This is a genomic window from Acutalibacter sp. 1XD8-36 (assembly GCF_009917525.1).
Taxonomy (GTDB): domain Bacteria; phylum Bacillota; class Clostridia; order Oscillospirales; family Acutalibacteraceae; genus Acutalibacter.
Window position 1 is genome coordinate 1 of the sequence record NZ_QZDU01000002.1, and the last position, 110,178, is coordinate 110,178.

Sequence of the window (110,178 nt, forward strand, 5' to 3'; positions counted from 1 at the left end):
TCGGGAGTGAACTGGGCAACCTGGTGTATCGTGTCATAGGACAATCCGCAAAAACAATAAGCATTAAGAAACTGTGTCTGGGAAACCCGCATCAGGTTGCCGGACTTATCCAGGGCCACTTTGACATGAGCCTTGCAGGTCTCGTCCATGACCCGCCGGTAGACGTTGTCGCAGAGGATTGCCATGGTATTTGTGGCGGCATTGATATCGGGAAAACCCGCCGTGTACTGGTCGAAATACTCAGTGAATTCCTGTTCAAATTCCTCGTCCCGGTTAAGGAACGGGAACATAGCCATCATCACAGCAGCGCCATCGCGGCCCGAGTTTTTCAGTACATACAGCTCGCCGATCTCCGTGTTTTTGTCGTAGACTGTGGCTGAAATGGCCCCGGTGCTGCTGTCAAAAATTGCCAGGTGATAAGCGTCCGGGCCCATGGAGGACTTGTACTCCGCCACCGAGCGGTGGTCGATCACGCCCACAGCGCCCTCGCCGGAGCCGTTCATGCAGGCGCAAACGGCGTTCAGCGCCTTGATGACTGTAAAGCAAAGGGTCGCCTGTTTGCCGTCGCCGTACTTGGACGCCACAGAGATTTTCTTGTTGGTGACCGTATCGAAAGGCGGCGGCAGCGTAGCGCGGTTGAAACTGAATAGGTTATTCAGAGCGGCGCTCATTTTCATCAACTCCTGTTATTTTTATACCCTCGGCAAGTACCTGCGTTCTGAACCCGGCGCGGGCCAGCTCGGCGCAGATGTCCTGCCAGCTCTGGGCTACGGGCAGCTCAGTCTCCGGCACCAGCACATGGTCCAGACCATTTTGCCGGGCCTCCTCACGCTGTGCGCTCAAGTCCGCTGTGTGAGCATCCACCCACTGGAAGGCAAGAAGGGAGTAGTTGTCCGGCTCGGTTTCTTCCGGCGAAGGTTCGGTGGGCTGCTGGGTAGGGGCAACGGTAATGCCTTCGTACTTTAGGCCGGTAACCTGTAGGTTTTGGTACAGCACCTGTGCCCGGCGATAGCCTCCGGCCTGGTTCAGGAGGATGTATGCCTCGTGGCCCTCCAGAATAAGCTTTTGAGCTGTAGGGAACTCCCATACCCAGCGGGCATTAGGATAGTCCCGGGCTACTAGCTCGGTTATTCGACCGCATATCATGGAAAACGCCAGGTTTTCCATGTCGCGCTGGGTAGGGGTTGGTGCCGGGATGGGTTCTGCCGGTATGACCGGCACGAGTTTGGCGGTTTTTGCCTTCCTGGACTTTACCAGAGTGCGCGTGATGACTGCCAGGCCGTAGATGACAAGGAAAATCACCATGGGCCAGAACCGGCATACATAGCAGGCCATGATGGCAAGGCCCACGATTTTAAGTGAATCCAGTAGGGGGCTGCGTTTTGCTTCCTGCATGGCAGGCTCCTTTCCTCCGAACGCAAAAAGCGCACAACAAGCAAAATACTCGTTGTACGCTCTATTCACGCTCAGATTTCATTTTGTTTTACCTTAGTCGTCAAAGAAGGATGTGCCGCCGAACGCCTCATAACCGGTGAACTCGCCGGGGGCCTCAGTAGGCAATGGGGCTTTGTCCGGCTGGTGAACAGGGGCGGTATAGCTCTCGGATTCATCCTTGGACTTGCCGCCCGCATACTCAATGTCCTCAGCGATAACGTAGAGGTTCTTGTGTGTCTCACCATCTTTGTCCTTCCAGACATCCTCGTCCAGACGGCCACGGATATTGACGTAGACGCCTTCCTTGAGCTGCATCTTCTGGATGCGCTCCGCCATGTAATTGAAACCTTTGACGTTGATGTTGATCCAGCGCCGGTTGTCCTCGGCCTGGGGGTCATACACCTTTTTGCCTACACGGAACCAGACTGCCTTTCCGCTGTCCGACACCTTGATGGCCGGTTCATCCTGGAACCCTTTGGAGATTACTGCTCCTGTGATGAGAACTGCTAACATTTTCTGCCTTCTTTCTGGCGGAGTTACCGCCTATAATTCAGTTTTGGCGCTCTCAGGAAACAAAAAAAGTGCCGACCGCGCATTCGTGCTAAAGCACGCGCAAATCGACACTCTGTAACTCGGATACTATGTTTTCCTGTGGAAACCATGAAACTGTATCTATAATATATCACAGTTTCCAGGCTTAGTCAATCCTTTTCTTGGGAGGGGCAGCGAGCGCCAACGCCAGATAGCCGTATACTTTGAAGATGCCGTCTTCCTCATAGACCTGCGTATTGACTGCAAGATAGAGCGCCACCGTACTGCCAGTGGGAAAAGGCCTTCGGCCTGCTGAAATTTTGATGAGCCCTTGTTCCGTATCAATCAGCAGGAACTTGGGCTTTCTTCGCAGGCCTGATGTGCTGACTTCTTTTACGGCCCCGGTCAGGCGGATGTATTCCCCTTGCATACAGCGATAGAACAACAGCCCTCCGCTCCCCAAGAGATAGCCCGCCATCGCCAGACCGGGAATTGCCAGGCCGAGCGTGCCAGTTGCCGCCCATATAACCCCAAAGAGCGCCAACATTGCCAGACCAAGACCAATGCGCTGAATAATCTGCTTTTGCAAAGGAGCTGGCAGCTCCTTGAATTTTCCCCAGCCCGGATTCATAGCAGCACCAGTTTCTTTCTCTTCAGCAGTGATATCAGGTCAGCCACCACCCTGTCCCGACACTCCGCAGACTCCATCTGCTGCTCCAACAAATTGTCCGAGATATTGAACGGGTTGTAAATACTCTCTACCAGGGCCTGCCTGTTCCTGGCTCTCAGCAGCTTTCGGGTGGGCCGGATCTCCCGGCTACGCAGATAGATTAGCTCGGCAACAGTCATGCGCAGGCCAGCTTTCTTCAGCCAGCAGAGAAGTTCCCTTTCCCCGGCGCTCAGGCCCAAATTCAACCGTTGGGTGGGGCAGAGGACGCAACTGGTCAAGGCATAGTAGCGAAAAGTACCAGTGTTTTCCTGTTGGATTTCAGCAAGCCCGGCTCTGGAGAGGCTTGCAAGGGCCAGCTCCTCTGCCTTGGTGTGGGCTGACGCAAACGCATACCGCCCCTTGCGCCACAGCTCGGCCTGGAGGCCGGAAAGCTGGACGGTCTTGCCACAGCGGGTCACCTTGAGGGGCTTACGCAGGCTGCTCTTTGAAATGCCTTTGGATATGTAAATCATAAGTTTTTGGCTCCTTTTTTGGATTATGCAATATTACACAGGCGAGTAGTGCCGTTTGCAACTCACAAAACGTATAAAATTGCCACGCAGGCCCCAATCACCACCAACAAGCACAGCACCAGCGCAATCACCTTTTTGACTATTCCTTTGTCCAGCCCATCCCGGCGGTGGTCCTCGTCTATGGGGAGGCGGTCGTCGTAGTAGCCGTCGTAATCGTCCTCTGGGGGCGGCTCGGTCTTAGAACGCCTTGGGGGAGTGACCTTCTTCTTTTTGGCGTTTTTGCGAGATTTCTTTTCCTTGGCGGGCTTATCCGGCATCGTGGTGCCTGATGCGCTTTCCGGCATTGACTTCCCACATTCCGGGCAAAAAGATACGGCGCTGTCCGGGAGGGCAGCGCCGCAATAGGGGCAGTATTTCATTTTCAACAACCTTTCCACAGCAATGTTAAAAAGCCGACCCAGGGACTGGGCCAGCTTTCCACGCTAATAGTATAGCAGATTCTCATTTCCGTGTCATCGGCTTGACATAGGCAAAATATAGGCAAACGCAAAATTTTTTCGCGGAAAACACTCAGTTTTTCATGTATCGCTTGAGCTCGTCGTAAAAATTTTCTCGCGTCCCAGCCATGATGACGACGATGATCTTATTTTCCCGGTACTCCACTGTATAAGCAAGTTCATAATTTGCCTTGTTATAATAAATGTTATATCCATATACACCAGCGAGATCGCCGGTTTTCATTTGTCCCACCATGTGGTCATGGCGTATCTCGTCTATGTCCGCCTGGTACAGAGCCTTTAGCCGTTTATCCTTGAGCTTTTTGAAAAAACGGGTCGCCGGAGGCAGAAAGCGCACGTCAGCCGTCATGCCCCACCTCATCGAAAATTTCGTCATAGGAGGAATACTCCACTGTACCATCAGCCGCCTGCTCCGCCTCGGTCAGCATGGCCTCTACCGCCGGACGGATTTTCCTCTGGGTTTCACGGAACTTTTCTAGTAGTTCCTGCCCGCTATATCCCTGGGCGACTAAATCGGCCAGAATCTGTTCCGCGAACTCGCTGCCGGAATTTGTTTTGACAGGCCGAATAACCAACTCGTTTCCCCTCAACACGCACTCCGCCTCAGAGTCAAATCCCAGCGCCTGGAAAAACCTCTGTGGAATAGTGATCTGCCGTTTTGCCGATATACTGACTTTTTCATTTCCATTGGGTTTTCCTCCCTTGCAAAGATTCTTTGTTTCTTTGTTTAATAATAGTATATCCCATTCCCCGCTTGATGTTAACTAAGAAAAAGGCCGGAAACCCAAAGGTTCCCGGCCCAGTTCACTAACTATGCGTTTTCCGCAGTCTGAAGTTTTTCTACCTCGTCAAGGTTCAAACCGGCAAACTCGGCTATCTTCTCCAAAGAGAGATGCCCGTCAGCCAGCATACGTTTCGCGGTCTCAACTGCGTTTTCCTTGCGGCCCACTTTCATGCCCTCTTCCAAGCCCTCTTGAAGGGACTGCTCCCGCATTTCCTCCATCACTTTACACATAATGGCAACGCCCTCCTTGCTTTCTTTATAGAACCGTACCCGGTCAGCCAATGCGTTATAGTGCATCTCCGCCGGGTCTGTACAGGCGAAATCGTGCATGAGCAGGCCAATGGGAGAACTGCCCCGATAGGCGCCATTCACATAGATAATATGTGTGCCATCATCAAATGGCGTCCCCATGTCATGGTCGTACCGGCTGATGCGATGGAGCGGCAGTCCGCCGCCCAGCACATCGTTTTCCGTGATGAACACAACATAGGTCTCGGGTAAATCGTCGGTATCCTCGCCCTTTGGCAGCAGGTTCACGTCCATCATGGCGCTGTTGTACCGTGCCCTGCGCTTTCCCGCGCCATGATCCGCCCGCTGGATCTCCACGTTAATTTTTCGCCCCTCGCTGTCCGTCGCAAGTATGTCCAAACAAACGGAGCGATTCAGCAGGTTTTCCACGAACACCTGAGTGCGCACGTCCGTAACCTGCAAATCCGGCTTTTCCAGCACGATACGCAACACCAGCTCCACACAGGCTGTCTCGCCCTCGAAACACTTTGTCATAAAATCATCGTCCAACAGCCGGAATCCCCGCAATCGCTGCAAATCCTCCTGGTGCTGGCGTTCCTGTTTACCGGTCATAAAAACACCGCTTTCTATTTAATTTATTGTACCACATTTCAAAAGGCTTATCAAGTACCGCTTTCTGCCTGACGGTCAAAACATCGCCACCGCCCCATACCCCGGTTCAACAGAGTAAACCGGCTCGAGGACATTCTCTTTCGGCTGTGCCGGAATACGTTCCAGTTTGGGCGGCGTTTCCTTTTTTGACTCTGTCTGTCTTGCGTACCACGCCGACAGCCATGCCTCGTAGTGCGCTTTAGTTGTCAGCATAAGCCCGCTGAAATTCTCATAGGTTAAGCTGACTGAGACATGGTTCTCCGGGCTATTTCCAAAGCGCGGCACGATAAGCCCGGTCTTATTGGTCTCGCCGGGGCCGCTGCTGGCAGCAAACAGGAAATTGCCGTTCTTCCCGCAGACCAGTTCAGCCGTGCGGGACAGACTCATGCCGTCGGGCCGAGAACGGTTGATTTTTGCCAGCTTTTCAGCCGAGGTGCCGCCCAAGCACTTATAGAGGGGCTCCTTGTTTCCCTCTTTCACGCGCTGGTTCATCATGTACCGCAGCTCGCCGGAGCAGAGCTTTCGGCACAGCTCCAGGAACTCATCCACAGCCATATAGATGTGGACGGAATTTGTCTGCCGCTGCCCTTCCGGGCGCTTCATATCGTAGGTAGCAAAGCCGAAATGCACCTTGCCGAACTGGAAGGAGTCATTCAGGCTCTCCACGAAACAGGCGCGGGCGTCTTTGCGGATGATCTGGTGTTCGTTGCGGTCAGTGTCCATTTTGGCCCTCCCTTTTCTGCATCTCTTTCAGCGCCGCTATCAGCTTCTCTGTATTTCGCCGGTACTGCTCGACCAGCGGCCTGCCTAAGTCGAAGTCGGAGAACCTATACCAAAGGTACTGCACAATCGCGCGCTTTTGCTCCGAATCCGGGACATTCCGCATGAGCAAGGCAATCAACGGCGCGGAGTCCATATCGATACGCATAAACTCTCTGTCCTCCGGGGAGAAGAATTTCTTCATCCACCGCCCGGCCTGGACTTGACCACCCTTGAAGTGATGGCCCTGCTCCATACTCAGCAGGTACTTACAGCCGCCATCCTGCGTCGGCTCTGCCACAAAAGGGTAGAGCCGGCAGGCAGTGGGTTTGGCCTGCTGAATCGAGCAGCGGTTGCCGTCAAGGAAGATGCAGTCGTCATCAGGGCCGGTGCTCTTGAGCATATATACCGTGTAACCAGACTTGTCCAGGAGTACCGGTTCGGCATGTCGGGCAAAGATTTCGTCCAAAAAGGAGATATGTTCTCCATGGCCGCGAAGGTGCTTTGCCAAGCGGTATGCGTCCAGAGTATTCAGAGGAACACTCTCCCGCACATGCCGGCAGCAAGCCCCGCAGTGTTTGCAGTGGAAGTTGACCTGTTCGGAAGATGATACCGGTCTGGTGTTCGGCAGGTGAAAGCTCATTTGCCGCCCTCCTCTGCCAGCTCTGATATCAGCTTGTGAAGTTCACCCAGATGAGCGCTAAACTGTGGTTCAAAGGGCTTCTCTATGTCGTACATTAGGTAGAGGATTGACCCGGTGAGGCTCCATATGGGCCCCATATCTGCACCCAATTTCTTTTCCAACCTGCAAAAGCACATACTCAGCTCGAACAGGCACTTCTGCCACTTGATAAAAAACTCGTCCTCAGGCGAGAGGCCAAATTCACCCAGCCATTCCCGAACCGTATGAGTCTCGGAGTCGTCCCCACAGCCTGGTTCAGAAAAGAAGTACCGAATGTCCTTGACTGTTAGCGAATGGATATTTCCCTTCTCTCCGGCAATGCCCCGGCCAATAGGAAATAGTGCACAGACGGTAGGCTTGGTATTGTGGACAGAGCATTTCCTGTCCTTGAGCAGCGGGCAGCGTCTGATTTCGCCTCGGGGCTTCAGCCGTACCACTGGCAGGCGGGAATCGCTGCCGATGTAGGTCTCGCAGTAAGTGTTCATTACCTCGTGCGGGGTCATACCCAGCTCCTTTGCCAGGTTGTACATATCTCTGGGATTAAGGAGGATGTCCTCTCTTTTGATGCAGCACTTGCCGCACATGGTGCAATGAAACTTGAAGGGCTCATCCGGCTTAAGCTGGTTTTTCTCAAACTCGTTGAGAATGTACTTCATTCTTGCGTTCATTTTTGCCCTCCAAATTTTCCGCTATTTCGCAAATACGCTTCCATATCTGACATGGCATGCTGAAGGTCAGCGGAAAAAAGCTCCCAGTCTTTGGAGAGCTGCACAAGCTGCTGCGAGTGGATCAGGCTGGCGGCACTCAGCTCAAATACCAAGTTGGCGTTATCCAAGTAAAAGGTATAGGGCAAACTGAGTACGCCTTCCCTGACCAGCACCAGACACTCGCCCAGGCGGGAGCCGTCCCCTATGGGATAGAGCCAGCACAGGTCATTTCCGTAACGCTTTTTATAGTCCTCGCAGAACTCCATTAGGTCAGTGTGGGTACAGTCGTTTTCGATAAGGAAGTTAAGAAGCTCGTCCTCAGACTTCAATTCGTCAAAATGGACTTCCGCACCACCAATCGTCACAGGCCCTACTTTCCCCTTGTGGTTCGGGGAGACTCCTACCAGCCAAATGCCCTCCGGCGCTATGAATTTCCTTTCCCACGCGAAGTCCAGGCCGCTGCGGAACAGGTGCTCGCTCAGCTCCATACCAAATACATTTGTAACGGTTCCCCCTTCATCCGGAAGGGTGTCCTGCCAGTTTTCGGCAGGGAAACCGCTGAGGTACATGATTTGGCAGGCCTCGTGGAGAGGCAGAGCAGGCTGGTCGGCGCACCAATAAGTTTCGTCATCATATTGGATACGGCACTGTACTGGATGACCGAGATGCTTTTCGGTTTCGGCTGCAATGATATTTGCAACCTCGGGCCAGGACAGAAAGTAACAGATTTTTTCACACAAATTCATTGTCAATACCTCCATGGTAAGGTTTATAGTAGGTTGTGTCATCAAGATGGGACTGGTACGCGCCCACACAAACTTGCATGGGAATGTCCTTTTCGGGATTATATTCCGCAAAACAAATCAGCTCCGAACGCTCCCCCATATCCAGGAAAATCTGGATGCAAGGATAATCGCCATTCCCCTCTTGAGCGGGTCGCGGTATTCCAGCCTTCTTTGCCGTTCAACTGCTTGCGGCGCTCCCAGATTTCATCCTCACGTTTACCCCCAAACTCATAGTCAAGGATGGAGCGCAGATAGGGGTCAATTTCCACGCAGTCCACGTCCAACGGCTGATCGTAGTTGCGGCGCTGGGCATTTTGTGCGACGGCCTTTACCAAGTCCCCTTTGCCTGCGGATGGCTCCAATACCGTTCCCACATAATGCCAGTCAATCCCGGCCAACAGCCGGTCTGCCAGCGCCGGGGGGCGTGGGGTAGAAACCTTTAAGGATTTCCGGCATAATGGCTATGCTTTGTATGTTCATTTGAATGTCTCCTATATCACATAATAATTATAATTTTGCTGATGGTATAAATATCACCCCGCCGTTCTCTCTGCACTCCTCCACCGCATAGCAGCCCTGACAAATCCCTCAGTAAATGCTCTGACATCCTTGGGCACAGAGGTGTCGCTGAAACCGTAGAGCTGCCGGATTCTGCCCTCGTCCATGTCGATTTCCGTGGTATATAACGGCTTATCCGGTTGAGGGGTCTGGCGGATAAAAAACACCATCTGTCTGCCGAGAACGTGACGGTCATAATAGCTGGCGCTGCCCACGCAATGGTTCAGGCTTATGCCCTCGTTGATGAAGTCATCCCGGGTCTGGGGGTACACAACCTGGTATTTTTCGTTTGCGTACTCCTGTGCCCACCAGTACAGTCCGTCCTGGATGGCAAGGGGCAGCAGGGAGTTTTCCTTTTCTCGCTTTTGCTCCGCAAGCTGGGCCGCCATCAGGTCATGCTGGGCTTTCAGGTCACGGGGCTCCAGAATGGCCTTTTTCTTCATGTTGCACCCTAGCCTCTTGGCCATGTCCAGGTAATCCCGATATAGCCCAAGTAAATTCGCAAAGGTCTTCTTGCTTTTCTTTTGGCTCTGCAAAAACCGCAGTACCCGTCCCAAACTGTTATACTCCATAATACTTCGCATGGTATTCAAGCTGTTATAATCCAAATTAAGTGCGCATAGCTGCCGGAACACCTCGAAGGGCACCCATTTCTTGGATGCAGCAAGCAGCTTTATCTCACTTTCCATTGCCTGGGTTTCCCTTAAAAGGGGGAGATACTGCTTGCTGATGCCGGTCAGCTCAGAAAAGCCTATAATACCCGGTTTCTGCGATGATAAATTCGCCGCCAGGACAGGGAGGCCTAGCTTGAACAGGTACTCTGCCTGTGGGATATTTCTCAGATTCTGCAAAAGGCCATAGAACCAGATTGGCCTGCAAAGGCCCTGCAATCCGGCCCGCAAGTCAACATGACAGTATCGTTCACCAAAGATTTCCGGCAAGTTTTCCGTGTAAACATAGGTGGCAGAGAAACACTCTGAACCGTTCCGAAGCCTGTTCCAGCCGCTACAGTAGTACGGATATTGTCTCCACCAGTAGGCGTAAGTTTTCTGCCTGCCACTTTTTTCCACAGTGATGTTGAGAAAAAAGTCGGTGTAGTCATACTCCGGTCTCATTTGGAGGGGAGAGATTGCTCGCCGTACTTTTGTATATCGCAGGAGCACTTGCCCGTCCACCAGATAGGGAATACAGATTTTTGCTTTGCTGATGAAAGGCTTCTCGGCCCATTCACTCCGGAATCTGACAGGTACGCCGCACTTAGGACAAATGCCCTCGCTACCTGGTTTCACAGAGCGGTCGAGGAGGAAACGCCCTCCACAGTGCATACATCGTCCCCAACGTCTGCCTTTTTCCAGCTTGGACAGATAAATGATTGACTTGTGGAACACATGATTCTCGCAAAACTCGTCCAAATTGGAAGGGTAGGCTGGGAACATATCCAGATGCCGCTCCATGAGCTGGTATTTTGCCTCCAGAGCCTTTTCCTTTTTCTTCCTGTGCCAGCGCGCGATAAACTTGGCCACGCACTCTTCGACCTGCTCCTGAATGTCCCACAAGAGGGGGGTGATTCCCAAAACATGAGAAATGCTCTCCATGGAAGTGGGTTTTACCCTGACCGGTTGGCAACGGATGTTCTCTGCGATAAATGGCTCTCTTTTCGTCCAATCTTGGACATCTGACTGCGCCCTCCAGGTGATGAAGTTATTACCATCGGAGAAAAAGCGGAAAATTAGCTGCCGATTCTCATACACATCGACTGCAAGGATGTCCCCACACTTGGGTAGCTGATGGACTGCGGCCCCTGCCGTAAGAGGAATCCTTTTTGTCGGAGCAGGAGCGGGGGAAAGGGGAAGATTCTGCAACTCTTTTTTGATAAGCACAGTGTCACCCCCTCAGAACAGCGAAAGCTGGATAATTTCCGGCTGTGCGGCCTCTTTCTTTTTGGGCGGCACAACCGTTACCTGGGGCTTCGTCTGGGGTTTTGGAGCCGGTTTTGCCTTTGGCGCAGGCTTTTCAGGAAGTTTTGACATCTCCTCCTCGCTAGGAGCAGCGCCGTTTATCTCAATGTTCATCAGGAACCTGACGTCCGCATTAGGATAATAGGCTCGCACTATGCCCCTGTACACGTCGAAGTCGGAGATGTGGTTGCCAACGCCTTTCATCACCTCGGCACAGCAGTCGGAGAGCGTTCGCTTGGTCTTGTAAACCACCTCGGCAAACTCCGGCGACTCCTCGCAGAAATGGGTGACCTGCGCTGCGACATGGGAGGAAACGCACTTTTCTTTCTGGCCGCCATAAAAGTTTTTCAACTCCTCTGCGATTTTTTCCACGGCCATGGGCCGGAGGGTTTCTTTTGAGCCTGCTGGCTCACTTTCGGGCTGGTAGTCTTGGATGGGGATGATATTGCTCTCCGTTTCAACGCATTCAACTTCTGGACTCATTTTGACGCCTCCTGTTTTTTGATTTTCAGTTTCCCTCTTATCGCCAGTTTCTCCCAGCACAGCCACTGGCCACAGGAATCATGGTACTTGGGCCGATACATCCCCTCCTTCTTGCCTTCGCGGCGCTGGGTGATGGTGTCGCAAGGGATAGATATAGTCGATGTAGGGCTTTTTTGTCGCTCAGTGCCTATCCTCCTCTTTGAGTTTCATACACAGCTTTACCTCGCAATCGACATGAAGTACCTCTGGGCTTTCCTGCCCAGTGTGTTTGGCCCACCAATCATTTCTGAGGGCGTTGCACCAGCGGATTCCAGCTCCGTTTCCTCCACGGCCAGCATTGAACCGCAGGCCACAGATATCGCACTCCACAAAGTAATAGCCTGCCCTCGAATAATTCATCCTGTGTTGTTCATTCAAGGTTACTTCGCCTCCTCCGCCAAATTTCTCATAGGCCGCAAAACGGTGTCCACCTTGCGGAACGCCTCAACGAGTTTGCCCTCTGCGAAGTCTGCGCTGGCCGCTGTGGTGTAGCCTGCGTAGGCTACCTGTGTGGTGCCTCCTGGCCCATAGAAAAAACGTATATCCAGCATATCGCAGAACATATAGCTGTTCTTCATGTGGAATTGCTGCCCTACCTGCTTGCAGACTACGGCAGTAGGCTCCGCCTGTCGCTCTGGTCTCATACTGCTACCCCTTCTCCAAGCCTGTGAGCCGGGGCGAATTCTTTGCCCTCCTCGTATCCCTGCGCATAGGTGTGGGGGTCAATGGTGTCCAATGTCCGTGCCTTGAAATCTTTTTTTCCGAGACTCTGTGCGGCCTCCTGCACCTCTTTCGGCATTAGCAATATAAGTCCCCACTCGCCGTGTTTCTCCTTGTTCTGCCGTTCAAGGGCTGTCCGAATGCCACTTACAAAGCCGTAGCCATAGCTGTCACGCTGTTGCCTGATGTACCAAGGATAGTACCCTGCCAGCTCATTCTCAATTGCCTTTATCCCTACCCTGATACAGTCCACTGCGTACTTGAAAATCGCCACGCAAATTTCCACATCGTCCTCAAAGCCGATAAAGCCGATGGTCTGCGTCTGGCGGCCCTTTGTGTGATTTCTGTACTCTTTGCAGCAGTAGCTCTCGCCAATGATAGCAGAAAGGCCGGAGATCCACGGGTCGCGCCGCTTGCTAAAGGTGACGTCGGTAAGCATTTTCCTTACAGCCTGCTTTTCCGCCTCCCCCAACTCCGCCTCCGTGAGCTTGTGCTTTGCCATCAGCTCACGGGCTTTAAGGAGCGCCGCCCGTGCCTCGTTCTCGTTCGGGCTTTCTGCTAGCGCGAGAAGATACCGGATTTTCCCCTTGATGTCTGTCGGTTTAGCCATATTGCACTGCCTCCTCTGTGATTTTTGGGCTGTGCGCCCAATAATATATGAAAAAGGCAAGCAAAGAAAATTTCTCTGCTTGCCTTTTTGCCTGGATTGGCTTAGGAAATCTATTGTGCCGAATTTTCAGCTGAAACGCAAAAAGCGCCTGACAGTATTACTTCATATCGTGAAGTAATATACCCATCAGACGCTCTGTAACTCGGAAACTGTGTTTGATTGAGCACACTTGCTCGTAATCAATACTTGATACTGTGAAAATAGTATATCATACCCACAAGGATTTTTCAAGCCCTATATCTCAAATTCAAATACCCACAGGAGGATTCTGGCTAGTCTGAAACGAGCCTGCCATGCACCACAAACCTTGCGTTATGGAACTCATAGCTGCAAGTGGAGAGGGTAACGATTCTGTCCGCTGCTGTTGGAACGACCATGCTTTCAAACAATGTTTTTTCCTTTACAGCTTTCAGCCAGTCCCCAAATTCTTCATCCGAGGTAAAGTCCAGCCGCCAGGCGTCCCCATCCACGGTGGACACATACCCCGCGAAGAACTCCACGACGTAGCTGCCATCTGGCGTAATGAGCTGGGCAGTGGGGTGCTCCTCGCAGAATGATGAATCCTTGTAGTATATCAAGTTCTGGAACATACTCCCATTATCCATATGGTGTCCATAAAGGATGCTATTCCTGTCGGAAAAGTCCGAGCTGTCACGGCTGTCAAGGAAAATGCACCCGGAACTGTTCCACTCGCCGTTGAACAGGTGGTGGAGATAATAGTCGTTGTCGCCACCTCATGGATGGAGTAGCCGTTCTCCAGAGCGTTGGAACAGAAAAAATGGCGCAAAGATTTTGGGGTTATCACATCCGAGTATTGATTGAAAATCTGGTTGATTCTGGATGCCGTCAGCTTTCCGCTCTGCCTGCTGACGAAGAAAAAGGGGCTGTCGGAGTTGCGTTCCTTCAGATACTCCCGCAGGGCATGAACAATTTTGTCATTGATGTAGACCAGCCGTTGTTTGTCGCCCTTGCCGATGACGCGGATCTCCCTGGCCCTCAGGTCAACATGCTCCACTTTGAGAGCGGCGCACTCACTCCGCCGGATTCCAGAGTAGGCAAAGAGGGTCACAATGGCGTAGTCCCTCTTGCTGCCGCTCTCCAACAAACGCTGGCGAAAAGTCTCCACATCTTTCTTCGAGACAGTGCTGGGGCTGGCGTACTGCAGCTGGATTTTCATGAAGTCGTTTTTGAGCACAACGGCCTCGGTCTGCCGGCCAATCTCTATGAGCCATTCATTGTAGCTGCGCAGGGAGGATAAGTGATGGTTCACCGTTTTGGATGTGTAGCCCCTGATGTTCCGCATGTAAGAGATATACTCCAACACGTTTGCACGGTAAAGCAGTGCAGGTTGTTCACAAAAGGTCTCTTGGCACCATTTGAGGTAGAGAGATACATCCCGGTAATAGGCCGTGATGGTGCTATGAGATTTCCCCCGCGCCTGCAGATAGCTTAAAAACTCATTTAACATAATAATCGCCTCCATTCTTCATTACACAAGAATTGGGGCGATTTTACAACTGCTATTTTGAAATTTATTTTCCCAGCAGCCGCGCATACTCATCCCGCTCACTCACTGGTATTTTCAGCGTTTCCACTGCCTGATCGAAGGAGAGCGAAAGCGGTTCCATAAGGTCCTTTATGGACTGAATGCGGTTTTCCTTAATACCCTCTTTAATGCCCTCCTTAAATACCCTCTCTCCGTCCCCTCTCAAAAACACCCTTGCTCAGATTGCACATGCCAGACACCTCCTGTTCAAAGCTCCGCGATATGGGTATGGAAAATTCGTCCTCCAACACGTTCTTTTTGTCTCGGGCTGGATATTGGCCGCCAGCAGCACGTCCCGGAACTCCTCCAGGCACTCCTTCATAATGCGGGCCGGAATAGCTTTCTCAGAGAGCAGGTGCTTGCAGGCCACTTCGTACTGAGCCCTGATATCCGCCGAGTCAATCCCCGGCCCACAGTCGTGTTCCCTTGCATGCCCGTCATCTCTTTTATAGTATCATAACACAAAATCGGAGTTTTTCAAGGGCTTCCATGGGCGGGGCCTTTCTGGATTTAATTGTGTTTAACTCGTTTCCATATGATTTTCTACTTGTTTTGTTTAACTGAGAGGTAGAGTCGTGATTAAAGACATCGTCCAGTTCAACACAATTTGTATTGTGATAAACTCAGCCATATCACAAGTCCTCACTTCCTCGTTGGATATAAGGGGATGATTCTCCCCCTTGCCATTATAGCACAATCCTTAGTTTCGCGGTTGTCCTTTCTTTGCGCGTATTCCAGTATGATTTCATCCAATTTGGCAAGCTGCTCTTCCTTTTCATACTTATTCATCCCACGCAGACTTCCTCCAAAGCACTCGTCCATAGCTGCCGGATTGGAATCCTTTCTCCAGATTTTTGCCCATTCATCTGCTGAATCTGTTGTGCCTATATATAGCGCTTCCCCATCCCTTCTATCGTAAGCCAATACCTGGCCTTTGGATTCCATAAGGCGCAGTGTCAGCCTGCCTAAAGCTGGGAAATGCAGAATTTTCTTTTCAATCAAGTCGCCCAAGGTGAATGGAGTTTGCTCCCTCCAATAGTCCTTTAGTATTTTCCGCTGGGTGAATGTAAGGAAACGTTTCATGCAGTATCCCCCTTTCTTAGGCCATGTTGATAATGGCAAGCCCATGGGTTCGCGCATAGTTGACTGTGTATGCTGTCCCGCCTCTGAACTGGGTCTGATAACAGACGCATACAGAGCTGCAGTCTACAAGGTGGCGGTTCCGCTTGTGCATACAGCCAGTGGCGTAGATCTCGCTGGTGTAAACGGTCTCGTCGGCTCTTTGCCGGATTTTTTCGTATTTATCAACGTCTTTCGCTTTCCAGCCCCTCGTTTGATCTTTACAAGGCAGAACCAGGATTAGCCGCAGTTCTGAGTAGGTATCGCGCAGGCGCAGCACGGTTTCGGCCGCAAGGGTATCGAAACCAAGAGCACCCCCGGCGCAGTAACGAATAATGCCGTTATTATACAGCTTTACTATGGTCTGTTCCAACTTTTCTTCTATCACAGCATAATCTTTTTCTGGTATCTGCCTGTGGCCCGTGAAGCAACTAGTCCGCTCCCGCATTTTTTATTCTCCTCCTTGTATGGGATATATCTTTCATATTATAGCACACTTTTTGCTTTTGGGATATATCCCACGCGATTTATCCCAAATTTGCGTAAAATAGTAAGCAAGGAGAGGAGGGTGGAGAAATGAACGCAAAAGATGCGGTTGCGAGAAGAATTCAATATCTATGCTTAGAGCGGGATATTGCTGTAAATGCTCTCGCAAATCAAAGCGGTATCCCTCCATCCACCATCTACAGTATGCTAAACAAAAAAAGTCAGAATCCTGGCATTGTGTCCATTCAGAAGATTTGTGACGGTCTGGGAATCAGTGTGCGGGAATTTTTTGATAATCCGCTCTTTGATGATTTGGAGCAGGAAATCAAGTAGTGTGTATACTGTCACAAATGTCAGGACATTTCCTCCTGCCCTTTCAACTCAAAAATAAACTCTAATGAAAAATCATGCAGCAGTGTAACATTGCTTAGTTTAAGGAAGTTAATCGGTACGCCAAACCTCTTGAACTGGCGATCCTTTTTCAATTTTTGGATAACAAGCCGGTAAATCTCGGGCTTGTACTTCTTCACTTCATTTTGCAGAGCTTCCCATGAGCCGTACTGGTATGTGGGAAGGCCCACAGTCAGGCGAATACGGTCAAAGGTAGATTCATTTTTGTTTTCTGGAAAACGCTCATAAACAGGAGGCGAGATATACTGCACCAACCGCTCAACAGGGGATGGCTCCCGCCGGACGTGGTGTACCAACTCTGTCGCCATGAAAATTCTGACGCACTCTGTTAAGGTTGTGCCAACTTCAAACCGGGAAACAGCCTTGCGCCAGAGATTATTATTAAAACAGGTTTCTCCTTTAATCGTGAATATACTGAATTTCATCCGTTTTTCATCTGGAAACAGCTTTGAGCCCTTATCAAGCGAGAAAACTTCATTTTCATTGAAATAGTAGGTATTTCCTTTATGTTGAGCGACCGGTGTATTGAGCACGCCCTGTTCAATCAAAAAATCTCTTGTTATAGCAGCTAATTCTTCGTCTGAAATGCTTTGTATGTATTCGTCCATTTCTGGAAGGAGGTACTTTTCTACATTTTGATCCAATTTCCCAAAGGTCGGGAATTTGCTGACCGCTCGCCCCCAAATTCCCTTTTCTATAAATGAGGGAGTCCATAAGGGTTCATCTGACGGTTTATTGTACCCCTTCAACATCACATACATGTCGTTTTCTCCGTGGCCAGTTACTTGGTACAAATAACAGCCTTTGCTGAAAATGGATTTGCCTGCAATACCCTCTGCTACTAGCTTTCTAGTAATTGTTTTCGATAGTATGCTCTGGGAACAGCCTTTCCCTGTTGCTTTATTGATAATCATAAGCGCGGCCCCCGAAGATCTGTATGGGTATTACTCATCTTATTCATGGGTATCTTGATTGTTTCTAGCATTTCTGTCTGGTCAGGTAATCCGCCAAAGCATAGATAAATTCCACCGGCATAGGCTTTTCTACAACCTCATGTTTTACTATGCGGCTGTAGACCGTCGGGTTCTCAGTAAACCTCCAAATATTGCTGACCATACGTGTCAGCTCCCGGCCTACCACTGCAGGATCGGCTTTTTTGTTAGCTGAAACCCGTTCACATATTTCAAGCGTAGTCAAGCGTTCCGGCAAATCAATCACAGCCTCACGGATGGCGTTCACCAAAAATGGATAACCCTTGTAGGTTTTCTTGATGCTGAATTGTTTCAGCGCACCCTCTATGCTGTTTGTAATCTTGTCGGGGGCCTTGGTTGGGAAGTTTGTTTTCAGCCTATGGGCTGCAATCATCTGCTTTTCTTCTTCACTCAGATCACCAACTTTTTGGGGGTCCACAGTAGGCATATGGCGGACTCTTTGCCGGGTCGTTCTGAGATCAGTGAATTCCTCTGGATGCAGGAATGATTCCGGGGGTATTTGAAAAATCGCGCTTAGAGCTACTAAAGTTTGGACATCTGGACATGTTTTGCCTATTTCATAGTTAGTATAAGTGGCTCTGTGTATGTGCAATGCGGCAGCTATGTCATCTTGGGAAAAACCGCAAGTTGTCCGAACTACTCGCAGCATCTTTTTCAACTCTATCAAATATGTTCCGGTATTCTTAAATCGCGAACGGATTAACGTCAACTTTGTTCACCTCTTCTTTGTATAAAATAGGGCGGAAGTGGTCCCCTCTTTATTTGGTCGCACTTCCGCCTCTTCGTTTACTTATTGCCGCTTAGGAGCAATCACACCTGCGTTCCTATGGTAATCCAGTAGGGGTCAACCCAATAACCACGGGTTTCGTTCCACCGGCGTTTCTGGAATTTTCCTTCATAGGCCCGGTACTTGGTAACGATTACATCCGCATGGGGCTGGATGTCCTCCACACTGTTTTGCGCTGCAAGCGGAGACGTTTCAGCCGCCTGTGCTGTATTCCCCAGCGCGGCAACTGCAATCATCGCAGAAAAAAGGAATGCAGCAAGTTTTTTTGTTCTTTTCATTGTAAGGTGCCTCCTTCTTTATTTTGAACGGGGAATAGTTCCCGGTCCATCGCTGCTATTTCAGATGCAGAGATAATGTATTCTTCGTCTTCTGTATGGATTGTGTAGCTACCATCATAGTTCAGCGTGACAATAGCTTCCTCCACTGCGTAAGTTTGATACTCCTGTTCTTCCGGCTGGTAGGCGGGCTGTAAAAGAAATAGATAGCTGACTCCTAATAGGAACAATGCTATTATAATCATCACAAGGATATTGGACATTCTATTTTTACCTTTTCTATATAGTATAAGGTAAAAGCGGCTTTTTAGGGACGCCGACGCGAACTGGCGGGTCGGGCTGGGATACCGGCTGGCAAATTCCAGCAGAGTCCGGCAATAATACCGTTTGGCGCTGGGGCTGGCCGATTGCAGGGCCTCTGTGTCGCACCGATGGTCGCACAGCCTGACAGCTACCGCACGGCAAATCAGAACACTGGGGTTCCACCAAAATAGTACACAGAGAAGACACAAGGCGAAATCCAGCAGGCCATCATGGTGCCTGACATGGGCATATTCATGCCGGAGGATATAATCAAGCTGCTTATGGGTGTAGCTGGTATCAGGCAGTAAAATTGTCTCTCGCCAAAATCCAATAACGCAAGGCGTGAAAACCCTTGGGGTGAAAGCCACCCGCAAGCCAGATATGCCGTACTTCTGACAAAACCGCTGTATTCGGTTATCGTCTGTAGTAGGAATGTTTCTCGCCGCCCAAAGCCGGAAAGCATATCTCGGAAGCCACAGGGCCAGCCCCATCACGGTTCCGGCCAGCCAGACTTCAAAGAACCAGGGTTCCGGTGTGGGCGAACCGGCAGCTCTATCTATCAGTCTATGCAGGCGGTTCAATGTGGCTGCGCCGACTTCCTTGGTGACCTGCAGCTCTACTGGCAGGCAGCAGCGGGCTAGCGCCGCGGCAGTGAGCACCACCAGCGGGGTCACCCCAAACCGGCAGAGAAACCATCTGCTTCGGCTCAGAACGGACAGGCCCAGGGCCATCAGCCCGCCCCACAGAATACTGTTGAATATGGAATGGATGGTCACGGTCATTTTTTCTTGGAATCCTCGATTAGCTGTTCTAGTTTGTCTCTTTGTCTCTTGCTGATCTTCCTGGTCAGGCATACGGAAGATACCAGAGAGCGTTTTTGAAATAGTTTCCGTAAACTCTGTTTATGCCAGCGTCTTTCTTTCTGCGCTTTTGAGAGTGCATACATCTCAGGATGCTCAATGGTCTGTTTCAGCCAACGGAAATTGCGGTTTTGCTCAAACGGCGGCACGTCTTCCATCTCACTTAGGATGTCTTCCGCTGCTGTCTGATATGAACACGAACGCCCGGATTGAATTATATCCAACACAAGCCGCTGTAATTCGACAAAATTTCCAGACACGGGCATCCTCCGCAGAGAATCTACAGAAATGCCAAGTGTATCACAGATTTTATGCACTGCTTCGATTGGGATGGATTCTTCCTCCATCGCCTGTGCCACAAGTTCTTCTGGCACACCGCACTGTTTCGCGAAAACTTCTGCTGTTAAGCTGCTTTCATACAGGCGCTTTTGGATTTGATAAGCCAGTTCCATGCCCATCGTTTCTGCCGCTGTCATCTAATATCACCCACTTTGCCCCGAATTGGGTTTTTTTATAACAAAATATCTCAAAACAAGTTTGATTGTGCGAGTATTTATCTGTACAATTAGAGCAAATAGTTATGGTGGTGATTTTGATGCTGGAAAACTTAAAACGGCTGCGGATAGAGCGGAATATGACCCAGATGGACTTGGCTCTTGACTTAGGCATACCACAGTCAACATACCAGCAATATGAGTCTGGGACCCATGAGGCTGGCTATGATACCCTGATTCAGATGGCGGATTATTTTGCCGTTTCCATAGATTTTCTGCTGGGACGTACAAACATCCGTGTTCCGGTCAGTGAGGATAACCTCAAAGTCGCTATGCGTATCCAGCAACTGGGCAATCCGGAGTTCAGCCGGGCAGCGCTCACATTGCTGGAACAAATAGAGAAAATGCGTGAGGTATAAGATTCCGTGTATACTATAGCACATATTTCGTAAACTTTCAATAGATAAGTACAAAATTTGTAATTTGAAGGTTACCCCAAAATCCGTTATACTGCAAATAAGAACAATAGGGGGGACGAACTTGACGAATCTGGAAATGCTCCGGGAAAGCCGGAAGTGGAGCAGAAAACGGTTGGCAGAAATACTGGGAAACGATATGACAGTAAGAAAGCTCTATTCCTATGAACGTGAGGGAGTCAGCCCTGATATGAACACACTGATTTTGCTGGCAGATACCTTTGGCGTTTCGGTGGATTTTCTCCTGGGCCGTTCTTTCCAGGATTCTGCCATCCCTTGCCAAAGGTCCAGGGGTTTCGATGCCTCCCGGTTTGGAGAGCGGGTCCGCCAGTTCCGAGAGGCCCACGGCGTCAGCAGGAAGTTTGTGGCACAGGAGGCAGGTATTTCAACAGCATATCTGACTGCCGTTGAAAGCGGGATTAGAGTTCCCAAGCTCCTAACAGCGGTAAAAATTCTGAATGCTTTGGGGGCATCCTCCGACTTCGCTCTGATGGACAATCTTGATGCTGCCGTCCCTCAAAAGGCCAACTTACTGCAGAGCAAAATTGCCGCGCTGCCCCCAGAAAAACAGCGGTTTATACTGAATCTTCTGGAATCCATGATTGAGGCCATACAGGAGTAATCCGGCTAGGTTTTCATTTCCACAAACCATTTCCCGCCATCTTCATATAGGAAAGTCTCTTTGCCTTTCACCACCACCGTGTAGCGGCTAGTTGTTGGGAACTCAGAGAGGATTGCCACTTTCATCACTTTCTTCACTTTGTCTACGGGGAAGGTCTGCCCGCCGCAGAGGGTTATCTTCTGCGGTTCTATGCTGCCGTCAATTTTGTGGTCCACATTCACCTCCACATACTGCTTGCGTCTAGTCTGACCCATCATAGGGGTTCACCTCCACTTCACCGGCACATTCTGGAATATCATCCCCCTCCAATCCGATGATGTCCGAACAGGGGATATAGGCAGCGGAGAGGACAATAGCCTTTTCCTGCAAATCGATTGCCTCTACCGTACCGGTTTCGGTGATATAAGTCCCTACCTCTGTGTCACCTATCATCTTCTCCATACGGAAATAGGTGATGGAAACCTTTGCCCCAGGCTGCACCATATGCAGCTTGCGGTCCAGCAGCTCCTGGGCGTCGTCCAAAAGACTGGCCCTGACAGTGAGCTGCCGCTCCACCTGCTTGGCGAGCAGGGCTAAATCAAATCCCCGCAGTGCGTCAAAACTGCTGAAGAGTTTGGCCCGGTTGCCCAAGTCCATTTTCGGGTGGGAGGAGGGGGGTCTCTCCATATTGATGATGTCCGTGTAGTCGTTCATTCTGTTCGCCTCCTATGCACGATGCCCGCCAATCTGGCGGCTGCGTTCCAGGGCTGTGGCCCCTTCCATAAGGCTGTACCCCTTAAAAACCGCGCCTTTCCCATACCGCTTTTCCAGACCCAGGGTTGCCTGCACCAGGGCTATCTCTTTCTTTTCGCTGCTCAAGTCAAGGAAGAATCCTAACTGCGGCGCAACCTCCGAGGCTTTGGAGAGCCGGATGGCGCTCACCCCCAGGTGCTTGGAGCACAGGCGTTTATCCATGAGCCGCTCAAACAGCTCCATGCTTGCGCTTAGAATCCGGCTGGGACAGGCGGTGGGCGCTCCCAGCTTGATGGTGCCGTGGACGGGTTGCGGCGCAGTCTTGCCATAGTGATTGATAACTGTGGGGCCGGAGTAGGCTCCGTCAGCGGTTTCGTGCCAATCGTAGCTGATAAACATGGTCAGCCCATCGGCTATCATGCCGCTGTCCACCAGCCGTTTCACAAGCTGCTCTGTCATCTCCCGGATAACAATCCGGGTTTTTTCATAGTCATAGCCGCATCTGAGCACTTGGCCCTCATTAAAAGATTTTGTTGCCGGTTGGTAGTTCTTTATGTGCTCCATCCGCGTCGGTTCAAGGCCCCAAGCATGGTCCACAAGCATCTCTGCATCCACACCGAACTCCCGAAAAAACACATCCTCGTTGGTCAGGCTTAACCGGGCGATGTCGCCCATTGTATGGATGCCCCACTTTGCCAACCGTTTGGAAATGCCCCCGCCAACCATCCAGAAGTCAGTCAACGGCTCATGTGCCCACAGCTTTTCCCGATAACTGTGTTCGTTCAGTTCGGCAATGCGGACTCCGTCTTTGTCGGCGGGGATATGCTTGGCAACGATGTCCATGGCGACCTTCGCCAGATACAGGTTGGTGCCAATGCCAGCCGTGGCGGTAATCCCTATGTTCTTTAGGATGTCCCGCACCATGGTCATGGCTAGTTGGTGAGCGGTCATGTTGTAGTAGGAGAGGTAGGGGGTTGCGTCGATGAACACCTCGTCCACCGAATACACATGAATGTCAGTTGGGGACACATACTTGAGATAGATGCCGTAAATCTCGGCGGACACGTCTAAATAGCGCTGCATCCGGGGCGTGGCAATGATGAAGTCAATCTCCTTGCCGGTCAGATTCTTGATCTCCCGCAGGCGCTGCTTGACTTCAAACAGCCTGGCCCGGCCAGAGATTTTGTAGGCTTTTAGGGAGGGGGACACAGCCAGACAGATCGTCCCATCCCCCCGGACCTCGTCTGCCACCACCAGATTTGTGGTCAGCGGGTCCAGGCCACGGTCTACACATTCTACGGAGCTGTAGTAGCTTTTAAGGTCACAGGCAATATACTGCTGCATTTTCATCACCTCTTTTTGCCGAACGTATTTTCTTGCTATAATCATCTTAGCAGAACGCACGTTCCTTTTCAAGGGGTAATTTCTGGAAATTTGCCGGAAGCTGATTTGGTCAAATGAAAAAGAAACGTCCGGAAGCTGATTTTTATAAAAAAATATAGTGTTTGAACAAAATAGCCGCAGTACCGTATGGGATTCGCCGCAAGTCCTCACTTAACCTTTACAGAAGTCGAAAAAATGTGTATAATGGGGAAAGGGGGGATGGTCATGTTTTGGCGCAGGGGTAAAAATCGGGCTGCGGTCTTTGTGGATTACGAATACTGGTACGTCTCCATGAAGGAGCTCTACCGTGCCGGACTTGAAGGGATGGAGTGAGCAGCTCCGGGAACGGTATCAGGTAGACAGCCTCCGATTTTTTGGCAACTTCCTTAATCGGAATCTGGCGGAGGAGGTAGTACGCATCCGGGAAGTCAGCAATGACATCATCGAAACGGACTGTAATAACGGCAGCGCTTATATGAAGGATATGTCAGATGTCATCATCCTGGACGCGCTCTACCGCACTGCGGTTCAGAAACATTCACCCCAGACCTTTGTGCTGTTTACTGGTGATGGACATTTCCAGCCAGTGGTACGGTATCTGGTCCAGGACCTTGGCAAGCGCGTAGAGCTCTATGGCATACGGACTACGATTAGCCGTGCGCTGCGGGACACGGCCAGCGAAACCTTTGAGATACCGGAGCAGGACTCCAATCTGCTGGCATGTTTTCGATACATTGCAGCGGATTTCAACCGTATCGCCTTGAATCATGATAAGCCATTTGCAACCTTTCAGAGCCTTGTGTCAAGAGTTTCCCGGAAAAATAATGTGCCCAAGGAACGGGTGGAGATGGCGCTGGCTGAGATGATGAATCAAGGGCTCATTACGAAAAAGCGGTATCGGGTTTCCTATGACAAACCCATGATAAATGTGCTGATTCCTGAGTGGGAGGAGCTGATTGCGGCGGGGCTACATCAGCCCTAAATGCTACAACCGCATAAAGGATGAATCAGCATTACACCCTATGTGCGGGCATAACCAAAGAGGGACTTAATTGGGGATGTGCGTAAAAAAGAAAAAAGCGCCGGAAAGGGACACTTCACATAAGGAAGTGTCCCTTGCGGCGTTTATAAGTATTTGCAATGACGGTTGGATATGATGAATTTGTAGGAAAATAAATATATTAATGGAGGACAACTACAATGAAATCATTGTTCGAACAATTCGGCGGTACATACCATAATGAAAGTGATTATTTAATTCCAAATCTTACACTTCCTAAGAGCGAAGAAAATGATATTGGTATTTATGGACAACAGCATTTGAGATACTTACAAGAGTACCTCAAACTGACTTATATTAATTTGCTTACAAACGGTGTTCTCAATGAATATCTGTCTGAGATTGATAATCAAGCCTGCGAAAGATTTTCTCGGATTGTGGAACAAATGAAACAAGAGCAAGAAATCACCGAACAATTAAAAGAAGATAATCCCATTGAGTGGACAAGGAAGATGAATTGCATTAGACAACAAGTAGAAGAAATTGTTTTAAATGAAGTGACTTATAACTAGTTTGAGGAGCGGTATTGGCAAAAGCTGATACCGCTATCCTTTTCAATCTATGGTGGAAAATTAAGGTTTCCATATGATATAATCTCAATATATAGCTTCTAAACAAACAAATAGAAAATATAAGGAGTTGTGAAATATGGCAATAGACAGAATAAAAATTTGTAATTTTAAGAGCTACAAAGGAATATTTGAATTAAAACTTAATAAAGGTTTAAATATTTTAGTTGGAAATAATGAAACTGGAAAATCAACTATTTTAGAAGCCATACATTTGGCATTAACAGGTATGTATGGTGGTCGTAATATTCGCAATGAATTGTCACAATACCTTTTTAATAGGGAAGTGATTGCAGAATATATAGAATCAGTGAATAGAGGAACCCCATTATCTCCACCAGAAATCCTAATTGAAATATTTTTTGAGGGGTCATTATGTCCAGAGTTTGAAGGAAACAATAATACTGAGCGGTTAAATAAAGTTGAAGGACTTCAATTTAGAATTTTTTATAACGATAAATATAATGATGAATATGCTAAACTCATAGCATTAAAAAAATTGTCAAGCTTACCTATTGAATATTATGATGTTTCATGGATATCTTTCGCACGACAAGCAATAACGATAAGAAGTATTCCTATTAAGTCAGCAATGATAGATTCTTCAAATTATCGTTATCAAAACGGGTCAGATGTTTATATTTCGCGTATAGTTAAAGATTTACTTTCCCCAGAAGAAGTAACATCTGTTGCCCAAGCACATAGGAATATGCGAGATGAATTTATGGAAGACCCTTCAATTCAAGCAATTAACGATAGAATTAGTAAAGAATCTTCAATTATAGATGGTGAAGTTTCGTTATCAGTGGATTTAGGAACAAAGAATGCATGGGAAAATAGCCTTGTAACCCAGTTAAATAATATACCTTTTGGGTATGTTGGAAAAGGGGCACAATGTGTTATGAAAACCGAATTAGCCTTAACACATAAGCAAGTACAAAACGCAAGTATAATTTTATTAGAAGAACCCGAAAGTCATTTATCCTTTTCTAAGTTAAATCAATTAATTTCATCAATAGAGAGTAAATATGGCAATAAACAAATTATCATATCTACTCATAGTAGCTTTGTAGCAAACAAGTTGGGGCTTGAAAATTTGTTATTGTTAGATAACCATAATATAGTTAGAATTGCAAAATTGGATTCAGCAGAATTCTTCAAAAGAATAGCAGGATATGATACTCTAAGATTAATTTTGTGTAAGAAAGCAATCCTTGTTGAAGGTGATTCGGACGAGTTGGTGGTACAAAAAGCATACATGTGTAACAATAATGGCAGATTACCTATACAAGACGGAATAGACGTTATTTCTGTAGGAACTTCATTCTTGAGATTTTTAGAATTGGCTTCAATTTTAAATAAGAAAGTTTCGGTAGTAACTGATAATGATGGAGACCCTAACGCATTAAAAACCAAATACAGCGACTATTTGGGGGATAACAAACAACCTAATATTAATATTTGCTACGATGAAACTGTTGACACTGGAACACTTAAAATTGGAGAAAAAAATTATAATTACAACACGTTGGAACCCAAATTACTAAAAGCAAATAGTTTAAATTTGTTTAATTTGATATTCGGAACACAATATGCAAATGAAGATGATTTGCGAAAATACATGAAGCATAATAAAACGGAATGTGCTATGGCAATATTTAATACATCTGAGACTATTGTTTTTCCAAATTATATTATGGAGGCAATTAGTGATAATGAATAAATTAGTTATTGCTGCTGCAGGTTCAGGAAAAACCACCTTTCTAATAAAAGAAGCTTTAAAAACAACAAACAAAAGAGTTCTAATTACAACTTTTACTGAAGCAAATGAGGCTGAAATTAGAAAGAAATTTATTGAGATTAATGGTTCTATACCAGAAAATATTTATATTCAAACATGGTTTTCGCTTCTTTTGCAGCATGGGGTTAAGCCTTATCAGAGTGTAATATTGGAAGAAAATATAAAAGGATTGTTATTAGTTAATCAAAAATCAGGTTTGAAATATAGGGGTAAATTTCCAGTTTACTATCCAGAATCTGACCCAAGAAACCACTACTTTAGTAAAGGAATGATGATATATTCCGATAAAATATCGAAGTTTGTTTGCAAGGCAAACGATGCAGTAAATGGATTAATAATTGATAGATTAAGCAGAATTTATCCCAATATATTCATAGATGAGGTTCAAGATTTAGCTGGATTTGACCTTGAAATAGTACGTTTGCTTTTGCAATCAGATTCAAATTTAATAATGGTCGGTGACCCAAGGCAAGTTACATATCATACACATGAGGAAACAAAGTATGGAAAATATAGTGATGGAAAGATTGAACAATTTATTCTTGAACAATGTAAAAAAATAGATATTCAAATTGATAAAACTTCCTTAAATACTACTTATAGAAACGAAAAACGGATATGTGACTTTGCAAACAGTATATATCCAGAATATCCCCCTTGTAATTTTGTTGAAAAAGGAACTACAGGACATGATGGAGTATTCTTTATTGAACCATCAGAATTAGCTGAATATTTAGATAAATATGACCCTATGCAGTTAAGAGATAAGGTAAATGTGAAAGTTAATAACAACTATCGTGTAATGAATTTTGGGGAAGCAAAAGGATTATCTTTTGATAGAACAGTAATTTATCCTACGAAACCTATGTTAGAATGGATTCAAAATCATTCAAAAGAATTAGCGGCATCAAGTCGTTCAAAGCTCTATGTTGCAATTACAAGGGCACGTTATAGTGTTGCTATAGTATTTGAAAACAAGAAAAATATTTGCATTGATGGGATAAAAAATTATCAAAAGGACTGTTGATATTTAAGTAATATTTTGAAGTGATATGTCTTACCAAGCACTGAATTTGGTTATCCAAATTCGCTTGTTAGGGACATTTGCCCCTAATACCCCATAAAAAGGATGCAGAGCTAATAGTAAGTGGGTATCACTCACTGCTTACTGGCTCTGTTTTTATTCCGCAATTTTTTACAATTCAAATTTTGTGCTTATTGATATGATATTTGCAGGCAGGAACACTGTCAATAAAATTTGAAAGGAAGTGCTGAGAATGGATTATAAAAATCTGTTTGAAAAATTCAATGAGGGAGGAAAGTTACTTTTACCAAATGCTACGGTAGCCTTTGACGCTATTTCATGGTCGAAACATCCAACTTTCGAGGGTGTGGAATTAAAACATATTATCACATCCGAAAAGACAGATGGACAGTTCAGCTTCCATCTTGTGAGAATAGCCCCTAATAAAAAGATTGGCAATCATATCCACGAAAAGCAATTAGAAACACATGAAGTTATTTCTGGTGCAGGCATCTGTGTGAACAATGGAGCGAAGCTGCCCTATGAAGCAGGCGTAATTTCCATTTTTCCTATCGGAGTACCGCATGAAGTCATTGCAGGAGAAGATGGTCTTTATCTGTTTGCAAAATTTATGCCTGCATTGTGCTAACTCATTTCCCAGTTTTAATTTCCTCAATATTGCCAAATGGTATAGAGGTATCCTTTAAGATTGTTTGGGAAGATAATTTATAAGTTAGCGGTGGTAAGCCTACCTGCTTTTCAAATTGTTTTATGAAGTGGCTTTGGTCGCAAAAACCTGTGGTCAAAGCCACTTCTGTTATTGTTTCAGCATTGTGCATCAATCGTTGTGCCTTGCGAATGCGGTTTTGAAGTTGAAACTGATGCGGTGTAAGTCCCACTTCTGCCTTAAAACTTCGGATGAAATGGTATTTACTGATAAATGCGTTTTGAGCCATTTCTTCAATACTGACTTTGGCTTCGGGGTATAATTCCAACTGCTTTTTTAGGTTATTGATAAATGGATTTTGGCTTTCAGAGTGCCAATCTGTATAGGCGGCAAACGAGTTTAAGCAGTCCAATAATTGTAATATCTGGTACTGATTGATTCTTTCTGTATTTAAAGCATTCATTAACAGAGCCATTATGTTATGCCTTATTTTATCGGCGGAATAGTGTGCGGCAATATTTTTATCAATACATAAACTTAGCAAAGTATAGCTGCTATGTGTTGAAATGCTATGCGGCATATATGGGCAGATGATAAAGGTCTGATTTTTTTCATAAACCTTTACATTATTATTCGCAGTAAGCACAATAGAGCCATCTAACACAATGCCGATTGTAAGCACGGAAACATGGTTATGAGTGGGATAGGATATTGTTGAATTTTCACAGAAAATCAATTCCATGCCCATATTAGAATTATATATGTAGCGTATGCTATTTGTTGCCATAAGTATTACTTCCTAACTATTTATGTGCCTGCCAGATAATGTGCGTTATTTACTCGCTGAGGTTTTCATCTCCCCATTGTTTCATGTGTTCAAAAACGGGAATGAAACTTTTGCCTAAGTCAGTAAGGTTATACTCCACACGGGGAGGTACTTCTTTATAGTCATAACGAGTAATGAAGCCGTCCGCTTCCAGTTCCCGAAGCTGCTTTGTTAGGCTTGATTCCGTAATGTCACCGATATGCCTGCGAAGCTCTCCAAAGCGGTGTATATCCCGAAAGGCGATGTAATAGATAATTTCAATTTTCCATTTACCGCCCAAGATTTTTTGTATGGTAGAAACTGTTTTGCAGCGTTCAACAGCCAATGTACTTTTTTTCATTCCTGCCACTCCTTTCAAAGACAGTATAACACACCTTTTCTGAAAAATCAATGTACCATTATAAAATAGGTACTACAAAAAAGTACAGTACTTGTAAAATCATCGTACACAAGTATAATTAGTATAAACCCACGGAAAAGGAGATATGTTTATGCACTACACAGGAACGATTTGGCGACCGCCGTATGAAGCGGCATCAATTTTGTTGGAAGTAACGGCAGGCTGTACGCATCATAAATGCAAGTTTTGTACCTTATATAATGACTTGCCGTTCAAATTCAGAATGTCCCCTCTGGAGGATATTGAGAGTGATTTACGGGAGGTTAAAAGAGCAACGAAAGGTTGGAACAGCGGGCGTATTGACCGAGTGTTTTTGACGGGAGCTAACCCCTTTGTTTTGTCTTATGACAAATTAACTGCCATTGCAGAGCTAATCCACAAGTTTCTCCCATCCGTAAAGTCTATCGGCTCGTTTGCGAGGATTACAGATGTTACCCCTAAAACCGATGAGGAACTTGCCAAACTGCGGGCTATGGGATATGACGGTCTGACAATAGGAATAGAAACAGGCGATGACAAAGCCCTGCGGTTTATGAACAAGGGATATACCTCGGCGGACATTATAGAACAATGCCAGAGATTAGATGCAGCAGGCATTCATTACAGTTTCTTTTACTTGGTAAGCATTTCTGGGGCGGGGCGTGGAGAAATCGGAGCAAAATTGACGGCTGAACTATGCAATCAGATACATCCTACGCTTATCGGGGCAAATATGCTTACGATTTATCCCGATTCTGAACTTTTTGCAGAAATACAGCGTGGGAACTGGCAAGAGGAGGGCGAACTTGAAAAATACAAAGAGGTACGGACGCTCATTGAAAATTTGCAGATACCTACCATCTTTGCGGCAATGGGAGCTTCCAATGCGTATCAGTTTCATGGGCAACTGCCGAAAGACAAGAATAAGTTGTTGGCGTTTCTTGATGAAATCATAGGAAATGTCAGCGAAGAAGAATTACAGAGGTATAGAAAGAGCGTTCATCATCTGTAAGTGAAAGGAGGAGCAATCATGCACTTTACAGGCAGAACTTGGCGACCACCGTATGAAGCTAATTCGGTCATCATACAGGCTACCTCTGGCTGCACCTACAATAAATGCAAGTTTTGTAGCCTGTATAAAAACGAGTGTTTCCGAATGTCGCCTATTGAGGAATTTGAGGAAGATTTAGCAGAGATAAAAAGTTATCAGCCAAACGCCCGAAGAATTTTCTGGACGGGAGCTAACCCGTTCGCAATGAGCTATGAAAATCTTAAATTGCGGGCATTGACGGTAAGGGATTATCTGATTAAGTGTCAGACAATGGCTATGTTTGCGAGCATCCGTGATATTAAAAACAAAGAGGTATGGCAGCTTAGGAAATTGAGAGCGATGGGCATTAACGGACTGAGCATCGGCGTGGAAAGCGGCGATGACGAAACGCTTTCCCTTGCCAATAAAGGATATACCTCGGCGGATATTCTGGAGCAATGCAGGAAATTGGACGAAGCAGGCATTGAATACTACTTTGTTTATATGACAGGGCTTGCGGGAAAAGGCGGCGGATACCAAAATGCAAGGAATAGTTCAGAGCTGTTCAGTCAGCTTAATCCGTATTTTATTTCCGTGGACTCTCTCACGCTTTTTCCAGACACAGAGCTTTACCAGATGGCACAGCAGGGCTTGTTTGTACCTGCCGAGGAAAAAGAGCGTATCCGTGAATTGCAAATTTTAATCAATAACCTAAATATACGCACACACTTGTTTGCGAACACGGTATCTAATTTCACGCCAGTAACGGCGTATCTTCCCTATGACCGTGAAGAGGTAACGAACGAACTGCAATTTGTTTTAGATAACACAGACGAAAGGGAGATGCAGGAATATAGAAATAATTTGAAGTCTTTGGGATAAGGCTTACAGTTGAAGTTAAAGTCCATCAAATAAAAAAACAGCGTTTTGGTGGGCTGTATCTTCACGCCCAAATGAAAATAGTTTAACCCTCCAGACCTGTTTGAGTTTGGAGGGATTTTTTATGTTCTTTTTTCGGGCAGTAATCTATTTGCTCACACAACGCAGAGTTTATCCATACATAGTATATTGGGGAATGGCAGAAAGCCAGTTAAAAAAATTCCTGCCCATACAACGCTACTTCTCGCCATGAAACCAGAAGTAGAATTTCCATTTAACAGAATTAGTATCACCTATAACCGTAGAGGTCACAGAGCCTTTGCGGTTTTTCTTTTGTCGTTTTTTATCGGAATGTGCCATAGGACTGTATGTTGCTGTTGTGTTCATTGTCGCTCTCCGCCCTTTCCATCTGGATTTTATATTTTCAAAAATTCAGATTGGAGGTATTTATGGTGAAGTATGCACCAAGAAGGGTATATATCAAGGAAAGCGACGGTTATGCGGAATTGTCCTATCAAGATTTCTGCCGCCGCAGGCAAACCGACCAAAGTTACATGGACAAGCTATTTATCCCCGTGCAGGGTTGTTTGCTTGAGGTTGTGCGAGAACAGTACACAGATTTTTATCGGGATAAAGAACGTTGGCGTTATCTGAAAAAACTGGACGCGAACCACAAGTTGCTTTCATTGGAGGGATTTACGGACAGTGAGGGGAATGTGCTTGATTTCATTGTTGATGAAGCGGTGGACGTTGCGGAAATCGTTGTCCATGCGGTAATGGTGGACAGGCTGAAAGCCGCCCTGCCCTTATTGTCGGATGGTAAGCAGGCATTGGTAAAAGCAATCTTCTTTGAAGAACTTCCTGAGCGGGAAGTTGGAGTGCGGTTAGGCATAACACAGAGCGTTGTCAATAAACGCAAAACTAAAATCCTTGCGAAACTGAGAAAGATAATGGAGGTTTAAATTTAAGGCGTTCAGCCCCCTTGTTTTTTCCTTTGGGAAAATGAGGGGGCTTTTGCCTGCCCTCTCAATCAGTTTTGATTGGAGGAAATAAAGATGACATACAACCACGGACGAGAAGAGAGAAAATGGCGCATCTGGAAAGAAGCCGAAGAAAAGATTTTACGTGAGTGTGGCATTGATGACGCGGTCATTGAGCAAATCCGCACAGATGACAGGGCAGATTTTAATTCCAACAGGCGGTTTTACCGATGGGCGAGCGATTTCGGAGAATACCTTGAGGGTATAGCAGACAGGGAGAAGCAGGCGGAAGTAAGGTCTGTTTCTGATTTACTGGACGAGATTGAAAGCGAAAATCTGTACCTTGCCTTAATCACGGTGGACAGACGCACATTACAAATCGTCCTGCTGAAAATGCAGGGCTATTCCACAAAGGAGATTGCCCCACTTGTGCATTTAACCGCAGGGGCTATCTATGCAAGGATGCAGCATCTACGGAAAAAGCTAAAAGATTTTAAGCAATAGAGGGCAAATTTTAACTTTTTCAAGGACTATAGGGTGAGGGATATTTTTTCTCACTCTATTCTTCATGGGAGGATTATTGCATATGGACAACTATATAGACAAAAGAACAAAGGAGCAATTTACCGAAGATACCGCTATTCGAGAAGCAATCAACAACATTTACGATATGCTTGCTGATTTGCCGAAAGAGAAACGCCTTTCTTTCTTTGGGCAAATTTCAAAACCAAAAGATTTGGATTTTGTAAAGGAGATAGATGGTATTTATTATGTTGTCTGTTCTCACTTCAATAAAGAACAAAGGGAAGATATGATAACCAAAGTTAATCGGATATTAGGTACAGAGGTATGAAAATATTTTTTAATTCGCACTTTAAAGCGTTGAAGTAAGACGGCAGATATGGTAGAATAGCATCACTACAAACATCATATCCGACTGTCGGAAAGGAGTTTATTTTGAACAGACAGTCAGAAAAAATTACTGCCCTCTATTGCAGGCTTAGCCGTGACGATATGCTGCAAGGGGAGAGCAACAGCATTACTAATCAAAAATCAATTGTCAGCAAGTACGCAAAGGATAACGGATTTCAGAATCCCCAATTTTTCGTAGATGACGGATATTCTGGTGTCAGCTTCACAAGACCGTCTTTTATGGAACTGATGGAGCTTGCCGAGGCGGGAGAAATTGGAACGATTATTGTCAAAGACCATTCAAGGCTTGGCAGAAACCGCCTTGTTGTCGGTCAGCTATTGGAAGAAGATTTTGTCCGTCTGGGCATCCGCTATATTGCCATTATGGACAATATTGACACAAAGGACGGATTGAGTGATTTTCTCCCTGTGCAGGACTGGTTCAATGAGATGCATGCCAAGAATACTTCAAAGAAAGTACGGGCGGTATTCCAGAACAAAGGCATGTCGGGGAAACCTCTTACAACGGTTATCCCCTACGGTTACAAGAAGAACGAAGCCAATCCTGCCCATTGGTTGATTGACGAAGAAGCCGCAGAGGTTGTACGCAAAATATTTCGCCTATGCGTTGAGGGATACGGACCGACGCAGATAGCAAATATCCTTTTTTCGGAGGGTATTTCAACGCCAACAGAGCATTGGCAGGCACAAGGGCGAAAGACATCTGTACTTCCTGCTGTTCCACATAAATGGGCGGCAAGGACAGTTGCGGATATTCTGGAACGGCTTGAATACTGCGGACATACGGTTAATTTCCGTTCTACGACACGCTCTTTTAAAGATAAGACCAAGATTCACAGACCGAAAGAGGAATGGAAAGTATTTGAAAATACCCATGAAGCCATTATTGACAGCGAAACATGGGAACTTGTACAGGAGCTTAGAAGCCACAAGCGCAGACCAAACCGTACAGGCGAAGTCAGCATTTTTTCAGGATTACTCTATTGTGCCGACTGCGGGGAAAAACTGTATTATAGCGTGACGAACAATTACAGCCGAGAGCAGGCATACTTTTTCTGTTCTAACTACCGCAAGAATACTGCAAACTGTACGGCACATTATATTCGTGAAAAGGTTGTCCATGCCTTAGTGCTTGAAAGTTTGCGGCGTGTGCTGTTCTATGTGCAGGCGTTTGAAAAACAGTTTGTGCAGGAGCAACTTGACAAATCAAGCGAAGAACAGCGGAAAGAAATTGCCAAGAAGCGGCGTGAATTAGCCAAATGTGAAAAGCGTATTGCTGAACTTGACGTATTGTTTCAGCGGATTTATGAAGATAATGTATCGGGAAAACTGAGCGATGAGCGTTTTGCAACAATGTCGGCAAGTTATGAAGCCGAACAGAAAATGCTGAAAGAATTACTTACCCAATTAAAATTGGATATTGAAATGCAGGATGACAAAACTGCAAATGTATCAGGCTTTGTGGAAAAGGTCAAGAGGTATACCGAAATCAAGGAACTTACGCCTGCCGTCGTCAATGAATTTATAGACTACATCATGGTATCCAAGAAAGAGGTCATAGACGGAAAGACAGTGTATCCTATTGATATTCACTATAATGGAGTCGGTATTATCAACGCCCCATCCGCTGAAGAATATGAAGAAATGTTCCAGGAACGCTTGAAACAGAAGCGTTCCAAAGAAGAAAAAACGGCATAGCCACGAAGACTATATCGTAATTTGATACAGAGATGCCCTTGTACCCTTCACTTCCTTATGTGAAGGGTACGAAGTCGGCGCTTTTTTGAACTTTTGTCATTGTGGATTGAATACATATTTTAGGCACTCACGAAAATTTCTTTATTGCTTCCTTAACCTCCTCAGAGGTAATATCCCTATACCCATCCTCTTTGATTTCAGTTCCGTACCAGGTCTTGTAACCATCCCAGGTGTAGGAATCTGGAGAACGTCCGGAATTGTACACCTCCTTATTGGCCCTTGCGGTAAACTGATACCGGTCTTTGCCGTCTACGCTGAGATATAGCCATATTTCAGGACGCATTCCGTCCTTCCAGTTGGGATCGCCATGGGATTCTCTTTCAAATAGTTCAAAGAGATCCTCTATAAAATCCTCATCGCTGACAACAGGCAGAAGACAGCCTAGGATGGTGAAGGCAGATTCGTCATCGAAGTCCGGCCCGGTTACAGTGATATTTACACCTGCCCCATAATTGTACCCGTATGAAACACTGGCATCGGGATAGTCTTCGCGGACTTCTTTCTCAAATTCACGAAGCTGGGACAGCCTTAAAGGCAGGAACATTGTACACCCCCAAAAACTGGTTGCGATAATAGCAGCCATTAGAATCAGGGCACATATTCTGACCCACCTTTGATGCCTTTCCCTAAAACCAAGCTCTTTTTTTCTAAATATCATAATGCAATCAGGTGAAATATGCAAAACCGCTATCAAGCAAGCTGCTCGTCATATTGGCATAATATGCATCCCAGTCAAGACCTCTACGTTGCCCCATGCTTGAAACCCCCAGCCACCGGTCATCGCCTGAACTCTGGAAGTATTTTGTTATGGTGACCCAGTGCCACGCCTCCACTTGACCGCTTCCAAACGGTCCAGCCAAATTTAACGAACCGACTGGTCTATCCAATTTCAGTCCGTTTTTAATGAAATTCTCACACTGATTTTTGGGAGGGGTACAGTACCAAATATTTGAGGTCAAAGTAACTCCGTTATTCGATGCATAGCGGACAACATCGCTTGCCCAGCTTGAAAGGGATATTTCGCCAAATGGGGCGGGATTAACGTAATCATACACGATGTTCATAAAGCCCCGGAAATTCACAAAAGATAGCGCTGAATAGGGATATAGTTTTCTGTATTTGGTATCTGTTCTGGACATATAATACAAAACATTACTCGCTGCTACTGGACCACAACCGTTGCTTCTTTTTCCTGAATCCTCATACCAATTTTGATTTCCACCATACCAGGTTTTACCATTGTTGTCCACTATGGGAACAAATTTATCTGTCCCTTTCCATTCACAAGATAACCGCACATCTTCTACGGCAACCCTGGCAGCTCCCCTTGCAGAACCGCTCTGCTGGATCTGATCCGCCATATTAAGCGACGACTCCACCCTGGCTGCATTTTCAGGACTCCGCACCACCTGATAGCTTGCGGTAAGCTGCTCGGCGTTTTCAGCGACAGAGGCTGTAATATCAACAGCTTCAGCCCCCTCCTCCTGCATCAAGAAAATCTGTTTCCCTTCTTCACCGTCAATCAAATATCCGTATTGCATCGGCTGAAAAAAGACCGGGACAGCTTCCGGTGTTGAATCCAGAAGCTCACGATAGGCAACAAGCAGACCCGTATCCCAGGCCAGCATATACTTGGTGAATCCATCTTCAATCGCACCCATCGTGATGTAGCCGATCTCCCCTGTTTCCTGATCAACAAGCGGAACAAGATAAGCAAAGCAATTGCCTTCCAAATCGGCCAGAGGAATCCAGGCGCTTTCTTCTCCCGGCGACAGGGTTCTTCCTTCCGCCTCATGCTCTGTCATAATGTAGGTATTGATTTGATAATTCACCAAATCCCGAATATCAGTTTTCTCCAACGGCGTTGCTTCAGATATATCAGACGTTATTTGGGAAACTTGTTCCTGGATCGCCTCCATTTCAGCATGGGCATTCACTGCAGCCGCCTGTACGCTCAGGGTAGGGATGCAGCCAACAACAGCGGCTATCACAAGACAAACCAGCTTTCTGACACTTTTTTTCATGACTTAATACCTCCTTGAAATTTTTTGCAGCTCAGCTTCCTTTTGAACTTTTTAAGTTCATCGGAATCACCCCTTAAACGCCCAACTGTAGACCTGTCTGTAGTGAGAAGACTCTTTCCTTCTTGTTTTGATATGTACTCTTCAACAATATTTCAAACCAAACCTACTATTTTCCAAAGTGTAATCACATTGTCTATCATACTTTCGCATAAGGCCATCTAAAAATTTTGTCAGGCACACATATTAAGTTTCCTTGAGCCATAAACAGTCTGTTTTAATTGTACCTCACTTTCATTTCTATGATTGATTCCTTTGACTGCATTCGACAATTCGGCCATCCTCCAGCCGGTAGACTCTGTCCAATCCCTTCAAATTATTATAGTGATGCGTAATCATGATGACCGACTTCCCCGCCATCTGATTCACTATCACATCATGCAGATAGGCGTCTGACTCCACATCGAACCCAGAGGTAGCCTCATCTAAAATCACAATTGGCGCGTCCTTCAATAAAGCCCGGGCCACTGCCAGCTTCTGCTTTTCCCCGCCGGACAGCCGGGCTCCATTACGACCGATTAGGGTTTTCATACCTTCCGGCATTCGCCCAATGTAGTCAGCCACGCCGCTGGCCTCCATGGCGGCGCTTACCTGGCCCGGCAGCGCTTGACCAGTTAGGTCGATGTTCCCGGCGATGTCACCTAGAAACAGGTATGGCTCCTGGCTAACCACCGAGAACAGGGAGCGGTATTCATTCAGAGACAGTTGGGAAACCGGCATACCATCCGCCATGATTTCCCCGGAATCGGGCGTGTAAAACCGCAGCAGCAGGTTCAGAACTGTGGACTTCCCGCTGCCGTTCTGACCGATGATGGCAATCTTTTCCCCAGGCTCCACATAAAAGCTCGCGCTCTGCAGGATGGGCCGGTTTTCCTGATAGGAGAATGTAACATCCTTAAATTCCAATCGGGGTGGGCATCCACTTACCCGCTCTGCTCCTCCAGCCTGCTCCGATTCCATATCCAGGAACCGGAACAGCCGCCTGGCCGACGGCATAATGCGGGCAAAGTACATTTTCAAGTTCAGCAACGCTGATACCGGCCCTGTCACATACCAGGAGTAGGACACAAAGGCGAACACCGCCCCAATCGTCAGCCTGCCCTGGCAGATCAGGAGGCCTCCCACCAGGTAAAGCAGGATAGTGACGCTCCACTCCAGCAGAGACTCCCAGAGGGTGTTCCAGGCATCCAGCATGGCGCTGCCTTTTTGACACTTCAGCAACCCGTCCAGCTTGTCCTGAAAAGCCCTGTCCCGGCTCTCAAACAAGTTCCACAGCTTGATTTCTTCCACGCCTTCCAGGTTGTCGCCGAACCACTGGGAGAAGTCCCGGCTGCTCTCCATGATCTGGTCCATGACTTTTTCCTGCTTCTGAGACAGCCGCCGTACCAACAGTATCTTGACTGGCACCATAGCAACCACAATGAGGGTCAGTTTCCAGCTGATGAGGAGCAGGCCCACCAGTCCGCTGATGACACGGAACACCGAACTGACGCTCATCACTGTATACCGGTCTGTGATGGAAGCTACTTGGGATGCGTCCATCTGCAGGCAGCTGAGGATTTCGGCGTTGTTCTTGTCCTCAAAGTAGGATTTTTTCAGTCGTAATAACTTCCGAAAGACCTGCTGAAAAATAGTATAGAGCGACTTATTATGTACGTCCACAAAGAGCCGGGTCTGGGCTATCTCTACTGCTTGATTGAGCATCACCAGCAACGCTAAGAGGCCCACTGACCGGCACAGTACAGGCAGGTTTTGGGCCTGCATACCATCATCCGTTATCCTCTGGATGACCAGGGGCTGAAGGAAACCGATAACTGTAGAAACTATCAATAAAACCCATGCTATAACAAAACTCTTTTTAAACTGGACCAAATATGACCTGATAAGCCTAAAAACTGTTATATTACCTGTTTTCTTTTTTTCACATACTCCAGCACATTTCAAAAAAACGCTTGCCCCAATCGTCTTAATTTTATGTATGGGAAGAACACTTTGTTAAAACACCGCTTTCCATTTCCCAAACGGTGTCGCAAAGTATATGTATATCCTCCGCATTGTGGCTTGCAAGCAGAATAGTCTTGTGCTTACCGCGAAGAGTATCCAGCAGTTTTCTCATATCATCAACACCGTTTTTATCCAGACCATTCATAGGTTCATCCAGTATTATGATGTCAGGGTCTTCCATAAGCGCCTGTGCTAGTCCTAAACGCTGGCGCATACCCATGGAATACTTCCCCACATGCTTTCCCTCGTCCGGGTCAAGACCAACTGTTCGCATAGTTTCCCGAATTTCTTCTTTTCTAACTTTGCGATTGATGTCAGCCAGAAATTTCAGGTTTCGATACCCACTATACTGTGGTAGAAAGCCGGGACTTTCAATGATGACGCCAATACTCTGCGGAGCGCGCTTTTTTAACCCATAGTTTTCACCATTGATAAGAATTTTCCCTTTATCAGGATACATTAGTCCACAAACACATTTGAACAGAACCGTTTTTCCTGATCCGTTTCTGCCAATAATTCCATGTATCTTTTCAGCTTCAAAGCCTGCTGACACATTATTTAGAACTAAGAATTCGCCAAAGCTTTTGGAGACATTCTCTAACTCTATTGCGAGCATTAAAATAACACATCCTTGCTTTTATATTGAAAACGAAAACCATATCTCTAAAACAAAATGGAAGAAAATGGGAGACGTTTTGTCTGAGCTTTCATAGCTTTTCACTAAAGGGCTTTGAAGGGCTGAATGGATTTTTTCCTAATTACTAAAAAGGATATTATCCAACAGCATACACTAAGCGCAATCAAAATAGCCAGCGCATAGCTCACAGATGGAGTCTTGGCTATGCCGTCAATATGTATTACTTCAAGATTAACCCATGAAACCGGAGAAAAGAAATAGAGAGAATGGCCAGAAGAGTTAGTAGCAAAATATTGCTCTAAAACAAGCAATGAACCAAGAATATTACCGACGGAACGGTGAATCGTTAGATTGGCACAAAACATAATGCTGCCAATAAGGACTATAACCAGAAAAGCAATTGTAGCTGTTACTCCAAAGGCGCATTTAGGCGAGTACTGGTTCAATATAAAAGAAGAAATACGCGTGGGTAGGTCAACTAACTGCCACGCATTTGTGTTTGCCAATGAGTACAGTATTTTCCCCCACTCGGGCATATGCGCCGCATAGAAAAACACAGGTATTATGGACCATAAAATAATGTGGGCTATATAGATAGCAGATAACAACAGCACAAACAAAAATTGTGCGCAAAGCCACTGTCTACGGCCTGATCGAATAAAAATATATGGTTCTGTATTCTCTAAAAAGGGGGCGTCGCAAAATAGTAAAACCCCCAACAAAAAGAGCACTAATACAATTCCTGAATTATTCAACAGTAGAGGAAATAGCCAAAGCGAGACAGGCTCTCCTTTCAGCCTTGAATATTCGCATATTGGAGCTGTAATATCAGATAAATATACAGCGGAAATAATTAAGATAATATAAAACCTTGGTTTTGTAATCAATCTAAGGCAATTATACCTGAGCACAAACAGTGGGACAAGCATATCACTCATTTAGTATTTCCTCCTTTGCCGCAGAAAAGAATAGACAGCCACACAATAGAGATAGAAAAAGGAAAAAAAAGACAGAATAGAATAAATTGAGCTCAGGAGAACCTCTCCACGCCGATCCATCCACAATATGCTGTAAGTTAAGCCATACTGGAAGCCTTAGAGTATCTACAATCCTCCCCCAGATGTAGTAGACTGCTAGAGGAGAAAAAAGAACCACAAATATATTTTTTATCCGCACTGAAACATAAAGTGTTATTTGTGAAAGCATTGCAGCAAATATTGCCCTCAATAACATAACATAGACAATATTGGCGGACAGATGCGAACCAACTTGCTGGCGAAAGTCCTCGTCCAATATGGGAAAACAAAAAGACAGCTGACCCAGGAAGATTCCATCGCCCAAAATGACGGCAAGAAAAGTAACCGCAAAAGATGAAAATATTTTTGATAACAAATATGGTAAGCGATTGCTACGAACCACCGCGAATCGGTAAAAGCAACTTTCCAAATCTGCACGATAAAGCATTGTCCCAGGGATAGCAGCCAGCAGAAAGTAGATGTTCTCTATCCCCATCGCATGCGAGACAAAATAGAAATAGGCAACACACCCACCCACCGCTTTAATATCCTGCCATGCGCTCAAATAATTGATAAAGGCAATTCCCAGAACGACTGCGACAAACTTAATAGAAATTAGAGTTCGATACAAATCTTGGCGGAGTAAGTGAATAAATCTGGCCATCAATCTCCCTCCACTAATTCCTTACCGCTTTGGGCATCTATGTACTGCCATGTGGTGTACTCAAATTTGCCTGTCTCTGCCTTTTCACTTTCACCTGTTACAAGAACTGAGGCTGCCCATGCGGGAAGAAACTTAATGCTTGTATGTTCTGTATCGTCGTATTGAGGATAATATCCTAACAACATATCTTTAATCTCATATGTTTCATCAGAGAGCAGCATATCGTGCAACTCTGTAAATCGGCTGTGGGCCTCATCCTGAGAGATTATGTCTAATTTTTCATCACCAATGTCTTGCACATCTACTGCATTAGTTATCATGACTAACTCAAAACCTTTTGAACTTATTATTGCTGACACATCTTCGCCCGTAATATATGTGCCTTGTCCGGAGCTTCCATAGATTAAAGGAAGTAGAGGAATCCCGTCAATAATTGGAGTAGCCTTCAGATAGTAGCATTCCTTATCCTCTGTCCACTCGTCAATGACCCCTTCCTGCTTACCATTTTTCTCCTCCAGCACCTTTGCTTGCGCATTCATCGTGGCACTATCCAGAGCATAACACGTGATAGTATACTCACCTTCGCGTCCTAGAGTTTGTATCAGATCTTCAAGAGCATTTACTGCCTCGTCATGGCCCATAAAGGATAGACTATCGCTTTGAGAAAACAAGTTTGCATTATAGTTAATCTCTTGAGTGTTATTGCGAAAAGTATACAGCACTGAATTTACATAGTTCCCTTCAGTTTGGGAATACACTAACATCCCTGAGTCAATCGTAAGCACAGCGCTCGCGCTACTGAAAAGTGTTCCGGTACCCTGTGGGCCTTGGCCTCTTGCTATTTCAGGTTGTTCTAACGGGAAAGCCTTCATCACGGTTTCTTCTTCTGGAGTCCACATTGCCCCCAAAACTGCATGACATTCTTTTGTGCTGGCAGTTTCATTTTCATCCCCTAAAATAGATGAAGACATTCCATCTCCCATTGTGTTCTCTGAAACTGCTGCAGAGTTTTCACGTTGCGACACATCATTTTCGCTCGAACTCTGCGCTCTGTTTTTGTACTCTGCTGTCTGGCATCCCGTAATCATCAAGCACAGAACGCAGATAATTAAAAAAACAAATGCTTTTCTCATGTCAAGTTTCCTTTCTATTTCTAAAATGAGATGTATACGGCAAAGATTCACTTTGCCGTATACATAAACGCATTCATCCTACTTGGTCAATCTCTCTCATAGCTGGGCAACTTAATCCACATAAATTAAGAAGTTGCAATTCTTCTTTACTTGCGGGACGAAAGCAAAATGGATTAAGATGTCTGAGATAGAGCACTTAATAGTGCTCTATACCCTTAGGGCTCCCAGTTAACAGTTACATAGGCGTAGTCGTAGGGATTGTCATCATCATACTGGACAGCCAACTTGTAGGAGTAACCCCAAGCTCCGTGGCCTGACAGGTAGGAGGGCTTAAATGTCCCCGCATACTTTGTTGAAACCAGATTGGATGCCCAGTTGTTACCAGTGTCGCGCGCACGGGCATGAATCATCTCTTCACCTTCATACCAACTGCTTCCTTTCTTCAGTTCCATCTTGAAGTAGCTGTCCGTGTTCCACTTGGGAACCGCATTTGACAGCTTTGCCCCTTGGTTCTTGTATACCTGGAACGTGTCAGTCCAGGCATACGCAGAGGCACCTACCGCAAGGGATGAAATCAGCATAACAGCGGCGAGAAAAGCAGCACTCATCTTTTTGATTTTCTTCATGATTTTTTTCATTCCTTTCATTTAACGGCGCAAGCTTATAACTTGCTTTGGTTTATATCCGGTGTATACAACGTACCCGGGCGGACGTGAGATCCTATTGGAAAAGGATGCCATCGGATCGTCTTCAGCGCCGCAGCACAATGGCTTTGTACCCGGCACTTCTATTCTCAGACCGGCCGGTCAATGAGACAGAGTTAGTTTATATCGATCCAATACGGGTCGACCCAGTAGCCCCAGGTTTCATTCCAGCGGCGGAACTGGGGTCTCCCATTGTAAATTCGATTTTTGACTACAATAACATCTCCTAAAGGCACAATCCCGAACATTCGATTTACTCCTTCCTTATCTTTAGACCCTCGTTTATATATGTTTCAAGGGCTATTCTATTCAAATTATCATAAATAGCACCGTTGCTTAAAACTAACGAATAGCTCCCATCTGCACGTTCAGAAATATAGGCTCCATCAGTGCTGAACTCTTCAACCGATTCATTTGTATAGATATCCTCCACCGGCGGATCAAATGCTGGCTGTAGCACGAACGAATACGAAGCCACAACAAGTGTAACCGCTAATGTCCAGAAAGCCCCTTGGCATAGTCTTGAGATAGACCGTGGGACCGCCGTTATCATGCGGAACCGTTCCCTTGTGTCATCCTGATTCTTCCTAGAGGCCAGCCCGGTGGAGAGCATGGGCGGTTGAGTACGGCCTGCGCTTTCCGCTCTTTCCAGGACTCGAACGATTGTCAAAAGATACTCCAACCGCTCTCTTTTGCTGAATTTCTCCGTGGCCCTAATGTCGCACTTGATTTCAAGTATCTGGCTGATGTCCTTTTTCAAAAGATACACTGCCGGGTTCCACCAAAAAACACAACAAAACAAATGAACAAGAAATTTCACAGTCAAGTCCCGATTACAGAAGTGGGTGTACTCATGCTTCAATATGTAGTACATTTCTTCCTGGGTGTATTCGTGCTCCGGCAGGCAAATACGGTGCCGAAACAGTCCCGTACCCATAGGAATGTCCAGTGTGGGGCAGATACAGACGCTGACTGCGGGCATCCGCCATGACTCATTTTTTACACGTTCCAAAACCCGTTCAGCGCGGGAGTCTTTGTTTGTGGAATACCACTCCGCTTTCCGGGAAACTTTCCAGCTTTTCCAAAGGAACTGCACGATAAGGTTCACACTAACCACGGCCCATATGCCACATATGGCAAGCAGCACACGTATTTGGGAATCCCCAACAGAAATTTGAGCTGCCCATACCGTTTCAAACACAGTGCTGAACATATTATTGAGACCGATGGGCACAGTGAAAGGAAGCTCCAAAACAACGACAGTTCGAAACAAACAGAGAACATACAGACCGAGAATTGTGTGGACCCCAAAAGAATGAAGGAAAAGGGGCTGATTACGCAGCATGTGAATCGCTACAATAAAAAGAGCGCTGAATAAAACTGACATAACGAATGAAAAAACTGTCACGCTCACTCTGCATCATCATCCCTCATCTCATATTCTTCAATGATTCCCCTCAAATCGTGGATGAGGTTACTCAATCCCTCTTTGTCTCCTTTTTTCGCCATCGCGACCGCCTCGGCCTCCACCATCTCGCTGGCAGTGAGCCCACCACGTTTCATCATTTGACCGTAATACTCTTCCCTGGAAAAAGTGGGTTTGAATCGCCGTGTTGCCTGATTGTTCAGATATTCCAGTTCAGCTACTTTTAGCGCTCCTTTTTCCACAAGGGAGTAGACAATTTTTCGCATATAGTTGTCTTTCCAGGTCTTCTCTTCGCCTTCCCAAGAATTTATCATTTCCTGGACGCTGAGAGGTCCGTCCTGTTTCCAAAGAAACACCATTACGGTCTCCTCGGTCTTTGTGAGTGCTGGAATCTTCAATGTTACACCTCCTCTCTCTATCACAACGAGATGTCTTTGAGCTAGCCATCTGTTAAATAAATTATAACTTATGTCCTCGAAAAAATCAAGTGTAAATTATAAAAAATCTGTTGTTTTTACCAATCAAATGATTTTTTTATCAAGACTCAATGTTAAGAGATTAGATATTACTGTTTAAGGCGCAGTAATCAATTGTCACATTTACCTAATATGAGTCATTCTTACATAAATCAAAATTAGTTTTTCCTCTCCCTAACCTGAATTTCTTCCCCTAGAGCCGAAACAGCAATCACATCGTGTTCTTCCACAAAAGGATTCCCCCAACACCTGGAATCCAAGGAATCCTCTTTATTATCTCCCAACACATACAAACTCCCCCGGGGCACCTGAATCATAAGGCCTTTGTGTATTACTTCATCTCCAGAGACTGCCGCAATCCGCTTCACCATAAGTTTGCCATCATGCTGGAAGACAATAATATCCCCTACTTTTAGGTCATCAAAGATACGGCTGCCCACAATTATGCTTCCCCTTGGCAAAGTTGGCTCCATGGACTCGGTTGGCACATAACCAATAAACAGCACGAATCGGAACAGCAACACAGTTGCCAGCAAGAAGAGCACGGGAACTACAAATTTCCATCTGCCTTTCACGATTACCTCCTTAAATAGAAAAAGCTGGGTACCGGAAATGAAACCGGTACCCAGCTCTGTTTTATGCCGCGTAAATCTCCATCATTTGAGCCGACCCAGGCCGGCTCTTCAAAAACTTCCTAGCCTTAGACACATAGGCACTCACCAGATTATCACTTGCGCCCATCCTCTTGCCAATCTCCCGGCAGGTGTAGCCTTTCGCCATCAGCACCATAGCGTCAATGCCCTTGACAATATGGGGCGGGGCCTTAGCCTTGGCTGACATCAGCTCCCGCACCAGGTCAAAATTTATCTCCGCCTTGCGTTCGCCATCATCCGGCTCAGGTATGTTTTGCTCACAGTCCTCAATGACCTCTGTATTCTTCTGCTTATTGGCTTCTACCAGCACATCACAAATCTCATGCCAGATCAGCCGGTAGGCGTATGTAGAGAACGTACCGCCCTTGTCGGTAGCTGCTGCCTTGCACAGGCCGATGCACCCCACCTGGAACAGATCCTCCCGGGTGTAGCTGCCAACGGAGGTCTGTCCCTTGAGCTTGTCTCCCAGCACCTTATAAACCAGCCCCAGGTTCTCCTCCACCTTGGCCTGCTGCTCTTTCGTCAGCTTCATGTTCATGATACCCTCCGTTCTCGCGGGCCGTGCCGGGGCCGCGCATTTTGGGGCTGCAAAAGTTTCCTGCTGTCCTGAATCACCATCTTGCAGTAATACTCGCCCAGGTGACCAATGTGAGCGTCTTTCAGCGGAACACAAATCTTGTCCGCAAGCCAACGGTAGGACTCCTGCCGGGTCATGCGTCCGGTCTTGTGGAGCTGGTCGAAGTAGTAGTGGGCTGTACGCCGGAGCGTGCGGAGCTCATGGTTAGCAAGGCTACCCATGGGAATGTTCGTGCCGGGGTGGACTTTCACATAGGCGTCGCACTCCGGGTAACGGCTGCACACATAGAGCATGGCCCCCTGGCTGTTCTCGCGGTAGATTCCGTCGGCGCTTCTCAGCACAACCGGGCTGCCGCAGTAGGGACAGCGCATCCGCTGAGTTTTGTTTTTGGTAACTTTATGTTTACTCATATCATAAATTCCTCCAAACTCAAAAAATGAAAATAAAAAAGCCGGAAGGTGCAAAGAACACCGGGCTGCCTGGATAGCAGGCGACCCTGAAGTGTTCTATTGCAGCCTTCCGGCCTTGAAACAGTGGGAAAAGCGCCCACTGTTGTCTACGTTATTGGGGACTCCATCATGTAGTCCGTCCCGGTGTGCTATCCGTCCGGGAGCCTGAACGTAGTGTTCTTATAATTATATTATAGCACACCAGTACAAAAAAAGCAAGAGTAAAAATGCGTATTGTGCATAATGTTTTATATTTCATGCTTTTTGAGCATTGATTATTTTTATTGGTCTCTTTCAGAACCAGTCTGGGTAGACTCCTTTTTTCGCCCAAACCAGAAAAGGAACAGCGCCAGCAACCCAGCGATAGACCCACCCAGCAGAATCAATGGCAGCAAAATGCTGCGGCCATCGCCGGTTTTAGGCACATCGGGAGTGGGAGTTTTAGGCTTTTCCGGAGTCAGGGTGACGGTCTGGCCTTCGTCATTGATGTCAGCGTGGGCGGCCACCTCTTTGCCGTCGCGGTACAGGGTCTCGAATACCACCAGTTCGGTCTTGGCGGTTATCTTGCTGCCATCGAACTTGAAGGTAACTATGACCTCACCTTCAGACTCCTCTGGGGTAAAGGTGGCTTCAGAGGTGATTTCTTTGCCACTCACCAGGAATTTTTTACCCGAGGACTTGTCCATGAGCACACCCTTCACGGTATACTCCTTGCCGGGAGTCAGACCAGTATAGGAAACCTTATCCTCCAGCACCAGCTCCTTGGAAATGACAGCCTCTTTCTTGCCGCCGATGGTGGCGGTGGTCTTCAGCTTAGGCTGCCGGATGACTACTTCCCGGCCAAGGCAGAAGCGTCAAAGGTGAAGTCGATTTGTACGGAACCGCTGGCGTTCTCAGGTGTGAACTCCTTCTCAGCGGTGACTTTCTGGCCGTCCACCAGGAGGGCCGCGCCGCTGGATTTGTCCATGAGTATGCCGGACAGCTTATAGGTCTTGCCAGGAGTCAGGCCGGTATAGGAAACCGTGTCCTTGATGGTGACTTCACCCGCAGGCTCAGCCTTTTTCTCACCGTTCACAGTGGCGGTAGTCTTGATCTGGGGTTCTTCCGGCTTCTCAAACCCTACGGTCTGGCCCTCATCGTTGATGTCCGCATGAGCAGCTACCTCCTTGCTTTCATAGCTCAAGCTCTCAAATACGACCACGGACTTCCCAGCCAGGGCAGAAGCGACCAAGGTGAACTTGATTTCTTCCGTACCGCTGGCGCTCTCAGGGGTGAACTCTTTCTCTGTGGTGACCTCCTTACCGTCCACCAGCAGCTTGCCGCCTGTGCTCTTATCCATGAGAATGCCGGACAGCTTATAGGTCTTGCCAGGGGTCAGACCGGTGTAGCTGACCGTATCGGTGATAGTGATTTCGCCCTTGGGTTCCGCCTTTTTCTCACCGTTCACGGTAGCCGTGGTCTTAATCTCCGGCTTCTCGCTGAAGGTCACAGTCTGGTCCTTATCCTCAATATCGGCATGGGTGTAGACCTCCAGCTTGTCCCGGTACAAGGTTTCAAAGACAACTACCGTCTTACCGGCCAGCGCGGACGCATTAAAGGTAAAGGGAATGTCAATAGTCCCCTCGGCCTTGCTGGCCCGGAAGGCAGCCTTGGCGGTGATTTCTTTGTCATTCACCATCAGCGGTTTGCCGGTAGCCTTATCCATGAGCACGCCCTTGACTGTGTACTCCTTGCCGGGAATCAGGCCGGAATATTTCACCGTGTCGATGATGGTAACCTCGCCAACAGGCTCGGCAGTGTGCTCGCCGTTAGCTGTGGCAGTGGTGCCGATTTTTTGGCTCGGTAAACTCCACGGTCTGGCCCTCGTCCTCGATATCAGCGTGGCTGGCAACCTTGGTATCGCCCTCAAACAAGTCCTCGAATACAACAACGGATTTGCCAGCTAGGGCAGAGGCGTTAAAGGTGTAACTCAGCTCAACTGTACCGCTCTCAGCCTTGGGAGTAAACTCTTTTTCTGCCGTGACCTGCTTACCGTCTACAGTCAGGGGTTCGCCTGTGGCCTTATCCATGAGTACGCCAGACAGCTTATAGGTCTTACCCACGGTCAGGCCGGAGAACCGCACGGTGTCCACAATGGTGACTTCGGACAGCGGCTCACTGTTCTTCTCACCGTCAACCGTGGCGGTGGTGCCGATCTCCGGGGTTCCTTCCTTAATATCGTCAATGGTGCCCAGCTCGATCACCGTGCTGTCCCTGCTGATGAAAATATTGGGGACTGTCACCAAAGCATAGCCCTTATTGCCCTCACAGCGCAGCTCTTCGAGGGTGTAGTAGTCATAGGGCAGGGCGCAGAGGCCGTCCTGGGTCTCCACCATCCAGTCCTCGGTGGTCTTGCCAAACCAGGTGCCTGCTTCATCGTTCCACTCGCCCTCCGGTCTATCATCGTTGCCGTTGGTGTTCTGGGTATGGGGGTTCCATTTCGTTTCCGTTCTGACTTCGCCATTGCTGTCAGTTATGAGAATATGGCTCTCACCCGTGGTCTGAGAGGTCAGCTTAAAGGCCACATTTGCGAAACGGTGCATGGTGTCCTCGCCCACCTTGACGAACTTCAGATCGCCGCGCTTGACCTGATTGTAAGCCGCCTCTCCCTCCCGGTACTCCTTGACAGAACCGTCAATCAGCACGTCAAAGGGCCGGATGGTCTTGTCCGTCCACAGATAGCCGGTGCCAGGCTTGCTCTCTGCCAACTCATAGGAGCCATAGGGCAAAGCCCGCACATCGGATTGGGCAATTCCGTCCTTGACCTCAATGGTCAGGCAGACCTCGTCCGGCTGGTACAGAGCGCCGTTTACATACACGGCATTCCGGCTCTTGTTGGTAATCTCAAACAGCGTACCGTCCAGACTTGCCATGCCCAATGGGGTCAGCAGCAGGGATTCCAAATCCCGCTTTTCAATGAGAACGCCGCCGCGAACCACCTCGTTGTCCATGAAGAACGGATATATTGGATGCTTTTGAACGCATTGTTTCCTCCTATGCTTGACAAACAGCAGTGAGGAGTGCATCTATATATTACACCACTGCTTGTCGGAATTTACAACTGTTTTTTCAAAATTTTTTTATAACCCCGCTCCGCTTCGCCCATACAGCGATGAAGTATTTCCATAAACCGTTCTCGAGTCAGCTCCGTATCCAGCCACTGGGTAGCCCGGTATGCGTAGCAGCCAGTATTGCTGTTGATGGTATGGCATCCCAGGGTGCTGTGCAGGTTTATCTCATTTGCAGTAAGATATTGGGCCACAGAGGCCGGTATAGGGATTGTCCGGGCCAGGCCAATTACTATCAGCGGATGGAGATGGGAGAAGGACACCTGAAGGTACCATTCATTCAGGTTGGCGGAGAGACACAGGTTATCCTCATACTCAACCGGGAGGGCCTCCCGCAGCATGGCACGGACACTAGCCGCTAATCCGTCCCGGCGGATTTGTTCTTCCTTGGATATGGCTCCTATACGTTCCGCCTCCTATCTCGCCGCCGCAATGTGGGTAATGGCTCCCCAAATCCGATTGCTCTCATGGTTAATGCCGAGAATTCTCACTGTGACTCTTGCACCTCTGGGCGGCCTGCCCCGCTTGGGATAGCTGCAGAGACAGTCAATACCTCCATCCAGAGCAACAAACACACCGTTCACGTCCACCATGCTGACAGTACCCACATAGCAGCTGTCCACGGAGTACATGCGCAGGGCTTTCTCATAGGGATTCTCACCCGCCTGCTTGACCGAGGCCACGACCCGCACAGTGTCCCGCCCGCTACGTTCTACCTCCAGCACCTTGACCAGCACCCGCTGACCGGCTTGGAAGTACAGCCCCGCGTCCATCCAGCGCTGGTAGCTCAGCTCCCGGAGAGGGATATAAGTCTCCAGCCCGAACAGGTCCACAAAAATGCCTGCCCGGATGACGGAGACGACGCGGGCCTCCGCGCATACGCCGGAGTATATGCGCTGGTTGCCATCCCGGTCTGTGCCAAAGTAGTATTCTCTGCGCTTGGCGGCCATAGCGTCCAGGCGGCTACCCACCGCCAGACCAGACTGCTGGTCGATGCCCTTGACAATGTAATCCACCTCAGCGCCCAGCCGCTTAGTGAGCATATAGTTCAAGGTTTCATCCATAGAGCGGCCACGAGTGTCTTCTGGCGGCACAACGGCCTCCTCAGCTGGAATGATGACCTTAAACGCGCCATGATAAATGACTGCCATGGAACTGGTTTTGGAATTAGCCACCCTTTCCACGCCCTGCAAGGTACCGGTCAGGATGCGCCCGGTTTTTTGAGACTCCACCAAATCCAGCAAGTCATTCCGCGCCCGATCCGCCTCGGTCTCTACAGTCCGGCCCCCATCAATGCTTAAAACGGAAACCGGTCTGGTGACAGCACGCTGACGGACCCTCCTCCGCCTGGCCACGACGTCTCCGCCAGGCAAAATGGACTGCATGGATGGCTCTGTACCAGACTGGCTTGGAATTGAAGTGGTCTTCCCCTTCCGGCCCGCCTTCAGGGTTATTTCAGAACTGGTTTGGGGAACAGCGTCCTCCTGTTTCGGTTCGCCACTTGAATCGGAAAGATTCTGAACCGGTTTGGGAGATTCCTGTGAAACCGGCTCAGAGTCCGTAAGTTCCTGGCCGTCTTCCGTTAATTCAGAGCCAGTCTGGGAAAATGAGGGTTCTTCAGGTCCAGCAGGGCTCTCTTCAGCGCTGAAGGCGATGCCATCGCCCAAATCTAAATCGGTCTGGGGGAGAGGGCTTTCCGGGCCGGAAAAGGCGCCGCTCGCTTCCCCGGATACCTCATCCAAAGTCATTTCAGTTTCGGTCTGGGGAATGATAGGTTCCTCGTAAAAGTTGTTATCTGTGATAAAATTACCTCCTTTGTCGCATGAAAAAAGCACCTCACAAAGAGGTGCTGACGGTTTCTATTCTGCCAAACTGCGTATGCGCCGTTCGGCTTCTTTATATACCACATCGTCGTCTCGGATGGAAATCACAATGAACTACACTGGACAAGGGCATAAAAATATAATGGCCTAACGGTATGCCCGCCGTCAGATTTTCCATTCAATTTGCAGCTTCTCACTGGTGGCGCGAATAACGGTAATCATCAAATCCACCACCTGCTGCTTGTCCTCAAAGCTGACATTCTCCCAATCATCCAGATAATTGGAAATCGTGTCAATCTGCTCCGGGGACACCGCCTCGGCGGTCAGCTTGGCAATCTCGCCGGCAAGGGCCTGACGGCGGTTGTCCAATTCCTCAATCTTGGCGTTGGCATAGGAGATCAGCACCGGGGTCGCGCCTGTCAGCGTGTCCAGCAGCTTTTCAATCTCGCTCTCCACCTGGGCCAGCTCCATCTGCTTTGCCGTCAGCTTCGGGCTGGCGGCTCTTTTCTTTTTGCGGCCTGTCAGCGTCTTGTAGTCCTCCAGCTTCTTCACCATCTGCTGGTAAACTACCGCCTCTAAATCGCGGAGACGGATTGTACCGCAGCCGGAACAAAACTTGCTGTCAGCGTGTTTCGTACAGCGCAGATAGAGATACCCGCAGGAGTGGGCCGACATCAGAGCATAGCCACATTTGCCGCACTTGATTTTCCCCGCCATCCAGGTGTTGCGGGCTTTCCTGGCCGGTTGATAGGTCTGGTTCGCCATCATCTTCTTGCGAACTCTAAGCCACAAATCAGACGGGATAAAGCCCTCGCTGGGGGCCAGCACCAGCGTTTGGCCTTCCAAGTGCGTGTGCTTATTCTCGGTGCTGCCCTTGCTCCGGTAGTAGTAACATCCGTTTGTCCCTACGAAGTCGGCGGCATCATTGTAGATGTTCGTCCCTTGGCTATTGAAAAACTCGTAAATATCCAGGTCAGCCATGGTGTAAATGGGATTACGAAGCATGATGCTGATGGTCGCCCTGGAAAACGGTTTGCCGAAGTATGTCCGCATCCCCTGCTCGGTAAGCTGTCGGGTGATGTCGTGAAGCGACACCTGGGGGTCAATGTACATCTCGTACATCTTCCGCACGAACGCCGCCTCGGTCGGTTCAATCACCAGCTTCTTTGTATGGATGCCGTCAATAATGATAGGCTCCGTCCGAAATCCATAAGGCGCTCGGCCTCCCATTTTGAAACCTCGCTGACACCGGGCATACCATGCGTCCTGCACCCGCTTCTGGATTGTCTCGCGCTCTAACTGTGCGAACACAATGCAGATGTTCAGCATCGCCCGGCCCATCGGCGTGGACGTGTCGAACTTCTCTGTGGAAGAAATAAATTCCACGTTGTACTCCTGGAACAAAGCCATCATGTTTGCGAAGTCCAGAATGGAACGGCTGATGCGGTCGAGCTTGTAAACGACCACCCTGGCAATCAGTCCACGCTTGATGTCATCCACCAGCATTTGAAACTGGGGTCTGTCCGTATTCTTACCACTGTAACCCTTATCTTGATACTCCCGGCAGCTTCCACCCCTCAACTCATATTTGCAAAACTCAATCTGACTTTCGATAGAAATACTATCCTTTTTGTCAATGGACTGTCTTGCATAAATCGCGTCAATTCGGTTGTTCATTTTGCGCTCCCTTTCTGAAAAGAAACGGAGCTGCTGACAGCTTCATTATACCGTCAGCAGCCCCGCAAATCAATCTCTATCTGAAAAAATCACGAGGCGGACGTTTCCCTCTGCTGGTACTTGCGGAACACCTCATAAAGCCGCTGCTCCAACTCCCGGCGTTTTGCCGCCTCCTGTTCCGGGGAGAGAATGGGCGTGAGATTTTCCAGAGGGATTTCCCGGCCCTGGAAAGTCACGATCTCGGTCTGCGTCTTGTAGCTGATATGCTCCATAGGCAACTCCTTGTGTTCAAAATTTTCATGGTGGACATTTGTCCGAAAAGTGGGCGCTATTTACTCCCACTCGTTTGGTTCATTTATTTGTTTCTATTTGTTTGATTTGGGGGTAGTTTTCTATCTGCGGAAGGTCTTGTTTTCTAACTGTTCCGAAGGTCATTTTCTGCCCCCGTGATGGACAATCCTTTGTCCATCTGGGATGGGATAATTCTTTGTCCATCAGGCAGTTTCACATAAATCAGATTGGGCAAGAACTGTCCCCGGCGCTTACGCTCAATCAGCCCCGCCGCCGACAACTCGGCTAAAGCGTTCTTGGCAGATGAAAGGCTCCTATTCAGTGCCTCCGCTATCTTCTCCACCGGGAAAATGATGTAGACCCAGCCCGCTTCGTCCGTCCAGCCGTTGAGCTGGGAGAGGTGCGCCCTGTCCAGCAAGAGTGCGTAGGTCAAGGCGGCGGTATGGGACAATGCCATATCCATCAGGAATTGGGGGTAGGGAAAATAGGGCGGCAAAGTGGTATCGACTGTCATGTAATCGGTCATGGTGTTAGCCTCCTTCGTGCTGGCTGTTCAGACCGCCGCTGTGGGCCGTTAGAGGCCCGTTTTCGGGGCCGGGAAGGAAATGTATCAGGCCCCCGTCGAGGGCGGTCTTGAAAGCCTTGATTTACAAGGGCTTTTTAAGCCCTAAAGCGTGACACTTCTGCCTTTGTCTGCGCTTGCGTTCGGTGGCTTTAGCCCGCTTCATATGTGCGGCGCAATCAGGACAGTATTTCGCCCGATTGGATTTTGGCAGATAGAGGCCACCGCATAGGACGCATTTCTTCATGTCGGCCCGACAGAGCAGGGTAGCGCACAGGCCAGCGTCCAGAGGGAGGACGGCGGCGCGGAACCATTTGCAGATTAGGGAATAGGTGATGCTCTGCGGGCAGACACATTCCTCGCCGTTGTCCAGAAGCAGGCAGTTTCCGCAATCGTAGTTACAGCATTCATGTACTAATCTCCGGGCCGTGCGGTACTGCTGATAGGTCATGTGAGAGATTTCGGGCGCTGTCATTTCACGCGCTCCCCCGGCAAAATCCTAAAAACGTCAATTTGGCGTTTTTAACGTGAGCGCCAATCTGGCGTTGACGATACATGACCCGCCGGAAAGGAACAGACGCGAAGCGGGTGTTTCTTTCCGGCGGGTGTGCAAGGGGTTTGGGGAGTGCAGCTCCCCATCGCGTCCGCAGGACGCAACGCCCCAACCTGGGGTCCCCGCAAAGTCTCAGACTTTGTGGGGAAAGGAGGAGCAAGGGAGCGAGCGCAGTTTTCGCCGCAAGGCGGAAACGGAGATGAGCGGACTTTGCGACGACGCGCGCACGACACCGGAACGGTGTATAAGTGCGCTGTTGGAAACAGACGGGATTTCCGGCACAAAAAATAACGGTATTCACTGTGACCTCCTTGGCATAGGAGGAACAAGCCGCCGGAGCAGCTTGTCCCTCCCGATGATAGGGCGATTGCCCCTCACCTGGTAGCCATCATGCCAGGGTGATCGTCAGGGCGGTCAGCGGAAAAATTTGAAAAACTTTTTCCGAACACCCTCGATGCTTTCATGTACTGCGGCCTTGGAGCAGCCGCACAGTTGCCCAATTTCCGCATAGCTGTAATCGTACAGCGCATAGAGCAGAAACCGCTCCCGCTGGGTCTTGGTGCAGAGGGCCAGCACCGTCATAATTTCATCCAGCGTCTCCCGCTGGCAGACCAATTCCTCCGGGGTGGCGCAGTAGGGCAGAACGCCCTGGGCAGCGATTATGTACTCGTCACATTCGCGCCCGTCCCAATGCCGCCGCTGTTCCCGCTCAAGGCTCCGTTCGGTGCGCTTGGCCAGCTCCCAAAACTCGTCAAGGGTGGCGGCGTCCTCATAGGTCATTTTGCGGCTGTATCTCTTGATGGTAATTTCCATCGTGTTATCCTCCTGTTCAAATTTTGGGAAGTGCGAAATCTGAACGGGAAGGGCGGGCCACGACACCGGGGCCGGGGCTGGGATTGCCAGCCTAAAAACAGAAAAGCGCCCGAACAGCACAAGGCTATTCGGGCGCAGGGGATGATGGTATGGGTAGACTGGAAACGACTGTTTTCGCAATCTTGGGTGGAGTGCGCTGTTGCAGGGGTCAGGCTTTTTTTGACAAGTGCCTATCTATTCGCAATCGCATGGCGGCATCCTCCTATTGCCGCCGAAATACAAAAGAGCGGCGGCTCTGGTTTCTCAAAGCCGCCGCTTCGGGCGTGACAATACTCCTGCTTGTACGACGGCTTTTTTTCTTTTGCCGTCGTGCGGCAGTTACAAAATGTATTGATTTTAGAACGTGAATTTTGTCTACATCTTAATCATCCATTGGGCTATTGGATTGATAATTGATACAGGAAGCAGTTTAGCAGAAAGAACAAGTAATTTATTATAAAGGCCAGCAGTAACCACCCGCTTTCCTTTTTGCAAATTGTTGTAACCAATAGCGGCAACAACCTCTGGCTGCATCACGAAAAATTTGAAAAGCAGAGTGTCATTGATATTTGCTTTTTCTGCAAATAGGGTTTGTGTTGCACCTGGGCAAAGACAGGTTACTGTGACACCAGTACCTTTTAGTTCTTGGTAAAGTCCGTTAGAGAAAGAGAGAACATAGGCTTTTGTAGCAGCATAAACCGCATCATAAGGGCATGGCATATAAGAGCCAGTAGACCCAATGTTCAGGATACGTCCATACCCACGTTTTATCATTCCAGGTAAAAATGATTTCGTTAAGGCGGTCAATACTTTGATATGGACTTGTATCATATCAAGCTCATTTGAGAGGCTGGTATTCGTAAAGCCCCCTGCTTCATTAAAGCCAGCATTGTTTACAAGAACATCAACAGATAGGCCCCAACTGTGGATTTTCTCCATAATCATTTCCACTGCATCCACTTCCGCTAAATCGCATGAAATGTATTCAACTGAAACTTGATAGCGTGATTGTAGGTCTATTTGCTGCTGTTGGAGTTTGTCCCTGTTTCTTGAAACAAGGACTAAGTTGTTCCCCATACTGGCGAATTTTTCGGCAAATGCTTTTCCAATTCCACTGGTGGTTCCAGTGATTAAAACTGTATCCATCTCTAACTTTCTCCCTTGCTCTTGAACAAATTCCATTCTTCAAGATATGTCAAATCTTGGGCAGACGGTGATTGCAAGAGTTCTTCATAAAATACCAATTTCTTCTCTGTCAACGCTAAAGCGTTTTGTAAATTTACCATTTGGCTATGGAGATCATCAATGTACTCTTGCACCATAAGGCGGCGTTGTAAAATCGTTTTTCCGCCCTGTGTCAACAGTAAGATATACTCACGAATAGAACGGATAGGTACATTAGCCATGCGCAGGCATTGTATCATGTTTATCCACTCAATATCCGTATCGGAATATTGCCTATATCTTTGCTCCGTTCTTTCAATCGCTGGAAGTAACTGTTCCTTTTCGTAGTAACGCAGAGTTGCAGTGGTAAGTCCAGTCATTTCTGCCGCCTCTTTTGCCGAGTACATCTCAAATCCGCCTTTCATCATTTAGGATAAACTATGAAGTGCGCTTCAAAGCAAGATGAAATTATATCATCGAGCCAAAATTTTTTGAAGGGTAAAAATGTAAATAAAGCAGGAAAAATCCCGACGCTACCAAAGTGCCGGGATTGTCAGCAGTCCGTTTCAAGATTAATTTGTGGTCTTGTCCATATCAGTGATACGCATAACCCCACCCCCCATAACCAACTGATATACCACCCGGTATCCCAGGCTTTTCAGCTTGATTTTGTAGAATCCGCTTAATTTCGCGCTGGCATGGTTGCCCAGAGGCTTGCCAATGCCATCCGGGGGCGGCAGAGGACGCTCGGCGGTTTTTTGAATCGCTTTCAAAATCAGCCTGCGGTTATATGGGTCAAGGCGCTCCAAATCCCGCAGAGCCGCTTTCAGATACTCCACCCGCCACTTCATTCCTCAATCTCCACATCCACTTCGTCCAGGTCACTTTGGGTGATGCCGAGGGACTCCATGACCTCATCCTGGGACAAGGTTTCCTCTGAACTGGCTGCCCGCCGCTGGGCCTCCTCCTGGAGAATATAGTCGGACAGCATCTCCATCAGGGACTCGTACTTTTCAGGCGACATGAGCACGCAGGCGGGGCGGTTGTTCTTCATGACGATTTTCGGGCCGCCTGCCTGGACTTCCTCAAAAATACGGCTGGCCTCTCCCTTGTTGAACCGGGTGATGGGGACGATTGACTTCATCATATTGAACACGGTCATTTCATTCACGGCGCATCCCTCCTGAGTAACAACCTTTCCATCTATACTCATATTATACTGAAAGACGCGATAAATGTCAATGAATATATCGATGTATTTAACATCACATCAAAAATCAATGGGCGGCTTTGCCGAGCTGTATAGGCTGGGCTTTGTTTTTGGAGCCGCTTTCACTTCATCCCGGTCTGGGGGAACCGGATTCGGTGCGCACACAGCCGGTGCGGGCGGGGCCTTGGCGTGGTAATCCATGATGGATGTCCTGGATAGTTCTCCCGCCATAGGATGTCTGGTGTAATCCAGCTTCTTGAGCCGGAGCACGTTACACCCCCGTATGATACACAGCAGCTCCTCATTGGGCAGCCGCAGCACCTCGTCCGGCGTCAGCAGCTTTCTCCGTCCCTGGCCCTCTGTCTGCCGGTACTGGGGAATAAACTGAGCCACCGCCATGGTCTGGCGGGTGGTGGATGTAGAGTCTACCCGGATGCTCATGTCCCCGCTCCGGGATGAGAAATACTGGGCGGTCATATCGTCCGTGCAGCCCAGCATAAGCTGGATGTCACAATTGCCGATGATCTCGCTCCAGAGATTGTTTGGGTACCGGTTCTGGAGCTGTCCCAGGCTCTGCACCGCCAGCATCACCCGGATGTCCCGGGAGCGGATCACCGAGAGAGACCTGGCAAAATCCGAGCCGTCCGCCGCGCCGCCGATCCTGCCGACGTTATTGAACTCGTCTAAGATGAGATTCACCGGCACGACACATTTTCCACCCGGCTGGCTGTCCGCGAACCGGGTCAGCCTTATAAAAAGGAACGAGAAGAACAGCGAGGAAAGGAACGCCATGGTCGCGTCCTGGTCGCTGAGAATGATGTAGTACGCACACTTGCACTGACCGGGAGCGATCAGGTTGATATCTGAGCGGGTGATGATGTTCCGCACCGACTGATTTTGCAGCACCTGCAGCCGGGTGCCCAGCCCCAGCACGATACCAGACCGCACCGCGTCGCTGGACTGGGCGAACAGGCTGAACGGCGCACGAGCTGGATGGCTCAAGGGCAGCTTGCTGAACATGGCGGTCAGCTGGCGCTCGCTGTTCTGGGTGAGCGTCTGATAGACGGTCGCAAGGTTCTTGGACTCTGTACCCAGCGTGCTGTCCTGGTCAATATATAGGATAAGGGCTTTGAGCAGATTAGCCTCTCCGTTGTCCCAGAAATGATCTGTTTCTCCGGCGCTGGTGTTGCCAATGATTACGTTCGTGAGTACCTGGGCCATGAGGGTGTCGCCGTGGAGGTCGGCCATACAGTTCCAGGAATCCCCATGGGCAGGGTCCACCAGATTGAACACCTTGACTTCATACCCATGCTTGCGGTATAACTCCGAGGTATCGTTGTAAATCTCGGCCTTGGGGTCTGTAATAACCACGGACTCGCCCCTTTTGATGCTTTGGAACAGGGCGTTTCGTATGACTGCCCGGGACTTCATGGTGCCGGATGCTCCGAACACCGCAATGTGCCGGTTGAGCCGGGTATCTTCCGGCATACAGACTGCCCTACCCCGGTGTTCGCCAAGAATCGTTCCCTTGGCCTTGTCAATGGGGCTGATTTCCAGAACGGACTGCATCTCCTTCCCGCTCATCCAGCCAGCGGTGCCGTAAGCCCCGGTGGAACTGGTCTTGAACCCGCGGGGGTCAAGGTCTTTCTCTCCAAACCGATTTTGCAGTTTGAAGTAGATTACCAGACCACCAGCCACGGCAACAACCAGCGCCACGCCTTTCAGCCCATTCAGACTGAAAGCTGCCGGATAGCAGGCGATGGGATTCCAGTCTACCGGCTCCATCTGCGCCTGCCCTGTGATGCCGTCATGCTCCAGCCAGACCTCATAGTTGGCAAAAAGCTGCCCCAGCACCCCGCCCAGATATAGCAGCACCGTGACTGCCAGCACAATGCTGACTGCCATGGCAACCCGGCGCTTATTCAAAAATATCAGCCTCCTTGATTTCTAATGCTTGCTCTATCGCCTCCAATCCTATCGTCTTTATGACTGCCCGGCCCTCCAGGTATTCCCGCAAAAACTCCACCTGATGTGGAAAGCACAGAACCTCGAAGGGGCCTGGGATGTACTCAATGGCTTCCTTGAACCAGATGAGCCGGTTCAGGTCGCCGTCCAGGTGGGAGAACACATAGCCACCGTCCACACAGGCATCGTACTCGAACCGGCCTATGCCGTAGGAACGGGTTTCGGGGAGGAACAGGGCGTCCAGAATCCGCTCTTTCCAGTTGGGGACAGTCAGAATCCGCAGCTGCCGTACACCAAAATCACTTAGTGGAATAAAGTGAATGTGCTGGTACGCCGCGTCTGGCTGCACAACTTTTCGCTGTCCCGCGCTTTTCTCTGAGAATGACTGCAAGGCAATTTCCTCAGAGGCTCCGAAGAGAATGGCGGAGTCCACCATTGGTATCCCCGCATTCAGGCGGGCCAACTCAGTCAGATGGTGAACTGTCTTGATTTCGCCCATGCCGTTCCACTTCATGGCCGCGTCGCGGGTATTATAGATACCATAGCAGCCGCCAGGATAGAACACTGCCCCGGTCAGCCGGGTAAAAGCGGTCTTGTTGGTCTTTGAACCGGATACCCGCTTGATGTCCCTTGACAGGTACAAAGAGGGTGCTTTGAGAACAACAGACCGGATATCCTTATCCTGAAGTTTAGGCAGCAGATAGGGCCAAAGCTCCATCCCAGCCTGCATACAGACTGCCGCAGCCTCCGCCACCCGGTGATTCCTGTCCAAATGCTGTAAATCACCGGGGAAATGGTGCTCCCAGAACGCATCCATATAATAGGAATAGGCTTTGGGATGTACCCACTCCAGGATAGGTAACGCCTTACGGTAGAGCCGCACTGTTTTTGTCCTGCCAGTTCCGGTAACAGTGAACAGCCGGCAGGTCAACTCATCGCCGGTTTGCGTATTGTGGAACACCTCAGGGGCGCATAATTTTACGACCAGAGCCTTATAGACCCTTTCGCTCCCAAGCAGCCCCAGGGACTGGAACGGGAACTCCCCCACGAAGGACAGAAGAGCCGCCAGCTTTGACACATGACTGCCGGGCCTGAACTGCACCATTGAATCACCTCTCGCTTTTTGGAAGAACTCGACATGGGCCGAACTCTCTCAGTCGGACAAACTCCGATTTTTCTCAAGGAGGAAACCCGGAAATCCGACTTTTTTACGTTGTCGTTGACTTGTGTAATTCCTGTGCCCTTATAAAAGGCCCATTTTTACATATGCTTTTCTGACTGAATCCCGCAGTTTTTTGACAGCGCCACGCCATCGCCGGACATAGATTTCTCGACTGCCAGCCATTTCTGGAAATCATCTTTTGGGACCACATATACCTCGGTGCGCTCCTTATCCCCAGCAGCGCTGCAATAGAAATGATTGCATACACCGGGGCTGTCGTCCGGCAGGGTATAGAGGGCCACAATGTCACTCACGATGTTGACGTCTAGATTGTCGTGGTCTCTCCACTGGCGTTCGGGTCTGTCCCGGCTGTAGACGTGCCGGAAAATCAGGACACAATCGGGATAGCGTACAGGCGGCTTATCCTGAAAGAACCGCCGCATGGCTGGGTAAATACAGCCACGGATGTAGTCGGCTGAACCCTGAGACTTCTTTGGGAGCAGCAGCGGCAAGCGAAGAGAAAACCACCCCTCTGCCGTGTACCCGATCTCCACCGGGACAGCCTCCTTAACCGCCTGATCCACATGAGCCTTTGCAAGGGGGTTACCGGTGTACCCCGGCAGCGCCCGGGTCAGCAGCGTCAGCCGCTCCGAGTTGTATTCCAGCTGCAGCGCGTGTTCCAGAGCCGCCTCGTACCGGCCATTTTCAGCCATCCAGCGGATATTTTCCATCTGCTGGGCCATCTGATTTAGTTTGGCCTCCGCTTGGGCCAAAACTTCAAGAAATATGCTCATATTTCTTCCTTTCATCTGATTTCAAAAGTTTTGCAAAGCAAAACTTGGAGAGATGAAAAATTCTTTTTCATCTCTTTACCTCACGAATAAAATCTGACTTCTGGCTCTTCCTTGCCCTGGAACTCCACCGTTGCAAACAGACAGGGTGCTCTGGGGAGCCGCAACCCCTCCGCCATGGAGATATGTGGTAGGACGATGATGTACTTCAAGTCCTCCTGGGGCTGCAAAAGCCGGAGGAGACTCTGCTCACTCTCATACAGCACCACAATCTCATACCCCACGTTCTCTTTGAGGAAGAAGATTTGTGACGGATAGATTGCTGGATAGTGGTCCATAGGCCCAACCTGGTCAAAGAACTTCAGCAGCACCCACACCGCCAGGATCGTCCGCTGGTCTGGCTTGCACATGGGGTCAAGGCCTACATAGTAACCGCCGGAGATATCCTCGATTTGTCCCCGGCGGCGTAGGTTCTTCAGCATTTTCTCAGCCGTTCCCGGCGGTTTCCTTAACATTTTGAGCAGTTGCGTTCGGGGTAAAGCCCCGTATTGGCTCAACCACTGTACCACATACTGCTCGTCGGCAAGCAGCATGGGCATCACCTCCTTTTTCTCACAAATGCTTGCTATTTGCATACAATAGCGTTATAATAGTAATATATCGAGCAATGAAAGGAGCTTTTCGCAATGTCACAAGCAACCATCACAGCCCGCGTGGATGCACAGGATAAAGCCGCTTTTGACGCTTTTTGCTCCAATGTGGGGCTGAACACCTCCACCGCCATCAACCTTTTTGTCAAGGCTGTGCTGCGGGAACGGCGCATCCCCTTTGACATCACCCAAGGCCCCGACCCCTTCTACAGCGAGGAAAATCAGGCGTACCTAATGAAATCCGTCCGCGAGCTGCGGGAAGGGAAAGGGCAGCCCCATGACCTGATTGAGGTGGAGGATGAGTGAAAAAATCTGGTCGGACGACGCCTGGGCAGACTACCTTTACTGGCAGGCTCAGGACAAAAAGACACTGAAACGCATCAACCAGCTCATTCAGGACATTGAGCGCAACGGCTGTATGGACGGAATTGGGAATCCTGAGCCCTTAAAAGACAATCTGCAGGGCGAGTTCAGCCGGCGTATCAATGAGAAGGACCGACTTGTTTACCATATGGAAGACGGGCGAATCTATATTGCCCATTGCCGCGGACATTATGGTGACAAGTAACGAAAGGCTCCGGGTGTTCCGGGGCCTTTCTATGCGCATTTTCAGGTAAATACTCATTTCACCCAAAATGCGCTTTTTATGGTTTTCTCATGTTTTTACCCCAAATATGCCTATTTCACCATGCAAATTAGGCCCATTTCTCGGCTTTATACGCATTTCCAGCACCAATACACATTTTCCGAGAAATACGCTTTACGCATTACTCATTCCCCGCGTTGTGCGCATATCGCTGTTTCTCTCTCAATATCGCCTCCAGTTCCGCCCTATCGGTGGTAATCATCTCCTGCTCCTCCCGGGAAGCCTTGATGACCACCGGCACCTTATTGTTGTTTGAGTGCACCAGCGCCTCGCCTCGCTCGAACCGGGTTATGGAGCGTGTCTCGGTCTTTGTGAGCTTCAGCACCTCCTGGACATACCGGGCTTCGTCCGGCTCCAGGTTCAGGATTATCTTGTTCTTGGAGTTGTTGATGATAGCCCGGCCATACTTGCCATCTTCCAAACTGAAAAAGTCCGAGAGGTCCTGTGTGGCTGAGATAGCCGCGCCGCCAAAGCCCCGGATGGTCTTGAAGATGGTCAGGCAGAAGTCCGCGGCCTGCCGGTTGGACGAGGCCCCCACCAGCTGCCAGATCTCGTCAATCATGATGGCTTTCTTTTTGGTGCGGTCAGCCTTCACGTTGTCCCAGACGTAATCAAGGGCAATCATCATGCCCACAGGGAGCAGCTTGCCCTTGAGTTCGGACAGGTCAAGAACGATGTACTTGTTACTCAAATCAACATTGGTCTGCTGGTTAAATGACTGTGCCGAACCGGTTACAAACCGGCTGACAATAATGGCCACTCTCTTAGTCAAGGGATTCTCCAGCAGATTCTTGTGGAGGTCGCCCAGGATGGGCATTTTCTTCATCTTGGGCGGAGTGGCCTTGCTGTCGATATAGAGGCTGACATTGTCATGAGTGATACCAAAGTCGGCGTAGGTCTTGATAAGCGCCTCATCCAGCATCTGCTCCTCCTCGTTGGACATATCCGGGATAAGCAGGGAAAAGAAAATCATGAGCTGCTGGATTTTCCGTGCCAGCATGGAGTCCTCCTCGCCGCTGTCACCGTCAATCAGCTCCATCTCCGGGGAAACCGTGTGCCGAATCTCCATCACATTGATGCAGTGGGGCGAGCCGGGCGCTATCTTGATGTACTGCCCGCCGATACGATTGCAGGCCCGCCGGAACTCGTGGCCCTTTATGGGCGCCAGGATGTAGCATTGAATCCCTCGCATCCTCATTCTGAGAGCCAGCAGCTGGAGGGTAAAGGTTTTGCCCGCGCCGCTGGTGCCCAGGAGATTCAGGTTGGCGTTCTTATTCTTGCGGGTGTCGAACAGGTCAACGATACACAGGGAATTGTTGTGCCGGTTGACTCCCAGCAGCACCCCGGTATCGTCGGACATCTCAAAGCTGGTGAACATATAGGTGGATGCCGCTCCGCTGGTCAGTACATTTCTCTGGGACTTGCGCTCAAGAGAGCTATCCAGCTTCAGGAATGGCAGGACTGAATTAAGAGCCGCCTCCTGCTGAAACCGGCAATCACTGACTTGCATATCCATAGATTTCAGCATATCTACCATCTGCTGCTTGCGCCAGAGCAGTTCTTCATAAGTCCGGGCCGAAACCGTGACGAATACGGACATATAGAACAAGTCTTCGTTGTTGTTGGCAATGCCCTGCTTGATGAAGTACCCGGCCTGGATGGAGTTTGTCAGCTCCTCATAGTCCGTGCTGGTGTCCTGCATACTCCGCAGTTTCGTGCGGTTCAGGCGTATGCGCTGGGCTACCTTGTCAATGGTGCGACTTCGGTTCTCCCGGCGCAGATGTACATCTACGTCAATGCCCTCACCGGCGTTGATAAGAGATGACATCCACCCTGCCCGAACCGCTCCCGGATAGCCGTTGCCCCTTATATATAGAAAGGCATAGTACAGACCGTCCATGACGGTATAGTTAAAATGGGTTAGGTCAATGCCAATCACCTTGCCTCTGGCCGCCATTGCGTCCAGCACCACCCGGTTGACCCTTGCGCTGAATGGCTCGTCCACGCAGCTCTGCCGGTTAAAGAACATGTAGAGAATCTCGGCAGTGGCCTCGTCCGGGTCAGCGGGCTGAATGATAGAGTTCCCACATTGGAGGAAGTAAGCCCGGGCGTTCTGCTCAGCGGTCTGCAGGGCGCTGTATACCTGCCCCACGTCCTGGGAATCTCCCCGGCGTAGCTCCTCATACTGGAAAATCAGAAAAAACCGGCGGGTCAGGGCCTCCCGGCTGCCAACGTCTTTAATGAGCCGTATGTAGCCCTCGCCCAGAGATTTGCTCTGGGCGTTCTCCTCTGATTCCAGCTCGCGGCGCACCATAGCCACATGGCGGTCAGAGTCCGCCTTTCTTGGCGCGAATACGCACAAGGGAAACGTGGGGCAGTCGCGCTTTGGAAAGCTGGTGGCCTGGTTCAGCAGGAAGTTGAATTCCCCTGCCAGGAGCACCCGCGCTGAAGCGCACTCAGAAAATCGCGTTGCGGTTTCGGCCCCTATAATACGCGCGTATATTTCTTCACCTAAGAGTTGGAAGCATTGTACTTATGACTGCAAGGAATGTTCGTGTACGACTAATCCTACAGTTGTGGAGAACCACGAGAGAAGTGGGTGTACTGCGCCCATTAACCTTTCAAAATCGCCAAAGGAGTTTTTTGACTATGCAGAACCCAAACGAAAAGATGACATACGAGCTGCAAGAGGCCCAGCTTGCGGAGAAATCCCAGGCTTTTATCAACCTTTTGACCCAGCGTGGAATTTTGGCTAATCCCAAGGTCACCAACGAGAAGATTCGCGCCGCCCGGCAGAAGAAAGACCGTGACAGCTACCACAACACCCTTCTGCTTTTGCAGAACTACCGCACACTGGTCTGGGTGATGGAGTGCTTCCCCGAGACCGTTGCAGAGGAGCTGGACAGGCCGTTCTCGGATGTGGACGAGCTGCTTGAGCAAATGGATCTGCAGCTTGCCATGGGCAATCGCAAGCTGGAGAATCAGCTGGAGGGTGCCAAGAAGTCCCGGCTGCTGCTGGACAGGGTAAATGAGGCGCTGACTGTCCTCAAGCAAAAGCCTAAAAACGGCATGGAGCTTTACCGATTGATTTATTTGACCTACATAGGTCCCGAGACGCTCCGGCACAAGGAACTGCTCTACCGGCTGAATCTGTCCTCCCGGCAGTATTACCGTTTTCGTGAGCAGGCCATTACAGTTCTTTCCATTCGATTGTGGTCTGCTCCAGCAGCGGATGTGGATTTCTGGCTGGAGATGCTTACATTTCTGGAGAGTATTCAATAGGGTTTGTTATTATATTCTTATTGTGAAAACAAATTGCCTAAATTTTGCCGACCTATAGCCATTGACTTGAAAAAGGAAATGTGCTAGGATTGTATCGTACCAAATTGGGGGCAGCGATAAAAGCCACTCTGAGGAAACTCAGGGCGGCTTTTTTGTTTGCCCAAGAGTTAGCCGCAAAACGGCTAACTCTCTGCGTTTTGCTTTGCAAAACATCAATAAAATCTCAAAGGAGGCAAAAATGACAAAACCAAAGAAGAAAGGCCAGAGGCTTGCAACAGCCTACTGGTCGCTGGTGGGGGCTGGCACAGCAGTCATGGTATCTCTGCAGCCCGTGCTGGCGACTACCATCTGGACCCGGTTCTCCACAATCATGAAGGACTTCTACGGCCAGCTGGTGACCATCAGCACCATCGTGGCAGTCACGGCCGCAGCTATCGCCCTGCTGGTGCGGATGGTTTCTCGGAATCAGCGCTCGGTAGATGAGGCCACCAGCTGGCTCAAGCGCATTGTCATCACCTGGATTGTGCTGAACTCCCTGGGGTTCATCGTTACCTACCTTCAGCCGCTCATCGCCGGAGGCAACTATACCGGGACGTAAGGAGGCAGAAAAATGCTCGATTGGATTTTTGAGGGCATTGTCAAGTGGGTTGCGGGTGTAGCGTCAGAGCTTATGGACACCGTTTCGGGGCTGTTCCTGGACGCCCTGGGCACGGACATGACCGCCATGGAGGAATATTTCCCCTTTGTGACCAAGGCATTCACCGTGATGCAGTATTGCTCCTGGGCCGTACTGTTTCTTATCACCGTCTGGCAGCTCTTCCGGGTATTTGGCGGGCCAATCACGGAGGCCGAGAACCCGCTGACTCTCATCGCCCGCGGCAGTCTGTTCGCAGTCCTGATTGCCTACGCAAAGCCCATTTTTCTTATCACTCTGGATATGGCCAGAGCGCCTTACACAGCGCTGCTGGACATTGCCATGACCGGGGAGGATTTTACCTTCGCCGGAGTGGAGGAGACTCTGAGCAACGGTATAGCGTCCTTTGTAGCAATAACCTCGGTTATTGGCCTGCTGCTCATTCTTATCCTGCTGATTGCCCTGGGCTGGAACTACTTCAAGCTCCTGCTGGAAACCGTGGAGCGTTATGTGGTGGTAGGTGTGCTCTGCTATACCTCGCCGCTGGCCTACTCCATGGGAGCGTCAAAAGCTACGTCCCAGGTGTTCAAAAGCTGGTGCCGGATGGTGGGCTCACAGCTCATCTTATTGACCATGAACGTCTGGTTCCTAAGAGGTTTCAGTACCTCGGTGGGGCAGTTCATTGGCAATGGGGGCGCTTTGAGCAACGGGAACGGCAGCATTTTCCTCTGGCTGTTCTGCGCCCTGGCCTTCCTCAAGACCGCCCAGCGGTTTGACAGCTATCTTGCCAGCCTCGGACTGAATGTGGCCCAAACAGGCAGCAGCATGGGCATGGAAATGCTTATGGCAGCCCGCGTCCTAAGTGGTGCAGCCAGCGGAGCCAAAAGCGCTGGCAGGACATTTCACTCCCCCGGCTCTGGCGGCTGGTCTACCGCAAGCACGGCTGCTGGTACGCCCGGCAGCGGATTTGCTGCTGGCTTTGCCAACAAGTTCAAGGGAAACAGCTATGTCCGGGACGCGGTGGTCGCTGGCGGCACACCTATGGGTGCAGGGGGAGGCATGGGCTTTGTGGGCCGTGCCTTTGGGGGCATGGCAGCCCGGAACGGCGCGACGCTTACCGGGGAGTCCATCAGCTCGGTGGCAAGCCGCCAGCCCGGTGTTTCCGGCTCCATTGGCGGCGAGATTGCCGACCGGAGTTTGGGCAATTATATCCCGCAAATGGGCGGGTATCAGCTCAGCGGCACAACCATCAGCGGCGGGCAAATCAGCACTACGGCGGTGGGCGCGGACGGGAAGTCCGCCGAAGTCGCCATGTTTAGCGCAGCGCAGTATGAGGCCCCCAGCGGGCCCCATTCGGTGGTGACCGCCTCGGATGGGAGCCAGTGGTATCAGATAGCAAGCGGCGCTGGCGCAGGGGCGTTCTTCGATGCGCCAGCTTTCTCTGGCAGTCTCAGCGAGGCATTGCAAATGGCTGAGACCTTCCCCAACATAGAAGCCGGTACACGTCTGCGCACAGTAGGCGAGGGGGTCATGGAGGCCAGCACGCCAGAGGGCAATACCCTCTGGTACAACTCGGCCTATTATGACGAGCCGGACGCTCCCCACTCCATCGTCCAGTCCGCAAACGGCGTGGACTGGTACGCCATGCAGCAGAACGCTCAAGCTCCGGAGTTCGAGCCCGGCGAGCCCGCTTTGGCATACAACCAGGCCCAGTTCCAGGCGTTCATGCCCGGTTTCGAGCAGAAGGCCGTCAATGTGGACGGCTCCACCCGGCAGGACGGGCACTTCGAGGTCCGGCATGAGAACGGTTCGGGGACTATGTTCTTTGACACCACCCGCTATGCCGCTCCCCGTGGGGATTACAAGGTCTACGAGGACGTGAAAGGCGGCCAGTGGTACGCTGTCCCGGGCGAGGCCAGCGTGGAGCGCAAACCGGTGTATGAGAACGGCAAGCCGGTTTACGACGGGGACAAGCTAAGAACCACGCAGGTCGCAACTGTCCGCTACAGGAACCAGCCTACACGGTATGCCGTGCCCCAGGCGCGGCCTCTGACGGAAATCAAATCACCTAGACGTAAACATTGAGCCGGTTGGATACTCCAGCCGGTATTTTTATTTGAAGGGAGTGCTGCCTATTGAGTGAGCCAGTCAAACAGCAGATTGGGGACGGCCAAGACGATTTCGGCCAAGCCGCCGGGAAACTTGTGGAGGCCGCAAAGCAGGTGAAGGCCGCCAGCCAAGGAGCGCAGACTGCTGCGCAAGCTGCAAATACGGCAATCGCCACGGCGCAAGCGTCAGGCGGCGCTGCTGCGGAGGTCGCGGCAGGCTCGGCGGCTGGGCCCTGGGGAGCGCTGCTGGCAGCGGCATGGGCCAGCCGCCACGCGCTGTTCAAGGTGCTGGTGTGCGCCTGCCTAGGCTTGCTCATCATCATTGTACTTATCGTGTCCCTGCCCAGTATCGTGAGCAACGGCATTTTCGGGTTGGACGGCGTTCAGCCCATAGACGGCGCAACACTGCTGAGTACATATAACGAGATGGCTGAAGTGGTGGACCAGGCGGTGGATGACGGGTACAATCAGGCGTTGGCCGAGGTGGAGGACATCATCACCTCCGGCGGCTATGATTACCAGCTCTCCATGGATGCGCTCAGCAACTATGCCCATAGTTCGGCGGGATATGATGTGTGCTACATTCTGGCGGCGTACTCGGCCTCCATGGAGCAGAAAGACACCAGTAAGGCCGACCTGACCGCCAAGCTGAACGCCGTCACTGGGGCCATGTTCCCCGTCACGAAAGATGGTGAGGGAACTGTGGAGCAGGAGGCACAAGGGACTCCGGCCCCTTCCCCACCACCGGGAGCAACCCCAGCGCCCAGCTCTGTGACAGTTAAGTATGTGAAATGCACTATCCACCAGTTCGACACCTCCGTTATCGCCACGGCCTTTGGTCTGGATTTGGAGGCTCCCTACGGCGAGTTTGGCATTACCTACCGGCAGGCCATTGAGAATATGGCGAACGCCCTCAAGCGTACCATGTACGGCTCAGTGGTAGCCGGGTCATCGGTCCCGCTGACAGACGAGGCGCTTATTGCCTTTGTCAACAGCCAGCGCTGTTCGGATATGCGCAAGCACATCCTGAGTACGGCCCTGTCCCTAGTGGGCAAGGTCCCCTACTTCTGGGGCGGCAAGTCCGAGGCTGGCTGGAACGACGCCTGGAACACGCCCCGGCTGGTCACGGCGGCAGGAGACCATACCAGCGGCACCATCCAGCCCTTTGGCCTGGACTGCTCCGGGTTCACAGATTGGATTTACAAAACTGCTGTAGGAATGAGCCTGTATGGGACGAACTGGAGCCAATGGGATAACTCCTTTGCGGTTTCAGCAGCTGAGCTTCAGCCGGGAGACCTGGGGTTTCTCGGCGGCCGGGAGGACTGGACCCACGTTCTCATGTTCGCGGGCTACGGCGAGAACGGGCAGCGGATGTGGGTACACTCCTCCGGCGGCGAGGGCGTGATTCTCAACACCCCCAGCTATGAGGCGGGCCTGTCACTGCGCCGGCCTTCTGGCGTTGATTTTGATGCACCTGTATCTGGCGGCGGGACTGAAGTGGGAACGCCAATCTCCACTTTGGAGGTGGATGTCACCCACTACTGTGCCTGCACTTTATGCTGCGGCGAGAATGCCGCCGGTATCACCGCCAGCGGCAAACGAGTCAGCCAGGGCATGGTCGCCATGTCCAGCCACTACCCTTTCGGCACGCAAATCAAGATAAACGGCGTGCTGTATACCGTGGAGGACCGGGGCGGCTCTGGGATTGAGAACGACATCCATCGGGTGGACATCTACGTTCCCGACCACAATGAAGCCCTGCGGCTGGGCCGGTTCAAAACAACGGCCCAAATCTATAGACTAGGAAGATGAATATGGACGAAAAACCTTACAATAACGTGTTCGCTATTCCCGCAAACTACACGGACTCAGGCAAAATTTTTGGCGGGATGCTGGAGCTGCGGAACACCTTAGAAGCCGGTTTCCTGTTGATCCTGGCAGGCTACCCGGAACTGATGTGGCTCCCTGTGACCGGCACCATCAAAATCGTCGTCATGACCGTGACCCTGCTCCCCCTGGGAGTGCTGGCTGTCATGGGTATTGACGGCGATTCCCTGTTCCAGTACCTGGGCCATGTCATGATGTTTGCCGGGAGCAGAAGAAAAATTCACATGAAGAGAGTTGGCCGCCATGACCCAAAGAAAACGAGAAAAGCAAAGAAAGCTCACCGCGCAGGGGTTCCTGCCGGTGAGAAAAATCGAGCACGGCGTGGTGGAGACCACGGACGGGCGCTACCTGAAGATTCTGGAGATTGAGCCCATTAACTTTATGCTGCGCTCAGATGAGGAACAGTTCAACATTATCTCTACCTTTGCAAGCTGGCTGAAAATCTCGCCCATGCGCCTGCAGTTCAAAAGTATTACCCGGAAGCGCAGGCGGGCGCAGGGGCTTCAAGACCGCTATCTGTATGACTACACTTTTGCCAATGACAACGGGCAGAATCCGCTGATGAAGAAAGCCCACGCCTATGCAGACAACTGGAAACAGGCATATCAGGACAATACCGGGCTTCTCCTTTTCGGGGATGTGGGGACGGGGAAATCCTTTTTCGCCGGTTGTATCGCCAACGCCCTGCTTGACCGGGATATTCCGGTGCTGATGACGAACTTTCCCTCTATCCTGAACCGGCTGACCGGTATGTTTTCCGAGGACAGGGCGGACTTTATCGCCAGTCTGGGAATGTATGACCTGTTGATCATTGACGATCTGGGCGTGGAGCGGAATACCGAGTACGCGATGGAGCAGATGTTCCATGTGATCGACTGCCGCTACCGCAGCCGGAAACCCATGATTATCACAACGAATTTGAAACTGGAAGAAATCAAGAACCCGCCCGATCTGGCCCATGCGCGCATCTATGACCGCATATTGGAACGGTGCGCCCCGATCCTCTTTGACGGGAAGAACTTCCGGGAGGAAAACGCCGAGACTACCAAAGCGGCGGCAAAGGGGATTATATCCCAAAAATGAAACTGGAAACCGACAGATTGGAGCATTTCCCCGCCGCCACCGGCGGGGCATCCGGGAAAGGAGTATATGACCCTATGAGCAATATGAAAAACGCCCCTGAAATGACAGCATCACCCAAAATCGGCGCAGAACAAAAGGATGCGCCCGCACTGGTAAAGAAGATCGGGAAAACGACTTATGTTGTCCGGGTACATTTCAGCGAAACCAGCAAGGAAACCATGAGCGACAAGATTAAGCGTATGCTGAAAAATGAGGTTGAGCAGATGTAAAAATGCGGAGCCGGAAACCGTCTCATAGGTTCCCGGCTCCGCGCCGTTTCAGTATTGGAGAAATTCAGCCGGTGTCATAATCATTAGATTTTTCACGCCGGATTCTAAAAAGTCTTTATCGCCGGTTAGTAAAATATCGGCCTTTGCTTCTATGGCTGCCCGAAGAATCGGGCGGTCATTTACATCACGGATTTGTTTCTCTGAAATATTTTCCTCTGTCGGAACCGGAACCAGTTCCAAAGTCAGGAGCGCAACGGAAAGAAATTTATCCAGAGATGCAAGTCGATTCGGAAATTTTTTGTTAAATATCCGCTTCATTTCGTCCACATTCTGCTCACAGATCAGCCCATGATGAGGATAGGATGCCGCTTTTACATACGCCTGAAAAGGGATGCCGTTTGCACTTAGGGCGGCAGAAATCAGGACATTGGTATCAATCAAAACTCTCATGCGTTCTCATCCTCATTTCTCAATTCTTTCACAAGTGCCATGACATCATCATCGGAGGTCAGACCAGCGCGTTCTGCTTCTCCAGCCATCTCTTTTTGAAGCACCTGCATAGCGTAGACAGCAGAATTGACAATACGGACGGTGTTTCCCTCAACGATAAACGTAATGCGATCGCCGCTTGCCACGCCGAGAACTTCCCGAATATCTTTTGGAATTGTAATCTGCCCCTTTGCCATGACTTTTGCGTTGTCTACAAACGTATTTGCTAACATGATTTTACACCACCTTTCTGAAATATGGAAAGTAGGGATTTCCCTACTCTTATTATATGCAGAGGACACAGAAAAATCAAGGGAAAATGCTGGAAGTAGTATAGATTGAGAGACTGCCATTTTTGAATTTTCTGTGAATTTGATTAAAAAGTCCTTTACAAATCGTCTCTGGGCAAGCAGAGAAAGCCGTACCCATCCGTAGTGTAGACCGCCCCATTCATACATTCCTTGCCGGAACACTTGACTACCCAATCGGTGATTTGATAGGTCAACTTCTTGGTCTCTTTGTCCAGCTCATATGTTAGATAGCCGAGCTGGGACAGCTTATCCAGCGTTTCCAGAGCCTTGGCGCGGTTCCTGACACCTAATATACTCTTTAGACCCACAACGCCACCGGCCCACATTCCCGGCTCCACAGCGTTCTCATAGCCGCAATAGGAGGCCACGCCCTTACGGAACGCCGCGCGGCTGGCAAGTCGCATACAGGCTCCCATGATGCCCTTGCCGGTGGGCAGGGCGCTTCTGGGCAGCTTCACCCAGTTGTATTTTTGCAGGCATTTCATGGTGGGGTCTCCTTTATAAAGTTAGTAAGATTTTTCTATTCAAATGCGATGGCGGCTTTCTTCGGAAAGCCGCCCCAATTGGCCGAGATAACGAGTTGAACGCTCAGTTATCCCTTTCGGAAATGCCCGATTTTTGCAATAATCTGCTAATACGACTCAAAAACAGTACCAAATATTAGCAGGCACGATCGTGTAACAAGAAGGCACTTGGAGGTTCACTTGTGTCAGTAGTATCTAGGGCTGAGTGGGTTTATGGGGGACCTGCCGATACTACCGGTATAATGTGTCCATGAAACTCCTAAGGGCTAGTTGAGGGTTCGATTCCCCCAGGGGGTGCCAAAGCTATGCGCTTATGCTGACATTGGCCTAACGGCCAAGTCGCCAAGTTTCGGAACACAGTTCCGAAACTTTTCTTTGGTTATTGAGCAAGTATGTCTTTCAAACCTAACTACTCCTTTTCCTCATTTATCTTTCTATACAATTAATGTTATTTTTGCATCCCCGCTGGTCCAGCTTGAATTTATCACAGATTACCGTGATATCTAACTGGACTACCGTATCTACATTTTCCGGCGGGTCTCCTTCCTTTTCAAGCAGCCTCACATGGAAAGGTGCGGCGAAAGCCTCGTACTTTTACCTTCCAGAATGTTTAGCATCTGGCGAAGAATTTCATCGTTCACTCGTTGATGTGTATTGTTATGTTGTCTGTGCAGGCAGCACTCCAGGGCCTTGATTCTCCTAAATTTAATTAGTTGTCCATACAATTATGCTTGGTTTGCACTCTACCGGTTCCATTGACATCCCTTTCTCTTAAATGTTATAATACGGTAAAATAAGTGTATATGTCCCAGGAGGAGAAAAGTGAAAACTTTTCACTTTCACTGGCTTGATACCAGCCTGCTTGAAACCGGAACGGACTAGGAAAAATACCAGTGTATTGTCCAATGGGCCCAAAAAGCCAGGTCGGTAAATCCGGATGTTTTTGACGAGCTGACCAGATGGCTTTTAGAGTCCGAAGGATGGAGCTCACAGGAATTTGAAGAAAACAAAAACTTGCTTTTGAACGATATCTTCGGCAAGTTTTTGGCTCAGAATGCACTCTTAAGGGAGGTACTTGCCAGCCTGAAAACCGTCCGGTATGGTCAACCCGCCGGTATTTGAGGCCTTAGATCGGTTTGATGATAAATTACATGGCAACACCAATACGGATGCGTTGCGGGAAGCTGTGACATCGGTTTTTCAGATTTTACAGCCCTGCGCGTTCGAGAAACCCGAGAACTTTTTGCGGGAGGCCAAACCGGGCATTTCGGGACCGATTGGGTGCAGCCTTATGGCTATATAAATTTTTTGAGCGACTGCGACAGTGCCGTTCAGTGGGCGATTTTTATGCCGGACCTGGTCCAGCAGCAGCAAAAAGGGTTTAGGATGGTGTCCTTTGAATATAAAAAGCTGCCTGCCATGCGCTTTATTGGGAAAGAAAAAGACTTCTCCATGGACTCGGAAGAATTGGAGGAGCTGTTCCGCACCTTGGACCTCCTATCGGGATACCACAGTGGTTTCGACCGGGATATCCTTTTTATTCACCACAGATCAAAGGGTGTTGATGTCGAACCACCTCACAAACTTTGGGGCCGGTTTATGGCAGCAAATACTCCGGTACCGGAAGGGTTTGAGGCTATCGAGTTTGCGCCTGAGGATAACCGCCAGCCCGGACAGCCCTATTTATCCCAGTTCGCGTATGCGGTTTTTGCCGGAGACCAGAATGCCATGCACCAGCGAGAGGGTTTTGACTCCGACGCTATGTACGATGTAACCAGAAATACCATCTTGGGGCAAAATGTTCCTATCCCATACCCGGAGAAATACTGGACTGCCGAGGTATTCCCAGAGGGACCGGCAAACGGCAGTTATATCTATTTGTTCAGTGCGCAGATTTCCTGAGCATAATGGTACGGCTATGGGCAGCTCAGCCTTCGGCACAAGCACCTGGCTGAGGCCGTTCTATTTTGCTCGAGCACAACGGGCGCTGGGGTAACTTGTTTCATGTATGGCAGGCTCCTTTCCTCCGAACAAGCAACGGGCTAAAGGCCCGCCATTATGCTCCAAAAGCGCATAACAAGTTGAAAAACTCATTGATGCGAAAAAGTTCCTCAACAATTTTTGTTGAGGAACTTTTTATACTCTCAGATTTTATTTTGATATGCTTAACAAACACCTGCAGGATTTTGCAATTCATTCACTAACCTTCACCAGCTCAATTCCTTCACGCTTCCCGAGATTCCGGCCATACTTTTTCTCCGTGCTGTTATTCCAATGCTCATGTACGCCCAGGTTTGTGGCTCTATGCCCCCGACTGTCCGTATAAGCGGTGCCGGAAGGCGCATTCCCCACCAGCCCGGCCTCATGCAGATAGTTCTCGTTATTCACGCTTGCGGCAGCCCGGTTATAGCTTGTAACAGTAGGTTCGTTGCTAAGAAAATCTGCGCCTACACTGTCAATCGCCACCGGGTCCTGGCTGACAAACACGCTGGCCGTATAGCCACCATTAAAAGGCTCCTGCTGCCATGCAGCATTCTCTTTCGTAATAGAGGACCCCTCGCTGGGGGCGCAAATCAGCGCGTCCAGCATATAGAGCACTGTCTTGCCGCCCAAATCCGCGTTAGACATCAGATCCACAAGTGGGCTGTAAATGCCCATCTCATCCCGGGTCAGCCACTGGTGGAGGTTGGCCCCTTCCGGCGGGCGCATAGCGTTGCCGTTGATGAAGCTGCCGAAGTGGTTCTTGCCACACAGGGTGATACCGTAGCTGTGGCCCTTGAGATTGGCAAGGTTGATAACGTACTCGGCCTCTGTCACGCAGGTGGGTAGGTAGTTCACCCGGCCGCTGAACTCTTGCGACCAAATTACAGGCGCATTTTCGTCTGCTACGCCATTGTTGCGGCCCACAAAGCTCACACCCCGCAGATTGCCCTGCGTACACATTTCGACCATGTAATTGGGGAACAGCCGGGACACATCATACACCGTAATATCATACGGAGCCACCCCCGCCTCCCGCACCAGAGATGTCAGTAGGGCTTTGAGCAGTACCGGGTTAGTGTAGCTCATGGCGGTCTCGCCGGAGGTGTCATCGTCCATCACCGCCGAACCGTTGATGTTGGCCTTGATGGCTATCCTCTCCCCGGATTTATAACCGCCCTCGCTCTTATAGGCGAACAGCGCCTGCCAGCCCTCCTGTGGGGTCGTCTTGCCGCCCAGCTGGGCAATGCTCTCATCCACCATCTTCTGTATGGCCGCTTCGTCAAAATGGGAGAGCTCCCACCAATAGCCGCTGCCGTCCCAGCTTACGGAATCTGGGTCGTGAACCCAGACCACCCGGCCCGGCATAGCGCCGACGCCTGTACCCATAGGCTCATGCTGGGGGAAGGTACCATCGTAGGGAAGGGCAGGGACAGTATCTGGCAAATCCAGGCTGTCTATCCAGCTTTCGATTTCTTCTCTGCTGGTGCCGGAGCTGAACCGTTTTCCGTCCAGCCACTTTGCACCTCCTGTAAGCTCATACAAATTTGTGGCGCTGGAGCCGATGGGGCTACTGCCGGAGGTACAGAAGGGTACGATAGTCTTGTCGGCAAAGTCATAACTCTCCAAAAAGGTGCTGATAATGCGCGGGGCCTGCCCGTGCCAGATGGGGTAGCCGATGAACACCACGTCATACTGGCCCATGTCTTCCACGCCTCCGGAGATGGCGGGCCGGGCATCAGGGTCCTTCTGCTCTCGGTCGGCGCGGCAGTCGGTGTAGTATGCCAAGTCATCCTCGGTGTAAGGCTCCTGGGGTGTAATCTCGTAAATTTCCGCACCCAGGTGCTCCGCGGCATACCCAGCCAGGGGGCGGGTGTTGCCAGTAGCGGAGAAGTATGCCACCAGTATCTTTGCGCTGTCCGGGCCGGGGCTGGGCGGCATGTTCGTATCGTATTTAGAATAGTTCATCAGCATAGTTGCCACCTCCGCTCGCGTGACATAGCCCTTAGGGTCAAAGCTGTTATTCCCTTTCCCGCTGATAATACCGTTGGCCTGCGCCCAGTCCACGGCCTCAAGAGCGTAGCCGCTGACCTCGGACATATCGGAGAATCCCGCGTCCTTGCCCACCTCCGGGCTGCCAGCATAGCGCCAGAAAATCGTGGCGATATCTTCCCGGCGCACATTGTCGTTGGTGCCGAATTTGCCGTTTCCATAGCCGGAAATAATGCGGTTTTCCTGGGCCCAGGCCACGGCTTTCGTGTACCAGGCGTCCGGCTTCACGTCTGTAAAGGTGGGGTTTACCATGACGGCGGGGCTTTTTGCATGGCGGTACAGCACCGTTGCCAGCTCGGCGCGGGTCATGTTGTCATTTGGAGTGAACTTTCCGTTTCCTTTGCCGGACATCAGGCCGTTTTCCCGACAGTATTCCACGGCGGTATAATACCAGTCGCCGGGGGCAACGTCTGTAAAGGTGTCCCCTTTTGAAATGGTTACGGCTTGGCTTTCCACCGGGCTGTTTTCCTCTGAAGTACTTGGAACTGTCAGGCTTGTAACGCTGTCCTCCGGGGATTCTGCTGCCGCGCAGGCTGAGCATGTCAGCAGCAGGAGAACAGACAACAGGAGGGATAAGATTCTTTGATTCATAGACACTCCTCACTCTGTCATTATTTATGCGTTTGCAGCTTTGCTTGCATGATTCCGCTTTGTGGATTTCACCGTCTGCCAAAGGGCCCCGGCACTCAGCAGGACAAAGCAGGCGGCGGTCATGAAGAACTGCACCTTCAAATCTTCGCTCACCAACCCGAACAGATTGCCCAGCCAGGGGGTGACAAAGGCCCCCACGCTCTGGAACACCAGCACCAGATTGGTGGCGGTTCCACCGTAATCGCCGTAGCTTCGGGAGGCTTGTTCCTGAATGAAGGGCATGAAAATCAAATACCCATAGCCCAGCAGAAATGCCCCGGTCCATACAGGCAGCAGACTGTTGGCAAAGCCGCCCATGAGAAAGCCTAGCACGCAAATTCCAAATGCCAGCGCCAGGGTGAGGCTGCCCAGCTTTGCCCGGAGTTTGCCGTAGGTCAGCCCTGCGGCAAAGGAGCCCAGTGACAGGAAAGTAATAGCCAGACTGCCCTCCTTGGCGGTGCCGTAGCCGTAATCGGTAATGAGGGTGGAAGCCTTGATGACGTACACAGTCGCCAGCATAACGGAGACGAACATGAGCAGTCCCAGGCCCCACAAGCCCAGCGGCAGTTTACCGGCTTTCTTTTCTACCGGTTCAGCGGGAGCTGTTACTGTACCCTCCGCCTTTGGTACGAACACCAGAACCAGGGCCATGACCGCGAACCCCAGGAAGTACACGGAGAAGGACACGTTCCAGCCAAATACCAGCAGCTGGCCCGCCGCAAAGGTAGCCGCCGCGCTGCCCAGGCCAGATATGCCGCCGTTCAGGCCAATCATGGTGCTGCGAGTCTGACCATCAAAGAAGTGGACAATCAGCGTCAGCAAAGAGGACATGAGCAGTCCGCAGCCCGTGCCGAAGAAGCAGCGGGTGACAAGAATCACCGGGAACAGCGGCAGGAAAATGGGGATGATGCCGCCCACGGCGCAGAACGCCAGCCCCAGCAGCATGGCCCCCTTGTGGCCCAGTTTTTTGGCGATAAACTGCTCGCCCAGCACGCCCGCCATCTGGAACAGGGAGGGCACGGTAGCAATCAGCTCAATGGCGGACAGGGACACCCTGGGAAAGGCCGCCGCCATCTCCGGCACAAGACCGGTGACGGCATTCAGCGAGGCGGACACCAGGCAGGTGGACAGCAGGGCGATTTTCAAGACGAGATTTTTGTTTTGATTCATGGGGTTCTCCTCCTCTTTATTTTGAACACCGGATAGTGTAGACCAGATAATCCAGACAGTCTATGCGCTTTTGCTCCCTGTGCATCCCATCCGGCAGCGTCCGCCGGTGCCTTGCAAATACAGTATAGTACACATGAGAGCAAATATCAAATACACATTTTGAATTGACTCTCATACTTGAAAGGTATGGCAAATTCTGCTATACTGTATGGTGAAAACAGATAGAGGAGGAAGGAAATGGACATCCGCGTACTGCAATACTTCCTGGCGGTGGCCCGGGAGGAGAGCATCACCAAAGCCGCCGAAAGCCTGAATATGACTCAGCCTCCCCTCTCCCGGCAGCTGAAGGACTTGGAGGAGGAGCTGGGCAAACAGCTGCTGGTACGAGGCAAAAAAATCGCCCTTACTGAGGATGGTATGCTTTTGCGCAAGCGGGCAGAAGAGCTGATAGACCTGATGGAAAAGACGAAAGCCGAGCTGACCTCCCCACAGGAGGGAATTGCCGGGGATATACACATCGGCTGCGGGGAGACAGAGGGGATTTCTTTTCTGGCAAAGACTGCCCAGGACTTACAGGAAAAATACCCCATGGTCCATTTCCACATCTATAGCGGGGCCGGGATGCTGGTCAAGGAAAAGCTGGACAAGGGGCTCATTGACTTTGGTCTGCTAATCGGCGCGGACACCTCAGACTACGGCTATATTAAACTGCCCATAAAGGACACTTGGGGCGTCCTCATGCACAAGGACGCCCCACTGGCTGAAAAGGAGAGTATCTGTCCCAAAGATTTGTGGGACAAGCCGCTGATTGTCTCCCACCAGAACAACCCCGCTGGCGCGGAGTTTGCCTGGCTGAAGCGGGACACTTCCAAGCTGAACATTGTTGCTACCTATGACCTTCTCTATAATGCCGCCCAGTTTGCCAAGCGCCGCTTTGGCTATGTAATCGCTTTGGATAAAATCATCAACACCACCGGGGACAGCGAGCTGTGTTTCAGGCCTCTGTCACCCTCCTTGGAGGCAGAACTATTCATTGTGTGGAAAAAATATCAGGTGCACTCCCGGGCGGCAGGAGCGTTCCTGAATCAGCTGCAGGAGGAATTGGGGGAGGCTCTATGAAGCCATGCTTTGCAAATCCTGGTAAAAAATACAGAAAAAGCATTTACGGTCATCGTAGTAGCCGTCGTAATTGTCCTCTGGGGGCGGCTCGGTCTTGGCACACTTTTCAGGGACAGACTTCTCCTTGTGGGGCCTTTTTCGTGATTTCTTTTCCTTGGCAGGCTTGTCCGAGGCAAGAGTATTTGATGTGTTCTCTGGCAGAGACTTGCTACATTCCGGGCAAAAAAATACGGCGCTGTCCGGGAGAACAGCGCCGCAAGTTGGATGTGCCATTTTATAGGCCCCTCGTAAAACTCCTGCCCCGCAGGGTTTCCCTTCATTTGTGCTCCGCGAGAAAATCCCGTACAGCACCGGTCACCATTTCCAGATGGTGGTCATAGCAGTGGGTGTCTCCCGGCACGATTACCAGCTTGGCATTGGCGTAAAGCTCCGCCGCGCGCCGGGCATACTGCAGAGGTACGGCTTCGTCCGCATCGCCCTGCACGATGAGCACCGGACTGGTGTAGCGCTGGATTTCGTCCTCCACATGGATGGTCTGGGCCACGCGGATGTAGTTGCCATTGAGCTTTAATCCCCCGAACTCTATCATGTCCGGGATATGCTCTGGGTCGAAACTCTGCCCGACCAGATTCCCCTGACGCGCACCGTCCGGAATCATCCAGGCCGGGGCCAGGGGGATGATGGCCTTGAAGTCGTCGCGCTTCATGCCCGCCACCAGCATGGTCAGCAGCCCGCCCTGGGAGTGGCCGCAGAGGTACAGGCTGTCAACGAATTCCAGGGTCTTGGCGTAGTCCACCACCGCCAGCGCGCCGGTGACCCATTTGTAGAGGGTGTGGTCCTCAAAGCGGCCCTCACTTTTGCCGTGACCGTACATCTCCACCCGCAGTGTGGCTATACCCATCTCGTTCATGGCCTGGGACACTTCCACGATATGACGCTCTTCCATATGTCCTGTGAAGCCGTGTATCACAATAGCCAGGGGGCATTTTTCCGTGTTCTGAGGTTTTTCCAGCTTGACGTGAAGTTTGATTCCGTCGCTGGGAATGAAAAATTCCTGCATTCTGACCGCTCCTCTGTTTTTGAAATTTTTTCTTATAGTATAGCACAGTTTCTCTAGGTCTGCAAGACATGCCATACCAGATAATCCCCCCTAGTAAACCTGGGGAGGGGGTACATAGACCCTAGAAGTGGGAAGTACGGACTTCACCCCTAAAGGAGCATGGAAGGTTTGACACCGCATTACCATCACGGACCGCCACTAAATCGGACAATTAAAAACTACCGTGACTCTTAAAGAGCCACGGTAGTTCACCTCACTTAAAGACTATAACATTATTCATAGGCCGCGACCTTGGCCCGGTATAGTAGGTCCCCTCCACATAGAGGTTTGAGGAGCCGCCGCCGTCCAGGTTTACCGCGCTGTAGCAGCCAAGGCTCACCATCACATGTGAGAGTTTCGGCAGGGAGGTGTTGGCTGTCAGAAGCACCAGATGGCCCTCGGGCTTTATCCCCAGGCAGACCCGGCGGTCGTTGGAGAAGTTATTTATCCCGCTCAGGCCCTCGGCGTTGTAGGTTGAGGCGTCGCCGTAGAGCCAGCCGTCCTTTACCACCTGGGGGCCGACGCCCAGGGCCAGCTCGATATCCTGGGTCTCCGAGCCCTCGTAGTAGACGCTCTTGTTCACATCGGTGCCTACAACCATTGAGGTAATAAAATCATTCTGATACATACGGTCGGCCTGCTGGACTATCAGATAGCCGTCGTTTGCGTTGGGGATACCCACGTCCTGATTCCTGTAGACTGCAACAACGCTACCGCTATTGTCAACCCTGACGGCATACTTTGGTTTAAAGCCCAGTGTCCTTCCCCAGTCCCTGGTGAAAATTATGCGCGCGCCGTCCTTACTGCTGGACGGACGGACATTCACCACCACGTTCTCTGCCTTCTTCGTGGTCCCGTCGGGATTATATACCTCAAGGGTCACCCTGGTGGTAAAATGCTCAATAGAGAACCTGCCTGTGCTGTCCATAACGATAGTCGACTTTGCCGGGGAGTGGGCGTTGTATGTAGAGATAAGCCTGCCGTTTTTAACTATAGTCGCATAGGGCATATAGGTGTCGAAGCTGAAGAAGCCTCCGTTCACGGCAATCTTCGCCCCGGTACGGCTAATAACATTGGCTATATTCTCCCCGCCGTCTATCAAATCATTGCCCATGACAACATCGGGGGTATACCAGCTTGGGTCAAACTCCACCGCCGCTACAGACACATCCTCCACCCTTTTGCGTATGACCTTATAGTTCGGGTCCCGGCTCACCTTCAGGAACGTGGAGAGCATCTGGGCCGCATCGCAGCGCTGGCTGTTATTCTTGGGCTTGAAGTAGCCATCATTTCCGTTAAGTATCCCCGCCCTGGCGCAGGCGTACACCGCGTCCTCGGCATAGAGGTTAATGGCATAGTCGTCCTTAAAGTACATGGGCCCCTTCACTGGGGGAATGCCGATACCCATGGCCTTGGTATAGTTCACCAGCATAACAGCCATATCCTGGCGGGTGAGCCTGCCGCCGGGATTAAACTTATTGTTTCCGGCGCCCTTGACTATGCCGTTTTCGCTGGCCCAGTTTATGTAGGGGTTAGCCCAGTAGCCTGTCTTCACGTCCGTGAAGCTGCCCCTATAGTTGTACTTTCTGAGCTCGCTTTCCGGCAGAGCGCTGTGGGCAAGCATAGTGGCAAAGTCCGCCCGGGTCAGGTATCCTCCGGGCCGGAACGTCCCGTCCCCCGCACCGCTCATTATGCCCCTGTTCACCATATCCCGCACCGCATCAGTGTACCAGGCGTTGGAGGGCACATCTGTAAACCCCGCCGCGGCACTGGCCCTGACGCCGGCAAATACTGCCAGCAGCGGCACGCACAACATGACAATTAACGCTCTCAGCTTCCTTTTTAACATGGGTATCATCTCCTTTTTTGTAAGTTCTTCATATATTTTAACATATTATAGTCGATTTGTCTACCCAAATATTACTTGGCAAATACTTCCAACCACCACCGCCGACACATACAGCACCCCGGCAATGGAAAAATTCTCCTTCCAGTTCCTATTGACCCTGAACAGCACCAGCAGCCCCAGCCCGGCCCCAGTGCACAGCCCGGCTGCAGCCGCCCCAAATGACAGGGAGCCCCCAAGGTACAGCTCCGTCAGTATCACCGACGCGGCACAGTTGGGTATGAAGCCTATGAGCCCGGCAAGCAATGGCTGCCAGACGCTCCCCGCCAGGAGCAGCCTTGAAATATTCTCCTCGCCCACCAGCTCTATCGCCACATTCAGCGCCATATTTACTGCCAGCAGAAACAGGAATATTTTCACCGTATGCCTAAGCGCCGGGCGCAGCACGCCCTTTTCCCCGCAGCCGCAGTCCCCGCATAACTCATGGAACGGCTGGGACGCCCCTTGCTTTAAAAACCTGCCGTACACGACATCTGTCAATATGCCCACTGCTGCCCCGGCTGTCAGCTTCACTATAAGGAGCAGCCCCAGGTCCTTCGCCGCGCCGGGCCTTGAGAGCAGTATAGGTATGGCCTCGTCCGATGTGGCGATGAACACCGCCAGCAGCGTCCCGGGGGTTATCAGCCGCCCTGCGTAGAAATTTGCCGCCGCCACTGAAAACCCGCACTGGGGCACACAGCCCAGCGCCGCCCCTCCTACGGGCCCCAAAGGTCCCAGCCTCCCCAGAAGCCGGGCCATGCCCTCGCTGGCCCTATGCTCCAGAAACTCAATGAGCAGGTATGCCCCGAACAGGAACGGCAATGTTTTAAGTGAGTCTATTATCGCGTCAAGTAATATATCAAGCATATTTCAACCTCACATCTTTTCCAGTATTATACCACAAAGCTTTCCCTTTTTAAACCCCGAATAAAACCTCCCCATACCGCCCATACTTTTCCCAGAATATGGAAAAACTGTGAAAGGTATGATTTTATGAGCTCCAAAAGCAACCTAAAATTTCCGCCCCTTTTCAAAGCCGCCCTCTGCGCCCTGTCCCTCACCCTCTCCCTCTCATGGCTCACCGCCGCCGGGCCCGCCCAGCAGCTCCCCGAGAACATACTGCGCCTGCATGTTGTAGCCAACTCAGACGATGAAAGGGACCAGGCGCTGAAGCTCCAGGTCCGTGACGCGGTACTTACTGAGGCGTCCCGCTGGTGCAGTGAAGCGAAAGACCTTTACAGCGCCAACGCCGCCCTTTGCACCCATCTTGAGAGTATCACTGAAGCTGCCCAGCTCACTGTGAAGGAAAAGGGCTTTACCGATACCGTCACCGCCACCGTAACCGACGAATTTTTCCCCACCCGCAGGTATGGCTCCTTTACTCTCCCTGCCGGGCGCTATCGCACCTTGCGTGTTGTGATAGGCGAGGGTGAGGGGCACAACTGGTGGTGCGTGGTGTTCCCGGCCCTATGCCTGCCTGCCGCAAGGGGGGAGGATGTGCTGGCCTCCCTGCCGCCGGACCAGCGCGAGCTGGTGGAAAATCAGGGGGTACAGGTCAGCTTTAAATTTATCGAGCTCTATGAGGAGCTGAAAAATTGGCTTGCCGGGGGAGCCTAAGGGGTGTATAATAGTATATTATCGCGCATGTCCCCCATAAACCGCGCATTTTAAGGAGGCCCACATGCTCCAGTTCATTCTCGGCCGCTCCGGCAGCGGCAAAACCGAATACCTCCGCCGCACCATCTCTAATCTCGCCAGCTCCTCCTCCGCGCCCTGCCTTATGCTCGTCCCTGAGCAGTACAGCTTCGAGACTGAAAAGGCCATGCTGCGGCTTGCAGGCCCCCAGCTCGCCAACTCCATCGGCATATACAGCTTCACCCGCCTTGCCGACTCCGTATTTCACCGGCTGGGGGGCCTTGCCGGCCACCGGCTCACCGACGGCGGCAGGCGTATCCTCATGTCCTCGGCCCTTACAGCCTGCGACGGCCTTTTGGATGTGTACAGGGAAGCCGCCCGCTCAGGCAGGGTCACGGAGTTAATGCTCACCGCCATAGACGAGCTCAAAATGTGCGGCGTTACCCCAGAGGACCTATCTGCCACCTCAGAAGCGCTCAAGTCTGGCAGCCGCGGGCTCTCCCAGAAGCTCCGGGAGCTGGGCGCTGTCTATGCCGCCTATGACGCCCTGGTTGCCGCCTCATACCTGGACTCCCGGGACGACCTCACCCGCCTGGCCCAGGCCCTTGAGGGCACGAATATCTTCTCCGGCTATACCATCGCTGTGGACTCCTTCGAGGGCTTCACCCAGCAGGAGCTGAAGGTGCTTGCAAGGCTGATGGCCCAGGCGGACACTATGCTTGTCTCCCTGTGCACCGACGGCCTCGCGGAAGACGATGCCGGGCTCTTCGCCCTTGTGGACCGCACCCGCCGCCAGCTTACCGCCATTGCCGGGGAGCAGGATGTGAAGGTCCTCCCTCCTGTAATGCTCACCCACTCCCCCCGCTTCCACAACGAAAACCTGAAGCTTCTGGAGGCCCAGCTTTTCTGCCCCGAGGAGGTCCTGACCTCCCCCGACCACGAGGGGATTGTCCTCTACCGCGCCCGGGACGTGTTTGACGAGAGTGAGTTTGTCGCCTCATACATACGCCGCCTTGTGGCCGAAGGCCTGCGCTACAAGGATATTACAATCATCTGCCGCTCCCCCCAGCAGTATTACGGCAGCCTGGACATAGCCCTGAAAAAGCGTGACATCCCATGCTTTATGTCCCAGCCCGTGCGTGTGGATGCCGAGCCGGTTACCCGGTTCCTCCTCTGCGCTTTCGAGGCCGTCCAGAGCGGCCTTGCCACCGAGGATCTTCTGGAGCTCCTGAAAACCGGCGTGTCCGGCTTCACTGCCGGAGAGATTTCCGACCTTGAGAACTACGCCTACCTCTGGAAGCTCAAGGGCTCCCACTGGCGCGCCCCCTTCACCCGGCACCCCCGGGGCTTCGTCCACGAAATGTCCGACAGCGACCGGGCCCTCCTTGACAGCCTAAATAATATGCGCGAACGCCTTGTGCCCCCCCTGGAGGCCTTCGCTCTCGCCACCGCCGACAGCTCCGGCGCGGAGATAAGCCAGGCGGCTTACGACCTGCTGCTCTCCTTCGGCCTGGAGGAATCCCTCCCCGAATACTGCCGCAGGCTGGAGCTTGCCGGGGAGGACGCCATAGCCGCCCGCCAGCTCCGGGTCTGGGACCTCCTGATGGAGACCCTGGACCAAATGCACAGCATTTTGGGGGAGCGCAGGACCTCCCGGGAGCGCTATTACCGGCTCCTGAAGGAGGTGCTTGCCGGGGAGGATGTGTCGGAAATACCGGAGACCGCCGACCAGGTGATATTCGGCACCGCCGAACAGGTGCGCCAGACCTCCCCAAAGGCCGTCTTTCTCATTGGCGTGGCTCAGGGCGACTTCCCCCTAAACCCCAGCTCCTCCGGGGTCTTCTCCGACGCGGAGCGCCGGGAGCTGATAGAGCTCCGGCTGCCTCTTGGGGACCCATTAGAGCAGAAGGCCATTGAGGAGCGCTATCTTGCCTACTCCGTGGCCTGTCTCCCCAGCGACCGGCTGATACTCTCCTGGCCTGTTTCCGCGGGAGGCCAGGACAAGGAGCCCAGCGAGCTCATTGCCGGGGTGCGGGGAGTCTTCCCAACCCTCGCCCCTGAGCGGGGCCTCCCCGAGGATTTCTTCTCCTGCTCAAGGGAGGCCGCCTTCTCCCGCATGGCTGCCCGCTGGCGGGAGAATAGCCCCGAGGCCGAGGCACTGAAAAAATTTATCCGCGGGGATTCGGAGCTCTCCAGCAGGCTGGAGGCCCTGGAGCGCGCGGCTGGCCGGCGTCCACAGCAGCTCACTGACCCGGAGCTCACCAGGAAAATTTACGGCGAGCGGGTCTTCCTCTCCCCCACCCAGATTGAGACCTACCATAGCTGCCCCTTCAAATACTTCTGCCGCTACGGGCTGAATGCCCGGGAGCGCCGCCCAGCCGAGGTGGACATTTTGCAGTACGGCACGCTCATGCACTACCTTCTGGAGCAGGTCTTCTCAGAGCCGCAGTCTCATCGCGCCAGGTGGACGGATGATGATTTGGAGGCCTTTGTCACCCGGCTGATAGAGGTCTACGCCGCCGAAAACCTTGGCGGCATTGACTCCCTCACCAGCCGCCAGCGCTACCGCCTGCGCCGCATGGGTTCCTCGGCCTGCAAGCTTATCCGGCACCTGGAGCTGGAGCTGGCCCAGAGCAAATTCGTTCCCGAGCACACGGAGCTGAAGCTTGGCAGGGACTTCCCCACCCTTAGGATAGAGACCGCCGCCGGCGATACTGTCACCGTCGGCGGCACTATCGACCGGGTGGACGTGCTGCATACCGGCGGCAGGAGCTTTGTGCGGGTCATAGACTATAAGACCGGGGGAAAGGATTTCAAGCTTGGGGACGTGCTCTACGGCCTGAACATGCAGATGCTGGTCTATCTCGCCGCCCTGGTACAGAGCGGCAGGCGCTTCCCCGCCGGGATACTCTATGTCCCCGCCGCCGAGCCCAGCGTAAGCGCCGAGCGCGGAGCCAGCCCCGAGGAGATAGCAAAGGCCGGCATGAAGGAGCTGCGCATGAGCGGCCTTGTGCTCAGCGACGGCGAAATAATCGAGGCTATGGAGGCCGGTGCAAGGGGCGTATTTATCCCTGCCGCCCTGAAAAAGGACGGCACTCCCGACAGCCATAGCTCGGTTTTAAGTGAGGGTGAGCTGCTGAGGGTGCTGGAATACTCAAAGCGCCTTATAGCCTCCATGGGCCTTGAGCTGCTCCGGGGCACGGCCCAGGCAAAGCCCAATATGAAAAACCGCAGCGCCTGCCGCTTCTGCCCATATTCCGCTGTCTGCGGCATGGAGCTTGGTGAGCGGGACGTTGAAAATGAGCGCCTAAGCCAGAAAGAGGCTATGGCTGAAATTGACAAAAGACTGGAGGAAATCAAATGAAAAAGAAAAGCGGGGCCCGCCGCAGGCCCGGGAACGGTTCAAAGCTTGCCCTGGCTGTGGTCACCTTCCTGAATCTAGCCCTGACCCTGGCGCTTGCAGTCATGCGCCGCCAGGAGACCCTCCGCGCCATACGGGAGGAGGACAGGCTGAAGGTACTTTTGGAACAGCCGGAAAGTTCAGGCAAGCCGGAGTAAATAAAAAAACAGGCCTATGTGAGCAAACCCACATAAGTTAGATACTCGTAAGACAGTATTAGATTTGTTTTTTGGAAACGGCGTAGCGTTGGCTATACCGTTTCCCCGTTTTGTAAGTCGTTCAACAGGGACGCGGGGAGTATTCCCACAAGGTCATAGGATATGTCAATCTGCTGTTCCCTATGTCCATTTGAAGTGTCCGGCATATGGACGTAAACTGCTTTCACCATGTCATTCAGTACGGTGGGTGTCAGTTCATCCATGTCGAGATACTCATGCACCTTACTGATGAACCGTTCAATGTTCTCTGCCTGTTCTTCCTGTCGGTTAATTTCCTCATTCAGTTGCAACAGCTTTTCCCGCAGTTCTTCCTGTTCCTGTTCGTAATCGTCAGAGAGCATTTGAAATCTGCTGTCAGAAAGTTTACCATTTGCGTTATCTTCATAAATACGCTTAAACAATCGGTCAAGTTCCGCAATCCGGCGTTCCGCTTGCGTCAGTTGCCGCCGCTTTGCCGCCAACTCCCGTTTTGCGTCTGCTTTCTGCTTTGCGCCCATAGCCTTACGGAATTGTTCTTCATGGTTGGCTACACAAGCAATCGTTAGCCGGAGATGTGCAAACACACCCTGTTCCAAAACTACGGCGCGGATATAATGTGTCGGGCAGACTTCTTTTCCTTTCAACCTTGAAGTTGAACACACAAAATGGTCTTGCCGCGCTTCAAAATTTTTGCTTGTGCAGTAGTACAGCTTTTCGCCGCAGTCAGCACAGCGGACAATGCCGGAAAACATATTTGTCTTTCCCGTTCTTGTCGGGCGGCGTTTGTTCTTCCGTAATTCCTGTACCCGCGCCCATGTGTCAGCATCTATGATTGCTTCATGGGTATTTTCAAACACAAGCTGCTTTTCTGCCGGATTGTAGCATTTCTTTTTAGTCTTGTAAGACTGAACAAAAGTTTTGAAGTTTACTGTATGCCCTTGATACTCTGGACGTTCCAAAATAAATGTTACCGTTTCGGCACTCCAACGACAGGGGTTATTTTGCGGGGCGTTTCTCGTTGCGCGTCCGTTTTGCATGAAATAGACTGTCGGAGTGACTATTTTTTCCTCTTTCAGAATACGGGCAATCTGTGTCGGTCCGTACCCCTCTAAGCATAAGCGGAAAATCCGGCGCACCACTTTGGCGGCTTCTTCATCTACAATCCAATGCTTTTTGTTGTCGGGGTCTTTCATGTAGCCATAGGGCGGGTTACTGCAAAGATGTTCCCCCGCTTCCCCCTTTGACTTCATCACAGCGCGGATTTTCTTACTTGTGTCCTTTGCGTACCATTCGTTTATGATGTTCAAAAACGGGGTAAAATCGCTGTCCTGCTGGTTCGCGCTGTCTATGCCGTTGTTAATAGCAATAAACCGCACGCCTTTCTCTGCAAAGAGGACTTCGGTGTAAAAGCCTACTTTCAGATAGTCACGCCCTAACCGCGACATATCCTTGACAATCAGTGTTGAAACTTCGCCGTTTTCAATCCGTTCCAGTAGTTCACCCCAACTCGGACGATTGAAGTTCGTACCAGAATACCCGTCGTCCACGAAAAACAATGTGTTTGAAAAGTGGTTTTCTTTTGCGTATTTACTTAAAATCGCCTTTTGGTTTACAATGCTGTTGCTATCGCCCTGTAATTCGTCATCGCGTGATAAGCGGCAATAGAGGGCGGTAATTTTGTCAGACTGCCTTAACATAATTTCTGCTCCTTTCATCGGCGGGCAGTCTTCCAATACAGGATTGCTTGAAGCTATTATAGCGGCTTTCCGTTTATTCTTCAACATCTTTTTCTGCTTTTTCCTGTCCCATAAGGCGCAGAACCTTGTGGGGCAGGCTCCTTTCCCCGTCATAGCTTCCCGTAAAGCGGTAGAGCGTCCTGCCGGATTTTATCGCCACTTCCTGTTTTGGCATTTCTTGGTATAGTGGATTTTTTACCACGATATGCCCGTCCTTGATTTGCCGTTTCCGTTCCATTCCTTTCCCGTCCTTTCTTTGTTTATTAAAGTGATAAGTTTCGGAGCAAGCATAGGAAACGGGTACCCATTTCCGTAAATCTGCCCGTCCGCGCCACGACTTGCCGGACAGATTTTGCTTGTTGGGAAGAATCCCAAACCCTCTTGAGAACCCTCTCACTACCTACAACACCGCACAGGGCAGTTTTGACGGAGTTTTGAGAGAAATTCTTCAAAAAAGTTTTCCTTATGCCTTACTACGGGGAAGTTTGGGAAATGCCAATGTATCAGAAGAAAATTTCTAAAAATCTTTCTTATCGGGGTAGACTGTTGTATACTGGTAAATACTTGTCCTTAAAACCGCAAGATATATGAAAAGCGGAATGAAATATCCTGCTATAATGCAGAGAGAAAGGAGGAAGCTGCAATGCCGGGGAATATCAAAAATGTAATGACGGCAATCGACTATATCGAAAGCCACCTGCACGAAAAACTGGACTTGGAAACAGTTGCGGGGGCTGTACATTATTCAAAATATCATATGCACCGAATGTTTACAGATACGGTAGGGTTGACAATTCACGATTATGTACAACGCCGCCAATTGACCGAAGCCGCAAAACTGCTTGTTCTTTCCGACAGACCAATCCTTGAAATTGCGCTTTCTGCCGGATATGAGAGCCAGCAGTCTTTTACGGATATTTTCAAAGCCATGTATAAAAAATCCCCTAACAGGTACAGGGAGGAAGAAGAATTTTATCCATTGCAGCTAAGATATGTCTTGAATGAAAATCCTACAAATTTAGAAGAAAAAGAATGGCAGGATAAAATCGTCTTTGCAACACAGGAGGACATACCCAAATGGATAGAACTGGTTCACCTTGTCATTGACGGGTTCCCGCATCTGGACGAGAATCAGTACCTTGAACAGTTGCAGGAGTATATCAAAAATAAGCGCGCATTGATTTTGAAAGACGCTGATACGGCAATCGGGATTATGGCGTTTAACGAGGTGACAGGGAGCATTGATTTCTTTGGGGTACACCCACAGTATCGGAAAAGAGGAATAGCGAAAGCATTTTGCGAAAAGACATTGTATGAACTTACACGTTCCGCACAGATTAGCGTGACGACTTTTCGGGAGGGCGACAAGGCAGACACAGGCTATCGGGAGATATGGGGAAGCCTTGGCTTTGCCGAAGCGGAATTGTTAATTGAGTTTGGCTATCCAACACAGCGTTTTATACTTCACAGAGAAAAATCGGAGGGCGGGGGACAATGAGTGACCAAAATCCACTATCACAAAACTTTACAATAAAATCATTGCTGAAATTTGCATTTCCGACAATTTTAATGATGATATTCATGGGGCTGTATACAGTCGTTGACACAATTTTTGTGGCACGATTTGTAGATACAAATGCACTTTCGGCATTGAATATTGTCTGCCCTGTTATCAATCTGATTGTCGGTCTTGGAACTATGCTTGCAACAGGAGGAAGCGCGATAGTAGCACGCAAAATGGGAGCAGGAGAACAAAGTAGGGCGGCACAGGATTTTACGCTGATTATTTCAGCGGGCATTTTGTTAGGTGGATTGATTGCAGTGTTGGGAACGGTTTTTATTGACAGGATTGTATGGGGACTTGGAGCAAGCAGTATTCTATTTCCATACTGTAAAGAATACCTTTTTATCCTGCTGTTATTCACGCCCGCAAGTATCCTGCAAGTGCTTTTTCAAAATCTAATCGTAACGGCGGGACGCCCCGGAATGGGTATGGTGCTTGGCGTAAGCGCAGGAATCGTAAATATTTTACTGGACTATATTTTTATGGTGCCGTTTCACATGGGCATTAAGGGGGCGGCATTTGGTACGGGCATTGGCTATATGATACCGGCGGTGATTGGATTATGGTTCTTTTCCGCAAAGAGAGGCAGTCTGCATTTTAGGAAGCCAGTCATAGATTTTTCCGTATTGGCTGAAAGCTGTACCAATGGTTTTTCGGAAATGGTAAGTCAGGCGGCAACAGCGGTTACAACATTCCTTTTTAACCGCATTATGATGAAACTGCTTGGAGAAAACGGAGTTGCGGCAATCACAATCATCATCTATACACAGTTTTTATTGAGTGCCCTTTACATAGGTTTTTCTATGGGAGTATCCCCTATTATCAGCTATAACTATGGGAAGCAGGACGAAAAACAACTAAAAAATGTATTTTCTATTTGTATGCAATTTATTGTCTTTGTTTCGGTCACTATTTTTGCAGTAGCAATTATTTTTGGTTCGCCATTGGTTCGTGTTTTTGCAGAAAAGGGAACTCCTGTTTACGAAATTGCGCGAAACGGATTTTTGATTTTCCCATTCAGTTTTCTATTTTGTGGACTGAATATTTTTACCTCTGCCACATTTACTGCATTATCAAACGGGAAGCTGTCAGCAATTTTGTCATTCCTGCGGACTTTTGGACTGATTACAGTGCTTTTGCTTACATTGCCTAATCTTTTGGGCGTAACAGGGGTATGGCTTGCAGTACCGATAGCGGAGCTAATCACTATGGTTGTAGCATTGGTTTTTCTTCATCAGAACAGAGAGAAGTATCACTACGCATAAAAGAAGATGTTCATGCCGTCTGGCGGTTAATAAAAAAACCGTTGTGTGGCGGCAAAATCATCATGCGCCAAAACAGAATATAAGCGGCTGAACGGCGGTTTTGAAATAACAATCAAAGCCGCCGTTCTTATGTGGCAGGAAAGTTTTCATAGATATGGCGGTATTGTGAGGTACTGCTATGTCTGTTTTTTATTTCATGGGTGGTTTTGGCTATGGTGAACTATCAAAAAAATCCTGTCTTGTGGAACGGGATATTCTGCCTATGAATATGAACACACATATCATTTAGTATGTCTTAATAACTCGTATTACCCAAAAATCTATGCGGATATATTCTGCATGGATTTTTGTTGTAATAGCCCCCTACTGGGAAGAAAGGGGGTGAGAGAAAATGAGATATTCTGAACAGTTCATGGAGCATATCGAATATGCGTTCAATGCGTTCTGCAAGGTTGTCCTGCGCCATGAAGCCATTAACGCATGGCGGGATTTGAAGCGGAAAGCGGAACGGGAAATATCCCTCGACTATCTGATGTCAGAACGATATTTTGAACCGTCTGCTATGGACAGTTACTTTGAAAAACGGGACAAGCCGACTGTATTTCTTGTACTGGGAAAGGAAGTTGTCGTTGATGATGAACGGTTAGCAATGGCATTATCAAGATTGCCGCAATTAAGGCGAGAAGTCTTACTGCTTTATTACTTCATCGGCTATCGTGATGAAGCAATCGGCAGACTGTACAGGCGTTGCAGAAGTACGATAAATAGTCGAAGAAATGTTGCACTGAAACAGTTGCGGAAAGAATGGGAGAGATTGGAACATGAGGAGCAAAAAACTGATACCGTTTGAGGTAATCCAAAAAGCCGTTGCCGGAGAGCCGGAAGCGGTAGACGCAGTATTGCGGTATTACACCGCACACATCAAATATCTGTCTATGTATAAGGGGCATATCAATGACGATACACAGGACAGGCTAAAGGCTAAACTGGTTGAAGCCATATTGAAATTCCGCTTCGACCGATAAGGAGTAGCAAAGACGGGAAAAGCTGTCAAGGGTAAACTTCGCGCTATGCGCCCTTGACAGCTTTTCCCGCCTTTGCTTGTGGGTAGTCAAGAGGACGAAATCAGTAAACTGCTTTCGCCCTCAATTTATTATGGGGATTGTTACGCAATAGGGGGTATTTTGTTATTGATTTATGCGGCTTTGTGAGCATTGATATGACGGGGCAAGGGTTTTATATGTCTGCCTTCAAAAACGGCGTTCTATTGCGTAACAAAATGAAAAAGACAGGCAAGAAACGGTTTGTTTCTTACTTGTCTTTTTCTGCACCCTGTATGGCAGTTACCCTATTTCAGTTTGTTACTTGATACTGTTTTATGAGTAGCTATCATAGGCCTGTAATTTTTTTGCTTACTCCTCGCTGTTTCCGTCCTCGCCGTCGCCGCTGTCCAGCTCCTCGAAGCTGATATCCTCGTCGTCATCGTCGAAGTCGAATTCCAGCGTCTCCCCGCAGTGGGGGCAGACCATGGTATCTTCGTCCAGCATATCCTCCGAAAGCTCGATGGTCTCGCCGCAGTTGGGGCAGATGGCCTCGAACTCATGGTGGTGCCCGCAGCCACAGCCGCCGTGATGATGGTGGCCGCAGCCGCAGCTGTCCTCGCCTATGCCGTAGAACTCGGACTCCAGGGTGCCCAGGTCCTCGTCGACCTCGTCCAGCTGGTCGGCAATGCCGTCAACCTCGTCCTCCAGCTCATCCACAGAGGTGCAGAGCTCGTCCAGCAGCTCCGCCACCGCGTTCCAAAGCTTGGTCTCCTTGGCGTTAGGGTCCAGCTCCAGGCCGTCCATCAGCCCACGGATGTATGATGCGCGTTCTGAATTACTCATGATTTTCTTCCTTTCTTGGGGCGCTGCCCCAAACCCCGCAACCTTTGAAAAGGTTGACGAAACTTTTGATTTTCCGGCTTTCCCGATTGGGTTTTATGCGCGCTCCATGTATTCGCCGGTGCGCGTGTCTATCCTAATCATTTCGCCCTCGTTGATGAAAAGGGGCACACGGACCTCTGCCCCGGTCTCCACTGTGGCGGGCTTCAGGGTGTTTGTGGCGGTGTCGCCCTTCACGCCGGGCTCGGTCTTGGTGACCTCCAGCTCCACGAAGTTGGGGGGCTCCACGCCGAACACGCTGCCCTTATAGGACAGCACCTTGCACTCCATGTTCTCCTTCACAAACTTGAAATTGTCTGTGAGCACGGAGCCGTTTATCGGTATCTGCTCATAGCTCTCTGTGTCCATGAAGTAATAAAGGTCGCCGTCGCTGTAGAGGTACTGCATGTCCTTCCTCTCAATGAAGGCGGTGGGGTACTTGTCGTTGGGGTTGAAGGTGCGCTCAGTCACCGCCCCGGATATTACATTGCGTATCTTAGTGCGCACAAAGGCCGCGCCCTTGCCGGGCTTCACATGCTGGAACTCAATGATGGAGTACACGTTCCCCTCCATCTCAAAGGTCACGCCGTTTCTGAAATCTCCTGCCGTTACCATAGTTAAAACCTCCCGGAATATTCTTGACAACTTGCTATGCTTTTATTCTAATATATTTTGCGCTCAAATGCAATAGTTTTCTTACAGTTCAATGAGCTCCTTCGGCGACTTTGTAAGGCTCCTGCACCCATCTTCTGTAATGAGCAGCATGTCCTCTATCCTGACGCCGTACTTCGCCGGCAGGTATATGCCGGGCTCGTCGGTTACCACCATTCCCTCGGCGCAGACGGTATCGTCCTTTGAGGAGAACGCCGGCCACTCGTGTATCTCAAAGCCGACACCATGGCCCAGGCCGTGTCCGAAGGTGCCAGGGTAGTCCTTCTCAATAATATCCCTTGCTATCTTGTCCACGTCCTTGCAGAGCATTCCCGGCTTCACAGCGTCTATAACCGCCAGCTGGGCCTCCAGGACAGTCTCATATACCTTCCTCTGCTCGTCGCTCACCTTGCCAAGGGCAACGGTGCGGGTCATGTCAGAGTGGTAGCCGTCCAGGAGCGCGCCGGTGTCCATGGTGATAAAGTCGCCCTTCTGCACCGTGTTCTGCCCCGGCACCGCGTGGCACTGGGAGCCGCTCTTTCCAGCGGCGACAATAAGGTCGAAGGCCACGCCGTCGGCGCCGTTCTTGCGCATGAAGAACTCTATCTCCAGGGCCAGCTCCCGCTCTGTGACGCCCTCCTTAATAAAGGGCAGGATATGCTGGAAGGCGGCGTCAGTGATGGCCTGGGCTGCCTCTATCTTCTTCACTTCCTCAGGGGATTTTATCATCCTCTGGTCCTTGATGGCATTGTCCAGGGTCTCGTCCAGCACAACCTCAATGCCCTTCTCGTTAAAGGCCTTCTCGAACTTCCTTGAGTCGGCTACGGAGAGCTTGTTTATCTCCATATAGACCTGCTTCACGCCGTCCTGCTCCATGAGCTCGCAGAGCTTCTCCACAAAATTCTTGAAGCCCACCACAGTGCAGTTTTTGGCGCTGTAGCCTGCCGCCTCCTCATAGCGGAAGTCCTGCAGGAGGTACGCGCCCTCCGCGGTAATCAGCAGCGCCCCGGCGTCCGAGGGGAACTCCGTGAAGTACCGGCGGTTGCGCTCGGAATATACCATAACGCCCTTCTGCCTGTCCCCGGCGATGAGCCTGTCGCGTATGCGCTCAACGGGATTTTTCATTTTATAACATCCTCTCTCTTTTTAAATTTAACTCTCGACCCCCGCTCAAAATGCCTGCGCACCCTGAACGTCCAGCCCTCCTCGGGCTCGATGGGCTCCAGCAGCACGGATTTCATCCCGCACATATTTGCCCCTATTACATCGGTAAAAATCTGGTCCCCGATTATAACGCAGTCCCGGCACCTGAGCCCCAGCATTTTAGCCGCCCGCACATATCCGAAAGGCAGCGGCTTCATAGCAAAGCTGATGTACGGCAGCCCAAACCTTGCGGCAAATGCCGACACCCTCTTTTTATAGTTATTGGACACTATCACCACTTTGTACCCGGCCCGGGACAGCTCCCTGGTCCACTCCAGCGCGCCCTCGGCGGGCTCGTGGGAGGTGTAGGTGGCGATGGTGTTGTCCACGTCCAGCAGCACAGCCTTCGCTCCCAGGCGCCTGAGAAGCTCCGGCCCCACGTCCCTGGCCCTCTGCTTCACGGCTGTCGGTGTGAATACTCCCATGATTTGTCGCGCCCTCCTGTCCCCAAGAAAAAGGCGGGCGCCAACACCATGCGGAGCGCCCGCCTTTCATCAGGTCTGCAGCTTAACAGCAGACGGAGCATACAGCCCGCACGCCCTGCAGCGCGCGACCGGCACTCCGCTTCCCGGCCCCTCGCTTACTTGTACTTGCGCTTGCGGGCCGCTTCGGACTTCTTCTTACGCTTGACGGAGGGCTTTTCATAAGCCTCCCGCTTGCGAACTTCCTGGATAACGCCAGCGCGGGCGCACTGCTTCTTAAAGCGCCGCAGAGCACTGTCCAGGGACTCATTTTCCTTGAGCCGTATCTCAGCCATTCATATCCCTCCCATCCGCCTAAAAGGCAGGGGTGTGCGATGCGATACTTGAAAAGTATACTACAACGTAAACATTATAGCTCCAACCCCCGGGCTTGTCAACCCCCCATGAGAAGACTTTTTAGATTGTTACGTTTTGTTCACGGTTTCTTCATGATTCGGGTAAATACGCCAGAGAAAACTCCCGGCCCCGCCAGTCACTTTCCGTCCCTCATGCTCTTCTTCCTCCCCAAGGCCTCGTCGTACTTCTTGCCCAGCACCCTGAAATATATCTCGAACCCCAAGCAGAGCACCACGAAGGCTATGAAGAATATCACCACAAAGGACACCCACGCCCCCAGGTCGCCCATTGGGAACCACTTGAATGCCCAGGCAAAGCCGGAGCAGACTCCGTATATGAGCCCCATGAATATCACAAGGCGCAGCCAGTAGCTGGGCTTTTTCAGCACCTGACCGGAAAAGAAAACATACTGCAAAAGGGTGATTATGCCGCACATGGCAAGCATCTGGACGACGAGGGAATAGCGGATATACTCCCCGCCGCAGAGCCCGTCGATGAACATATAGATACATATGGCTCCCGTAAAGCTCAGGCACCCCCAGGTCTTGAGCTCGCCTATAAATTTCAGAAATTTTTTCATATTATATCAGCCTCCATTTTCAAATCGGACCTTTTAAATTCAAAGCCCCAACCGCTCCCTCAGCCCCGGAGCGTACTGTCTTGACACATAAACTGCCTCGCCGTTATCCATGGTGAGCCTTATTCTCCCGCCCAGGTCCGGGCGCAGGGACCTTATGGCGTTGAAGTTCACCAGCGCCGATTTTGAGGCCCTGAAGAAGTCCCTTGCACGCAGGCGCTCCTCCAGCTCCCAGAGCCGCAGCTCAGTCTCATATACGCCCCCGGCGGTGTAAAGGAACGTGCGCTTGTCGGCAGTGTCGGCATAGAGCACCTTCACAGGGTCCAGCAGGTATGTCTGCCCCTCCAGCTGCCCGGTGAGCCTGCCGGTCCCTTCAGCCTCCAGCTCACTGAGCTTAGCAAGCACCCTCGCCGCATCCCCGCCGGCCCTGCCGCACCGCACCACCACCTCTGTCTCCATAAGCCCCGGTACTTCTTCCACCCGAATTTTCATTGTCCGCCCCCTTCTCATTTTCTGCAGCTGCAAGCATAGTATAGCCCCTTGCCATAGCTGGCGCAAGGGGTTTTTCCTGACCTGCACGGCAGATGGCGTAAGCTGCGCTATAGTGTAGACAAATGTAGGCCGTGCCCCCATTTTGCCCTCCCCCCAGATATTGACAACTCCCCACAATATGCTATAATAATCGAAATAACTCCAAAAAGGACTGATACACCGTGAAACGCAATCTGACTATCGACATACTGCGGCTGGCAGCATCCTTTGCCGTTGTGTGCCTGCACAATTTCAGCGGCTCGGGGGTGGCAGGGGCTGAGGAGACCGTAGCGCTGGCGCGGTTTGCGGTGCCCCTTTTCTTCCTGTTCTCTGGGTATTTCTGCGCCGTTATGTCCCGGGAAAGAAAGCTCCGCCAGATATTGCGCATATTTGCCTGGGCAGTGCTGGCAAACCTCTGCTATCTGACCCTGGACCTCTCCCATCAGTCCAACGAGTTCCTTGTAAAATTGCGGATGCAGCAGATATTCCCGGAGGGTTCCGTAAAAAATCTGCTGCTCTTTAATGAGTCGCCTATCAGCGCGCACCTTTGGTTTTTGGGGGCGTTTCTGTACATCCTTATACTGGACCTCCTGCTGGGCTGGCTCTTTGATAAGCTCCCCCAATGGGTGAAATGGGCCTTTACCATAGCTCTGCTCCTTGGCGGGCTCACCCTCTATCAGCTTCTCACCCGGAATCCTGAGGTTAATTTCCAGCTCTACCACTACCGCAACTTCCTGCTCTTCGGCCTGCCGTTCTTCCTTATAGGTAAGCTCATAAGGACCAGCTCATTTGATAAGCTCAAAATATCCGGGTTCCTCTACCCGTCCCTGCTGTTTTTCGCCGCGACGCTCACCATCTTCGAGTACCGGGCCCTGGGAGCCTGGGAGCTGTATATCGGCTCCATAGCCACCACGCTCCTGCTGGCGCATCTGGCGTTCAGATACTCACTCACGGACGCGCCAAAGGCTGTGCGGGCCATAGCCTGGCTGGGCCGGGAGACGGCATTTACAGTGTACATCATACATATATACTTCCTGGACCTTATCAGGAGCATATACTGGGCCAATCACCCCTGGCAGTTTGAGTTCGGGGTGTACCATATGATACCGCTGCTGGTGTTCGTCATATCCATGGCAGCTGCCCTGCTGATAGCCTTTGCAAGAATCGGGGCTAAAAAGCTCCTCGCTAAAACCATGAAAAAGCGTGCCCGGGCACAGGAATAGCGCTACCCCTCCTCAAAGCGGGCCCTAAGCTTCTCCAGGGCCCGCTTCTCTATCCTGGAAACATAGGAGCGGGAGATACCCAGCTTCGCCGCCACCTCCCGTTGGGGCAGCGCCTTGCGCCCCCCGAGCCCATAGCGCATGACTATCACATTGCGCTCCCGCGGCTCCAGGGCGGGCAGGTAGCCGTAGAGCTGCTCCGACTTCATGCGCAGGTCCAAATCGTCCACCACCGTGTCCTCGGCTGCCATGGTGTCCATAAGCGTCAGGGCGCCGCCGTCCCGGTCGGATTCGATGGGCTCGTTGATGGACACATCCCGGGCGGTCTTGCGGCCCCAGCGGAAGGACATGAGGATTTCATTTGCTATCCTCACATGGGAGAATCAAATCTGGGACAGTTGTATAGTCCACGTCCCCTTCCGCGCCGAACAGCACCACATGGGCCAAATTACCGTCCCAGACCACCTTCTGCACCACGGTACGGATGGCGGCGCGCTTTTCCTCTACAGACAGCAAGTCTATTGTGGTGCGGAAACCGCTGAGCATTTGGGTGAGTATGTCAAACTCCTCCGCGCTCAGCTCGTTTTGAGCTGTAAGGCCCTCCAGCTCGGTGATCCGGGCTTGGAGGGTTTCTTTCTGTGCGGTCAGCTCGTCAATGCGCTTTGCAACCTGATTCTTGGCGGCTGCGCTGTTCAGCTCGGCGAGGGAATCAACTAAGGCGGTGAGCTTGGTTTCTACGTCCGCACATTCTGTGCGGAGTGCTGCTAACCGCTCGTCATACCCGGCCCGGTCGCCGGAATAAAAGCTCCTGCTCTTTTCCAGGAGCTTCACGAAAGTTGACTTATCCTCGGTCAGGCCCTTGATTTCCTCAATCACGGTGGCGTCCAGCCGGTTGCCGCTGACGTTCTTTTGGGCGCACTGGCTCCCCTGGCTGTGCTCCTTGCGCTTGCAGATGTAGGTGTACAGGGGCTGACCGTCCTGCCCCAGGCGCTTGGAGAGCTTTGGGTACATTCGGCTGCCGCAGGAGCAGAATAGCAGGCCGGTGAGCAGGGCCTGGTTGCTCCGGGGCTTACGGTAGGATTTGGAGCGGTTCTGATCCAAGCTCTCCTGCACCTTGACCCACTCCTGGCCCGGTATCAGCCCCTGGTGCTGGCCCACGGTGACAATCCACTGGTCGACCGGCAGGTAGATTGTGGCCCGGCCTTTCTCCTGGTCGGTGCGGTTGTAGGCCAGCATCCCGTGGGTGCTGTCAAAGTCAACCTGAGCGGAAAACAGGTCGGCCTTGCGGTCAATGAAGAATTGATAGGCATCCTGGTCGGCTATGAGGTAGACCGGGTTCTGCAAAATGCTCTTGATAGAGAACCGGGTGAAATCCCGGCCGGTTTTGGTCTTGACACCCTGGCGCAGTAGCTCGGCCTCTGTCTTGGAGAGGGAATCGGTTTGGGCATAGAGGGCGTAGATTTTCTTCACCAACTCCCCCTCATCCGGCAGGAGTTTCAGCTTGCAGGCTTTACGGCTCTTGCCATCTACGGTGACGGCCTGTACGCTCTCGGAGCGGTAGCCGGTGGGGGTGTTGCCGCCCAGCCAGCGGCCGGTCTTGGCCAGCTCGTGCATATTGTCCCGGATTCGCTCGGCGATGGTTTCCCGCTCCAACTGAGAGAACACGGAGGCGATGTACATCATGGCCCGGCCCATAGGGCTGCCGGTGTCGAACTGCTCCCGGATGGAGATGAAGGCCACACCCAGGCGGCTCAACTCCTCAATAAGAGTGGAGAAGTCGCTGATATTGCGGCTGATACGGTCCAGGCGGTAGACCACGATGGCGCTGATTTCATGGTCGCGGGCGGCTCTTAGCATTTGCTGGAAGGCCGGACGGTTCAGGTTGCCGCCGGAGAAGCCTTCGTCCTCGAAGACGAGGGCGGCGTCAGCGGCGGCATCGCCGTTGTGCAGGCGGATATATTCCCGGCACAGCTCGATTTGGTTGCCGATGCTTTCGCCTTTGCCGGTGAATTTGGATTTGCGGGAGTAGATGGCGATGGGGGGCATGGGAGTTGCTCCTTTTGGTATGTGTTTTGGCATAGTATAGCATAGAGTAGCAAAAATGTACAGACTAAATTTACGGTAGGCGGCGCAAAAAGAGGTCACGGCACTTTTTGCCGTAACCTCTTTGCTTATTTTGGGTTTAATCAATCGTTGCCTTGATGCGATTACAGAGCCTTTCTGGAATATCGGCTTCCGTTTCCCACATAATCGTATTCTTTTGTGCAATATCGAAATGAAGCTTTATATCCTTTTTGCACAGCTGAATAACTGGCTTACCCAGCCCCATCGCATAGCCTTCTTCAAAGTAAGCGCCATTATTTTGGTGTGTTAAATCAACTACCACAAACTTGCTGTCACGGATGTACTTAAGCAGTTCAGGCGTAATAAATTCATTATGTTGGACTTCATCAATAAAAACCGCTTGATAATCAGCCTTTCGAATCCCCTCTCGGATTGCTTCTCTTAATGTTTTAGTATCATCGCCAAACTTCATAGCAACTAAAACGTTACGACCAGATGCCCTATACTTTTGAAGTTCATCAACCCGGCTATAGCCTTTGGGTGTCAATCGTAGTTTGAGATAGGTATCCTCTGTAGTTCCAAAATGGTGTTCAACATAGGAATCTTCTGAAAGCCAGTTGAGCATATATTTCAGTTCATTGCCATAATCTTCCCTGCTGCGCCTTTTCTCTAAGGTGTCCACAAAGGGTATAGCTTTAGGAATGTTTTCTTTCCGATCTATAAACATCAAACTTAGCGACTCCTGATAGTTAAAAGAAATGAACTGCCCCATATGAGCCATGTGTTCAGATAAATATAAGAGAATATGGTCTACACGCTCTGAAAAAGTCTTAGGGTACCAAGCTCCTACAATCTCTGCGTCCATGTGAACAGGCCGCCCATGCGTGATATCGCCGTTGTCAAAAGCAGTTCTATATTCGTCGCAAATATCTTTATTGAGAAGAGTATGATAACGGTACTCCGTGTTTCCTTTATGGCTAAAACAGTGATAGAACAGATACGATGCTAAACGGTTTTCATCAATTCCTGTTGAACCATGAGCACAAAGCTGAAACCGCCCACACACGGGGCATTCATAGAAAACACGATTTAGGGCATAATCCGCTTGTGCATATGCTGTTGATTGACATACTGGACAAGTTACTTCACCGTTCACTATATTACCTCCTTCATTCTCTCACACAGCGGCAGCATTTCCCCAGCTTAACCATAACGAGTTTTTTGTTCGACAAAGGGAGGAACAGAAATATAAACAAACTTTTTGTGCTTTTGCAGTCTGAATTTCCTTGGCTTTGTCGTTCCTGCTTTTTAGTGGGAATATATCTAATGGTATGTTTTCCTATATTTCTCTAATGAGGACAACGACCGTGCGAACGAGTGCCTAAAACATTGCGCAACCTGTTTTCGATTTATCGTTGCAAAAAAATTTTCTTCTGCATGACTGTCAAGCTCGACAATGTGGCAATCTTGATCTGAGAACGTTCCCCAAAATGATTCCGGATGAAGGGCACAAAGCAACAGTTTAGGTGAAATTGGATAATAAACAACAGTACTTGTGTGTAAGAGCCCGTTAGAAAACGGACGGGCATTTCCTGTGCGGCCATTTATAAACAAAACCGGATTGTCACTGGTGATAAATTCTGCGTTGCCACAAATTCTAAGGAATAAAAATGTGCGATTATAAAGAGCTTCGCTAAACATAGTAATTCTATTCATATCAAAAGCTAGATCCATAGAAATATGCTTAAAGTAGTACTCATTCGTAGCAAATTCTGATGATAACTTGAGCTGTTCCTCATTCAAAGGCCCAAATTTCTTTTTTGCTTTCTCAAATGCGTCTGGTAAATATGCTTTAAATAGATTACGTTCAAACTCTCGTGTTTGCTTTCCTCGTAGTAATTGCATAACCATCACAGCAGCAAGCTGAACTTTTTCTGTGTCATCCAAAATGACCGTACCCATAGGGACAAGCCGGTTAGTGCGTGCGGCGATTTTTTTAAAGAGTTTTCCCATTATAGGCTCTATACTTGTAGCATAGATGCGCTCCCAACAATAAGGATTTTCAAGCTTATTTAGAGTATAAAAGTCTTTTTCCACCCCAACTGCTCTAACTCCGGTAGAAAATACTTTTCGGCTGTGTGTGTCCAGTACTGCTATAGAGTTGGTCGGATTACAGAAATTTCTCAAGTACACTTGTGGTATATGGTGTTGCTTAACGGGGTCATGTTTCTTACTGATTTCCGCTCACCTCACTTTGCTATGGTGATAGTCGAATTAATCATGCTTGATAGGAGTTTCCATTGTCTGCTATTAATATCCTCGCTATATTCCTCCATACAGATGCACAGCTCCTGGCTCTGCTTATCCTCTCGCACAAAGCCACCATGTAGCCCATACTTCACCAGATAGTTCTTCAAGACCTCAAATTTCTTTGGCGAAAATATGTCAATATCCTTGCTCTTTCCTGTCCGGTCAAAGCCACCCTTGGTTTCAATAACCCATATCTCGCCCCGGACGCTGATGATATAATCCGGGAAGAAAGACTTCTGCTTGCCGAAACTGTCCATGTACACGATGGAGAAATACTCCGCGCCCTTGTCACCATTCTTATAAATCCAATCCACCGCACCACGATCTTCACAAAAACGCTCAAATTTCTTCTCCGAGGCGGACCGAAACTCAGCCGAGGCCAGGTAGCCCGCATACACATTTTTCTCCATCTCCGCTTGAGACTTTGCAGTTCCATCATAGGTAAACAGACAAGACTGGGGAATATGAAACTCCACAGTAGTGATACTGGGGGCCTTGACGATCTGCTGCTCCAGCATGACCGCCATCGCCTGCCGTACATCGTTTTTGATGCGGTGGGCGTTGTTCAGCACAAAGGCATAGACCCCCCGTGTCTCCAGTGCCAGCAGCTTGTTTGCACACTTGGTGTTCTTGTCAAAGAGCCGCCGCAGGATGGTGTTCATCTGCGCATACTCCAGCCCGACCTTCAGGCCGATCTCTGCCACACGGTGGTGATACTCCCGACCATGAACATGGGTGTTCAGCGGAGTTCGTATGCTAATGTCATTTAGATCAGCAATTTGATTGGCGTTCAATGTGGAGACTGCGCCGGATTTTGTATAGTCCACAATATCCTCAGAAAACAGATAGCCAGCCGTCTCCAGTCTGGTTTGGTTTTCGGTCATACTATTTCCGGTATGGTAGATTTGCGCGAAATATTGTACCATTGCTGTCAATGCAGCGGCGGCGTCACGAGGCTGGGCAAGTCCGGATTTCTGCTCACTGATCAGGGTGATCTGTTTGAATCTCGGTTTCAGATATAGCGTGGCGGCGTCCAATGCGCCTTTTCCCATGCTCGTCTTGACTCCTTCGGTGAATTTCTCGTCCAGGGTATAGAGATAGCAACTGTCCAGCAGGTCGATGCCGTAGTGTTTCACCTCTGGCATCCGTCGGATGCGCCCAATGGTCTGTATCTCAAATGTCTCGCTCATGTTATCCCGTAGCTTCACCAGAATATGCGCGCGGGGACAGTCCCAGCCAGTGGCAATAGCCTGCTTGATAATAATAGCAATCTGCGGGGCATCGTTCTGCTCAATGCCCTCCAGGTTCTGGTGCCTTTTTGATAGCCAGACTGCCAGTTGGCCGTTTTCATAAGAAATGCCCTGGGCCTCGAACCAGCGCTCGATTTCGTCCTGCATGACTTCGTTCTTATTCGGAATTTGAACAATGATCAGCGGATTGACCTTTGACCCTTTCTGAAGGAACGCGCTATGCAATTCCCTCTGTTTATTCAAAGCTCGCTCCAATAAATAGGCGGTTTCATTTTCCACTTGAAGTGACTGAGGAAAGTCCTCATTTATCACCAGCATTTTCTTAATGAGTTCTTCCGCAATCACATCTTCCTCTGGGATTTCAATCCGCTGAGCTTTGGGGTAATTTTTCGGTGTGGCAGAGCAGCGGATGATTTTCTCCGGCGCGAAATAGTGGAGGATGTCCGCCGCTTTCACGGTATCGTTCTGGTGGCTCTCGTCCACGATAACAACAAAGGAGAGACCTCTATTTTGAGCGTTCCGAATATGCTCCAGAAAATTGGTGCGCTCACCATCCTTCAAGGCATTGTTGCCCTTTTTTGTCAGCTTTTCCCAGTTGATAAAACAGGCGTCGTTTTCCTCAAATCCGGAGGTCATCACATCCGTCAGCAGCTTGGTATGGCTGCCGTAGATGTACTTGTCCATCTTGGCCTTGCTTTGCTCCTCTAAGTCACCTTTGCCAGGTGTCAGCCAGACAAAGACCTTGCGGAAAAAGCTCTTGCCGTACTCGTCCATGAAATGGGTCAAGATGATGGTCTTGCCGCTGCCAGTGCAGCTTTTCAGAATGATTTCCTGCTCAGGGCCGGACATGGCCTCCATCAGATTGGCGATGGCCTTCAGCTGAAAATTTGCAAGCCGCATGGTCAGCCCTCCTGTCCTCGGTAGTAGTAGTCGGGAATAATATTGACTCGGATGCCCCGCTCTTTGATGATAGCATCCTGCTCCCCGGTGGGCAGAATGTCGTGGCCCAGGTACAACGTATGGCACTTGGAAAACGTTTCTGGGTGGGCAATAAAGTCCGTCAACTCTTCGTCTGTCAGCACAATGGCAATCTCAGCGTTTTCGATAAAGTTGACGCCGTTCTCCAGCTCCACCAACTCCCGGACGTGGCGCAGAAGCTTGTCTGCATACTCATAATAGAGCTGCTCGTTGATGGGTACATAGTCGATGCGGTAATATTTCAGACTAGCCGCGTAGCCTTCCCGCTCAATCACCCGCTTGATGCGCTCATAGGTCACATTCCGGCAGATGTTGTTCTCGTTATTGGTACAGAGAATGAATTTTCGACGGCTATCGGTATGGGCGGCATTGTGGGCCAACACAGCATGGCCGGTGGTTCCGCTCCCGGCAAAAAAATCCAGGATAATGCTGTCCGGCTGCGAGGCAACCGTAATGACCCGCTCCATCAGGCGGACAGGTTTCGGCGTTGAAAAAGCGGTCATATCGCCAAGGAGTTTCCCAGTTTCTTTCTTTGCTTCATCGGTGTGTCCAACTTCCGAATAGGGCCAAAAATTGGTGGGTAATTTCCCCCCTACATTGTTTAGATAAGTCTTGCGACGAATACCGCCCTTTCCTTTCTTTGTAAAGAAAAATTTAGGCCATTGTCCTCTATCATAAACTTTTCTCGCCTGTTCAGATGCAACTTCTAGCGGGTTAGATAAAACAATAGCCTGCACATCAGCCCTTATTTCATCTACTGAAATGCCACAAACAGAGGCCCGTTTTTCAGCATCTTGTAAATCTCGTAATTCGTAATCACACCAGCCACGCATGATTTCCAACATATCATTTTGCTGATACCGCCAACAAGAGCCACTCGTTGGATAAATCATCTCACCAGTGAACGGATGCTGAATCGCATAGACCATTCCTTGGTGCGTTGCGGCTCCTGGTGCAAAAGGATTGTCACTCGTCCACGGCATAATATCGTTGTCAGGATTTTTATAGATGGAGTTCATCTTTTCCGTTCGCGGCAATTTATTGGGACTCCAATCCGGCTTGCTGCTGTAAACAAGGATGTGTTCTACCTCGCTGACAATACCCTTGGAGTCGTTGCGGGTGGAATAAGTCCGCTGCCAGGAAACGTCAGCTACAAAACAGCTTTCATCGAAAATGCTGTCGCACAGGAACTTCAATCCCGCCTGCTCCCGGTCGTCGATGGAAATGAAAATAACGCCCCTCTCACTGAGCAAGTGCTTCGCCAGCTCCAGCCGCTTGCTCATAAAGGACAGCCATTTGCTGTGACGGAACGTGTCCTGCGCGTCCACAAAGCAGTCGTCATAGACAAAATCCTTGTTACCGGTATTGTACGGCGGATCAATATATATGAGGTCAATCCGGCCCCGATGGGTCTTTTCCAGCAGCCGCAGCGCCGCCAGATTATCCCCTTCCAACAGGAAGTTCATCTCCCCGCCGTTGTCGATCAGAAGCGCCGGTTCTTCTGTCAGCACCGGGGCATACTCCGCCAGAACCGCATCGATGGCCTCCTGGTGTTCCTCGAAAACAAGGCCGTACTTCTTGCCGTCCACGTCTTTCTCCAAGTCGGAGAGATAGGTAAGCAGACTGCCAGTGTTCTCATCCTGGGGCGCAGCGCTAATAAAGGCACGGATGGCGGAGATCTTGGAGAGCAAATTGTCCCGCTTTTGTTTGGAGAGGTTGGTGGACATATCAGTTTCCTCCAAGGTGTTTGGAAAGTTCCTTTGTAATTTTCTCTGCTCCAAGCGCCAGCAAAAATTGACGGCAATTTGCGGCAGACTGCTGAATGGACTGGGGCGGGGTCTGATTTACAGAGTTGTAGACGGCCTTTTCAACGATGTGCTTTTGGGAAACATCTTGAAGATGCTTATCTACTGCATCCCAGTCATTTTGATATGCAAGCCAGTCGAGCTTCTCAATCTCGTCAATAATATCCGCAACTTCTTTGATTGCGCGGAACTGCTTCAAATATTCCAAATCCATTATAAACTGTCCTTCAAGATATAGTTTTTCTTATTCTACCACATTTTCACAGGAAAATCAACAGTATAATGAGTATTTGCGCATTTTTATAAACTTGTTATACAATATATTGTGTACAGATGGTCGCGTTCATTTTGCACGTGACCATTTTGTGGCAACGTCACCGAAACCGTTTCGTCCATGCCGTTTTCTGGTGGCGGTGCAATCCGCCACCATCCCACATAATCACAACGACAAAGTTTCGTTCTGGTGGGCGGTTTATTGTCGGCCACCAAATTGCTGCCTTGACGTGACGGTAAAATTTTCCGTCACGTTGTAGTATGTGTCTCTTCAAACATCTTCTCTGCCCGCTTGCTCCACCCCTCCGGCGGGTACCAACGGGTGGTCAGGTAGGACTTGCCCCTCCCCCGGCTGACGCGAATCTCGTAGAATTTATTCCCCGCTTTCGTCTGTTTCTCCCTTATACTCGGCATTATTTTCCCTCCCATATTCAACTGGTCTATCAGATAAAAAGTGCAGTGTATATCGGAACGCCTCGGACTCCGCCAAATGCTGATGGACACATTCCCGGCCCTCTGCAATGGCATCTTCTACCTCCTTAGCAGTCAACCGGTTCGGCTCGAACTCCTTGTTCGCCAGCAGCGCCGAGAAGTTTTGAGAGGCCACCGCCCAATCCATCATACTTTCCCTTTGCAGGGCATACACGGTAAAGTCAGGACTTTCCCCTTCAGGGATATCGATACCTTCTTGAGCCTCTTTTGATATCAGTTGATATCTGTTATAGGCAATATAAGCCATAATCGCCGACTGAAAATAGGGATTCTCAAAGAGGTAATTGGCGTGTTCCGGGTCGTGATGAAAAAAACCGCGCAAGAACGGAAGATTATACTCCTGGATTCCAATAAACTCACATATAGCCTTCATATCTGGCCGGGTAGTCT

125 protein-coding genes and 3 pseudogenes (1 of these 128 only partly in view) are annotated in these 110,178 nt (G+C 50.2%); 33 read left to right on the forward strand and 95 right to left on the reverse strand.

The window, feature by feature from the left end; all coding sequences use genetic code 11:
• The 25 genes and pseudogenes from D5270_RS03400 to D5270_RS03515 form a co-directional block, all read right to left on the reverse strand.
• Positions 1-671 (reverse strand): annotated as a pseudogene (locus D5270_RS03400) (hypothetical protein); the annotation flags it as partial.
• Positions 652-1,395, reverse strand: coding sequence for a hypothetical protein (locus D5270_RS03405; protein ID WP_166542776.1), 744 nt, complete (start codon positions 1,393-1,395; stop codon positions 652-654). The pseudogene D5270_RS03400 and the gene D5270_RS03405, both read right to left, overlap by 20 nt.
• A gap of 93 nt (positions 1,396-1,488) precedes the next feature.
• On the reverse strand, positions 1,489-1,947 hold the full coding sequence (locus D5270_RS03410) for a single-stranded DNA-binding protein (RefSeq protein ID WP_166542777.1): 459 nt from the start codon (positions 1,945-1,947) through the stop codon (positions 1,489-1,491).
• 184 nt (positions 1,948-2,131) lie between these two features.
• Positions 2,132-2,596, reverse strand: coding sequence for a hypothetical protein (locus D5270_RS03415; protein WP_166542778.1), 465 nt, complete (start codon positions 2,594-2,596; stop codon positions 2,132-2,134).
• Complete coding sequence (locus D5270_RS03420; RefSeq protein ID WP_166542779.1) at positions 2,593-3,147, reverse strand: hypothetical protein; 555 nt, start codon at positions 3,145-3,147, stop codon at positions 2,593-2,595. Before D5270_RS03420 ends, D5270_RS03415 begins: the two co-directional genes overlap by 4 nt.
• Before the next feature lie 62 nt (positions 3,148-3,209).
• Positions 3,210-3,491 (reverse strand): hypothetical protein, encoded by a 282-nt coding sequence (locus D5270_RS03425; RefSeq protein ID WP_243150119.1) that lies wholly within the window; start codon positions 3,489-3,491, stop codon positions 3,210-3,212.
• A 9-nt stretch (positions 3,492-3,500) separates the two neighbouring features.
• A pseudogene (locus D5270_RS17220) lies at positions 3,501-3,566 on the reverse strand (zinc ribbon domain-containing protein); the annotation flags it as partial.
• Between the two features lie 151 nt (positions 3,567-3,717).
• Positions 3,718-4,041: a type II toxin-antitoxin system RelE/ParE family toxin gene (locus D5270_RS03430; RefSeq protein WP_243150121.1), complete on the reverse strand. Its 324-nt coding sequence runs from the start codon at positions 4,039-4,041 to the stop codon at positions 3,718-3,720.
• On the reverse strand, positions 4,004-4,255 hold the full coding sequence (locus D5270_RS03435; protein ID WP_330587359.1) for a hypothetical protein: 252 nt from the start codon (positions 4,253-4,255) through the stop codon (positions 4,004-4,006). The genes D5270_RS03430 and D5270_RS03435 overlap by 38 nt, the downstream gene beginning before the upstream one ends.
• Positions 4,256-4,476: 221 nt before the next feature.
• Complete coding sequence (locus tag D5270_RS03440; protein WP_166542781.1) at positions 4,477-5,310, reverse strand: PD-(D/E)XK nuclease family transposase; 834 nt, start codon at positions 5,308-5,310, stop codon at positions 4,477-4,479.
• A gap of 75 nt (positions 5,311-5,385) precedes the next feature.
• On the reverse strand, positions 5,386-6,072 hold the full coding sequence (locus D5270_RS03445; protein ID WP_166542782.1) for a hypothetical protein: 687 nt from the start codon (positions 6,070-6,072) through the stop codon (positions 5,386-5,388).
• Positions 6,062-6,751, reverse strand: a complete 690-nt coding sequence (locus tag D5270_RS03450) for a YkgJ family cysteine cluster protein (protein ID WP_166542783.1) — start codon at positions 6,749-6,751, stop codon at positions 6,062-6,064. Before D5270_RS03450 ends, D5270_RS03445 begins: the two co-directional genes overlap by 11 nt.
• Entirely contained in the window at positions 6,748-7,458 is a 711-nt protein-coding gene (locus D5270_RS03455; RefSeq protein WP_166542784.1) for a YkgJ family cysteine cluster protein, read from the reverse strand. Before D5270_RS03455 ends, D5270_RS03450 begins: the two co-directional genes overlap by 4 nt.
• On the reverse strand, positions 7,455-8,243 hold the full coding sequence (locus D5270_RS03460) for a hypothetical protein (protein ID WP_166542785.1): 789 nt from the start codon (positions 8,241-8,243) through the stop codon (positions 7,455-7,457). The genes D5270_RS03455 and D5270_RS03460 overlap by 4 nt, the downstream gene beginning before the upstream one ends.
• Before the next feature lie 98 nt (positions 8,244-8,341).
• Positions 8,342-8,680, reverse strand: a complete 339-nt coding sequence (locus D5270_RS03465) for a hypothetical protein (RefSeq protein WP_166542786.1) — start codon at positions 8,678-8,680, stop codon at positions 8,342-8,344.
• A gap of 135 nt (positions 8,681-8,815) precedes the next feature.
• Positions 8,816-10,435 carry a PcfJ domain-containing protein gene (locus D5270_RS03470; protein WP_166542787.1) on the reverse strand — a complete coding sequence of 540 codons (1,620 nt, stop codon included), beginning with the start codon at positions 10,433-10,435 and terminating at the stop codon, positions 8,816-8,818.
• Positions 10,436-10,732: 297 nt separating this feature from the next.
• Positions 10,733-11,281: a Cas9 inhibitor AcrIIA9 family protein gene (locus D5270_RS03475; RefSeq protein WP_166542788.1), complete on the reverse strand. Its 549-nt coding sequence runs from the start codon at positions 11,279-11,281 to the stop codon at positions 10,733-10,735.
• A gap of 180 nt (positions 11,282-11,461) precedes the next feature.
• Positions 11,462-11,698: a hypothetical protein gene (locus tag D5270_RS03480; protein ID WP_166542789.1), complete on the reverse strand. Its 237-nt coding sequence runs from the start codon at positions 11,696-11,698 to the stop codon at positions 11,462-11,464.
• Between the two features lie 2 nt (positions 11,699-11,700).
• A complete protein-coding gene (locus D5270_RS03485) occupies positions 11,701-11,964 on the reverse strand; it encodes a hypothetical protein (protein WP_166542790.1) in 264 nt (87 codons plus the stop codon).
• The gene (locus D5270_RS03490; protein WP_166542791.1) at positions 11,961-12,650 is read right to left on the reverse strand and encodes a DUF2786 domain-containing protein; all 690 of its coding nucleotides are present in this window, start codon (positions 12,648-12,650) and stop codon (positions 11,961-11,963) included. The genes D5270_RS03485 and D5270_RS03490 overlap by 4 nt, the downstream gene beginning before the upstream one ends.
• A gap of 332 nt (positions 12,651-12,982) precedes the next feature.
• Positions 12,983-13,381, reverse strand: coding sequence for a class B sortase (locus D5270_RS03495; RefSeq protein ID WP_330587418.1), 399 nt, complete (start codon positions 13,379-13,381; stop codon positions 12,983-12,985).
• On the reverse strand, positions 13,285-14,193 hold the full coding sequence (locus tag D5270_RS03500; protein WP_330587360.1) for a tyrosine-type recombinase/integrase: 909 nt from the start codon (positions 14,191-14,193) through the stop codon (positions 13,285-13,287). Before D5270_RS03500 ends, D5270_RS03495 begins: the two co-directional genes overlap by 97 nt.
• A gap of 49 nt (positions 14,194-14,242) precedes the next feature.
• On the reverse strand, positions 14,243-14,422 hold the full coding sequence (locus D5270_RS03505; RefSeq protein ID WP_166542794.1) for a hypothetical protein: 180 nt from the start codon (positions 14,420-14,422) through the stop codon (positions 14,243-14,245).
• 476 nt (positions 14,423-14,898) lie between these two features.
• A complete protein-coding gene (locus D5270_RS03510) occupies positions 14,899-15,339 on the reverse strand; it encodes a hypothetical protein (RefSeq protein WP_166542795.1) in 441 nt (146 codons plus the stop codon).
• Between the two features lie 16 nt (positions 15,340-15,355).
• Complete coding sequence (locus D5270_RS03515) at positions 15,356-15,823, reverse strand: SLOG family protein (RefSeq protein WP_166542796.1); 468 nt, start codon at positions 15,821-15,823, stop codon at positions 15,356-15,358.
• Between the two features lie 128 nt (positions 15,824-15,951).
• Here D5270_RS03515 and D5270_RS03520 point away from each other — a divergent pair, with 128 nt between their 5' ends.
• Positions 15,952-16,194 (forward strand): helix-turn-helix domain-containing protein, encoded by a 243-nt coding sequence (locus D5270_RS03520; RefSeq protein WP_166542797.1) that lies wholly within the window; start codon positions 15,952-15,954, stop codon positions 16,192-16,194.
• A gap of 20 nt (positions 16,195-16,214) precedes the next feature.
• On the opposite strand, the gene D5270_RS03525 is transcribed toward D5270_RS03520, so the two are convergent.
• The 6 genes and pseudogenes from D5270_RS03525 to D5270_RS03545 all read right to left on the reverse strand — a co-directional run bounded on the left by D5270_RS03525 (position 16,215) and on the right by D5270_RS03545 (position 19,965).
• Positions 16,215-17,186 (reverse strand): hypothetical protein, encoded by a 972-nt coding sequence (locus tag D5270_RS03525; RefSeq protein ID WP_166542798.1) that lies wholly within the window; start codon positions 17,184-17,186, stop codon positions 16,215-16,217.
• A 64-nt stretch (positions 17,187-17,250) separates the two neighbouring features.
• Positions 17,251-17,691: a sporulation initiation factor Spo0A C-terminal domain-containing protein gene (locus D5270_RS16695; protein ID WP_243150123.1), complete on the reverse strand. Its 441-nt coding sequence runs from the start codon at positions 17,689-17,691 to the stop codon at positions 17,251-17,253.
• Between the two features lie 72 nt (positions 17,692-17,763).
• Positions 17,764-17,913, reverse strand: a pseudogene (locus D5270_RS17225) (helix-turn-helix domain-containing protein); the annotation flags it as partial.
• 161 nt (positions 17,914-18,074) lie between these two features.
• Positions 18,075-18,329: a hypothetical protein gene (locus D5270_RS03535; protein ID WP_166542800.1), complete on the reverse strand. Its 255-nt coding sequence runs from the start codon at positions 18,327-18,329 to the stop codon at positions 18,075-18,077.
• Entirely contained in the window at positions 18,326-19,411 is a 1,086-nt protein-coding gene (locus D5270_RS03540; protein ID WP_166542801.1) for a M56 family metallopeptidase, read from the reverse strand. The genes D5270_RS03535 and D5270_RS03540 overlap by 4 nt, the downstream gene beginning before the upstream one ends.
• A complete protein-coding gene (locus tag D5270_RS03545; protein ID WP_166542802.1) occupies positions 19,408-19,965 on the reverse strand; it encodes a hypothetical protein in 558 nt (185 codons plus the stop codon). Before D5270_RS03545 ends, D5270_RS03540 begins: the two co-directional genes overlap by 4 nt.
• Positions 19,966-20,084: 119 nt before the next feature.
• On the opposite strand from D5270_RS03545, the gene D5270_RS03550 reads away from it, so the two are divergent.
• Together D5270_RS03550 and D5270_RS03555 are read left to right on the forward strand one after the other, a co-directional pair.
• On the forward strand, positions 20,085-20,402 hold the full coding sequence (locus D5270_RS03550) for a helix-turn-helix domain-containing protein (protein ID WP_207709288.1): 318 nt from the start codon (positions 20,085-20,087) through the stop codon (positions 20,400-20,402).
• Between the two features lie 121 nt (positions 20,403-20,523).
• Positions 20,524-21,081 carry a helix-turn-helix domain-containing protein gene (locus tag D5270_RS03555; protein ID WP_166542803.1) on the forward strand — a complete coding sequence of 186 codons (558 nt, stop codon included), beginning with the start codon at positions 20,524-20,526 and terminating at the stop codon, positions 21,079-21,081.
• A 5-nt stretch (positions 21,082-21,086) separates the two neighbouring features.
• On the opposite strand, the gene D5270_RS03560 is transcribed toward D5270_RS03555, so the two are convergent.
• The 3 genes from D5270_RS03560 to D5270_RS03570 are packed head-to-tail and all read right to left on the reverse strand — an operon-like array spanning position 21,087 to position 23,163.
• Entirely contained in the window at positions 21,087-21,338 is a 252-nt protein-coding gene (locus D5270_RS03560) for a hypothetical protein (protein ID WP_166542804.1), read from the reverse strand.
• The gene (locus D5270_RS03565; protein WP_166542805.1) at positions 21,322-21,774 is read right to left on the reverse strand and encodes a YolD-like family protein; all 453 of its coding nucleotides are present in this window, start codon (positions 21,772-21,774) and stop codon (positions 21,322-21,324) included. The genes D5270_RS03560 and D5270_RS03565 overlap by 17 nt, the downstream gene beginning before the upstream one ends.
• Positions 21,775-21,786: 12 nt before the next feature.
• Positions 21,787-23,163 (reverse strand): Y-family DNA polymerase, encoded by a 1,377-nt coding sequence (locus tag D5270_RS03570; protein ID WP_166542806.1) that lies wholly within the window; start codon positions 23,161-23,163, stop codon positions 21,787-21,789.
• A gap of 340 nt (positions 23,164-23,503) precedes the next feature.
• On the opposite strand from D5270_RS03570, the gene D5270_RS03575 reads away from it, so the two are divergent.
• The 5 genes from D5270_RS03575 to D5270_RS03595 all read left to right on the forward strand — a co-directional run bounded on the left by D5270_RS03575 (position 23,504) and on the right by D5270_RS03595 (position 28,299).
• Complete coding sequence (locus D5270_RS03575; protein WP_166542807.1) at positions 23,504-24,178, forward strand: NYN domain-containing protein; 675 nt, start codon at positions 23,504-23,506, stop codon at positions 24,176-24,178.
• Between the two features lie 218 nt (positions 24,179-24,396).
• Complete coding sequence (locus tag D5270_RS03580) at positions 24,397-24,768, forward strand: TnpV protein (RefSeq protein WP_166542808.1); 372 nt, start codon at positions 24,397-24,399, stop codon at positions 24,766-24,768.
• Between the two features lie 136 nt (positions 24,769-24,904).
• The gene (locus D5270_RS03585) at positions 24,905-26,548 is read left to right on the forward strand and encodes an ATP-dependent nuclease (RefSeq protein ID WP_166542809.1); all 1,644 of its coding nucleotides are present in this window, start codon (positions 24,905-24,907) and stop codon (positions 26,546-26,548) included.
• Positions 26,541-27,653 (forward strand): UvrD-helicase domain-containing protein, encoded by a 1,113-nt coding sequence (locus D5270_RS03590; protein WP_207709289.1) that lies wholly within the window; start codon positions 26,541-26,543, stop codon positions 27,651-27,653. The genes D5270_RS03585 and D5270_RS03590 overlap by 8 nt, the downstream gene beginning before the upstream one ends.
• A 250-nt stretch (positions 27,654-27,903) precedes the next feature.
• The gene (locus D5270_RS03595) at positions 27,904-28,299 is read left to right on the forward strand and encodes a cupin domain-containing protein (RefSeq protein ID WP_166542810.1); all 396 of its coding nucleotides are present in this window, start codon (positions 27,904-27,906) and stop codon (positions 28,297-28,299) included.
• 1 nt (position 28,300) lies between these two features.
• Here D5270_RS03595 and D5270_RS03600 read toward each other — a convergent pair whose 3' ends face one another.
• The gene (locus D5270_RS03600) at positions 28,301-29,104 is read right to left on the reverse strand and encodes a helix-turn-helix domain-containing protein (protein ID WP_166542811.1); all 804 of its coding nucleotides are present in this window, start codon (positions 29,102-29,104) and stop codon (positions 28,301-28,303) included.
• Positions 29,105-29,153: 49 nt separating this feature from the next.
• Positions 29,154-29,483, reverse strand: a complete 330-nt coding sequence (locus tag D5270_RS03605) for a winged helix-turn-helix transcriptional regulator (protein ID WP_160582897.1) — start codon at positions 29,481-29,483, stop codon at positions 29,154-29,156.
• Between the two features lie 151 nt (positions 29,484-29,634).
• On the opposite strand from D5270_RS03605, the gene D5270_RS03610 reads away from it, so the two are divergent.
• The 6 genes from D5270_RS03610 (at position 29,635) to D5270_RS03640 (ending at position 35,042) form a co-directional block, all read left to right on the forward strand.
• Positions 29,635-30,534: a B12-binding domain-containing radical SAM protein gene (locus D5270_RS03610; RefSeq protein WP_166542812.1), complete on the forward strand. Its 900-nt coding sequence runs from the start codon at positions 29,635-29,637 to the stop codon at positions 30,532-30,534.
• A gap of 18 nt (positions 30,535-30,552) precedes the next feature.
• Positions 30,553-31,434 (forward strand): radical SAM protein, encoded by an 882-nt coding sequence (locus tag D5270_RS03615; RefSeq protein WP_166542813.1) that lies wholly within the window; start codon positions 30,553-30,555, stop codon positions 31,432-31,434.
• Positions 31,435-31,880: 446 nt separating this feature from the next.
• Positions 31,881-32,393 (forward strand): sigma-70 family RNA polymerase sigma factor, encoded by a 513-nt coding sequence (locus tag D5270_RS03625; RefSeq protein WP_166542815.1) that lies wholly within the window; start codon positions 31,881-31,883, stop codon positions 32,391-32,393.
• Positions 32,394-32,486: 93 nt separating this feature from the next.
• Positions 32,487-32,915: a sigma-70 family RNA polymerase sigma factor gene (locus D5270_RS03630; protein ID WP_166542816.1), complete on the forward strand. Its 429-nt coding sequence runs from the start codon at positions 32,487-32,489 to the stop codon at positions 32,913-32,915.
• Positions 32,916-32,997: 82 nt separating this feature from the next.
• Positions 32,998-33,264: a hypothetical protein gene (locus D5270_RS03635; RefSeq protein WP_166542817.1), complete on the forward strand. Its 267-nt coding sequence runs from the start codon at positions 32,998-33,000 to the stop codon at positions 33,262-33,264.
• A gap of 104 nt (positions 33,265-33,368) precedes the next feature.
• Positions 33,369-35,042, forward strand: a complete 1,674-nt coding sequence (locus D5270_RS03640) for a recombinase family protein (RefSeq protein WP_166542818.1) — start codon at positions 33,369-33,371, stop codon at positions 35,040-35,042.
• Between the two features lie 127 nt (positions 35,043-35,169).
• Here D5270_RS03640 and D5270_RS03645 read toward each other — a convergent pair whose 3' ends face one another.
• The 31 genes from D5270_RS03645 to D5270_RS03795 all read right to left on the reverse strand — a co-directional run bounded on the left by D5270_RS03645 (position 35,170) and on the right by D5270_RS03795 (position 62,714).
• Positions 35,170-35,760, reverse strand: coding sequence for a hypothetical protein (locus tag D5270_RS03645; protein WP_166542819.1), 591 nt, complete (start codon positions 35,758-35,760; stop codon positions 35,170-35,172).
• A 7-nt stretch (positions 35,761-35,767) separates the two neighbouring features.
• On the reverse strand, positions 35,768-37,126 hold the full coding sequence (locus D5270_RS03650) for a hypothetical protein (RefSeq protein WP_166542820.1): 1,359 nt from the start codon (positions 37,124-37,126) through the stop codon (positions 35,768-35,770).
• Positions 37,127-37,423: 297 nt separating this feature from the next.
• On the reverse strand, positions 37,424-39,127 hold the full coding sequence (locus D5270_RS03655; RefSeq protein WP_330587365.1) for an ABC transporter ATP-binding protein: 1,704 nt from the start codon (positions 39,125-39,127) through the stop codon (positions 37,424-37,426).
• 28 nt (positions 39,128-39,155) lie between these two features.
• Positions 39,156-39,803 carry an ABC transporter ATP-binding protein gene (locus D5270_RS03660; protein ID WP_166542822.1) on the reverse strand — a complete coding sequence of 216 codons (648 nt, stop codon included), beginning with the start codon at positions 39,801-39,803 and terminating at the stop codon, positions 39,156-39,158.
• 104 nt (positions 39,804-39,907) lie between these two features.
• Complete coding sequence (locus D5270_RS03665) at positions 39,908-40,762, reverse strand: hypothetical protein (protein WP_166542823.1); 855 nt, start codon at positions 40,760-40,762, stop codon at positions 39,908-39,910.
• On the reverse strand, positions 40,755-41,504 hold the full coding sequence (locus D5270_RS03670; protein ID WP_166542824.1) for a hypothetical protein: 750 nt from the start codon (positions 41,502-41,504) through the stop codon (positions 40,755-40,757). The genes D5270_RS03665 and D5270_RS03670 overlap by 8 nt, the downstream gene beginning before the upstream one ends.
• On the reverse strand, positions 41,504-42,637 hold the full coding sequence (locus D5270_RS03675; RefSeq protein ID WP_166542825.1) for a hypothetical protein: 1,134 nt from the start codon (positions 42,635-42,637) through the stop codon (positions 41,504-41,506). Before D5270_RS03675 ends, D5270_RS03670 begins: the two co-directional genes overlap by 1 nt.
• A 215-nt stretch (positions 42,638-42,852) precedes the next feature.
• On the reverse strand, positions 42,853-43,263 hold the full coding sequence (locus D5270_RS03680; protein ID WP_166542826.1) for a hypothetical protein: 411 nt from the start codon (positions 43,261-43,263) through the stop codon (positions 42,853-42,855).
• A 331-nt stretch (positions 43,264-43,594) separates the two neighbouring features.
• Positions 43,595-44,728, reverse strand: coding sequence for a M56 family metallopeptidase (locus D5270_RS03685; RefSeq protein WP_166542827.1), 1,134 nt, complete (start codon positions 44,726-44,728; stop codon positions 43,595-43,597).
• Positions 44,729-44,751: 23 nt separating this feature from the next.
• On the reverse strand, positions 44,752-45,165 hold the full coding sequence (locus D5270_RS03690) for a BlaI/MecI/CopY family transcriptional regulator (RefSeq protein ID WP_166542828.1): 414 nt from the start codon (positions 45,163-45,165) through the stop codon (positions 44,752-44,754).
• A 236-nt stretch (positions 45,166-45,401) separates the two neighbouring features.
• Positions 45,402-45,818, reverse strand: coding sequence for a signal peptidase I (gene lepB, locus D5270_RS03695; protein WP_166542829.1), 417 nt, complete (start codon positions 45,816-45,818; stop codon positions 45,402-45,404).
• A gap of 61 nt (positions 45,819-45,879) precedes the next feature.
• Positions 45,880-46,434 carry a sigma-70 family RNA polymerase sigma factor gene (locus D5270_RS03700; protein ID WP_166542830.1) on the reverse strand — a complete coding sequence of 185 codons (555 nt, stop codon included), beginning with the start codon at positions 46,432-46,434 and terminating at the stop codon, positions 45,880-45,882.
• Positions 46,431-46,883, reverse strand: coding sequence for a DUF3268 family zinc-finger domain-containing protein (locus D5270_RS03705; RefSeq protein ID WP_166542831.1), 453 nt, complete (start codon positions 46,881-46,883; stop codon positions 46,431-46,433). The genes D5270_RS03700 and D5270_RS03705 overlap by 4 nt, the downstream gene beginning before the upstream one ends.
• Positions 46,884-47,203: 320 nt before the next feature.
• Entirely contained in the window at positions 47,204-47,749 is a 546-nt protein-coding gene (locus tag D5270_RS03710) for a VaFE repeat-containing surface-anchored protein (RefSeq protein ID WP_166543309.1), read from the reverse strand.
• A gap of 2 nt (positions 47,750-47,751) precedes the next feature.
• Positions 47,752-48,813, reverse strand: coding sequence for a VaFE repeat-containing surface-anchored protein (locus D5270_RS03715; RefSeq protein WP_166542832.1), 1,062 nt, complete (start codon positions 48,811-48,813; stop codon positions 47,752-47,754).
• Positions 48,731-49,912 carry a VaFE repeat-containing surface-anchored protein gene (locus D5270_RS03720; RefSeq protein ID WP_166542833.1) on the reverse strand — a complete coding sequence of 394 codons (1,182 nt, stop codon included), beginning with the start codon at positions 49,910-49,912 and terminating at the stop codon, positions 48,731-48,733. Before D5270_RS03720 ends, D5270_RS03715 begins: the two co-directional genes overlap by 83 nt.
• A gap of 104 nt (positions 49,913-50,016) precedes the next feature.
• Positions 50,017-50,370 (reverse strand): hypothetical protein, encoded by a 354-nt coding sequence (locus D5270_RS03725; RefSeq protein WP_166542834.1) that lies wholly within the window; start codon positions 50,368-50,370, stop codon positions 50,017-50,019.
• 75 nt (positions 50,371-50,445) lie between these two features.
• Entirely contained in the window at positions 50,446-51,777 is a 1,332-nt protein-coding gene (locus D5270_RS03730; protein WP_166542835.1) for a S1 RNA-binding domain-containing protein, read from the reverse strand.
• A gap of 240 nt (positions 51,778-52,017) precedes the next feature.
• Positions 52,018-53,529: a recombinase family protein gene (locus tag D5270_RS03735; protein ID WP_166542836.1), complete on the reverse strand. Its 1,512-nt coding sequence runs from the start codon at positions 53,527-53,529 to the stop codon at positions 52,018-52,020.
• An 89-nt stretch (positions 53,530-53,618) separates the two neighbouring features.
• On the reverse strand, positions 53,619-53,801 hold the full coding sequence (locus tag D5270_RS03740) for a hypothetical protein (protein ID WP_166542837.1): 183 nt from the start codon (positions 53,799-53,801) through the stop codon (positions 53,619-53,621).
• 143 nt (positions 53,802-53,944) lie between these two features.
• Positions 53,945-54,346 (reverse strand): replication initiator protein A, encoded by a 402-nt coding sequence (locus D5270_RS03745; protein WP_166542838.1) that lies wholly within the window; start codon positions 54,344-54,346, stop codon positions 53,945-53,947.
• A gap of 121 nt (positions 54,347-54,467) precedes the next feature.
• Complete coding sequence (locus D5270_RS03750; protein ID WP_243150129.1) at positions 54,468-54,857, reverse strand: cysteine-rich VLP domain-containing protein; 390 nt, start codon at positions 54,855-54,857, stop codon at positions 54,468-54,470.
• Positions 54,858-55,349: 492 nt separating this feature from the next.
• A complete protein-coding gene (locus D5270_RS03755; protein WP_166542839.1) occupies positions 55,350-55,748 on the reverse strand; it encodes an RNA polymerase sigma factor in 399 nt (132 codons plus the stop codon).
• A 414-nt stretch (positions 55,749-56,162) separates the two neighbouring features.
• The gene (locus D5270_RS03760; RefSeq protein ID WP_166542840.1) at positions 56,163-56,933 is read right to left on the reverse strand and encodes an SDR family NAD(P)-dependent oxidoreductase; all 771 of its coding nucleotides are present in this window, start codon (positions 56,931-56,933) and stop codon (positions 56,163-56,165) included.
• 2 nt (positions 56,934-56,935) lie between these two features.
• Positions 56,936-57,358, reverse strand: coding sequence for a MerR family transcriptional regulator (locus tag D5270_RS03765; RefSeq protein WP_166542841.1), 423 nt, complete (start codon positions 57,356-57,358; stop codon positions 56,936-56,938).
• 165 nt (positions 57,359-57,523) lie between these two features.
• Positions 57,524-57,802 carry a type II toxin-antitoxin system RelE family toxin gene (locus tag D5270_RS03770; protein WP_166542842.1) on the reverse strand — a complete coding sequence of 93 codons (279 nt, stop codon included), beginning with the start codon at positions 57,800-57,802 and terminating at the stop codon, positions 57,524-57,526.
• Positions 57,799-58,113: a type II toxin-antitoxin system prevent-host-death family antitoxin gene (locus D5270_RS03775; protein ID WP_243150182.1), complete on the reverse strand. Its 315-nt coding sequence runs from the start codon at positions 58,111-58,113 to the stop codon at positions 57,799-57,801. Before D5270_RS03775 ends, D5270_RS03770 begins: the two co-directional genes overlap by 4 nt.
• Before the next feature lie 108 nt (positions 58,114-58,221).
• Positions 58,222-60,087, reverse strand: coding sequence for a VirD4-like conjugal transfer protein, CD1115 family (locus D5270_RS03780; RefSeq protein WP_243150130.1), 1,866 nt, complete (start codon positions 60,085-60,087; stop codon positions 58,222-58,224).
• Positions 60,080-61,231 carry a hypothetical protein gene (locus D5270_RS03785; RefSeq protein ID WP_166542844.1) on the reverse strand — a complete coding sequence of 384 codons (1,152 nt, stop codon included), beginning with the start codon at positions 61,229-61,231 and terminating at the stop codon, positions 60,080-60,082. Before D5270_RS03785 ends, D5270_RS03780 begins: the two co-directional genes overlap by 8 nt.
• A gap of 155 nt (positions 61,232-61,386) precedes the next feature.
• Entirely contained in the window at positions 61,387-62,082 is a 696-nt protein-coding gene (locus D5270_RS03790; protein WP_207709290.1) for a DUF6100 family protein, read from the reverse strand.
• Between the two features lie 80 nt (positions 62,083-62,162).
• Positions 62,163-62,714: a DUF5697 family protein gene (locus D5270_RS03795; RefSeq protein ID WP_330587373.1), complete on the reverse strand. Its 552-nt coding sequence runs from the start codon at positions 62,712-62,714 to the stop codon at positions 62,163-62,165.
• A 51-nt stretch (positions 62,715-62,765) separates the two neighbouring features.
• Here D5270_RS03795 and D5270_RS03800 point away from each other — a divergent pair, with 51 nt between their 5' ends.
• Together D5270_RS03800 and D5270_RS03805 are read left to right on the forward strand one after the other, a co-directional pair.
• The gene (locus D5270_RS03800; protein ID WP_166542845.1) at positions 62,766-63,035 is read left to right on the forward strand and encodes a type II toxin-antitoxin system RelB/DinJ family antitoxin; all 270 of its coding nucleotides are present in this window, start codon (positions 62,766-62,768) and stop codon (positions 63,033-63,035) included.
• Complete coding sequence (locus D5270_RS03805) at positions 63,028-63,297, forward strand: Txe/YoeB family addiction module toxin (protein WP_166542846.1); 270 nt, start codon at positions 63,028-63,030, stop codon at positions 63,295-63,297. Before D5270_RS03800 ends, D5270_RS03805 begins: the two co-directional genes overlap by 8 nt.
• Before the next feature lie 199 nt (positions 63,298-63,496).
• Here D5270_RS03805 and D5270_RS03810 read toward each other — a convergent pair whose 3' ends face one another.
• Complete coding sequence (locus tag D5270_RS03810) at positions 63,497-65,815, reverse strand: VirB4 family type IV secretion system protein (RefSeq protein ID WP_330587374.1); 2,319 nt, start codon at positions 65,813-65,815, stop codon at positions 63,497-63,499.
• 209 nt (positions 65,816-66,024) lie between these two features.
• On the opposite strand from D5270_RS03810, the gene D5270_RS03815 reads away from it, so the two are divergent.
• The 7 genes from D5270_RS03815 (at position 66,025) to D5270_RS03840 (ending at position 72,638) form a co-directional block, all read left to right on the forward strand.
• The gene (locus tag D5270_RS03815; protein ID WP_166542847.1) at positions 66,025-66,657 is read left to right on the forward strand and encodes a hypothetical protein; all 633 of its coding nucleotides are present in this window, start codon (positions 66,025-66,027) and stop codon (positions 66,655-66,657) included.
• A 238-nt stretch (positions 66,658-66,895) separates the two neighbouring features.
• Positions 66,896-67,255: a hypothetical protein gene (locus D5270_RS03820; protein WP_166542848.1), complete on the forward strand. Its 360-nt coding sequence runs from the start codon at positions 66,896-66,898 to the stop codon at positions 67,253-67,255.
• A gap of 12 nt (positions 67,256-67,267) precedes the next feature.
• Positions 67,268-69,376, forward strand: coding sequence for a hypothetical protein (locus D5270_RS03825; RefSeq protein WP_166542849.1), 2,109 nt, complete (start codon positions 67,268-67,270; stop codon positions 69,374-69,376).
• Between the two features lie 50 nt (positions 69,377-69,426).
• Entirely contained in the window at positions 69,427-71,211 is a 1,785-nt protein-coding gene (locus D5270_RS03830) for a C40 family peptidase (protein ID WP_166542850.1), read from the forward strand.
• 2 nt (positions 71,212-71,213) lie between these two features.
• On the forward strand, positions 71,214-71,654 hold the full coding sequence (locus D5270_RS16560) for a hypothetical protein (protein ID WP_207709291.1): 441 nt from the start codon (positions 71,214-71,216) through the stop codon (positions 71,652-71,654).
• A complete protein-coding gene (locus D5270_RS03835; RefSeq protein WP_330587376.1) occupies positions 71,587-72,369 on the forward strand; it encodes an ATP-binding protein in 783 nt (260 codons plus the stop codon). Before D5270_RS16560 ends, D5270_RS03835 begins: the two co-directional genes overlap by 68 nt.
• Before the next feature lie 101 nt (positions 72,370-72,470).
• Positions 72,471-72,638: a transposon-encoded TnpW family protein gene (locus D5270_RS03840; protein WP_166543313.1), complete on the forward strand. Its 168-nt coding sequence runs from the start codon at positions 72,471-72,473 to the stop codon at positions 72,636-72,638.
• Between the two features lie 48 nt (positions 72,639-72,686).
• On the opposite strand, the gene D5270_RS03845 is transcribed toward D5270_RS03840, so the two are convergent.
• From D5270_RS03845 to D5270_RS03855, 3 genes are all read right to left on the reverse strand, one after another.
• Complete coding sequence (locus D5270_RS03845; RefSeq protein WP_166542852.1) at positions 72,687-73,088, reverse strand: putative toxin-antitoxin system toxin component, PIN family; 402 nt, start codon at positions 73,086-73,088, stop codon at positions 72,687-72,689.
• Positions 73,085-73,360, reverse strand: a complete 276-nt coding sequence (locus tag D5270_RS03850) for an AbrB/MazE/SpoVT family DNA-binding domain-containing protein (protein WP_166542853.1) — start codon at positions 73,358-73,360, stop codon at positions 73,085-73,087. The genes D5270_RS03845 and D5270_RS03850 overlap by 4 nt, the downstream gene beginning before the upstream one ends.
• 155 nt (positions 73,361-73,515) lie before the next feature.
• Positions 73,516-73,923: a hypothetical protein gene (locus tag D5270_RS03855; RefSeq protein WP_243150131.1), complete on the reverse strand. Its 408-nt coding sequence runs from the start codon at positions 73,921-73,923 to the stop codon at positions 73,516-73,518.
• A gap of 1,347 nt (positions 73,924-75,270) precedes the next feature.
• Between D5270_RS03855 and D5270_RS16565 the strand changes: the two genes are divergently transcribed.
• Positions 75,271-75,864: a hypothetical protein gene (locus tag D5270_RS16565; RefSeq protein WP_207709292.1), complete on the forward strand. Its 594-nt coding sequence runs from the start codon at positions 75,271-75,273 to the stop codon at positions 75,862-75,864.
• Between the two features lie 291 nt (positions 75,865-76,155).
• Here the strand turns inward: D5270_RS16565 and D5270_RS03865 are convergent, their stop codons facing one another.
• Positions 76,156-78,585, reverse strand: a complete 2,430-nt coding sequence (locus D5270_RS03865) for a flavodoxin (RefSeq protein WP_166542855.1) — start codon at positions 78,583-78,585, stop codon at positions 76,156-76,158.
• Between the two features lie 24 nt (positions 78,586-78,609).
• Complete coding sequence (locus D5270_RS03870) at positions 78,610-79,794, reverse strand: MFS transporter (RefSeq protein WP_166542856.1); 1,185 nt, start codon at positions 79,792-79,794, stop codon at positions 78,610-78,612.
• Positions 79,795-80,031: 237 nt separating this feature from the next.
• Here D5270_RS03870 and D5270_RS03875 point away from each other — a divergent pair, with 237 nt between their 5' ends.
• Positions 80,032-80,913, forward strand: coding sequence for a LysR family transcriptional regulator (locus tag D5270_RS03875; RefSeq protein ID WP_166542857.1), 882 nt, complete (start codon positions 80,032-80,034; stop codon positions 80,911-80,913).
• Here the strand turns inward: D5270_RS03875 and D5270_RS03880 are convergent.
• From D5270_RS03880 to D5270_RS03895, 4 genes are all read right to left on the reverse strand, one after another.
• Positions 80,908-81,186, reverse strand: a complete 279-nt coding sequence (locus D5270_RS03880) for a hypothetical protein (protein WP_166542858.1) — start codon at positions 81,184-81,186, stop codon at positions 80,908-80,910. The two genes, D5270_RS03875 and D5270_RS03880, sit on opposite strands and share 6 nt — an antisense overlap.
• Before the next feature lie 43 nt (positions 81,187-81,229).
• Positions 81,230-81,973: an alpha/beta hydrolase gene (locus tag D5270_RS03885; RefSeq protein ID WP_166542859.1), complete on the reverse strand. Its 744-nt coding sequence runs from the start codon at positions 81,971-81,973 to the stop codon at positions 81,230-81,232.
• Between the two features lie 253 nt (positions 81,974-82,226).
• Entirely contained in the window at positions 82,227-83,861 is a 1,635-nt protein-coding gene (locus D5270_RS03890) for an S-layer homology domain-containing protein (RefSeq protein WP_166542860.1), read from the reverse strand.
• Between the two features lie 60 nt (positions 83,862-83,921).
• Positions 83,922-84,764 (reverse strand): arsenic efflux protein, encoded by an 843-nt coding sequence (locus D5270_RS03895; protein ID WP_166542861.1) that lies wholly within the window; start codon positions 84,762-84,764, stop codon positions 83,922-83,924.
• 126 nt (positions 84,765-84,890) lie between these two features.
• On the opposite strand from D5270_RS03895, the gene spoIIR reads away from it, so the two are divergent.
• From spoIIR to D5270_RS03910, 3 genes are all read left to right on the forward strand, one after another.
• Positions 84,891-85,514, forward strand: a complete 624-nt coding sequence (spoIIR, locus tag D5270_RS03900; RefSeq protein WP_166542862.1) for a stage II sporulation protein R — start codon at positions 84,891-84,893, stop codon at positions 85,512-85,514.
• A gap of 64 nt (positions 85,515-85,578) precedes the next feature.
• Entirely contained in the window at positions 85,579-88,896 is a 3,318-nt protein-coding gene (locus D5270_RS03905; RefSeq protein WP_166542863.1) for a PD-(D/E)XK nuclease family protein, read from the forward strand.
• Positions 88,893-89,090 carry a hypothetical protein gene (locus tag D5270_RS03910; protein WP_166542864.1) on the forward strand — a complete coding sequence of 66 codons (198 nt, stop codon included), beginning with the start codon at positions 88,893-88,895 and terminating at the stop codon, positions 89,088-89,090. The genes D5270_RS03905 and D5270_RS03910 overlap by 4 nt, the downstream gene beginning before the upstream one ends.
• 92 nt (positions 89,091-89,182) lie before the next feature.
• Here the strand turns inward: D5270_RS03910 and D5270_RS03915 are convergent, their stop codons facing one another.
• Positions 89,183-90,913, reverse strand: a complete 1,731-nt coding sequence (locus D5270_RS03915; RefSeq protein WP_243150133.1) for a recombinase family protein — start codon at positions 90,911-90,913, stop codon at positions 89,183-89,185.
• On the reverse strand, positions 90,900-91,103 hold the full coding sequence (locus D5270_RS03920; protein WP_023345910.1) for a hypothetical protein: 204 nt from the start codon (positions 91,101-91,103) through the stop codon (positions 90,900-90,902). The genes D5270_RS03915 and D5270_RS03920 overlap by 14 nt, the downstream gene beginning before the upstream one ends.
• 405 nt (positions 91,104-91,508) lie before the next feature.
• Here D5270_RS03920 and D5270_RS03925 point away from each other — a divergent pair, with 405 nt between their 5' ends.
• The 4 genes from D5270_RS03925 (at position 91,509) to D5270_RS03940 (ending at position 94,719) form a co-directional block, all read left to right on the forward strand.
• Complete coding sequence (locus D5270_RS03925; protein ID WP_166542865.1) at positions 91,509-92,363, forward strand: GNAT family N-acetyltransferase; 855 nt, start codon at positions 91,509-91,511, stop codon at positions 92,361-92,363.
• A complete protein-coding gene (locus D5270_RS03930) occupies positions 92,360-93,694 on the forward strand; it encodes an MATE family efflux transporter (protein ID WP_166542866.1) in 1,335 nt (444 codons plus the stop codon). The genes D5270_RS03925 and D5270_RS03930 overlap by 4 nt, the downstream gene beginning before the upstream one ends.
• A 391-nt stretch (positions 93,695-94,085) precedes the next feature.
• Positions 94,086-94,544 (forward strand): RNA polymerase sigma factor, encoded by a 459-nt coding sequence (locus D5270_RS03935; protein WP_166542867.1) that lies wholly within the window; start codon positions 94,086-94,088, stop codon positions 94,542-94,544.
• The gene (locus D5270_RS03940) at positions 94,516-94,719 is read left to right on the forward strand and encodes a helix-turn-helix domain-containing protein (RefSeq protein WP_166542868.1); all 204 of its coding nucleotides are present in this window, start codon (positions 94,516-94,518) and stop codon (positions 94,717-94,719) included. The genes D5270_RS03935 and D5270_RS03940 overlap by 29 nt, the downstream gene beginning before the upstream one ends.
• Before the next feature lie 387 nt (positions 94,720-95,106).
• Here the strand turns inward: D5270_RS03940 and D5270_RS03945 are convergent, their stop codons facing one another.
• The 7 genes from D5270_RS03945 to D5270_RS03975 all read right to left on the reverse strand — a co-directional run bounded on the left by D5270_RS03945 (position 95,107) and on the right by D5270_RS03975 (position 99,357).
• Positions 95,107-95,580 (reverse strand): CD1247 N-terminal domain-containing protein, encoded by a 474-nt coding sequence (locus tag D5270_RS03945; RefSeq protein WP_166542869.1) that lies wholly within the window; start codon positions 95,578-95,580, stop codon positions 95,107-95,109.
• Between the two features lie 93 nt (positions 95,581-95,673).
• Positions 95,674-96,231, reverse strand: a complete 558-nt coding sequence (efp, locus tag D5270_RS03950; RefSeq protein ID WP_161473474.1) for an elongation factor P — start codon at positions 96,229-96,231, stop codon at positions 95,674-95,676.
• Between the two features lie 81 nt (positions 96,232-96,312).
• On the reverse strand, positions 96,313-97,392 hold the full coding sequence (locus tag D5270_RS03955) for a M24 family metallopeptidase (RefSeq protein WP_166542870.1): 1,080 nt from the start codon (positions 97,390-97,392) through the stop codon (positions 96,313-96,315).
• Positions 97,389-97,895: a YqeG family HAD IIIA-type phosphatase gene (locus D5270_RS03960; protein WP_166542871.1), complete on the reverse strand. Its 507-nt coding sequence runs from the start codon at positions 97,893-97,895 to the stop codon at positions 97,389-97,391. Before D5270_RS03960 ends, D5270_RS03955 begins: the two co-directional genes overlap by 4 nt.
• A 155-nt stretch (positions 97,896-98,050) precedes the next feature.
• The gene (gene rpsU, locus D5270_RS03965; protein ID WP_016404966.1) at positions 98,051-98,227 is read right to left on the reverse strand and encodes a 30S ribosomal protein S21; all 177 of its coding nucleotides are present in this window, start codon (positions 98,225-98,227) and stop codon (positions 98,051-98,053) included.
• Positions 98,228-98,424: 197 nt separating this feature from the next.
• Positions 98,425-98,868: a hypothetical protein gene (locus D5270_RS03970; protein WP_166542872.1), complete on the reverse strand. Its 444-nt coding sequence runs from the start codon at positions 98,866-98,868 to the stop codon at positions 98,425-98,427.
• Positions 98,869-98,907: 39 nt separating this feature from the next.
• Positions 98,908-99,357: a LytTR family DNA-binding domain-containing protein gene (locus D5270_RS03975; RefSeq protein WP_166542873.1), complete on the reverse strand. Its 450-nt coding sequence runs from the start codon at positions 99,355-99,357 to the stop codon at positions 98,908-98,910.
• Between the two features lie 221 nt (positions 99,358-99,578).
• On the opposite strand from D5270_RS03975, the gene D5270_RS03980 reads away from it, so the two are divergent.
• Positions 99,579-100,619: an acyltransferase family protein gene (locus D5270_RS03980; protein ID WP_166542874.1), complete on the forward strand. Its 1,041-nt coding sequence runs from the start codon at positions 99,579-99,581 to the stop codon at positions 100,617-100,619.
• A gap of 2 nt (positions 100,620-100,621) precedes the next feature.
• Here the strand turns inward: D5270_RS03980 and D5270_RS03985 are convergent, their stop codons facing one another.
• From D5270_RS03985 to D5270_RS04025, 9 genes are all read right to left on the reverse strand, one after another.
• The gene (locus tag D5270_RS03985; RefSeq protein ID WP_330587379.1) at positions 100,622-100,990 is read right to left on the reverse strand and encodes a sigma-70 family RNA polymerase sigma factor; all 369 of its coding nucleotides are present in this window, start codon (positions 100,988-100,990) and stop codon (positions 100,622-100,624) included.
• Entirely contained in the window at positions 100,974-102,662 is a 1,689-nt protein-coding gene (locus D5270_RS03990; protein ID WP_166542875.1) for a recombinase family protein, read from the reverse strand. The genes D5270_RS03985 and D5270_RS03990 overlap by 17 nt, the downstream gene beginning before the upstream one ends.
• A gap of 136 nt (positions 102,663-102,798) precedes the next feature.
• A complete protein-coding gene (locus D5270_RS03995) occupies positions 102,799-103,836 on the reverse strand; it encodes a hypothetical protein (RefSeq protein WP_166542876.1) in 1,038 nt (345 codons plus the stop codon).
• Between the two features lie 167 nt (positions 103,837-104,003).
• Positions 104,004-104,918 (reverse strand): DUF4238 domain-containing protein, encoded by a 915-nt coding sequence (locus tag D5270_RS04000; protein WP_330587419.1) that lies wholly within the window; start codon positions 104,916-104,918, stop codon positions 104,004-104,006.
• A gap of 11 nt (positions 104,919-104,929) precedes the next feature.
• Positions 104,930-107,140, reverse strand: coding sequence for a DEAD/DEAH box helicase (locus tag D5270_RS04005; protein ID WP_166542878.1), 2,211 nt, complete (start codon positions 107,138-107,140; stop codon positions 104,930-104,932).
• 2 nt (positions 107,141-107,142) lie between these two features.
• Positions 107,143-108,945: a site-specific DNA-methyltransferase gene (locus D5270_RS04010; protein ID WP_166542879.1), complete on the reverse strand. Its 1,803-nt coding sequence runs from the start codon at positions 108,943-108,945 to the stop codon at positions 107,143-107,145.
• Between the two features lies 1 nt (position 108,946).
• Complete coding sequence (locus tag D5270_RS04015; RefSeq protein ID WP_166542880.1) at positions 108,947-109,237, reverse strand: hypothetical protein; 291 nt, start codon at positions 109,235-109,237, stop codon at positions 108,947-108,949.
• Positions 109,238-109,545: 308 nt separating this feature from the next.
• Entirely contained in the window at positions 109,546-109,710 is a 165-nt protein-coding gene (locus tag D5270_RS04020; protein WP_166542881.1) for a hypothetical protein, read from the reverse strand.
• A protein-coding gene (locus tag D5270_RS04025; protein WP_166542882.1) for a helix-turn-helix domain-containing protein crosses the window boundary here: on the reverse strand, positions 109,670-110,178 show its 3' portion. It continues 241 nt past the right edge of the window; 509 of the gene's 750 nt are visible here — the last part of the coding sequence; its start codon lies off the right edge, out of view; it ends in the stop codon at positions 109,670-109,672. Before D5270_RS04025 ends, D5270_RS04020 begins: the two co-directional genes overlap by 41 nt.

What these genes read in the sequence shown, in the direction of transcription:
- D5270_RS03405 (WP_166542776.1), bottom strand. Translation starts at nt 1,395, where the DNA reads ATGCAGGAAGCAAAACGCAGCCCCCTACTGGATTCACTTAAAATCGTG.
- D5270_RS03410 (WP_166542777.1), bottom strand. Translation starts at nt 1,947, where the DNA reads ATGTTAGCAGTTCTCATCACAGGAGCAGTAATCTCCAAAGGGTTCCAG.
- D5270_RS03415 (WP_166542778.1), bottom strand. Translation starts at nt 2,596, where the DNA reads ATGAATCCGGGCTGGGGAAAATTCAAGGAGCTGCCAGCTCCTTTGCAA.
- D5270_RS03420 (WP_166542779.1), bottom strand. Translation starts at nt 3,147, where the DNA reads ATGATTTACATATCCAAAGGCATTTCAAAGAGCAGCCTGCGTAAGCCC.
- D5270_RS03425 (WP_243150119.1), bottom strand. Translation starts at nt 3,491, where the DNA reads ATGCCGGAAAGCGCATCAGGCACCACGATGCCGGATAAGCCCGCCAAG.
- D5270_RS03430 (WP_243150121.1), bottom strand. Translation starts at nt 4,041, where the DNA reads ATGACGAAATTTTCGATGAGGTGGGGCATGACGGCTGACGTGCGCTTT.
- D5270_RS03440 (WP_166542781.1), bottom strand. Translation starts at nt 5,310, where the DNA reads ATGACCGGTAAACAGGAACGCCAGCACCAGGAGGATTTGCAGCGATTG.
- D5270_RS03445 (WP_166542782.1), bottom strand. Translation starts at nt 6,072, where the DNA reads ATGGACACTGACCGCAACGAACACCAGATCATCCGCAAAGACGCCCGC.
- D5270_RS03450 (WP_166542783.1), bottom strand. Translation starts at nt 6,751, where the DNA reads ATGAGCTTTCACCTGCCGAACACCAGACCGGTATCATCTTCCGAACAG.
- D5270_RS03455 (WP_166542784.1), bottom strand. Translation starts at nt 7,458, where the DNA reads ATGAACGCAAGAATGAAGTACATTCTCAACGAGTTTGAGAAAAACCAG.
- D5270_RS03460 (WP_166542785.1), bottom strand. Translation starts at nt 8,243, where the DNA reads ATGAATTTGTGTGAAAAAATCTGTTACTTTCTGTCCTGGCCCGAGGTT.
- D5270_RS03470 (WP_166542787.1), bottom strand. Translation starts at nt 10,435, where the DNA reads ATGGAGAGCATTTCTCATGTTTTGGGAATCACCCCCCTCTTGTGGGAC.
- D5270_RS03475 (WP_166542788.1), bottom strand. Translation starts at nt 11,281, where the DNA reads ATGAGTCCAGAAGTTGAATGCGTTGAAACGGAGAGCAATATCATCCCC.
- D5270_RS03485 (WP_166542790.1), bottom strand. Translation starts at nt 11,964, where the DNA reads ATGAGACCAGAGCGACAGGCGGAGCCTACTGCCGTAGTCTGCAAGCAG.
- D5270_RS03490 (WP_166542791.1), bottom strand. Translation starts at nt 12,650, where the DNA reads ATGGCTAAACCGACAGACATCAAGGGGAAAATCCGGTATCTTCTCGCG.
- D5270_RS03500 (WP_330587360.1), bottom strand. Translation starts at nt 14,193, where the DNA reads ATGGAGGCGATTATTATGTTAAATGAGTTTTTAAGCTATCTGCAGGCG.
- D5270_RS03510 (WP_166542795.1), bottom strand. Translation starts at nt 15,339, where the DNA reads ATGAAACGTTTCCTTACATTCACCCAGCGGAAAATACTAAAGGACTAT.
- D5270_RS03515 (WP_166542796.1), bottom strand. Translation starts at nt 15,823, where the DNA reads ATGCGGGAGCGGACTAGTTGCTTCACGGGCCACAGGCAGATACCAGAA.
- D5270_RS03520 (WP_166542797.1), top strand. Translation starts at nt 15,952, where the DNA reads ATGAACGCAAAAGATGCGGTTGCGAGAAGAATTCAATATCTATGCTTA.
- D5270_RS03525 (WP_166542798.1), bottom strand. Translation starts at nt 17,186, where the DNA reads ATGATTATCAATAAAGCAACAGGGAAAGGCTGTTCCCAGAGCATACTA.
- D5270_RS16695 (WP_243150123.1), bottom strand. Translation starts at nt 17,691, where the DNA reads ATGCCTACTGTGGACCCCCAAAAAGTTGGTGATCTGAGTGAAGAAGAA.
- D5270_RS03535 (WP_166542800.1), bottom strand. Translation starts at nt 18,329, where the DNA reads ATGAAAAGAACAAAAAAACTTGCTGCATTCCTTTTTTCTGCGATGATT.
- D5270_RS03540 (WP_166542801.1), bottom strand. Translation starts at nt 19,411, where the DNA reads ATGACCGTGACCATCCATTCCATATTCAACAGTATTCTGTGGGGCGGG.
- D5270_RS03545 (WP_166542802.1), bottom strand. Translation starts at nt 19,965, where the DNA reads ATGACAGCGGCAGAAACGATGGGCATGGAACTGGCTTATCAAATCCAA.
- D5270_RS03550 (WP_207709288.1), top strand. Translation starts at nt 20,085, where the DNA reads ATGCTGGAAAACTTAAAACGGCTGCGGATAGAGCGGAATATGACCCAG.
- D5270_RS03560 (WP_166542804.1), bottom strand. Translation starts at nt 21,338, where the DNA reads ATGATGGGTCAGACTAGACGCAAGCAGTATGTGGAGGTGAATGTGGAC.
- D5270_RS03565 (WP_166542805.1), bottom strand. Translation starts at nt 21,774, where the DNA reads ATGAACGACTACACGGACATCATCAATATGGAGAGACCCCCCTCCTCC.
- D5270_RS03570 (WP_166542806.1), bottom strand. Translation starts at nt 23,163, where the DNA reads ATGAAAATGCAGCAGTATATTGCCTGTGACCTTAAAAGCTACTACAGC.
- D5270_RS03580 (WP_166542808.1), top strand. Translation starts at nt 24,397, where the DNA reads ATGAAATCATTGTTCGAACAATTCGGCGGTACATACCATAATGAAAGT.
- D5270_RS03585 (WP_166542809.1), top strand. Translation starts at nt 24,905, where the DNA reads ATGGCAATAGACAGAATAAAAATTTGTAATTTTAAGAGCTACAAAGGA.
- D5270_RS03590 (WP_207709289.1), top strand. Translation starts at nt 26,541, where the DNA reads ATGAATAAATTAGTTATTGCTGCTGCAGGTTCAGGAAAAACCACCTTT.
- D5270_RS03595 (WP_166542810.1), top strand. Translation starts at nt 27,904, where the DNA reads ATGGATTATAAAAATCTGTTTGAAAAATTCAATGAGGGAGGAAAGTTA.
- D5270_RS03600 (WP_166542811.1), bottom strand. Translation starts at nt 29,104, where the DNA reads ATGGCAACAAATAGCATACGCTACATATATAATTCTAATATGGGCATG.
- D5270_RS03605 (WP_160582897.1), bottom strand. Translation starts at nt 29,483, where the DNA reads ATGAAAAAAAGTACATTGGCTGTTGAACGCTGCAAAACAGTTTCTACC.
- D5270_RS03610 (WP_166542812.1), top strand. Translation starts at nt 29,635, where the DNA reads ATGCACTACACAGGAACGATTTGGCGACCGCCGTATGAAGCGGCATCA.
- D5270_RS03615 (WP_166542813.1), top strand. Translation starts at nt 30,553, where the DNA reads ATGCACTTTACAGGCAGAACTTGGCGACCACCGTATGAAGCTAATTCG.
- D5270_RS03625 (WP_166542815.1), top strand. Translation starts at nt 31,881, where the DNA reads ATGGTGAAGTATGCACCAAGAAGGGTATATATCAAGGAAAGCGACGGT.
- D5270_RS03630 (WP_166542816.1), top strand. Translation starts at nt 32,487, where the DNA reads ATGACATACAACCACGGACGAGAAGAGAGAAAATGGCGCATCTGGAAA.
- D5270_RS03635 (WP_166542817.1), top strand. Translation starts at nt 32,998, where the DNA reads ATGGACAACTATATAGACAAAAGAACAAAGGAGCAATTTACCGAAGAT.
- D5270_RS03645 (WP_166542819.1), bottom strand. Translation starts at nt 35,760, where the DNA reads ATGATATTTAGAAAAAAAGAGCTTGGTTTTAGGGAAAGGCATCAAAGG.
- D5270_RS03650 (WP_166542820.1), bottom strand. Translation starts at nt 37,126, where the DNA reads ATGAAAAAAAGTGTCAGAAAGCTGGTTTGTCTTGTGATAGCCGCTGTT.
- D5270_RS03660 (WP_166542822.1), bottom strand. Translation starts at nt 39,803, where the DNA reads ATGCTCGCAATAGAGTTAGAGAATGTCTCCAAAAGCTTTGGCGAATTC.
- D5270_RS03665 (WP_166542823.1), bottom strand. Translation starts at nt 40,762, where the DNA reads ATGAGTGATATGCTTGTCCCACTGTTTGTGCTCAGGTATAATTGCCTT.
- D5270_RS03670 (WP_166542824.1), bottom strand. Translation starts at nt 41,504, where the DNA reads ATGGCCAGATTTATTCACTTACTCCGCCAAGATTTGTATCGAACTCTA.
- D5270_RS03675 (WP_166542825.1), bottom strand. Translation starts at nt 42,637, where the DNA reads ATGAGAAAAGCATTTGTTTTTTTAATTATCTGCGTTCTGTGCTTGATG.
- D5270_RS03680 (WP_166542826.1), bottom strand. Translation starts at nt 43,263, where the DNA reads ATGAAGAAAATCAAAAAGATGAGTGCTGCTTTTCTCGCCGCTGTTATG.
- D5270_RS03685 (WP_166542827.1), bottom strand. Translation starts at nt 44,728, where the DNA reads ATGTCAGTTTTATTCAGCGCTCTTTTTATTGTAGCGATTCACATGCTG.
- D5270_RS03700 (WP_166542830.1), bottom strand. Translation starts at nt 46,434, where the DNA reads ATGAACATGAAGCTGACGAAAGAGCAGCAGGCCAAGGTGGAGGAGAAC.
- D5270_RS03705 (WP_166542831.1), bottom strand. Translation starts at nt 46,883, where the DNA reads ATGAGTAAACATAAAGTTACCAAAAACAAAACTCAGCGGATGCGCTGT.
- D5270_RS03720 (WP_166542833.1), bottom strand. Translation starts at nt 49,912, where the DNA reads ATGGACAACGAGGTGGTTCGCGGCGGCGTTCTCATTGAAAAGCGGGAT.
- D5270_RS03725 (WP_166542834.1), bottom strand. Translation starts at nt 50,370, where the DNA reads ATGCTGCGGGAGGCCCTCCCGGTTGAGTATGAGGATAACCTGTGTCTC.
- D5270_RS03730 (WP_166542835.1), bottom strand. Translation starts at nt 51,777, where the DNA reads ATGACTTTGGATGAGGTATCCGGGGAAGCGAGCGGCGCCTTTTCCGGC.
- D5270_RS03735 (WP_166542836.1), bottom strand. Translation starts at nt 53,529, where the DNA reads ATGAACAACCGAATTGACGCGATTTATGCAAGACAGTCCATTGACAAA.
- D5270_RS03740 (WP_166542837.1), bottom strand. Translation starts at nt 53,801, where the DNA reads ATGGAGCATATCAGCTACAAGACGCAGACCGAGATCGTGACTTTCCAG.
- D5270_RS03745 (WP_166542838.1), bottom strand. Translation starts at nt 54,346, where the DNA reads ATGACCGATTACATGACAGTCGATACCACTTTGCCGCCCTATTTTCCC.
- D5270_RS03750 (WP_243150129.1), bottom strand. Translation starts at nt 54,857, where the DNA reads ATGACAGCGCCCGAAATCTCTCACATGACCTATCAGCAGTACCGCACG.
- D5270_RS03755 (WP_166542839.1), bottom strand. Translation starts at nt 55,748, where the DNA reads ATGGAAATTACCATCAAGAGATACAGCCGCAAAATGACCTATGAGGAC.
- D5270_RS03760 (WP_166542840.1), bottom strand. Translation starts at nt 56,933, where the DNA reads ATGGATACAGTTTTAATCACTGGAACCACCAGTGGAATTGGAAAAGCA.
- D5270_RS03765 (WP_166542841.1), bottom strand. Translation starts at nt 57,358, where the DNA reads ATGTACTCGGCAAAAGAGGCGGCAGAAATGACTGGACTTACCACTGCA.
- D5270_RS03770 (WP_166542842.1), bottom strand. Translation starts at nt 57,802, where the DNA reads ATGAAGTGGCGGGTGGAGTATCTGAAAGCGGCTCTGCGGGATTTGGAG.
- D5270_RS03775 (WP_243150182.1), bottom strand. Translation starts at nt 58,113, where the DNA reads ATGACCGTGTTCAATATGATGAAGTCAATCGTCCCCATCACCCGGTTC.
- D5270_RS03785 (WP_166542844.1), bottom strand. Translation starts at nt 61,231, where the DNA reads ATGGTGCAGTTCAGGCCCGGCAGTCATGTGTCAAAGCTGGCGGCTCTT.
- D5270_RS03790 (WP_207709290.1), bottom strand. Translation starts at nt 62,082, where the DNA reads ATGAGCATATTTCTTGAAGTTTTGGCCCAAGCGGAGGCCAAACTAAAT.
- D5270_RS03795 (WP_330587373.1), bottom strand. Translation starts at nt 62,714, where the DNA reads ATGCAAATAGCAAGCATTTGTGAGAAAAAGGAGGTGATGCCCATGCTG.
- D5270_RS03800 (WP_166542845.1), top strand. Translation starts at nt 62,766, where the DNA reads ATGTCACAAGCAACCATCACAGCCCGCGTGGATGCACAGGATAAAGCC.
- D5270_RS03805 (WP_166542846.1), top strand. Translation starts at nt 63,028, where the DNA reads ATGAGTGAAAAAATCTGGTCGGACGACGCCTGGGCAGACTACCTTTAC.
- D5270_RS03815 (WP_166542847.1), top strand. Translation starts at nt 66,025, where the DNA reads ATGCAGAACCCAAACGAAAAGATGACATACGAGCTGCAAGAGGCCCAG.
- D5270_RS03820 (WP_166542848.1), top strand. Translation starts at nt 66,896, where the DNA reads ATGACAAAACCAAAGAAGAAAGGCCAGAGGCTTGCAACAGCCTACTGG.
- D5270_RS03825 (WP_166542849.1), top strand. Translation starts at nt 67,268, where the DNA reads ATGCTCGATTGGATTTTTGAGGGCATTGTCAAGTGGGTTGCGGGTGTA.
- D5270_RS16560 (WP_207709291.1), top strand. Translation starts at nt 71,214, where the DNA reads ATGGACGAAAAACCTTACAATAACGTGTTCGCTATTCCCGCAAACTAC.
- D5270_RS03840 (WP_166543313.1), top strand. Translation starts at nt 72,471, where the DNA reads ATGACAGCATCACCCAAAATCGGCGCAGAACAAAAGGATGCGCCCGCA.
- D5270_RS03845 (WP_166542852.1), bottom strand. Translation starts at nt 73,088, where the DNA reads ATGAGAGTTTTGATTGATACCAATGTCCTGATTTCTGCCGCCCTAAGT.
- D5270_RS03850 (WP_166542853.1), bottom strand. Translation starts at nt 73,360, where the DNA reads ATGTTAGCAAATACGTTTGTAGACAACGCAAAAGTCATGGCAAAGGGG.
- D5270_RS03855 (WP_243150131.1), bottom strand. Translation starts at nt 73,923, where the DNA reads ATGAAATGCCTGCAAAAATACAACTGGGTGAAGCTGCCCAGAAGCGCC.
- D5270_RS03865 (WP_166542855.1), bottom strand. Translation starts at nt 78,585, where the DNA reads ATGAATCAAAGAATCTTATCCCTCCTGTTGTCTGTTCTCCTGCTGCTG.
- D5270_RS03870 (WP_166542856.1), bottom strand. Translation starts at nt 79,794, where the DNA reads ATGAATCAAAACAAAAATCTCGTCTTGAAAATCGCCCTGCTGTCCACC.
- D5270_RS03875 (WP_166542857.1), top strand. Translation starts at nt 80,032, where the DNA reads ATGGACATCCGCGTACTGCAATACTTCCTGGCGGTGGCCCGGGAGGAG.
- D5270_RS03880 (WP_166542858.1), bottom strand. Translation starts at nt 81,186, where the DNA reads ATGGCACATCCAACTTGCGGCGCTGTTCTCCCGGACAGCGCCGTATTT.
- D5270_RS03885 (WP_166542859.1), bottom strand. Translation starts at nt 81,973, where the DNA reads ATGCAGGAATTTTTCATTCCCAGCGACGGAATCAAACTTCACGTCAAG.
- D5270_RS03890 (WP_166542860.1), bottom strand. Translation starts at nt 83,861, where the DNA reads ATGTTAAAAAGGAAGCTGAGAGCGTTAATTGTCATGTTGTGCGTGCCG.
- D5270_RS03895 (WP_166542861.1), bottom strand. Translation starts at nt 84,764, where the DNA reads ATGCTTGATATATTACTTGACGCGATAATAGACTCACTTAAAACATTG.
- spoIIR (WP_166542862.1), top strand. Translation starts at nt 84,891, where the DNA reads ATGAGCTCCAAAAGCAACCTAAAATTTCCGCCCCTTTTCAAAGCCGCC.
- D5270_RS03905 (WP_166542863.1), top strand. Translation starts at nt 85,579, where the DNA reads ATGCTCCAGTTCATTCTCGGCCGCTCCGGCAGCGGCAAAACCGAATAC.
- D5270_RS03910 (WP_166542864.1), top strand. Translation starts at nt 88,893, where the DNA reads ATGAAAAAGAAAAGCGGGGCCCGCCGCAGGCCCGGGAACGGTTCAAAG.
- D5270_RS03915 (WP_243150133.1), bottom strand. Translation starts at nt 90,913, where the DNA reads ATGTTGAAGAATAAACGGAAAGCCGCTATAATAGCTTCAAGCAATCCT.
- D5270_RS03920 (WP_023345910.1), bottom strand. Translation starts at nt 91,103, where the DNA reads ATGGAACGGAAACGGCAAATCAAGGACGGGCATATCGTGGTAAAAAAT.
- D5270_RS03925 (WP_166542865.1), top strand. Translation starts at nt 91,509, where the DNA reads ATGCCGGGGAATATCAAAAATGTAATGACGGCAATCGACTATATCGAA.
- D5270_RS03930 (WP_166542866.1), top strand. Translation starts at nt 92,360, where the DNA reads ATGAGTGACCAAAATCCACTATCACAAAACTTTACAATAAAATCATTG.
- D5270_RS03935 (WP_166542867.1), top strand. Translation starts at nt 94,086, where the DNA reads ATGAGATATTCTGAACAGTTCATGGAGCATATCGAATATGCGTTCAAT.
- D5270_RS03940 (WP_166542868.1), top strand. Translation starts at nt 94,516, where the DNA reads ATGAGGAGCAAAAAACTGATACCGTTTGAGGTAATCCAAAAAGCCGTT.
- D5270_RS03945 (WP_166542869.1), bottom strand. Translation starts at nt 95,580, where the DNA reads ATGAGTAATTCAGAACGCGCATCATACATCCGTGGGCTGATGGACGGC.
- efp (WP_161473474.1), bottom strand. Translation starts at nt 96,231, where the DNA reads ATGGTAACGGCAGGAGATTTCAGAAACGGCGTGACCTTTGAGATGGAG.
- D5270_RS03955 (WP_166542870.1), bottom strand. Translation starts at nt 97,392, where the DNA reads ATGAAAAATCCCGTTGAGCGCATACGCGACAGGCTCATCGCCGGGGAC.
- D5270_RS03960 (WP_166542871.1), bottom strand. Translation starts at nt 97,895, where the DNA reads ATGGGAGTATTCACACCGACAGCCGTGAAGCAGAGGGCCAGGGACGTG.
- rpsU (WP_016404966.1), bottom strand. Translation starts at nt 98,227, where the DNA reads ATGGCTGAGATACGGCTCAAGGAAAATGAGTCCCTGGACAGTGCTCTG.
- D5270_RS03970 (WP_166542872.1), bottom strand. Translation starts at nt 98,868, where the DNA reads ATGAAAAAATTTCTGAAATTTATAGGCGAGCTCAAGACCTGGGGGTGC.
- D5270_RS03975 (WP_166542873.1), bottom strand. Translation starts at nt 99,357, where the DNA reads ATGAAAATTCGGGTGGAAGAAGTACCGGGGCTTATGGAGACAGAGGTG.
- D5270_RS03990 (WP_166542875.1), bottom strand. Translation starts at nt 102,662, where the DNA reads ATGCCCCCCATCGCCATCTACTCCCGCAAATCCAAATTCACCGGCAAA.
- D5270_RS04005 (WP_166542878.1), bottom strand. Translation starts at nt 107,140, where the DNA reads ATGCGGCTTGCAAATTTTCAGCTGAAGGCCATCGCCAATCTGATGGAG.
- D5270_RS04010 (WP_166542879.1), bottom strand. Translation starts at nt 108,945, where the DNA reads ATGTCCACCAACCTCTCCAAACAAAAGCGGGACAATTTGCTCTCCAAG.
- D5270_RS04015 (WP_166542880.1), bottom strand. Translation starts at nt 109,237, where the DNA reads ATGGATTTGGAATATTTGAAGCAGTTCCGCGCAATCAAAGAAGTTGCG.
- D5270_RS04020 (WP_166542881.1), bottom strand. Translation starts at nt 109,710, where the DNA reads ATGCCGAGTATAAGGGAGAAACAGACGAAAGCGGGGAATAAATTCTAC.